The sequence below is a fragment of the Lysinibacillus sp. FSL W7-1291 genome (genome assembly GCF_038593415.1).
Taxonomy (GTDB): domain Bacteria; phylum Bacillota; class Bacilli; order Bacillales_A; family Planococcaceae; genus Lysinibacillus; species Lysinibacillus fusiformis_D.
Map to the genome: position 1 here is coordinate 173,014 of NZ_CP151994.1, position 115,343 is coordinate 288,356.

Consider the following 115,343-nt stretch of genomic DNA (forward strand, 5'->3'; position numbering starts at 1 on the left):
GTAATTTAGTTATTTCACCAGGCAGTTTAAGTCCAAATTTTACAGATAGTATATTGGATTATCAGATCAACGTGGCTCATAATGTTGAAAATATTGGTATAATGCCGACAACTGCAAATAGTAGCGCAACTCTTACAGTAAATGGTTCCGCCATTGCAAGTGGGCTATTGAACACAATACCTCTAAATGTAGGCAGTAACACAATTACCATTGTTGTGACTGCTGAAAACGGAGTAGCAACCAAAACATATACCCTTACGGTGATAAGAGCATTACCTACTCTCGAACAAGTAGACAATGTTGCTTTAAGCCCTAGTGGTATTGCAACATGGACAGATTTAACAGGCGAATCTTGCTATGCTGTGCAGCTCTTAAAAGATGGCTCTCCGATTGGTAGTATCGTTGACATATCAGCAGATACAACAACGCATAATTTCTTACCAGCAATGCGTGCAGCTGGAGTGGGGACATATACAGTAACCGTAACTGCCAAGGGAGACGGGCTAGTATATTTAGATGGAGTTCCGTCAAGCCATTCCAATACACAAACGGTTATTAAGCTAGCAAGCATTACAAATGGCTTGAGCTGGGATGGAAATATTGCAAAATGGCAGACTATTCCTAATGCGTTGAGCTATGATGTGCTTCTGTATAAGGAAGGAACGGCAGTTGGAACAGCAGCGAATGTATTAGCTGGAAATATCAATGAAGGTGTTGATTTTACTACCGCGTTCCAAACAAATAGCATAGGAAGCTATACTTTTACTGTTCAGCCAAAAGGTGATGAATTACTAATTTTAGATGGGGATCAAGGGGTATCATCATCAGCAAAAATTATAACACCTTTAACTTATACGGTTTTATACAATGGTAATGGTAGTACGGGTGGAACTGCACCCCAAGATAATGCAACATATAGTCAAAATGACAATATTATTGTAGCTGCAAATGGTGGGTACCTCGTTAAAATAGGGCACTCTTTTATAGGCTGGAATACAAAGGCGGATGGGACAGGGACTTCTTATTTGCCGAATGAGACGTTTAAAATGGCTAAAGAGAATGTCACACTTTTTGCACAATGGACAATTAATCATTATACTGTGAGCTTTGATGTAGCGGGAGGAAGTGTCGTTTCAAATCAGGTGGTGGCACATAGAGGAAAAGCAAGTCAGCCGACGCAAGTGCCAACGAAAGCTGGCTATACATTTGGTGGCTGGTATACGAGTAGTGCCTACACAACACCATATACTTTTGATAATGTAATTACAGCGAACACAGTGATCTATGCTAAATGGATTAGTAATAATACAGGTGGTGGCAATACTGATCCATCACCAAATCTTGAGCCAGGTTCAGCAATACCTTCAACCAAAGTAGAGGAAATTGTAATAGATGTTGAGTCTGGTGATGGAAACCTAGTTTCTAAAACAACAATAAAACGAACAAAAAATGTAGACAACACTATGAAGGATGAAGTGACATTAACAGCAGAGAGCGCAACAGAGACGATTAAAAAATTAAAGGAACAAGGAAATGATACAGCAAGGGTCATCATTCCAGACCAGAAGGATCAAGTAAATCAAGTTCATGTTTCCATACCAAATAATGTAGTGACACTTCTAAAAACTGGTGCAGTTCATCTTGAAATTGTCACAGATAACGTTAGAATTGAAGTGCCTAAAACTTCATTGGAAATATTTAATGATGACCTCTATTTCCGACTTGTTCCTATAAAAGAGCTAGATAAACAACTAGAAATCAAAGAACGAGCCAAAAGGGAAATCGTTGTTCAGCAATTGGTCGAAAGTGCAGTTGTTGAGTTGCTTGGTCGCCCGATGACAATTGAAACAAATATGCAAAACCGTCTTGTTATTTTAACATTGCCGTTGCCTACAGATTTAACAGATGAACAACTAGCTCATTTGGCAATCTTTATCGAGCATAGTGATGGCTCAAAAGAGGTTGTACGTGGGAAGGTTGTAGAATATCAAAAAGGAATAGCAGGCTTACAGTTTGAGGTAAATAAGTTCTCTACTTTCTCTATTCTCTATGTACCAGAAAAGGAAGATGTAAAGGAACCAACTACTGACGCTGTTACACATACACCTTATATTCAAGGCTATCCGGATGGTACCTTCCGTCCGAATGCCCCTGTTACAAGAGCACAAATGGCAAGTATGTTTGCTCGTCAATTAACAGGTAATGCAATTCCCCAAGCGAGGGCGACATATACAGATACAATACAACATGATGCAAAAGATGCAATAGAATTTGCGAAGGATGCAGGTTTATTTAAAGGCATTACTGAGACAAACTTCCATCCAGACGGCTTTATTACACGAGCACAAATGGCGACAGTAGCAGTTCGGTGGATGGAAAGGCATTGCGCAGACAGTCCAAATGTAGAATTTTGTAAATCTACCTCACAAGGTATGATTTTCAAAGATGTGAGCGTCAATCATTGGGCTGTTAAAGCAATTAATGCTGTCAATGGATTGGGCATTATGAACGGTATGACGGTGGATATATTTAATCCAGATGGTTATTTATCACGTGCTGAAGCGGTCAAAGTATTAAATGACTTGTTTGAGCGTCAAGTAACAACAGAGCTTCAAACGCCAATATTTAAAGATGTTCTGAGTAATCATTGGGCATTTAATGAGATTCAAGAAGCGGCAAAAAAATGAATGAAAAACACGACGAGTTTATTCCAATCGTCGTGTTTTTTGACTTTATTCAAAAAGGAACTGATAACCAGATCCTCTCACAGTAACAATTTTTGCTCGATGACCCGAGGCGAACTCCAGCTTTTTTCGTAAATTACTAATATGCACTTTCAATGCCTGTGTTTGTCCAATACTTTCCTCAGCCCAAATCAGCTTGTACAATTCAGTTGGATGGAAAATTTGCGCGGGGCGTTGTGCTAGAAAAAATAAAATTTGAAATTCCTTTGTTGATAATGTTAATGCTATATCTTCAATATAGACTCTTCTTGAATGAACATGAAAGTGAAAATTATCGATGATGCTAATATCCTCATCTTTCCTATCTAGTAATTGTATTTGCTTCCTTCGTAAAGCGATTCTTTCAATGGTTTTCAGTAAACGCATTTTTTCAATCGGTTTTAAAATATAGTCTACTGCTTGAACTGCAAACGCCTCAATAGCATAATGCTCGTAGGCAGTTATAAAGATAATATCCATTGATTGCGCTAATTCTTCTACTTTACTGGCAACCTCAATGCCATTCATATCAGCCATTTCAATATCTAAAAAAAGAATATCTGGCTTCAACCTAGGAATATGGTCTATAGCCTCTAGAGGACTTGTAAACTTGCCAATAATCTCAACTGTCTCATTGTCCTTTAACATAGCCTCTAATAAGTGGATTGCTAAGATTTCATCGTCCACAATAATCGATTTTAACATTCTTTCATCTCTTTTCATCCGGGATTAGTGGGAAATTTATTTGTACAGTTGTTCCTTCATCGACAACACTATCGATACGGAAGGTGGCATTCTCATATTTTTTTATACGTTTGGCAATATTTCGAATCCCAACGCTCTGATGAACTGAAGGTTCTTCTGATAAAATTTTGTCTAACATTTCTTGTGTCATGCCAATACCATTATCTCTAATCTGGATATTTATCATTTGCTGTTCTTTTGCTATTTTCATTGTCACTCGACCATTGTTTCGTTTGTTTTTTAAACCGTGAAAAAGAGCATTTTCAACTAAAGGCTGTAGTAGTAGAGGAGGAATCAATATATTGAATGGTTCCTCCATCTGAATTTCCCAATCGAGCTGCTCTGGATATCTCATTCGATGAATATTGACATAGGCCTGTATAAGCTGGAGTTCCTGATCTAAGGCAATTAAGCTATTAGTATTTTCGAATGAGAAGCTGCTTCTTAAAAATGCTGCAAAATCGGTAATCATTGTCCGTGCTTTATCTAAATCTAAATAACTGAGCGATAAAATCGAATTTAACACATTGTAAATAAAGTGAGGTTTAATCTGTGCTTGTAAAAAAGCTGTCTCCATTTTAATAGCTGTTTCAGCAGATTCTTTTAACAAAATAAGATTTCGAACTCTTGTCTTTAGTTCAGCCGTATCTAGTGGTTTATGTAGAAAATCATTCGCTCCGGATTGGAAAGCAGCAATCAAATCCTCGGGACGAATGGCGGCTGTAAGCATTAGTATTGGTAGCTCCGCAGAAGAATAGCTTTTTCTAATTTGCTGGCAAACCTCATAGCCAGACAACTTAGGCATCATAATATCTAAAATTAATAAATCGATAGCTGGATGCAGTGTTAATTGTTCAAAGACTTGCTGGCTATCGTCTACAGCAATGATAGAGTAATTTTCCTTTTCTAGAATATCGATTAATACTTTTAGGTTAATATGGTCATCATCAGCAATTAGAATTTTTTTCCCTACTTTATTTCCCGCAAAATGAGGAAAGGTTACTGGAGAATATTCTTTAGTTAGTATAATTTTATTCCTATGTTCCTTGTCTTGCTGCTCTTTCTTTATTGCTTCAATAGGTAGCTTAACGTAGAAAGTTGTTCCTTGACCTACAACTGAATGAACAGTAATTTCTCCACCATGCAACTGCACAAGTTCTTTTGTCACATTTAGGCCTAGACCTGCACCTCTACTTGCATCCTCTAACTGCCGAAATGGTTCAAAGATTGACTCTAAATGTTCTGGCGCAATACCCCGCCCGGTGTCACTTACTTCAATAACAAGGAATCTATGTTCTTCGTAGCATGAAATTTCAACTTTTCCTTGCTTGGTGTATTTAACAGCATTTTCAATTAGATTATAAAGAATTTGACGTAGCCTATCTTCGTCAGCTAATAGAAACTTACCTCGTTCAATATAATTATAAATTTTTACGTCTTTATTGCCGATGTACGACAATATTTCAACGATGACATGGGTTACAGAATATAGATCAACATTAGTAAGACGTAGTTTTAGTTCACCTTCTTTTATCTTTGAAAAATCTAATATATCATTAACAAGATGTGATAACTTTTCTGTGATATTAAAGATGAGCGATATTTTTTCTTTTTGTTCCATCGTTAATGTGGTGCTTTCCTGAGGCTCTAGCATGGACTGAGAAATAGCAATTACACCATGTAAGGGCGTACGAAATTCATGAGAAGTTTTTGCGAGAAACTCATCTTTTAATTTATCTACTCGCATTAAAGCACTTGTTATTCGTCCTTTCTCTAAATAAGAGTCAGTAAAACGATGGGAAATATAAAGAGAAAGCATCGTTAAACAAATAAAAGGAAGTAAAGGTGGTAATGAATAGATTTCTAGATTAGTATTCAGATTTAAAGTAGCTACGACCATATAGATGAGAATAGCCATCGAACTAAGCGATAAATAAATAGCTCCTACTGATCGTTTAAAGATAGCAATGATTTGAATATAAAGGATATAAAAGATATTCATAAAAATATAAATAGAGTACACAAATTGTAAGTATGAGCTAATGGATATGGGGAGCATAACCGTAGCTAATAATAAAACGCCAATTATACAAAGTATTTTTACAATTTTTTCATAAGCAAATTGTTGAAGGGCATAGTAAAAATACAACAGCATGAAGATACCTGTACCGATACTCGAAATAATTTGAATTCTTATCAGGAACTCATAGGTAACAGGGAGTAACGACATTAAAATTTTTTCACCATGGGAGACGCTATATAAACCGACCATGAAACAAAATAAGGAAAAATAAAGCTGTTCGATATCGAGTCTCGCATAGAGATAAGAACCAGCAAAATAAATAAACATTGTAAAAAAAGCAGCAATCGTTATCAAATCGTAAAAAAGAGAGCTTTCTCTTAATTTTCCAATACTTTCTTGATCTCCAATGAAAATGGAACCAATAATTCCTCCACCTGATGCATAATCAAAATTAGCCACATGTATAAGCAGCTCTAACTCGTTTTTATTAGGTTGAAAGTAAGCAACATAGGGTACATTCTTTTGTACATATATTGACTCTTCAGCAGGTACACCGCTTTGTCCAATACGCTTTTCATCAATATAAATGGCATTGGACATACGAATATTCCCTGTTTTGATACCTAAAATATCATCGGGATTATTGATTAAAATTTTTAATCGATAAGTACCACTGCCGAAAGTGGTGAAATTTTCTTTATCGAGCGTATACTTTGACCATTGTGACGGGACTTCTACTAAATAGGAATGATGGTTATCGAAATCGGAATAATTCAACAATTTATCGGGGACGAAATCCCATTCTCCATCTAAACTTACTGTATTGTGGTGCAAATCGTATTGTTTTAGGTCTATTACGCCAGCAACAGCTTTAGGAGCGTCGGTTCTTTCATGTTTGAGTAACTGTGACGCCACACCAATAATCACTACACTAATAATGACCATAGAAATAAGTATTAGCTTTCTCATTATGGTTCTCTCAATCTTGTTATATTTAAAGGAAATAATATGTAATTATACCTACAGTATAGCATGTGAAAGTAAACTAAGAATAGTTAAAATGTGAGTGAATGCCTATTGTGACGAGTCCATTTTAGATGGATTTTGTGCATTTTATTTATTTATAGTGCATATGCTTACAATCACTCTGTTTTTTGCTTATAATAAGGAAGTCAGAGTTTTCTCTGAACAAAGTAGCCGCAAAGTGAGCGATTGCGATTGAAAAAATTATTATATAGTGTATGCTTTGTTGTGTTTATAGTCATTTTTTTGTACGTAAACAATCACTGGCTAGTCGTAAGTAAGCATGTGTTCGAATCAGAAAAAGTGCCTGCCAGCTTTGAAGGGCTACGCATTGTACAGGTATCGGATTTACATGATGCCCTCTTTGGTGACAATCAGCAAAGACTGATTGCAAAGGTTAAGGATACAAATCCTGACTATATCTTTATCACAGGTGATGTGATAGATAGCAATCGCTACGATTTAAAGCAAAGTCTACAGGCAGTAAAAGGACTAGTTGAAATAGCGGATGTTTATTATGTACTGGGCAACCATGAAGTAGCGACGAATAAGGTTGATGAAATTTATGAGGCGCTGTCATCGTTAGGGGTACATATACTGGCCAATGAATCGACCGTACTAGAGCGCGACGGGGAGCGCTTGGCGATTGTTGGAATTGAGGATCCGTTAATGGGTAGATCCACGGCAGACATGCTAGACATAGCAACAGCTTATTTACCAAACGATATGTTTAAGCTGTTACTGGCACATCGACCTGAGGTGTTTAATACGTATGTAAAGTATCACATGGATTTAGTATTTTCGGGACATGCGCATGGTGGGCAAGTTCGTATTCCTGGACTTGGTGGACTTGTTGCGCCAGGACAGGGGCTGTTTCCAAAATATACAGCTGGTGTCTACGAAGCAGGATCGACTGAAATGGTGGTTAGTCGTGGGCTAGGAAATAGCTCAGTACCATATCGCATTTTTAATCTTCCGGAAATTATTGTGATGGAATTAAAGAAAAAATAAGCACTGCGTTAAAGTTTACGCAGTGCTTTCAATTTGTTTACGTTCTGTACGTCTCACAAGATAGATACTAATTTCATACAAAATAATCATAGGTATTAATACGAGTAGCTGACTGATAAAATCGGGTGGCGTGATAACAGCAGAGCCTACGCCCATTGCGATATAAGACCAGCCTCGTATTTTTTTCATGGATTCAGCAGTTAGTACACCAATGGCTGATAAAAAGAGAGCAACAATGGGTAACTCGAATAATAAACCGAGCGGTACGGTGGTCATGATTAAAAAATGCAGATATTCACTAGCTGATACCATAACATCGAAATTGGTAGCTCCGAGACTTACTAAGAAGGTATAGCTAAGTGGATTGACAACAAAGTAGCCAAAAGCTATTCCTATTAAAAAAAGAACTAGCATAATCGGTGCATAGAGACCTAAAAATCGACTTTCCTCTTCCTTTAAGCCAGGCTTTACAAAGCTCCACAGAAAATGAACGAGAAAAGGCATTGCAAGACCAAATGCTAAAGTAGTAGAAATAGTCATATAAAATTTAACAACCTCAAGCGGCCCTAAAATAACGAGAGAATGACCTCGAGTTATGAATGGAAACCAAATATTTATAGTCGAAAAGACTACAATAAAAAATAAAATGAAAATTGTTAGCCCTTTTATAATTTGCTTACGCAACTCAGAAAGATGTTCCAATAATGAGGTAACAGGTATCAGAGGTTCATCTGCTACATGATCTTCTTCAATTGCTACTACAGGTATTTCAGCTAAAGCCTCCACGGGTGATGGAAGCTCAACTTGTGGTTTATCAAGGGGGCTTAAATATTTTCTTTTTCCGTCTTCATATGGATCCATAGGAACCCCTCCTACGAAGCATCAGATTTTTTTTCGACCTTTTTCTCGGAATCGTCCTCATCATCTATAAGCCCTTTAGTGGACTTTTTAAATTCTGCAAACGTTTTGCCAACTGCTCCGCCGATTTCTGGCAATTTCTTCGGACCAAATACAATTAATACAATGACCAAAATAATGATTAAGCCAGGTACTCCAATTGCTCCAAGACCTCCCATAAGCCTTGCCTCCTTTAAATTTAAGTTTTTTACACTAAAGAACCGCCTGATTGACTATATTTAATAACTCCCTCTGCACAGCGATAAGCAAGTGCTCCTAATGTACCTGTTGGATTGTAGCCGCTATTGTGTGCAAAATTGCCTGCACTTACCGCGAACAGATTATCAACATCCCAATGCTGTAGGTAATTATTCACGACACCTTGCTCTGGCGTTGAACTCATGACTGTCCCACCTGTGTTATGCGTTGTTTGGTAAGGTACGATATTGTAGTCGGTAATTTCAGCGTTAGGAACAATTGTTTTTGCACCCATCTCTTTCATAATGTCAGCTGCTCTTGCGGAAATATATTTATGAAGTGCACGATCCTGCTCAGTAAAATTGTACGTTAATTGTATTAATGGCAAGCCATAAGCATCTTTATAGGTAGGGTCCAGTGATAAATAGTTTTGCTTATGTGGCATAGATGCTCCTTGCGCACCAATACCGAATGAGCGTGTATAGTAATAAATAGACTGCTTTTTAAATTCAGGTCCCCAAGTAGGCGTATCTGGTGGTGTTGGATTGGAACCGATTGGTCGAGTACCTGTCTGTGTAAGAGCAATATTTCCTCCGTGAATAAAATCTAAATCACTATGGTCAAAATTATCCCCATTGAAGTCGTCTATACACATGCCTAATGAACCTGCGCCCATAAATGTATTGTATTGTTCATCGAAGAACCCCGCAGCACCGGGTAAGATTTGATAGCAATAGTTTCTGCCAAGTGTGCCTTTACCAGTAGTAGGATCATATCGTTCACCGATGTCTGAGACCATTAACAGCTTGGCATTATTAAAGACATAGCTAGTCAATACAACCGCATTAGCAGGCTGAATAAATTCTTCTCCCGACACAGTATCGATATATCTTACACCAGTAGCCTTATTGCCCTGCTTTAAAATTTCGACAACATTGGAATTGAAGCGTAAATCAAAGTTTCCTGTCTTTAAAGCGGTAGGGACGACTGTAATTTCTGCAGAAGATTTTGCGCCATATTCACAGCCAAACCGTTCACAGAAACCACAATATTGACAAGCATTGATCGTTTCACCATCAGGATTTTTATAAACCTCGGATACGTTGGCAGATGGCACCATATAGGGTGTTAGCTTTAAGCTTTGTGCCGCTTTTTCAAATTGCGTAAGCATAGGTGTTTTTTTCATAGGTGGTGTAGGATAGGGATTTGAACGCTTGCCGCTAAATGGATTTTTATCATCACCTGAAATACCTGCTGTTTTTTCAAATTTATCGAAATAGGGCTCCAGTTGATCGTATGTTAAACCCCAATCCTGTATTAGATAATCTGGTCCAAGCTTGTTTGGTCCATAACGTTTATCTGTTAATGTTTTTATTTGAAAATCATAGGGTAAAAATCGATAGGTCATACCATTCCAGTGCGTTCCTGATCCTCCAAGACCCTCTCCAAGTAGGAAGGAGCCAAGCTGTCGCATTGGCAATGCCTTCATATTGCGATCATTTCGAAAGCTTACCGTTTCTTTAGATAGATTTTGCATCAAATCATATCGAATGGCATAACGGTATTCATCGTGAACATTTAAATAATCTTCGGTACCGCGCTTTTGACCACGCTCTAAACCGACCACCTTTAAGCCGGCTTTTGCACATTCAGCAGCAACGATACCGCCTGTCCAACCTACGCCAACTGTTACAACGTCTACACTAGGTAATGTTTTAGCCATTTTCTAACCCCCCTTAATGATTGCCTAATGGATTAGGCTCAATTTTTTGGAATTTCGCATCTTCTATTTGTGTAATATAAGCCATTTGGTGGCCAGGGAAGCCTTTCATGCGCCAGCCATCCATATTACGATTTCCGCCATACATAGGGTCAGAATAGGCACCCTCTAATGTAGCCGCACGCAGCAGTGTAAAGAAGAATGCGGATGTCACCCCAACCATTTCTATGTCACCCTTTTGAAAGGCTGTTAAAATTTCATCCATCTGTTTACCTTCTAAATCATTAAAGCTCTTTTGATAACGCTTTTGAGCTTCGTCCTCTAATTTTTGAATGCCCTGCCTGAAAATTTCTGCTCGTGTTAAACGACTTTGATAGCCTTGTGTAGGGGCACCTACGTCAAATGGAGCTTGCATATATTCTTTAGAGTTACTCCCATAATTTCCTGCCAGTTGATGATCGATAAAATAGGGAACATCTAAGCCTATAGCGCCGGGCCCTAAATCATCTTCTGGGAAGATACGCTCTGTAGCCTTTGATAAGATACTAAAATCTTTTTCATTTCTAAAAAACATCTTAGCCTTAGGCGAACCAGTAGCCTCATTCGTTTCATGCCCATCATGCTCCAGAGTGGAAGTCCCTTTACCTTGGATGTTGTAGCCTACTAGCCCTCCTATTAATCCACCACCGACTAATGTACCAGCAGCAATACCTGTTGTTTTCAAAAAGTCTCGACGAGAAACATTGTTTTTGTCTGAACTCATAGAAATCCTCCCCTCAAAATGTTTTAAACCGATCCTATTGTTAATAATCAGCAAAAATTGTGAATTATAATCAATTTTTATTGGAAAATGTTTTAATTTCATCCAATGTAGCGAGTATTCTGTCTTTCTATAGCAAACTATATCTATGAATTAAAAAATTTGTAGAAAATTGTTAGCACTATATAGATAGTGAAAATGGTATTATTATACATTTATTAATCATATTGGAAAACTTTTGTTGACTTCTACTTTTTGTGACTTTACTCTGAAGTTATGCATAAATATTCGAATAATATAGCTAAAAACGGAAGAAGTGAGAAAAAGGGATATGTGGATAAAAGGTATTGGTGGTAAATTAATTATTGCAATTATTGCTCTTGTTTTTGTAACTTGCGGCACACTTGGACTATCTACTTGGATCAATAGTACGAATGCAATGAATGAGCAAGTGGAATCCAATTTAGTATCTAGAGCAGAGGATGTTTCACAATACATAGAAGAACACTTCCAACTAACACTGGTAGAGGTAGAAGCAATCGCAGAGCAAGAGGCAGTTCGTAGTATGGACTTTGAAAAACAAAAACAATATTTGTCAAAACGCCTTGCTAATAATAAGAACTACTTAGGTTTTGGCATTATAAAAGCTGATGGGGTAGCCCATTATCTAGATGATACAACTGCTGAATTAGGCGATCGTGATTATGTAAAAGAAGGTTTTACTGGCAAGTCTGTCATGTCTGAAATAACGATTAGCCGTGTAACCGGCGAGCCAGTTATTTTAATTGTTTCACCAATTACTACAGCTACAGGTGAAAAAGCACTATTATTGGCTCGTATTGATGGTTATTATTTATCTAATATTGTCGAGGACATTAAGGTTGGAGACAGTGGCTATGCATTTATGCTGGATGCTCAAGGAACGATTATTGGACATAATAATCATTCCTATGTGAAGGAGCAAAATAATCCAATCGAAGAAGCGGAAGAAACAGGTGTTATGACGGGCAGGGCATTAGCTGCAAAAGAAATGATTACCAATGAAAGTGGCTATTTTTCGTTCGAAACAGAGGATGCTGGTACGAACTTAATGGGCTACCATACCCTTGATAATGGTTGGAAAATGGGGGTTATTGCATTAGAAAATGAGATGTTCTCAGGACTTTCTAAGCTTAAGACGAACTTTATTGTCACGACCATCATTGTTTCGATACTAGGACTATTCATCTCATTTGCTATTTCACGTTCGGTCAGTAGACCACTTCGTCATGTGCTTCGTATTAGTGAAGGCTTATCAGAAGGTGACTTTACACAGGAGATCCCTGAGAAGTATTTAAAGCGTATTGATGAGATGGGGACAATGGCGCGTGCATTAGATCGCATGATTGATAATATGCGAGAAATGGTAGCGAAAGTGAGTCAGGAAGCAACTGCAGTGAATGAAGCCTCGTGTGATTTAATGGGAGATGTCACTGCTGTGACAAAGCATTCTAAGCAAATAGCTAGTGCAATCAGTGAAGTAGACAGGGGGGCACAGAGTCAAACCGTGATGGCAGAAGAAAGTGCCTCTGCAATGGAACAAATGGCTATGGGTATACAAAATGTTGCCGAAGTAGCCTCAGCTATTGCCTGCAATACAGATTTTATTTCCCAGAAAATTAGTGAGAGCAATGAAGCTGTCCAGCAATCTATGCGCCGTATGAATGAAATTCAGGAGGGGACAACAGCTGAGCTAACAATTATTCACAAGCTAGAAAGAGAGTCAGAGGAAATTAGTTTAATTTCTAAAATGATTACAGATATTTCTGATCAAACAAATTTATTAGCATTGAATGCCTCCATCGAAGCAGCTCGTGCAGGAGAGGCAGGTAAAGGATTTGCTGTTGTAGCGGATGAAGTTCGCAAGCTTTCGGAGCAGACAGCAGAGTCAGCTACCAAAATTAATGTATTAATTGAAAGCGTTCAATCCTACACATTAGAGGTAGTAAAGGCGGCAGAATCGGGCGAAGTTCATGTTGAACGCGGATTAGCTTCTATTGAGGCAGTTGGTGAACGTTTTGAGGAAATGGTTCGAGCGGTAGGTGAGATAGCAGGTCAAATTGAAGAAATGAACGCTTCAGCTGAACAAATGTCTGCAAATACAGAGGAAGTTTCAGCATCTATGGAAGAAATGGCAGCAACCGCACATGCAGCAAGTGATTATGTGCATGAGGTAACAGATGTAACAACAGAACAGTTGAATACAGTAGAAACGATGAACGGGCAAACTGAAAAACTATCAGAAATGGCGAAACGGTTATATGGAGCCATTCAAAAATTTAAGTATTAAAAAGGAGGAGCTGTCTCATAATGACGGCTCCTTTTTCATAGTAGAATTAAGCTTTTTCCATAGCTAGCAGTAGTTCTTCTTTGGAAATCATACAATCGCCACCGCCTTGGACCATTTGGTCACTTCCGCCGCCCTTACCATTAATAAGAGGTAATGCCTTCGCGGCAATATCTTTCATGCTTTTGGTAACATTTTTACCTTTTGCTGCAACAAATTGTAGTTTGCCTTCATTTTCAGAAACTAGTAAGGTCATAGCATCTGACTGGTCAGAGACAATCAGACGAGCGATTTTTTGTAGCTCCTGCATTGTTCGTTGATGAAAAGCAGCCGTTACTACACCTTCACTATTAGCCACCAGTGCCTTTGCTTCGTAAGTTAGTAACTCCTCTTTCGCAGTAGCAAGTGCTTTCTCCGTAGTTTTTTGGACAGATAGAACTTTTGTAAGTGCTGTAGCAGCCTCAATCTCTGGAACACTTAATTGTCGAGCAACATCTGCTAATACTTTTTTCCGCATGGCAAGCTCGGCTAAAACACGTTGTCCACAGACAAAAGAAACGCGCACATTGCCTTTCATTTTTTCAGTGCTTAGTATTTTAATAGCACTGACCTGCCCTGTGGATGTTGGATGAGTGCCACCACAGCCGTTATAATCAAAATCAGGGATAATGACTAGTCGAATGTCCCCCGTCACAGCAACTTCTTTCCGAAGATTATAGTTAACAAGCTCATTTTCTGTAATCCATGTTGTTTGAATTGGACGATTTTCTAAAATGATGTCATTGGCTCTTGCTTCCGCCGCTGCAAGCTGCTGTTCAGTCAGCGTATCTACAGCAATATCAATTGTGACCTGCTCACTACCTAGGTGAAAGCTTACAGTCTGTGCATTAAAAAGCTCTATAAATGCCGCTGTTAAAATATGCTGTCCAGCATGCTGCTGCATATGATCGAACCGTCTTGACCAATTGATTTTGCCACGTACTACACCGTCTAAAGTTGATGGATCTCCTTGAATATAGTGACGAATTTCATCATCCACTTTTTCAACATCTATGACATCTACATTATTCAAAGTGCCTGTATCGTGAGGCTGTCCGCCACCAGTTGGATAGAATGCGGTATTGGATAGGACAACATAATGACGACCAGCTTCATCCATTCCTTTGCTTACAAGAGTAGCATTAAACTCGTGCAACATAACGTCTTGATAATATAATAGCTCTTTCATGAAAAAGCCTCCTTTTTATGTAGGGATTCTTAATTCTAAAACAGTTCCATTTTATTCTGGCATAATTACTTACACGTGTATACGGCTTTTCTAGTTGACCCATGCTGAAATTGATTTAATATAAAAAGGAACAGTTAAAGAAAAAGGAGCTAGAACAATGGAAATTACACAATTCACAATGGAAGAAATTTTAGACCCTACAAATATTATTGAGGGTAAGCGCTATGAATTTATTTTGGATGTAGAAATTGATGAAGAGGACGAATTATATCACGAAGCTGGCATTGAAATTCGTGTCCTCATCGGTGAAAAGGGCGAATCGCCATTTATTTTAAATTACTTCATTCTAGAAAAGGCTGAAGGTGAATACTTAGATTTTGCTTTAGAGGATGATGAACTAGAGGAAATTCTGACATTCTGTAAAGAAGAAATTGCTAAATTATAATAAATGGGAGCAGGTAGAGCGTATATTCTTTACCTGTTTTTTATTTTGTTGTAGTAGCTGCCACAGGACATGATATCTTTAGATTAACTACTCCTCGTACGTATCAGCCATATTTGATTGAATTAAGGATTATGTAAGCTTACTGAAATAAATATGTTGTATTGGAGAACTAAACTTAGTTTTAGTGTTCATAAAAACGGGCATTTTAAAGAGAGAGGTGCTTATATGTCAACTTACACAGATTCCATTTTAATAGCGTTTTTTATAACGATTATTTTATCATTTGTACTTTTTATTCCATGGCTTATTTATACGTATCGTAAATATGGATATTTATCTATGTCCAAAACCATTATTATGTTCTCATTTATTTTTTATTTTTTATCCGCACTATGTTTAGTATTACTGCCATTTCCATCTACAAGAGATACATGCTCACTCCAATCCGCAGACACTGTTCATACTAATTTGCGACTTTTTCAATTTGTTGAGGATATTTTAAAGGACAGCGGGGTTGTAGTAACAAATCCCTCTACATGGCTTGCTATGACGAAACAGCAGGCATTTTTCCAAGCATTCTTTAATTTCTTGCTACTGATGCCGTTTGGCGTTTACTTGCGATATTTTCTTAAAGAAAGAAGGTACTGGAAACGTGCATTTTTAATTAGCTTTTTGCTAACATTGTTTTATGAGGTCACACAAAGAACAGGTATTTACGGCATCTTTAATTGTGCCTACCGCATCTTTGATGTGGATGATTTATTACTGAACAGTGTAGGCGCGTTACTAGGATTCTTTTTAGCACCAATCATATGGGCACTATTTCCTTCGCATGAAGAGGTTGAGGCAAAAGCTGCTGAAATGGAAAAAATGGATATTGTTAAGCCCATCTCTATTTTGCTGGCACTCGTCATTGATTTATGTATCGCACAAATGATATGGATTATGGTTGGCGGTCTGACAGGGTATAGTGGTACATTCGAGTTCTTGGTGAACATGGTCTTGTACATGATCCTCTTTGGCGTGATCCCAAGTATGATGAATGGCGCAACGCTAGGTATGAAGATTATGCGTTTTACAATGGTCAACAAGAATGGCAAAAGTATTGTAAAGCAATCGTGGCGTCGCTGTATTGCTATTGTCGCTACGGCTAGTCTATTCGAAGCCATTTCAACGTTTGGTAGTATTCAATTAAATATGGATTCATCATTTTATGTTCTGCAAATTGTCATTTCTCTACTAGCCACAACAGCAGGTTTTGCACTTACAATGATTATAGCCATCCATATAATACGTGTCATCGTAAGTGGAGGAAAAAGACGTTTGTATATCGATCAATATGCAGATTTAATGGCAACAAGGAAAAAATAAGGGGGCTTGTAGAATGAAATACGTCATCATTGGGGGAGATGCTGCAGGTATGTCTGCAGCAATGGAAATCTATCGTAATGTGCCAGGGGCAGAAATAACTACTTTAGAACGTGGTTTTATTTATTCATATGGGCAATGTGGATTGCCTTATGTTGTAGATGGACGTATTTCATCAACCAAACGTTTAATTGCACGAGATGTCGAGACTTTTAGAGATAAGTATGGCATTGATGCAAGAGTTGGCTATGAGGTAGAAAATGTAGATATAGAGAAGAAATTTATTACGGGGACACAGGCGAGTGGTGAAGCATTTGAGATTCCCTATGATAAGCTTCTTATTGCTACGGGAGCTAGTCCAGTAGTACCTGTGCAAGAGGGGATTGAATTAGAAGGTATCCACACGGTAAAAACGATTCCTCAGTTGGAGGATTTACTGGCTGATTTAACGCCAGATATTGAACAGGTAACCATCATAGGTGGTGGCTATATTGGATTAGAAATGGCTGAAACGCTACACGCCTGCGGGAAAAAAGTAAGGCTAGTTCAACGAGGAAGCCATGTAGCACGAATTTTAGATGAAGAGCTTGCCCAACATGTTCATGAGGAAGCAAAAAAGAACGATGTGGAACTCTTATTAAATACAAGTGTGGAAGCATTTGAAGGGAGTAAACGGGTCGAGCGTGTCGTCACAGATAACAGTATTTTAGAAACAGATTTAGTGATTGTCGCTTCAGGCATTCAACCAAATACGCAGTTTTTAAAGAATACTGGAATAGCACTTGCGAAAAATGGAGCAATTATTGTGAATCGCCATTTAGAGACTTCTATTGAAAATATTTATGCAGCAGGAGATTGTGCAACCCATTTTAATATTGTGAAGGAGCGTTTAGATTACGTACCTTTAGGAACGACTGCTAATAAGCAAGGTCGTTTAGCAGGCCTTAATATGTCAGGCAAGTTTGCGCCGTTTAGAGGAATCGTGGGAACTTCTATCTTAAAGTTTTTCAATTTAACCATTGCTACGACAGGCATCAATGAGCGTAAGGCGAAAGAGCTTGGCTTTGACTATGAGGCATTTAAACTATCTGCACGTCATATTGCTGGCTATTATCCAGGTGCACAACGTATGTATATTAAGGTGGTTGTTCGCAAGCGGGACCAGCTGCTATTAGGCGCACAAATCGTAGGTCCAGCAGGAGTTGATAAGCGTATCGATGTATTTGCTACGGCATTGTATAGTAAAATGACATTACCTGATTTACTAGATTTAGATTTAGCCTATGCACCACCGTTCAATGGTGTTTGGGACCCATTACAGCAGGTGGCACGAATGAATGGACGTTTATAATAGGAGGTAGAAAGATGAGCATTTATGATATTAACGTAACTTTAGAAGATGGTACTGTCTATAGCCTCGAACGTTATAAGGGAAAGCCTTTGCTAATTGTCAATACAGCCTCCAAATGTGGCTTTACACCGCAATTTGAAGAATTAGAAGGTCTTTATGAAAAATATCAGGAGGAAGGTCTTGTGGTACTTGGTTTCCCTTCAAATCAATTTAAACAAGAGCTAGCGACTGCTGAAGAAGCTGCATCACAGTGTCGTCTGACATATGGAGTGACTTTCCCGATGCATGAGATAGTTAAGGTAAATGGAAAAGAAGCACATCCTATTTTCGATTATCTAACTTCTCACTCCAAAGGATTTTTAGGCAGTAGCGTGAAGTGGAATTTTACAAAATTCCTTGTAAATCGCAATGGTGAGGTTGTAGGGCGCTACGCCTCAGCAGATAAGCCAAGTAGCTTTGAGGACGATATTCAAAAGGTTTTAGAACAATAGATTAAAATGGTTCATGCACAGTTATTTGTGTATGAATCTTTTTTTATGTCAATCAATTTTAAAAGTTGGGGAATACAAAAGGGAATGGCTTCGATAAAACGTATGAATTAATCGAAAACTAGCGATTGATTTAAGGTTGCTGTAAGCTTGCGACAAATTTGTTGTAAGTTTGAGGTCGTATACTAAAGTCAGAAAGAAGAGGTGAGCGTATATGACGCCATTATTAAAGGTACAAAACGTTGGAAAAACTTACGGCAAAGGCGCAAATACTTTTACAGCGCTATCGAATATAGCATTTGAAGTAGAAAAAGGAGAGTTTGTTGGTGTAATGGGTCCTTCTGGAGCCGGGAAATCTACCCTTTTAAATGTATTAGCAACGATTGATACGCCAACGACTGGTGAAATAATTATTGGGAATACTAATTTAGCACGTATGAAGGATGCCGAATTAGCGGATTTTCGTCGCGATAATTTAGGATTTATTTTTCAAGATTATAATTTACTCGATTCTTTGACAGTGCGAGAAAATATTGTTTTACCACTAGCTATTGCGAAGATGCCAACAAAGGCTATCAACGCAAGGGTTGAGCGGATTGCTGCATTATTTGGTATAAGTGACTTGCTTGATAAATATCCTTATCAAATTTCAGGAGGACAAAAGCAGCGTACTGCGTCGTCACGAGCATTAGTGACAGAGCCAAAGCTAATCTTTGCGGATGAGCCTACAGGTGCACTTGATTCAAAATCTGCAACAGATTTACTAGAAAGCTTAAGCGATCTAAACCAATCTCAAGCCGCAACGATTATGATGGTTACCCATGATGCTTTTGCAGCTAGCTTCTGCCAGCGGATACTATTTATTCAAGATGGACAGCTTTCTAAGGAAATTCAACGTGGGACTCTAACAAGGAAGCAATTTTTCCAAGAGATCTTGCAGGTGCTGTCTAGCATCGGGGGTGGAGTAAATGACGTTATTTAGTTTAGCGCGCAAAAATATTCAACGCAATTTGTCGAATTACTTTTTATATATTGCCTCGATGGTATTTAGTATCGTTATTTACTTTACATTTGTGACGCTCAAATATAATGATGATCTTTCGGCCTTAAAACAATCATCACAACAAATAAAGGGATTGATGAGTGCATCGTCAGTAGTGCTATTATTCTTTATTGTCATCTTTATGGCCTATTCCAATTCATTTTTTATGAAGAAGCGGAAAAAGGAAGTAGCCCTCTATTCATTGCTAGGTGTGCGTAAGCAAAAAATTGGCTTAATGCTCTTTTTTGAGAATTTAGTTATAGGACTTGTTTCTCTAATACTTGGTATCATTCTAGGGTTCTTTATGTCACAAGGGCTGTTAATGATCTTAGTACGCTTAATGGGCTATGAAGTGGTTGGTAGTCTGACATTTTCGATGGAGGCATTAATTAATACGACTGGCATATTTACACTACTGTTTTTATTCACATCATTGCAAGGCTATCGTGTTATTTATCAATTTAAGCTAATTGATTTATTTCACGCTGACAAACAGGGTGAGCAAATTCCACGTGCCTCTTTAGTAGCTGCTTTACTCGGTACTGCGCTAATTGCATTTGGATATTATACAGCTGCCTCTGATATGTTTACGAGTGAAATATGGAAATTCTTCACTATGTTAGGTACGCCATTAATGGTCATAGGTGTAACGATTGCAGGAACATATCTTTTATTCCATAGTGTGAGTGTTTTTGTGTTAACAGCATTAAAAAAAGCCACATCATGGTCATGGAAAGGCTTAAATTTAATCGGTGTTTCTCAGTTATTATATCGTATTCGAGCTAATGCTAAATCGCTGTCGATCATTGCAATTTTAAGTGCAACAACGATTACAGCAGGTGGCGGTGTCTTCGGCATGTATTACAATGCAGAAGCAAGTGTGCGTCAGATGCTGCCAAATACATTTATGTGGAAAGGCGAGACAGTAGAATTTTCTCAAGAAGATGTCTTATATAATGAAGCAGTGGCTGTGAAAAATTTACGTGTTGATAATGAATTCTCGTTTTTCGAATATACATTATTGAAGGAATCTGATTATAATCGTTTAGCGAAATTACAAGGTAAGGATGAAGAACTGCACATTGCAGATGGCTCTACAGTTTTACTTGATGCAGCCTATGATGAACGATTTTCACATGATTTTACGGGTGAGGACTTTAAGCTACAAAACGGAGATTCCTTCCATGTAGAGAAAATGTACAAGGAAAGCGTGCTAAACTTTATAGCAGCGGGAACAGTACTCGTTGTGAATGATCAGGAATTTGCGACTACAAATGCCGAAGAGCTCATCATGCAGGTTGTTGGATTGGACAATGATTTGAAACAACAGAACGTTTCACAAGATATTTATAAACAATTACCTACTGAACAACAAGAAACTTTCTCTAGTGTTCCACAAAGCTATGAGGATGGTTTAGCAACAGTTGGTGCACTATTGTTTGTGGGAAGCTTCTTAGGTCTCGTTTTCCTAGCGGCAACAGGCAGTATTATCTATTTCAAAATTTTAACGGAAGCTGAGGAAGATCAGGCGAAATACGCTATATTAAATAAAATTGGTGTGAATAGTAAGCAAATTTTAAAGACAGTTGCAGGACAGGTGGCTGTGATCTTTAGTGCTCCACTTATCGTCGGCATTGTGCATAGTGCTTTTGCGTTACTAGCATTTTCACAGCTATTTGGTATGAATATTACAAAGCCAGTTATGTTGTGGATTGTTGCATATTCAGCTATTTACTTTATTTATTATATCTTTACCGTGCGTTCGTTCTATAAAATAGTGAGACAGGGGAATTAAATATGAAAAAAGTATTTTTCGGAATAGGTGCATTGTTCATCTTATTCGTGGCAGGATTGGTTGTATTGATGACTGTAGACTTTAATCGGTTAAATAAAGACACATACTATGTCCATATTACAGCTGAGGGAGAAGTAGAGGAGTATAAGGTTGATAGCGGTGAAATCTTTAAAATGTACTGGTACGAGCTACCTGCTTACAATAAAAATGGCGAAGAAAAAACATTAAAGTTTTCAGCCCACAAAAATTTACGCCAGGATGCTTATTTAAAGCTTTACGTGAAAAAGGAAACGGAAGTCTCTTCATTTGATGAAGTAAAATTCCACGAGTTACCTGCAAAGGTGCAAGATCAAATGAAATAGCAAAAAGGTGATGTCAATAGCAGAAAAAGAATCTTTAGCAAGGTGAGAGGTTGATTTCCGTTCCGCCAGCGCCCTTTCCAGGGGGCGTCCGATGAGCCGCTTCACTCACTTACGCTCGTTCCAGGGTCTCATCTGTGACGCTAAATCCCCTAGGAGTGACGCTGGCTCCACTCCAATCAACCATTCTGCAAAGTGTCTTTACTTTTTTCATAGGAGTATAGCGATCAAATAGCCCATTATCTGTATTCTTAGAGGGGATAAGCTCTTATTTTCAATATGGAGAAGTGATGCGTGACAACACCTCTCCATAAAGAGAAGTGAACACCTTCACTTTATTTAAAAACCTTTGCTAAAAAGGTAACACTTTTGTGGATTAGAGTGGAGGGTTACTTGACTCCCGTGGGATAGCGAGACAGGCGAGCCTCTAAACGGAGCGGTAGCGGAGGAAGCGGCTCGGCGCTCGCCCACAGGAAAGCAAGTAGCCTGCAGCGGAAATCCATTTTCACCTTTCACAAAAATGCTATGGATAGTTTTGTTTTTCAACACTCTGAGGGGTGTCTCAAAAGTTATTTGAGACACCCCTTTTCTGCACGAAAGCGAAGTGTTACGAAGCGCCAGTGCCAAAAGTATGTTTGAAATTTATCGTTTTTCAAAGAATGCTGCTAGTTAAATTTTGGGTTTTCGTTTATTAGGTATTCCTTTTTAAATAAATGTTAACGCTTGTACCTTTCCCTTCTTCAGAGCTGATACTTACGGTTCCTCCATGGGCCTCGATAATATCTCTAGCAATAGCTGTACCTAAACCAGTGCCAGTTGTTTTTTCCGTATTTGTACCTCGGTAATAGCGTTCAAAAATATGTTCCAGATCCTCTGCTGCGATCCCTCTACCATTATCGGAAATCGTAATAGAATCTTCATCAACTGACACAAGTACGGAAACATCAGGAGCATTATGAAGGATGGCATTGTGTAAAAAGTTCATAATAGCTCTGCGCATAAAGTGCTCGTCAATTTGATGCAGACTGTCCTCGGTGGCTGTCTCAAACTCAAGATTAGCAAGCTCATATTGTGGTGTATTCAATGTATCGATTACAATTTCACGAATAAATGGCACCATATTCACTTTTTTTAATGTGAGAGGAAGCCGTTGATGTCTTAAACGCATTGTTAAATTTAAATCATCTAATAGATCTTGCATATGCAATGATTGTTTTTCTATAATTTTTGCGTACTCTGTTTGCTCACTAGGTGGCAATTTTTCATCATTCAATAGCTCTGCGTAGCCACGAATAGAGGCAAGTGGTGTTTTCATATCGTGTGAAACATTACTAATCCATTCCTCACGCATAACTTCTAGTCTCTTTCTCTCTTGTTCATGGGCAGCTAGTTCTAGTGATACTTCATTTAGATTTTCAAAAACAGGCTTGTAAACTCCTCCAGGCGCTTTGTCGGACGAATGTTTATGATCTTTTAAATGGTGAATTCGTTCAATCATCGCATAAAGAGGCTTCGTTAATGTGCGCCCAAAAAGCCAGCCTACCAATGTTGCTACTAACAAGTCCGCAATAACGATGAACAAGCCGAATTTCCCGATAAACTGTAAGATTGATGTGCCAGAAAAATGCATAACATATCTTGTAACACCACTACCTTGAATGCCAATTAAATAACTAAAATCATCCTTATTGCCAATATAAACCGTAGTATTAGAATCAAATTCTTTATATTTATATACCTGAATTAAGTCGATGGGTGTATAGTGCGAGAGTGCTTTTTCTGGTACAAAATGGGCGTCAATAACTTGACCATTTACATCAAGTAATTGAATCCAAGCATTTCGCAGATGCAAATGTTCAAGCCCATCTGCACTTATTGAGGGAACCCCATTTTTAATTTCGATATATTTTTGGAATTCGCGTACAAAGTTTTCTTCTTTAGTTGCAGAAGCACCATCAGAATCAGTAGCTAACCGATAAGTGAGCAGACCTACTAGAATGGCAGTATTGACAAAAATAACGATGATGACAATAGAAAGTACAGAAAGGAGGAAACGCGCTGTTAATCTCCACTTCATTCTTGTGCCTCTTTTGGTACGACGAATTTATAACCAAGTCCTTTAACAGTGGTGATATACAGAGGTTTTGAGGCATCCTGCTCGATTTTTTCACGCAAACGACGGATATGCACCATGACTGTATTATCTGAACCGAAAAAGTCCTCTCCCCAGACACGTTCGAACAGCGTTTCTTTACTTAAAATTCGATTAGGATTGTGCATAAAGCACGCCATTAAACCAATTTCCTTTGCCGTTAACTCCAATAAAACGCCATCTTTATGAACTTCAGTTTCATCGGTATTCAGCTGGAATGGTCCATGCTGTAGTGCTTTCTTGGTAAGGCTCGGAGCAGTATCTTGAGTTTGGTAGCCAGCTCTTCGTAATTGGGCCTTTACACGATAGGCAACCTCTTTAGGGCTAAAAGGCTTAGTAATGTAATCGTCTCCACCAATGGCTAGCCCTAAAATTTTATCAATTTCCTCGTTTTTAGCAGACATGAAAAGTACAGGCACATGTGAGACTTCACGGATACGTCTACATAAATCGTAGCCCTCACCATCTGGAAGCATGACATCTAGCAGTACAATATCTGGTTTTGTTAGTTGAAAGCTTGTCCAAGCATCATGAATGGAGCCAGCCGTATAAATTTGTTTGTAGCCCTCTTTTTGTAAGCTTACTTTTAACAGATTAGCTAAATCAGCCTCATCATCCACTACTAATATAGTTGGTTCTTGCACTTATTCACACGACCTTTCGATTTGGAAGAATCCTTTTCTGACAATCATTATAAATGAAATATACATGAAAGAGGAAATGAAGTATTGATTATATGAAAATTTGCATACAGTAGGGGAATGTGTTATGAAACTTTTACAGTTTCTAAAGCGTAAAAGGAGTATGACGATTTAGGAGGAATGACGGTGTTCAAAAAAATAGCAGCAGATGCACTTGGACTTTCAGATATTGGAGTAGTTGTGCCACAAGTGGATTATGATAAAACAGATGCAGATGATTTTATCTTACATGAAATTGACGAAAAAATATATTTTTTAATTAAAACGAAGGCAGATGAGTACTGCTTTACGAATCGTGCCATGATTCATGTAGATGGCGAGAGTGCCATGAGTAAAAAAAGATTATTGCGACGCTATGACTATTCTATGTATGCCATTACAGATGTTTTTCTAGAAACAGCAGGAACAATTGACCTTGATGTCGAAATTAAGTTTACAATTGGTAATTCTCCACTATCCATCGACATCCATAAACGCTTTATTGATGACATTAAAGACCTCTATAAAGCACTACATGCTATTAGCTATGAGCAAAAACACAATGCCTATAAGCTAGAGGTAGCAGAAAAAAGCTTAAACATTGCTTCTTCATCACTTGGACGGATGGGCAATGATAACATTTCCCCATCTACGTCATTCGAGGAAATCACACGCTTTGCGAGTACTTGGATGATCGATCATAAAGATAAGTACAAAAAAGAAGATTTCTCACATATTTTTGATTTATACATAAACAATTGATAAAAATAGCTCTCTGCAAATGTGGAGAGCGTTTTTAACATATAACACTTACATAAAAATTAGAACCAGGAGTGTGACGAAAAATGACAAACGAATTGCATGTGCTTGAAAAGGAAGGATTAGAAAATGATGACTTTATACAGCAACCGCAAGCCGCTGAGACATTGTTCGTAAATGAGTTCATTGATGGTATTTTAGATCCTTCACAGAAGATGTTAGGGCCCATTAAAGACGGTGGAACGATCATTGCCAATACAGCACCTGGATGCTGGGGACCAATGCTTACACCTACTATTCGTGGGGGACACGAAGTAACAAAGCCTGTTTTTGTAGAAGGCGCTGAGGTGGGTGACGCCATCGTCATAAAAATTAAATCTATTCAGGTCACATCTCTGGCAACCTCGTCAGGTTACGATGAGGCGATTATAGATCGATTCATTGGCGACCCGTTCGTTTCTGTCAAATGCCCAGGTTGTGGCAAGTTACATCCAAGCACAATTGTCAAAGGGATAGGTCCACAAGCGATTCGCTGTTCAACCTGTGATACAGAAACGGCACCATTTAAAATGATAAACGGCTATACAATGGCCCTTGATCAAAAAGGCCAAATAGGTGTCACTGTTGGAAGAGAGGGGGCTCGCCGTATCGCCCTTGATGCTAAAAATTACATGAGAACACCTGAAAATTCTTTACAAAATCCAGTTGTTGCATTAGCACCAAGCGACCTAGTAGGTATAATGGCGAGAATGCGACCTTTTTTAGGACAGCTTGGTACAACCCCTTCAAAAGCAATGCCGGATTCTCATAATGCTGGTGATTTTGGTTCGTTCTTAATTGGAGCACCGCATGAATATGCCTTTACACAAGATGAATTGGATTTACATCGTACCGATGGTCATATGGATATAAGTAGAGTACGCGAAGGGGCAACGATTATTTGTCCTGTAAAGGTTCCAGGTGGCGGTGTCTATATTGGGGATATGCATGCTATGCAGGGAGATGGGGAGGTTGCAGGGCATACAACAGATGTAGCTGGTATTGTACAGCTACAAGTTAGTGTCTTGAAAAAAGTAGCATTGGAAGGCCCAGTGTTATTACCAAACGAAGAAGATTTACCTTATACAGCAAAGCCCTTTACGAAGGAAGAAAAGCGCCGTGCACGAGAGCTAGCAGAGGAGTTCGGTGTGAAACAGGTAGAGGAAGCATTCCCTGTATCTATGATTGGTTCTGGAAAAACGCTAAATGAGGCTACGGATAATGCAGTCCAGAGAGCCGCAAAGTTATTTGAGATGAGCGAGCCAGAAGTATTAAATAGAGCGACGATAACAGGTTCCATTGAAATTGGACGTCATCCAGGAGTTGTCACAGCAACCTTCCAAGTACCTAAAACGATATTGAAAAAGGTACGAATTTATAAGACAGTGAAAAAGCAATATGATTAATAGGTGAATTCATTCTAAAGCAAACTGTTAAAGGTTTGCTTTTTTGTATGGGTTATGGGGTGGCAAAGTAAGAATTTGTCTGAAATATGAAGTTTAGATTGAATTCTAATGTTGTGTTGATATAATAGGTAAAGTTTAAAAATGATTAGCCTAACCGAATTTAAATAGAACGTAGCATAGAAAAGTTGGTGTCGAATGACAGAGTTTTTTGGTGTGGAAAATAAAATAGAGAAAAAGAATAGTATAAAACCTTTTATATTAAAAATGAGAGGAGGGGGACATGCCCCCTCTCGAACAAATTTTGCTGATGCCATCACGGGAGCAATAGGCGGCTTAATATGTATTTTTGTTTTGCTATGGCTAACAAATTTTACAGAGGCACCTTGGCTAATGGCTTCACTTGGTGGTAGCTGTGTACTTGTATTTGTCGTCTGGAATGCACCGTTATCTCAGCCTCGAAATATTATTGGCGGCCATTTCATTTCCGCCTTTATTGGTTTGGCTATGTATGCACTATTAGGCTCGAGTATGCTGTCTATTAGTTTAGGCGTAGGGCTAACAATATTTTTTATGGCCTTCCTGGGCATTATCCATCCGCCGGCAGGTGCCAATCCTATAATTATTATTTTAGGAGGCTATGGTTGGAGTTATTTAGTAACACCTGTGTTAATTGGAGCTGTCATTATTGTATTTTTCGGATTGTTGATAAATAATTTACGTGAAAAAAGAAAATATCCACTATTTTGGTGATGGAGATTTCCATCTATGAAGTGTATTCACTTGATAGGTGGTTCTTTTTTGTTTGAGAACATTTTAGCTAGGCATATCACTAATTTTTTAGCATATTTTACTTAAGATTTGTTATATTGAAGAAAGAGTGTTAAAAACATGTATTTGAATGATAGGGGAAGATCTTTGTTGGTCGAATTTGATGGGAGGCTCCAATTTTATGCTGTTGGACTGTGATGAGCAATTATTCATGGCTTATAAACAAAAAAGTGAAAAGGGTGCTGAAAATTTACTAGCAACATGGCTGGAGGCAGAGTCAAATCTGCAGGAAGATCCAAAAATACTTGGTACTTCGCTTTCATCAAAGCTATTTTTAGTAAATGAAGAAACGGCTAAGAATATTGCCTTTTCCACAGCTCGTAAATATTGGGGTCGTGTATCAACAGAAATGCAAATGTATTTTGACAAATATGGCTTAGATGCAAAATTTGTGAATGAACGGCTCAATGCTTTTTTTTATACACAAAAAGGAAAAGAAACTTTTTTTGAGCAACTCTTTGCGCAACACACAATAGACTTAGAACGACTAATTTGGCTAGTTTTTGGGAAACGAATGCAAATAGCAATGCCAGTTAATGAACTACAAACAATTATTTTATATAAATTTCAAGATGAATATTTAGTGCATATGATGTATAAAGAGCATGCATCTTTTTGGCATTGGCTTTTTACAAAAAAGGTTTATTCACTGCTTATCCACAGACCCTTAGAGCAATTCACATTTCTTTATGAAATAATGGGACATTTTGAGCAATCTATGAAAGAAAATTGTGAACATGTGGATAACTTTGTGAATAACTATAAAACGATACTGGATAAGTGTATAACTCATGTGGATAAGCACAATGCTAGCTGTTTGGCAAAAAAACAGTTACGTCTTTATCAAATTGTTGTACACTACCGATTGGCTGAGGGAGATAATAACTGTGTGAAGGCACTTATTACGTCCTTTGAGGCGGATTGGCGCTATTCAATGTATGCATTAACGGAGAAGGAAAAAGTGTTAATAGCCTATCTACTATTTCATATAGCACATCAGGAGAAGGATAATGAATTAGTTATTCAATATGGGGAATATTTATTAGAGGATGAGCGACTTAATAATTATGCAATCGAGATAATGCTTGAATATAAAGAGTTACTACCAAATCGTAAGCCGACTCCTCCTGCAATTATTAAAAACTATGAACTAAATTTTTTAGAGAATTTGTATGCTATATTGCTGGATCATTACGTAAGAATGGGACGTTATCAAGAGGGGTTAGTCCTTTTAAAAGAGCATGTACTAGCATCCAATAAAAAAATACATGCAGCATTAGTGGAGGGGAGTTGTAGCAATGAACAATTGATTGCAATTGAGGCATATGTTCAGCAGGATATTGCATTACACGTTAATAATTCATTACAGCATATTGGGTTATCTGTGGAAGAATGGCGTCAACATTATCGCCAATCAGAGGCTCCTTATTATTTTGTAGCTCAAAGTGCCTCTCTCCATCTATTAAATATTTTAAAGATTTTATTTGTAACAGAGCACTATGAGCTTTTTGAGAAATTAATGGAAATCTACAAAAAGTATTTATTGATTGACGATCATTTTGAAAAGCTACGAGTATTTATAAGTGCATATGTATAAAAGTAGGGCTGTCCAAAAAGTTGATCTTCGGCAACTTTCTGGTACAGCCCTGTTCCATATGCAAATAATGTTAGAATGAGTTTTAGAAGTTTTCTTTCTGTGCCTTCGCTGTCTCAAAAGAAGCTTTTATTTCACTTAAAAGATCACTATCTTTTAATAAGCGATAGCCAGCTGAAGCAAGTGCTTTTGCTCCTTTTATTAAAGCTGCATCACCTTCAGGGGATTTAGCAGCTTCTCTAAATTCATTTGTATGCCCAATTAGATCGTCTGGGCCAATTTTTATATATGGATGTGCTGTTGGAACCTCGTAGCTAATATTCCCAGCATCTGTTGAACCTTTGCCTTGTCCTCGAATTGTCCAAACCTTTTCTCCTAAAGCCTCTAACTCCTCTTGTAAAATATTATCTAGTACAGGATTTAGCACAAAATCCTTTACTTCATTTTGGAATCGTTCAATTTTTACCGTTGCCCCGGTTGCTAGTGCAGCACCTTCAGCAATTGCACGTACCTTTACTGATACCTCCTCTGTTTTTTTCCATGAATCCGCACGAATGAAGAATCTTGCTGCTGCATATTCAGGAATAATGTTTGGTGCATCCCCACCATGTGTAATAATTCCATGAATTCGAACATCTGTAGGAAGCTGCTGGCGTAGAGCATTAATCCCAACAAAAAGCTGGATCACTGCATCTAATGCATTAATTCCTTCCTCAGGAGCCCCTGATGCATGTGCGGCTTTCCCGTAAAAATGAAAATCAAGTGGATCAACGGCAAGTGTTTCGCTTGTTAGAGATGTTTTTCCTGCTGGATGAATCATTAAAGCGACATCTACTTCCTTTAAATAGCCATGTGCTACAAAGCTTCCCTTTGCACTGCCGTTTGGACCACCCTCTTCAGCAGGTGTTCCTAAGACGACGACACTTCCACCGGTTTCATCTAATGTTTTAGAAAGAGCAATTCCGGCTGCGACACTCGTTGTTCCGATAATATTATGACCACAGGCATGCCCTAAACCTGGAAGAGCGTCATATTCAGCAAGAAAGGCAATTGTTGAACCAGGTTTTCCACTGTCTTTCACTGCATAAAAGGAGGTTTCATGTCCAGCAACGGCTGTGTCTACTTTAAATCCTGCATTCTTCAAGATTTCTACATGCTTTTGACTTGCGAAAAACTCCTGATTCCCTATCTCTGGATTGGCATGGATTTCCTGGCTAGTTTCAATATACAATGCTTGATTTGTTTCAATGGATTCCTGGATTAGTTCAATTCCCGATAAAGTTTTGCTCATATTTATCTCCCCCTATAGTCCTTTGCTTTGTTTTATTAACTCATCTTTTGATAAATCAACAACAATAGATCCTCCATTTGTTTCTGCCTCGACTGCCTTCATTACGTCTTCCTCATGATACAGCTCGACAATTCTCTGATATGTTTTATTATCTTGATCATCTGCTCGTGCAGCAAAAATGTTCACATAAGGTAAGGCGTTTGGATCGTTGGCATCTTCAAGATAAATGGGGTCCTTTACGGGATCAAACCCAGCTTGTCCAGCAACTCCATTATTAATAACGGATGCAACTACATCTGGTAATACACGTGGTGTTTGTTGAGCTACAATCGGTAAAATGTCTAAATCTTTCGGGTTGTCGACGATTTTACTTGGGTCACCGAAGAGACCAAAATCATCTGCCAATTTAATTAAGCCAGCTGATTCTAATAATCTTAATGCACGAGCCTGGTTGGAAGGGTCATCAGGGATAGCAATTTTGTCACCTTTTTTAATTTCGTTAACATCCTTCACTTTCTCTGAATATATTCCCATTGGAGCAATAACAGTAGCACCAATTGGAACTAAATCGACATTATTTTCTTTAGTAAATTGTGTTAGAAACGCGATATGCTGAAAGGAATTAATATCAATTTCTTTATTTGCTAATGCCTGATTCGGCAATGTATAGTCAGAGAACTCAACAAGCTCAATTTCAATCCCTTCCTTTTTAGCTTTCTCTTTTAAAATCGGCCATACTTCACCATCTGTTCCAGTTACACCAATCTTTACCTTTTCTTCTTTTTTAGCATTATCTGTAGCTGAATCAGACCCACAGGCAGCCAATGCTAATACGGCTGTTAAAACTAATAAAATACTAAACCACTTTTTCATTATTAATCTCCTCTTTCGTTGTTTTATTCAAATGAAAAATGTCCTTCTTACCGTCGCATAATTTTTCTTGATAGCTTATTCCCAATCCACTGCGCAATTTGTACAAGAATAATAAGAATAATAACGGTCACAAGCATGACACTTCCATCAAAGCGTTGATAACCATATGTCATAGCAATATGACCTAAACCGCCTCCGCCAACTGTACCAGCCATTGCAGAGAAATCTATTAAACCGACTGTCACAAACGTTAAGCCTAAAATTAACGGTCCAAGTGCCTCTGGAATTAATACAGTAAAAATAATTTGTAGAGGACTTGCTCCCATTGCCTTTGCGGCTTCAATTACCCCAGGGTCAATGCTAACTAAGTTATTCTCTACTACTCTCGCAATACCAAATGATGAGGCAATCGTCATCGGAAAGATTGCTGCCCACGTACCAATCGTTGTTCCAACAACCATTCTTGTTAATGGGCTAATGGCCACTAGAAAAATAATAAATGGAACTGGGCGAATAATATTAATTAAAAAATTTAACAATTGAAACACGAATTTGTTCTCTAAAATATTTCCTTTTCGTGTCACATATAGTAGTAAACCTATTGTTATACCAAGAATAGAACCGAAGATAAGGGTTATAATAACCATTAAAATCGTTTCACCCGTAGATTCAAAAATACGGGGCCAAAAAGTCGTCCAATCAACCTTCATTGAATTTTACCTCCTCAACAGTTACAATGTCTTGTAATTCAGTAAGAACACTAGGTATTTTATCGCTATGTCCCTCAAATGAGACGAGCAAGTTCCCATAGAACTTCTCCTGAATTTCTCGGACAGAGCCATAGACGATATTAACGTCCACATCAAATTTTCTTGTTACGCGAGAAAGGATAGGATCGCTAGCAATATCACCTTTAAAAATAACACGGTATAAATTTTTGCCGCCTTTTTTTCTCCATTCCTCTAATAGAGATGCAGATGGTCGATCTTGCTGAACCGATTGAATAAACCGTTGAGTCGTTAAATGCTGTGGATTTGTAAAAATATCAAAAACTGAATTAGATTCAATTACTGCTCCATTTTCCATGACTGCTACTCTGTCACATATTTGTTGGATGACATTCATCTCATGTGTGATTAGCAAAATAGTGATTCCTAAATCCTTGTTTACTTTTTTGAGAAGGCGGAGAATTTCCCCAGTTGTATCTGGATCGAGCGCTGAGGTTGCTTCATCACAAATTAATATATCAGGGGAGGTAGCAAGCGCCCTCGCAATGCCAACCCGCTGTTTTTGGCCTCCAGATAATTGCTCAGGGTAATCGTTCGCTTTTTCTGTAAGACCAACAAAACTAAGAAGTTCTGCAACTCTTTCATTAATTTCTTTTTTAGGCACTCCCGCCAGCTTAAGTGGATAGGCTACATTTCCAGCTACCGTTCTTGAGGAGAATAAGTTGAAATTTTGAAAAATCATGCCGATTCTTCTTCTCAGCTTTCTTACCTCTTTTGGTGTGAGCGAATTAATATCAACACCTTGTACTTGAACAGTGCCATGGGTTGGACTTTCTAATAGATTCACAAGTCGCAATAATGTGCTCTTTCCTGCACCACTAAATCCAATAATTCCAAAAATCTCTCCCTGCTGAATTGAAAGAGATACATCTTTCACTGCATTCACTTCACGATCACCAAATTTAAAGGTTTTCGCTACATTCTGAAATTCAATCATTTACTTGCTCAACTCCCTATTTAAAAATAAAGAACAAAAAGGACCTTCCTTTTGTTCTTATCGATTAAGAAAAAAGGAAGGTCCCCACTATTGAAGAAACTACTTCCTTCTCATCTTTCAAATGTAAGTACATTTGCAGGAATTGGCACGGTATTATGTTAATAACCCGCTGCCGAGACTTCATTGGGCCTGTCCCTCAGTCTCTCTGGATAAGAAGAAATTATCGTATTTAATTGTCTGTTAAGATTTAAACAATACTATAATGCTTGATGAATTATATGTCAACATTTCTTTTAAAAAGTTTTATTAGAAAAATAAATCCATTTACTGTTATAACAGCAGGAGTACATTGGTAGCTGCGTTTTTTCTAGTGAAATAATTTATGCTTATGTTACTGAGGATGTCAATGAGCAGGCAGCCATAAAAAGGTTCAATTTGAAAATTGCCTACTTCCAAATTGAACCTTTCCGTTATTCTAAAACGCCCTTTTCTCGTAAACTAGCAATTTGTTCATCATTATAGCCAAGTGCAGTTAATACTTCTTCATTATGCTCTCCAAGCTTGGCACCGACATACTTGTACTCAGGCTCAGTGCCATCAAATTTAAAGGCAGAAGCAATTTGCTGTTGCATGGTGCCATCGCTTTTTGGAATATCGACGATCATGCCGCGAGCCTTCAACTGTGGATGCTCACATGCTTCTGGAAAAGTGAGTACAGGCTCTACACAACCTTCAAAATCCTCGTTAAATACCTCAAGCCATTCCTCATATGTCTTTGATAGAAAGGCATCATGAACAGCCTCTTTAAAGCGTATTTGCGTATAGTAAGAATCATTAAAGGTATTATCAATCAACTCAGGAATGTCGAGTGCTTCACAGAGCAGTTTACGAAATTGAGGTTCTAAGCTACCGACAGAGAAGAAGCGTCCATCTTTTGTTTTGTAAAAATCATAGTAACTGCCTCCGTTTAAAATTTCTTGCTCTGGCTGTGGTACACGACCACCCCCAATAAACGCAGCACCATACATAGCATTCAGCGAAAAGACAGCATCTGTCATACTAATATCTATGAATTGTCCTTCGCCTGTTTTTTCACGATGAAGGGCAGCAGCCAGTACCCCAATTGCGGCATGCATTGTCCCTCCAGCTATATCAGCTAGTTGAACTCCCATGGAGACAGGCTTTTTATCCTTATGGCGTGAATAATCGAGTAAGCCTGCTAAAGATAAATAGTTATTATCGTGTCCAGGTCGATTGCTATAAGGTCCAGTTTGTCCGTAACCAGTAATCGCACAATAGATAACCTTTGGATTTATTTCCTTTAGAGCTTCATAGCCAATGCCAAGGCGTTGCATGACACCAGGCCGAAAACCTTCGATAATAACGTCATACTCTTGCACCAGTGATTTTACAATGTCTATAGCCTCTGGTGATTTAAGATTTAATGTAATTGATTTTTTAGATCGATTTAAATGTTGATGAATGTAAGCCTCATGATCTTCATCATAGGGAGGCATAATTCGTGTTAAATCAACGCGCTTTGAAGATTCAACATGGATGACATCTGCTCCTAAATCAGCAAAAATCATTGTCGCCATTGGCCCTGGTAGTAATGCAGAAAAATCGAGAATTTTTAACCCTTGTAAAATGCCCAAATCTTCCAACCCCTTTTTGTGTAGGCTACACGACCATCCCATTGATGGAAGCGTAGCGCTTTTCTCATAATCCCCATTGTGTGAAAAGCGTAACGTTCGATTCTGTATTAATACAGTTTATTTTATTTTAAAGAGTATTATAACAGAATAGACCTTAACTTGCCTATGCTATTTTTCATTATAAAATAAACATTTCAACTTTCATATGTCAGAATAACAATAAAAGTAAAAAAATTTAGAATTTAGATTTTTTATCAAATTTCAGACAATAGTTGTCAGTTGTTAGAATATTTAATTTAAGAAAATAAATTGTAGAATTTTGTTTACTAGCTAGCTATATGATACGACCCTTTTTATTGATACAATCCTAGTGGTGTATTGGATTCTTCTTACGCAATTTGGAAATGATACTATTACCCCATTTATTAATAAAGTATCTCTCAAAAAATACATATAAAATTAACGTAAATAGGAGAGAAGAAATGAAATCACATCAATTAAAACTAAAGCATTTAATTATGGGAGTTGCGATGGCAGCATTCTTTTTCACGAGCCTTGGTAGTGTTTGGGGCGGATACAGAATGAATATTGACTCGATAAAGGAAAATACACTAGAAACGAATAGGGTTTATGCTCAAAAATTGGCATCTACTGCGGATTCTTATCTACATGAATCTTTCCAAATATTAGGTTATAGTGCAACTCAGATACAAGCAAAGATGGACGATGCGCAAGCATTGAATCAGGAAACAGAACGTTTGAGATTGCAAAATCAAATGTTTAATTCTGTAGTAATAACAAATGCAGAAGGATTGGTTTTATCCGTCTCTCCACCATCTATTGAAATAAAGGGAGAAATTTTAACATCAATCGGTGCTAAAGAGGCGTTATCCAAAAGGACACCACTTATCTCTAAACCATATGAGGCGATGACAGGACGTCTCATCATTTTTATTTCTCATCCTATTTTTTCCGACTCCAATGAGTATTTAGGAATGATAGCAGGGACTATTTATTTAAAGGAACCAAATGCCTTTAAAACTTTACTGGGAGAGCATTATAGTAAGGACGGCTCTTACGTATATGTAGTTGATTCAGATGGGCGTGTTATCTATCATCAAGACCCAAGTCGGATTAATGATGTGGTAACGAAAAATAAAGTCGTTCAATCGGTGATATCAGGAAAGAGTGGTGCTCAACTTGTTGAGAACACAGAAAGAGTGAAAATGCTTGCTGGCTATAGTACAGTCCCATCAACAGGATGGGGCGTTGTCGCCCAGAAACCTTTAGACGTAGCACTAGCCCCTTCCTTTGATCGTGTGCAGGAAGTCATTATTAAATCTGTACCCCTTATGATTCTATCTATTATCATTGTACTTTGGGCGGCAGCACGCATTGCCAACCCTTTGCAGCAACTAGCAAATTTAACGGAGGAAAGTTTAGATAAGAAAAATGTAGAAGGTTTAAAATCTGTAAGTGGATGGTACTTTGAAGCTTATTCTTTGAAGAATGCCTTGGTTCGGAGTTTATCATTTTTACATGGACAGGTCTCGTTTTTCAAGGATCAATCTACTGTTGATCCACTGACGGGAGTTACGAATCGACGTACAATGGATTCGATGCTTGCCGAATGGTTAACGAACAATGTACCACATGCAATTATTTTACTAGATTTAGATCACTTTAAAAGTGTGAACGACACATATGGTCATGCAGTAGGCGATAAAGTTTTGCAATTTTTAGCCAGTCATATGGAAGCTGTGGCTCGTGAAGGAGATGTATGCTGTCGATATGGTGGCGAGGAATTTGTCATACTGCTACCAAATACGGCAGCAGAAGAGGCAGCACAAGTGGCTGAACAACTACGAGAAATTTTGGCAACAACAGAAAGTCCATGTGGCAGACCCATAACATTATCTGCAGGAATAGCTGCCTATCCAGCAATGGCAGATTCAACAGAGGAACTAATTAAAGCAGCTGACGATGCACTATACCTTGCGAAACAAGAGGGACGCAATCAAGTAAAGGTTGCGGAAATATAAATGCAGTAAAAAATGAAACAAAGGGGCTTACAATTTTGAATTTCGGGGTAATTGATTAATGCAAACATCATTTGGGCAAGCTACTTGTAAGTCATCCGCCATATGACTTCCTAAACCATGTTCAAATGATATGTAACTCGGGTCACATCTCTTGATCGACTTGACAAGACGTAAGGTTATCCCCCTTTCCCTTATGACACCCCAAGGACGACTAGATGTATGCCTATATATCGTGAAAAGCCAAGCGAGCACCGATGCTCCTTGGCTTTTTTGTTGTGTGGATGAAGGGAATTTATTTTGTTATTAGTGAGGGTCAAACGTGGCCACAATGGTTTGAAGAGGAGAGAAGTGGTGATATCACATGGAAGAGCTCGTCAAAGTGTAGAGCCCGTTCTAAAAGTGGGAAAAGATGCTCATTAAGAAGGGCTATCATTCCAAAAGAAATAGAAAGGTGAGTCAAAATGGCGAATCACTCAGTTAGCAAACTGAAAAATTAATCACCATTTCAGAAATAGAAAGGTCATTTGATTAATCAAGAAATTTACCTGACTAATTTAGATTTATCTATGAAGGTTCGTTAGCTACGAGCCGATATAAAGAGTATGAGGAAATGATATTTGTACGTATCAAAATACATAAGCGAAAGGAAGAGTGGGATGGATAAATCTAAAATCCAAAAAGTAAATAAAGCCTTGATAGCAACAGTATTTGCTACAAGTGGGATTGCTGTTGTAGTACCTCCACCACAAAAAGCGGCAGCGGCTACTTCTCCCTTTACAGACATCGACCAATACTCAGTTCATTATAACGATATATTAAAATTATATTCTCAGGGTGTGATTAACGGGTTTGCCGATAAAACCTTCCGTCCGGATGTCAATGTAACACGTGGACAAGCAGCAAAAATGATTGCAACGGCATTAAAATTGGATACGAGAAATGTCCAAAATCCTTATTATAAGGATGTACCGAAGGGTAGCGAATTTTATAAATTTGTCGCAGCATTGCAAAACGCGGGCATTATGTCTGGGTATTCTAATGGCACATTTATGCCAAACGAAGTGATGACTCGTGGCGAATTAGCAAAAATATTAGTATTAGCATTCCATTTGGAGGTATCTCCTAGTTACAACAATATTTTTAAAGATGTAGATAGCCAATCAAGCAATGCTATCTATATTCAAACACTTATCGATTTAAATATTACTGAAGGCACAACACCTGTGACATTCTCTCCGTTTGATGCTGTAAATCGTGGACAGTTTGCTTCTTTTGTGGTTCGTTCACAAGAGAAAAAGAACAATGAAACATCTTTCAAAATTATAGATGTAGATGATGATGCCGTTTATATAAATGGTGAAGCCTATGCAGTTCCAGAAAGCCTTTCACATATTTTTAATGACGATAATGCACCTGTCTTAAAGGGTGCTTATATTGAGGGTGATCTTTCTGGTAAGAAGGTTCGATCCATCTCTAAACTAACATTAAATGCAAGCGGAACAAGCTCAAGATTCCTTGATTTTGATGGTGATTATGGTTCATTAGGTGCAACCATTGTAGTTAATGGCAACTATATTGAATTTTCGAATCTGAAGATGACAGGTACTATGTTCGTCAATGAAACAGTTCGACCACCATTGCATTTAGGTGCTACTAACAATCAACCATTATCCATTGGGCGTGTGGCGAGCAATAATATTTCTTTTATCAACTGGTCGAATCCAGATAATACTAAAGGCGATGGTCCATCTAATAACAATTCAACAAACGATCTTCAAAATTGGACGAACCAAAATCCTGATAAAGATAAGCCATTTGTCAACTGGTCAAAAGAAAAACAAGAAATGAAAAATGTTGAAAAGCATCTTGAATTTTATAACAGCACTGTTTCGAGACTAGTAGTATCACAAACAGGGACAAAAATCGAATCCAATATGAAACTACCACGTGTAGACATCATCGGAAGTGTTCGCGAATTTGAAATTCAAGGCTATATTGGAACATTAAATCTGGATACCGAAACAAAGTTAACGATCTATGGAGATGGCAATATTGATTGGATAAACTACAACAGTTATACAGATTTAGAGCTGTATATAGATGGCCGTATCGGTACTCTATATGTTGATAATTCATACGGCAAGGTTGACATCGGGGACTATACGTATATCGACAAAGTCATTTTACCTAAAGATGAATCTCCAAATAATATCTTTGATGATTTCCTAGATGATAAAGACAATATCGGAAATATCACAGATCCAGATGGCAAACCAATCGATAAAGACGAAAACGAGAATCAGAATCCAGATGATAAAACAAAGCCTATTGTAAGTATTACAAATGTCAAAGTGCTCAATGGCAGTGAGATTCAAGCAGATTTCACATCTGATGAGGTAGGTACGTACTACTATATTGTGCGTGAAAAGGGAGCAGAGGCACCTAATAAACGTGAAATGGTAAACCATCTTTCAATTGAAAACGTTGCATACGGAAGTAGTGCGGCAATCAAAGGCACAAACTCAATAAAAGTTTCAAATCTAGGTGAGAAAAAAGAATATGTCATCTACATCATGGTTGTAGACGGCTCGAAAAATGCATCTGATATTGTCTCTCAAGCATTCCAAATGAAAGATGCAACTCCACCAGTAGTTAAATCTCTACAAGTTACGCCTTTACATGGAGGAACACGTGCTGAATTCAAGTTTGCAGCAAGTGAACCTGGAGATTATTACTATTATGTACGTAAGAAAACAACAGCAGCTGACCCGACGACGGCAGATATCGTCGCAAACCCAACAGGTAAAGGGAAAGCAAAAGCTGGAGAACTTGGAATAACAGGAATTTTAACAGAATTAGATGCTGAAACCGAATATCAACTTTATGTTGTCATGAAGGATGATTCAGGCAACTTCTCGGTAGATCCTATACCTAAAGAGGCGGTTAAAGAGTTTAAAACTGGTGAGCTTGATAATATCCCACCATATGTTGTAGGTGGACAACTTGTATTACTAGATGAGATTAAAAATGAATTTTATCTAACCGTGAGTGAGGATTTAGATCCTATTTCTGCTGAAAAAATAGAGAACTATGATCTTTCAGGTACAGGGATAGTCAATCAAGGTGCACAGCAACCGATACATCCTACAAAGGTTGTCTATAATAAAGCTCAGAAAAGATTAATTTTCACCATTCCATCACTAACAGGCTTTGTAAACGGGGATAATCTAGTTGTTACAATATCACCGAATGTTAAAGATTTGGCTGATATCGAATTTGAAAATATCAATAACATTCCAAATAATACTGTTCCGCGAAACACAGCCGAATACATTCATAACGATATTGAATTACCAGTCCTCACAATTATAGGAGAACCAGTAATTAATAATACAAAGGACCAAACACTTCTTGAGTTTAATGCTTCAAAAGCAGGAACGTATCATTATCTAATTATGGAGTCAGATATAACTCTTACACGTGATGACCGCTTACGTTTAATTGAAGCTGTCCAATTAAATGAAACAAAATTTAAGGTTGGAACAGAAGAAATCGATATTGTTGGGAGCGGAGGTAATAAACCTGCTCAACTAGGAAAACAAAAGGTAGTAATCCCATTACCAACAGCAAATTTAAATCCGTTTAAGAGCTACTCTATCTATATGGTATTGCGCGATCGTTCAGGAAATGTTTCAGATATTGAGACTAGACATGTAATCGATGACCAAACACCACCGAAAATTGAAAATACATCGATAAAGATAGCTCAAGGAGATAAGAATGCTACCTTCAAATTTATGTCAGATGAAGATGGTACGTATCACTATATTCTTAGAAAAGCTGGCGATGCAACAGTTCCAGTACCTTCAAGTGCTGAGGAGGTTATTGAAAGAGGAAGAGCTAGCAATATGCGAAAGGGTACTAATGAAATTAATTTTACCTCTTTAGAACCCCATCAAAATTATGAGCTTTATGTTGCGGTAAAAGATAGATATAAAAATGCAACAATGCTTCAAGTAGGTACTGAGTCAAAAGTATATACTTTTGATGAACAGCAAAATAAAACAATTACTTTGACACCAGGCGAAACTGACAAAGGTGTAATGGCATATAAATTCTTCTCAGATGGTACACCACCAAAGGTAGAGGATCCGATCGTTAAACAGCTTGATGGAAAAACATTAGAAGTGACTTTTTCTGAGGCTATTGAATTAAAAGACTCAGATTTCCAATTAGTGAATCCTGAAACAGGCACTGCAATTACTCCTACTTATGCTTCATGGAAGTGGCAGGATAAGGTAGATGAAATTGATGAATGGAAGCCACGTAAAATGATACTAACATTTGCAAATGAAGTTACACAAAGCTTTGATATGACAATCAATGCTACCGCGAAGGATAAAGGCGGATGGGCATTCAGTAAATTAAAAGCAGAATACAAATATCCAACAAAAGTGAATACAATTACTTCAGCAACGTTAGTACCTGATATACAGTACCCAGGTGACTTAAATATTTCTAAGCAGGTTCGAGTTATTGCTAACTTAGATGCAGATATAACATGGAATCAGCATTACTATTATGCAGTTCTTTCAAAAAACCAGGGTGACTTAACAATAGCTAATATTAAAGATATTATCGAAAGAGCTGATAGCAGTAATTACACAGACATTCCTGGCGGAGGAATAATATCTTATGGTAAGGGACAAATAACAAAACCTTCAGATGCAAGTTCTGAAAAAACATTTACGGCTATTCAAACAAGCACTGATCCAAATTCTACAAACATATTCCAAAAGGATCAAAAAATATATTTATTTACGAAGGATAAATACGGAAATATAGTTTATGCGAAGGAATCTACATCTCCAACAGCTCCAAACTATGTCTTAATCCAACCTAGAACTCAATAGAATATAAGAACACTAGCTATCAATTCTAATAGCTAGTGTTTTTTATTTACTTAAACACGTTATTTTAAAAGTGGATGATAATCAATATCATTTATAATACATAGTGAAGGAGGGTGAAAGTCGACATGAATATAGAAGAACATCTACTACTCTGGAATTACGCTTCTATCAAGGTATTAGACGTTCGTCATAGAGTAATGAGGATAGGGGATACATTACAGCCTTATAAATTGCCAACAAGTGTACTTATAGTAATCACGCGTGGAACAGCGCAAGTGCATTTGGATCAAACTAATTATCACGTGATTCAGTTTCAAATGATACATAGCGGTAAAGGGGCAGCTTTAGAAATTAATCAAATAACTAATGAACTAGAGTGCTACCTTATTTTTTATAAAGGTTCTGTTCCTTATCCTGTTGGTCAAAGGATTCTTCAGCTGTTTGAGAAAAGAAATGCATTTCAAATCCAGTTTAGCTTGGTACCGAAATATCCGGTAACTATTTATGAAAAAGTGCAGCTTATGTACGAAAGCTGGCAACAATCACGGTGGCTGGAACGTTTGCAAGTTAAAACATTATTCTATCAAATTATATTAAGTATATATCAAGAGTTATGTAGCCAAGAGAGCTATGTAAAAGAAACAGATTTAGTAAGTCAAATAAAGAGGTATGTGGATGAGCATTATGCAGATTCGATAAAGCTAGAGTCTCTTGCAGAGCATTTAAATTACAGTGTATCACATATATCGGCAGTATTTAAAAGAGAGACCAACTATAGCTTTATCGAATATGTCATGCATACAAGAATGAAAAAGGCTGTAGCTCTATTAAAATCAACAAACGTGTCTTTAAAGGATATTGCGACAAGTGTTGGCTATACAGATGTTCATTATTTTAATCGTATTTTTAAAAGACATCTAGGAATATCACCAGGGAAATATAGAAAACGAGTAATGGAACAAGGCATACTAGAAGATACTCCACAAATCATCATGGAATCCTCTATTGAAGGGGAAATGTTTCAACGATATATTGTTAATGATAATCATTATCAATATAAAAAAGGAGAAAATATTCCAATGTCTCAGAAACATAAAACAAACTTTGCAGCGATAGTATTGCTTTGTCTAACACTACTATTGGGTGCTTGTTCGAATGGCACAAACCCACAGTCCAAGACACAAGGACAGACTACCGAAGTAACACAAGCAACCATCGTTTATAAGGCGGCGAATAGAGAAGTGGAGATTCCCAAAAATCCGAAACGTATTGTAGTTGTAGCAGACAGTTATGCGGGTTATTTATTGGCATTGGGCATTAAACCTATTGGTATGTCTGATTTTGCGTTAAGTAATCCTTATTTTGAAGGTAAAATAGATGGCATTGAAAGTATTGGTGACAACAAATCGATTGAAAAAATCTTGGAATTGAAACCAGATTTAATTATTGCTTTTGATGGCATGGAAGGCTTTGAAAACTTTGAAAAGATTGCGCCAACTGTTGGCATTAAGTATGGCGCCATGAGTTACCGTGAACAATTAGTAGAGTTTGGTAAGATGCTTAATAGAGAAAAAGAAGCCGCTCAATGGATAAATAATTGGGATGAAAAAATTGCCGACAACAAGTCAACTATCCAAGAGGTTGTTGGAGATCAGACCGTTTCTCTAATGGGTGGTACTGACAAAGAGGTTTACATATATGGTGATCATTATTCTAGAGGTGGAGAAATTATTTATGGGGAGTTCCAGCTAAATGCGCCAGCCTTGGTTCAAAAAGAAGCACTTGAGTCGAAAGAATGGGGAGTTGCATTTTCCATTGAACGTTTGCTGGATTATGCAGGAGATTTTATTTTTGTAGAAGATACAGCACTTGCATTTCTAAAGGAAAGTATTTTATGGAATGAGCTACCTGCGGTGAAAAATAACAAGGTCACTATATTAGATAGTGATGCTTCCTACTTTAATGATCCCGTTTCATTAGAGAAGCAGCTTGATATTGTAGTAGAAGCCTTTAACAAAATGGATAAAAATAAATAACATGAATATTTTCGGAAGCCAAACTACCATCAATGTAGTTTGGCTTTCATTTGAGAATCATTTTCAATTATAATGATAGTAGTAAAAAAGATAGGTAGGAGGAATTATGTGCATTATGAATGTTGATGACCATATATACCTGTGGGATCATGCTGCTATCAAAGTGCTAGATGTTCGGCATCAGATTATGAGGATGGGAGAAACATTACAGTCTTATAAAATGCCAGCTAATGGCTTTATTTTTGTTTCTCGAGGAAGGGCGCAAGTTCAGCTCAATCAAATCGAGTATATTATTCAGCAGTTTCAAGTCATACATGGTAGCAAAGGGACTATTTTAGATATTTTTCTAACGGAGGATGAGTTGGCGTATTATTTGATTTTTTATAAAGCGACCATGCCTAATCCTATGCGCCCGGAAGTATTACGCCTAATGGATAAAAGTAATCCATTTCAACTGCAATATAGCTATATACCCAGTTACCCGATTGCTATTTTTCACAAAGTTAAATTGATGGAGCAGGAGTGGAGGAAGTCTGGTGGAATAGATCGCTTTCATGTGAAATCATTATTCTATCAATTTGTTCATAATCTGCTACAGCAACTACATAGCCAAGGTATAGATATGATGAAGCCCGACCTTGTAGGACAGGTAATGAAATATTTACAAGAGCATTATGCACAGGCTTTGACACTAGAATCTATTGCAGCCAATTTGAATTATAGCGTTCCTTATTTAGCGTCCATTTTTAAAAAGAAAACGGGTTATAGTGTAATTGACTATTTGATTCAGATTCGCCTTGATATAGCGGCAAATTTATTAGTAGAAACGGATGCCACATTGAAGGAAATTGCCGAAAATGTGGGCTATAAGGACCCTTATTATTTGAGCCGTCTTTTTAAAAAGCATAGGGGTGTTACGCCATTACGCTTTAGAAAACAAGAAAGAAAAAATGCTATACATCGTCCTCAAAATAGCATTGAATCGTCCATTGTTTGGAGACCAATATGGCGATATATTGATAGTGATAATCATTATCAATATAAGCGAGAGGAAGTTATACATATGCATAGAGGTTCAAGAGCTTCATTCACAGCAATGGCACTACTTTGTATTACGTTACTATTATCAGCATGTACGGGAGGTACTGTTAATCTAAACAATGAAACTACTGGACAAAATCAGACTGTAGTAGAAAGTCAGTCAGCTAGCTCTTCTGAGACAAGGGTTTACAAAGACCTTCAAGGGACAGAAGTAGACATTCCTACAAATCCAGAACGAATTGTCCTTCAGGGTAATGCAATTGGTGATTTAATAGCATTAGGTATAGAGCCTGTTGGGGTAGATCGTCGTTTCATCGAGAGCGGTGTTTTAGAAGATAACGGGAAAATTAGTTCAACAGATATAGGCTTTCCAACAAATTTAGAGAAGGTACTGACGTTAAAGCCCGATTTGATTATGCTGTCATATATTATGGATAATGAGGTCGAAGAAGCTTCTAAAATTGCACCAACCGTTGTTTTCGATGGTATGCAGCCATTAAAGGATCGATTCCCAGTCGTTGCTGATATTGTTGGTAAAAAGGAAGAGGGAGAGCAGCTACTGAGGAAATATAATGAAGATGCCGATGCAATGTGGGAACAGCTTCGCGCAGATGGTAAGGTGACTGAAGGAGAAACGGCTGTCGTATTCCAATTTTTTTGGAATAAAAAAATGTTCGTGATGAAAACAGGCGGAGTAGCAGGCTTGCTGTATCAAGACAAAGGATATACTATGGACGAAAAGGTACAGGCATTACAGCCAAATAGTGGGCCATATATTGAAATTACTAAAGAAACACTGCATGAGACACTTGTGGGTGATCAATTATTTGTATTAATTTCTGGAGATAAAGAGGCACAAAAGGCATTTGATGAATTAACACAAGAGCCATTGTGGAACTCCTTACCTGCCGTGAAGAACAATAAAGTTCACTTTATTGAGGATAAATGGAATTATGATGATATGACAACAAGTAACATGCTGTTAGAGGAATTTCCAAATATACTGAAAAAATAAGTAAACTAGAAAGGCTCGGGGAAATTCTTAGCCTTTTTTGTGTTTGCTAAATAAAGGCAGACGTTATCAAATCATCATCCAGCAGGGGCAATAGATAGTAAAGAGGACTATCAAAACTGTTAGAGAAATAGCTGGCTTTTCTAAAGAATTAAATACGATAAACTATGAAAGTCAAGCAATTATAGTTATCTATATTTGCTTGACTTGTTGTTGAAAAAAGGTAATGTCAACGGCATAATAAGCAATTTGGTAAGGCGAGGGGTTGATTTCCGTTCCGCCAGCGTCCTTTCCAGGGGGCGTCCGATGAGCCGCTTCACTCACTGCGTTCGCTACAGGGTCTCCTCTGTGACGCTAAATCCCCTAGGAGTGACGCTGGCTCCACTCCAATCAACCATTCTGCAAAAGTGTCTTTTCCTGAACAAAATAGCTATTAAAAGTGATGTGTGACAACACCCCTCCATAAAAGAGTAATGAATACCTTCCCTTTTTTGCTAAAAAGTGAACATTTTTATTTTATGGATTGGAGTGGAAGGCTACTTGACTCCCGTGGGATAGCGAGACAGGCGAGCCCCTGCACGGAGCGGTAGCGGAGGAAGCGGCTCGGCGCTCGCCCACAGGAAAGCAAGTAGCCTGCAACGGAAATCCTTTTTCACCTTTCAGATAAATTCTATGGATGGTTTTGTTTTTCAACACTAAGTCAAGCAATTATAGTTATCTATATTTGCTTGACTTTTAATGATAACTATTATCAATTATAATGACTCTATAATGATTGTTTCAATTATATTAAGGTGGATGCAAAATGTATAGATTAATGGACACAGCAATAATTGAATGGAAAGAAAAGGTTAATACATATTCACTTCATACAAAATTTCCAACCTTATTAGCTTGCGATGTTGCTACCAAAATTTCCTTAGATGGAAAATGGTTATGTTTAGATAAAAATGAAATGATATATCTTAGTGCGGGGAAAATAGCAAAGTTAGAAAAAGCAAATCACCAAGTTGTTCATTTATACATTGTATCTTTTCAAATGTACAGTCTTACTGAAGAAAATGCTGATTTATTGCTTTATCGTGTCGATCATAAACAATTGCCTGCCCATGGCTCAATTGCTAGTGTAGAAACATTATCGTATCGTGCTGTTACTCTTCTTCAAGAACTTGTAGGTGAGTTAGACTTAGGTGAACAGCATTTTCATAGTAGACAAAATTTTTTGTTGGAGGAAATATTACATTTATTTATCCAAGCTTTAAAGCCGTATAAAGAGAAAGTAGATTTGATTATGCGAGAAGCTCTAGCATATATCAATCGCCATTATGATCAAAATCTAAATCGATCACAATTAGCAGAGCTTATGGGTTTTAATCCAAGTTATTTTTCAAGATTGTTTCAACAACAAATAGGGCGTAGTTTCTCGAACCATTTGATGAGAGTGAGAATAGACAAAGCCAAAATGTATCTTCTTTCAACGGATGCCACATTGAACGAGATTGCGAGAAAAGTTGGCTATACAGATGGACTCTATTTAAGCCGAAAGTTTAAACAAATTGTTGGTGTATCGCCAAGTGAGTATCGGTATAGACCAAAGCCGAGACGTATTGTAGCATTCCAATATAGTGGTGATTTACTTGCTTTAGGCATACAGCCAATTGCTGCTCCTTTTACACCATGGGAAGTATCACCGCTTATACATCGTGAGCTTAGTGGTACGATTGATCTGGAGCAAGATAGAACTCATCAACTGGAGAAAATGGACATCGACCTAATCATTGTGCCTGAATATTTATATTATTGTCCAGGCAAGTTAGAAAAATTGGAGCAACTTGCACCCATTTTGGTTTTGCCATGGAATCAATTAGATCGACTTGAAGAAGTTAAGCTTATAGGGAAAATTCTTGGATGTGAGGCAGAGGCAACGATGTGGGTTGAGCATTATCAATCCATTACACATACAGCAGCTGCTAAGCTCGAATTCATTATACAACCTCACGAAACAGTAGGTTTATATGAGGTATGGGAGGATCATACAATATGTATTTGGAATACCACTGCAAGAGCTACCTATAATTTATATAATGGCTTAAAGTTAACTCCTCCTCCACGTATTCAGCAAGAGGTGCTCGAAGTAAATAGTCATCTTTTTATAGAGGAAAATATATTATCTAACTACGCTGCTAACCACATGTTTGTTGTCCTCACAGAAGATTATTATCAAGATTTTCCAAATAAGTTATTAAAGCATAAAGCTTGGAAGCAGCTATTAGAAGATCCAACAAGGAACATTTATCCGATTAAGCTGAATGATTTTTGGTGCAATGATGGATTAACGCTAGAAAAACAACTTAGTATTATGCTAGAAAAGCTATATAATCATTAATAATGAAGCCAATGTCACTTTTGTCCATATGCAAGTTCTCACATTTTGAAATAGACGATTGAAGAAGAGACCATTACGATAAGGATATTGATTGAGAAAGATTATCATTATCGATAGGAGTGGAAAAAATGGTCAAGGCTAGGCAAAGAATTTGGATAGGGTTAATGATGCTACTGTTGATTTTAATTGTTTTAGGTGGCTGTAGCAAAGCGACAGAAAGCCCTCAGTCAGAGTCAAAAAGTAATTCAGAAACAGATACAAAAATTATTAAAACAGTTGATGGTAATGTTGAAATACCTGCCAATCCTCAACGAATCGTTACGCAAGGGTATTTAGCAAATTTTTTAGTTTTTGATGTTAAACCAGTCGGTGCACCATATTGGGAAATGGAAAGCCCTTATACTATGGAATTAAGTGAAGGGATCACAGATATTGGTCAAATTGATGGAGGCTCGGTTGAAAAAATTTTATCACTTAAACCAGATTTAATAGTCACGGTTGGAGGAGATGAAAAATTAAATGAGCAATTCCGTAAGATTGCCCCAACATTGGTCATCCCTTATGGTACATATCATGAAGTTCATGACGAAATGAGAGCTTTTGGGGAGATTTTAGGAAAAGAGAAGGAAGCCGAAGAATGGCTAAAAGAATTTGATAAAAAAGTAGCGAAGGCAAAGGACTCTATTAAAGGGTTAATTAGAGAAGGAACGACTTTTTCTCTTATGGGTCCGTTTGGAAAGGATTTTTATGTCTATGGTGATGGTGTAAATCGTGGTGGACAAGCAATTTATCAGCAGCTAGGTTTAACACCACCAAAATTAGTACGCAAGGATTTAATTGAGCCAAAAATTAATGCACTGAGTATTTCACAGGAAAAGATTGCAGATTATGCAGGTGACTATATCTTTTTAGACATTTCAGGAGAAGCGGAATTTGATGAGAATGACCCTGTATGGTCAACGATTGATGCAGTTAAAAATAATAAAGTATTCTACTTAAATCCCGAACGTTTCTGGCCATATGATCCAATTGCAGTGGAATCACAGGTTGAAGAAATTGCTAAAATGTTAAAGAACCATTTAGAGCAAGAGAAGTAAATGCTACAAAAAAGCCCAAGTGGATAAATTACCACTTGGGTCTTCTACTAGGAATCCAAAAAACGGGGAAGACGACTAAGCATACAAGGGAGGACGCTCACATGGTCCTCCTCATCAAATTTCACATAATCAGTAAGAATGTTTTTGTCGCTTAAACGCTTCATTTGTTCAGCTGCTTGATCAGCTCCTTCAAGCATATCTGGCAGCTCGTTAGCGCCGATTGTAAGTAAGAGATTAATAGTATGCTGACTGTTCCAAGTTTCAGCAAATTTGTCTATTTCTTTTAGTACGGCATTGTTAGCCCACCAAACAGAGGGGCTTCCGACTACTACATGACTAAATAAATTTGGTCTCGCACATAGAGCATACAGTGTGAAAAGACCGCCTAATGAATGACCAACAACCGCTTGTTTCTTCTTATTGACTGGCCACTCCTTTGCGATAGCAGGCATTAGCTCATGCTCAATAAAGTCTAGGAATTCATTGGCTTTGCCATTAGGAGGCCAAGGCGATCCATCTGGACGTGGTGGTAGCTGAGCTTCACTAACAGGTAGTGTAAAATCATTGCAACGTCGTTCCATATCAAAGGGTTCCTTTGAGGGATAGCCAATCCCAATAACAAGAATTGGCTCATAGCCTTTTGGTTTACGTGTTTGTAATTTTACTGCCTCAGCGAGCGTTGGAAAAAGAGCGTCCCCATCTAAGGCATATATAACAGTATAGCCATCTGCTGGTGGTGCTTCTGTTGGGGCAGCAATTAAAATTCGATAGTCAAGCTGTTGACGAGATGTCATGGCAACTTCAAAGTAGTTATCTGATGTATAAGGTTTCTTTGTCATTGTTGTCATGGCGCTAAAAACTCCAATACATCCTCTATCACTTTTCCTTGTGCATGAATACCACCATTTAGCCAATAATCCTCGGATGTTTCAAATACTTGATTATGTTTGAAGGCAGCTGTACTTTGCCAAATTTTACTGTCCTTCAACTCATTTATAAATTCATCTCCAAGATTGCCATCATTGATTAGGAAAATATAATCGGCATCAAGTTCAGGTAGAATTTCTAATGATACTTCAAAGGCACCATTTTTCACGTAGCTGCTTTGTTCAAATCCTAATTCATGTGTTAAGACATACCCACTGAAATACTCATCAGTCATGAAAAACATTCCTTTTGCATTAAAGCGAATTAACGCAACCTTTTTACCTTCTGTGATGGAGGCTAGCTTTGTTTTTGCTGCATCCACCTTTTCTTGATAGCCTTGTAAAGCTTGCTCAGCCTTGTCTGGTTCATCAAGTAATTGCCCTAAAATTTTAATAGAGCCTTCTAAATCGCTTGCAGCATTATTAAATACATAGGTTGGAGCAATTTTGGCATATTTTTCGTATGTGCCATTTTCCACATAAAATGAATTGTGCAAAATAATTAAATCTGGTTTATTAGCCATAATTGATTCGGCTGAAGGGGGACCACTTGCAAAGCTAATTTCAGGTACGCCTTGTAGCTGATCTTGTAAATAGAGCTGTGGTTTAACACCATTCGACCATTGCATAATAGGCTTGATGCCAAAAGCTAATAACGAATCCTCCATAACAGGTGCAAATATTTTTGTAGGCTTAGCAGGTAGTGTCACATCATTGCCAACCTCATCTTTTATTGTTAATGGATAAACACTTTGCTCCTTCGTATTTTCTGAGTCAGCCTGTTCTTCTTTATTACTTGATTGGTCATTGCATGCCGAAAGTATGCCAATAGCAAGCAATAACATCGCTAATATATAGGCAGATTTTAAAATCGTTTGACAGTGATTACGACAATTTTGTTTCATTGTTCATCAAAGTCTCCTTCCATTGATAATCATTCTCAAATGGAATTATAAATCACTGTCTGATAGGATACCATGGACGGAAACAGGAAAAGGGTTTGGATTTTTTCCGGTTAACATCAGCAACATTTCATCTAGCATTCGGTTTATAGCAATAGCAGAGTATTCGAACCAAGGATTTGATGGCAAAACATATACATGTCCATTTTTTACGGCTTGGAGCTCTTTCCAATGATCGAGGTATTGTAAAGTGAGCCAATAATTCCGAGTGGGCGAATCTGGGCAAATGATAAATAGTAGACGGTCTGGATCTATATCTACTAGCTGTTCAAGTGTAATAGGTTCGTTACATGTTTGTTGTTGCGCATCAACAAGACGAAGCTGCAAATCCGTAAAGAGCACATCCTGAATGCCTTTATTACAATATAAAAATAATTGGTCGCCACATAAACGGAGAACAGCAAAAGTATCCTCCCCAGTCACTCCTTTGATATCTTGTTTAGCCTGTAATACCTTTTGTTCATATGTTTGAATGAAATGCTCACCCACGCTTTGTTTTTTGACAGCAACAGCTATCTCTCTTAACTGTGTTCGCCAGTCCTTAGCTTGTATATAGACATTTTTAATACCCATTGTTTGAAGCCAATCAAGCATGGAGAGGGAGGGCTCCTCTTGGAAAATGTGAATGTCTGGCTTAGCAGAGGCTAATTTTCTAAAGTTGTCTTCGGACTCTGCATCAAAAATATTGACATGCACTTGAATTTTGTCTTGGTAATGGTTGTAATAATAAGGACTCCATTTAGCATTCAATGGAGCTGCAACAGGTATGATGCCAAGTGCTAATAAATTCCCGGTAGCTGAAACAGAAAAAGTAGAGATTCGCTGACGAGCTATTTTATTAAAAGCAGAAGGTGAAACCCCCACTTCCTTTTTAAACTTCCGACTAAAATAAAATTCATCACTGTATCCAACTTTTCTAGCGATTTCACGAAGCAATAGATCTGTATCACGCAATAGCTGCTTAGCATGTCCAATACGCAGCTCCGTTAAATAATCAGTGGCACTTTGACCGAATGCCTTTTTAAATGCCTCACCAAAGTAGCTAGAACTTAGACCAGAAATGAGTGCCAGATGCTCCATCGTGAGTGGTTGATGATGGTTTTTAGCAATATAATCTCGAATATCCTTTAATGAAATTTGAGTTGTCATTCTATCTGTTATGCTTTCCGTTTTCATGTAACATGTCACCCCTTGTATATAATTATGGGAATTACTTTGCAGTAACCAATAACTTTGGTAATGCACCGAGTAACTTCTCCCTTGTAAAGGCATCACTATAATTCCACTTTGTTGCATCCACTAAATAAACGTGGTTATTTTGTACGGCAGTGAGGCTTTTCCAAATATCACTTTGCATCAATTCCATCGTTGCCTTTTGCGATTCTGGTTTATCAGATAAAAGCATAAAAATTCGATCACCAGCGTATTGAGGCAAGTGGTCTATCGGTATTTCCTTATACCCCATGCTTGCTTGAAGTAATTTTTTTACTTGCGGGTGAGGCTGAAATCCATCTGGATGAAAAAGGGCAGGGGATAGACCTGTACAGCCCATGACATAAAGGCGTTTACCATGATCAAAGGTCAAAACTGATGCCGTTTCACCAGGCTCTACAACGGTTTGTAGCTGCTGCCACATAGTTTGTTCTTGGATTTTAAAACGTGTTAGCCAATTTTCTGCACATTGTTGTTGGCTTAGCCATTGTCCTAATAGACGGATGCGTTCTTCTAATGAATCCCAAGAATTTAGGGTAATAGTTGGAGCAATTGACGATAATGCCTGATATTGCCGTTCATCGTTATTTGTAAAAATGATTAAATCTGGATTAAGCTTTGAAGATTTTTCTAGATTGATTGGAAATGCTACATCTTGAATGTACGGAACATGGTTTTTATAAAAAGATTTACTAATAGAGTTTTTGTCACCACCTATTGGCTGTACATCAAAAATCAACATATCGCCAAATGTCTCTCCATGATAAATAATACGATGAGGAGAGGAAGGGATGACTACCTCATGTCCAGTCCAATCTTTTACAATTGTTCTTTGCTTATACTGCCGTGCAAACTGCTTTGGGGGAATCCCAATCACTTGTCGGAAGCGGCGATTAAAATAATATTCATCATCAAATCCAACTTGCTGTGCAATATCCTTTAATGGCTCATTTGTTTGTAGCAATAATTCCTTTGCATTGGTAAGACGTAAATCTGTAATATAATCTAACGGTTTTTTCCCTGTTAAAGTTTGAAAGATTGCGCTATATTGCCATTGAGCGATATGAGCTAGCTCTGACAGCTTTTTCACGGTTAAAGGCTGTTGATAGTAGCTATGTATATAGTTAATTGTTTCTTCAACCGACTTTGTCATTGTTAATTGGTAATTCACATGAAGCTGATGTTCAAATAATAAATTTAATAGTTCATACAAGATTCCGTGTTGTTTAAGATAATCTGATTTAGGCTTTAAATGATATAGATCTTCGGTAAGACGAATAAAGCGCGTATTTGGGTAAACGGTATACTCCACTTCATCAGAAAAAAGGGCTCCTAAATATGGAGAAGGGTACTCATGTTTTAGCTGAAAAGCTGTAAAAGTTATTTTATAGAAATGGAATTGCTTCGTTAGATCCGATAAATCTATCATAGAATGAGGTTGTATAAGAAAAATCTTCCCTTTCGTCACCAAATAGGGAATATCATCAATCGTTAATGTGCCACAGCCATCCATAAAAAGTATCATCGTATGGTGAGAAGTTGAGATAAATGGATAGCTCTGTGAAATATAGTCGATATCTTCTAAATGAAATAGTAAATTATTGTTAAAAGAAGATGAAATATTGTCTTCCATCTGTTCACTTCCTTGCTAAATGAAAATGATTATCAATTAACTATATTGTATAAAAAGTAAAGAGACATTTCAACAAAGATGAAATGTCTCTTGCTATTTATTTTTTTAGCATAGTAGGTATTTGTGTTAACAGCCATTCTCTAGTTGAGGCATCGCTATCACTTTTTTGAATATCAATTGTGTAAACATGTCCATTTTTCACAGCAGGTAGGTTCTTCCAGATCGGGCTTTCCATCATTTCTTTTGTCGATTGTTTCGCCTCATCATCTACTGGTGTTAGGATGAAAATTCGATCACCAGCATATTCAGGGAGAAGTTCTGTGGAGATTTCAGCAAAGCCTGTTCCATCATCAAGTATTTTTTGTATTTTGTCACCAGGCTTAAGAACGTTTGAATCGTATAAAACTTGAGAAAGTCCAGCACGTGCCATTACAAATAATCGGTCTCCTGGATAATAGGTTAAAACCGATGCCGTTTCATCTGGTTTAACGCTACCATCAGCTACAAGTGAGTTCCACATTTTATCTGCTTTTTCTGTATAGTCATCTATCCATTGTGCTGCTTCATCTTTTTTATTAAGTATATCGCCTAGCTCTGTCAAACGTTGGTCCAAAGGCGCGAAAGTATCAAGCACTATGGTTGGAGCGATTTTAGAAAGCTGTGAATATGTCTTATCATCAGAAGTACCAATAATGATAAGGTCTGGTTTTAATGACAATGTTTTCTCAACATTTATAGGAAAACCAACGTCCTCTACATCTTTTACACGATCTTCCCAAGCATAATTTGTAATCCAGGAGAAGCCTGCACCAACTGTGTTGATATTCAATGCAAGCAAATCACCGTATCCTTCTCCATGATAAACCACTCTCTGTGGATTTACTGGAATTTCAACCTCATGATCTAGATAATCCTTATACAAACGAGTTGTTGCTTCAGTTGCTGTTGTCCCCTTTTTATTTGTTTCTTCATTGCTTGAACCACAAGCAGCCATAAATATCCCCATCAGTAGTAATAGGCTACAAATGAGCATATGTCGATTTAATTTTTTCATGTCTATTCCTCCATAAATGATAATCATTATCGATATAGATTAGCATAATTTAGTCATTGTCCAAGGACAATGGACAAACAAAAGATGGGTCATTGAGGTTTATCCAAAAAGCGAATGTCTTCTCTTTTAAATGGCAGAAAATAAAATCCGTTTAACCGTATAAGCATCCTTCCATAGGTGGAAAATGGGCCTTTCATTGAACTAAGATGCATGTAATGAAAGGAGTATACAAATGAAAAAATTTTGGGTGTTTGTCTTAACAGGTATGCTATTAATTGTTACAACGACAGGATTTGCACGTATGGCCTATGGCATTATTTTACCGTTTATGCAGGAGGGGTTAAGCCTTACGACCTCTCAGTCTGGTTACTTAGGTACAATGCTGTTTTTAGGCTATTTACTAACTGTTGGACTTTCAGGAGTACTCACAATACGCATTGGTGCAAAAAATGTTCTGTTAGTTGGAGGAGTCTGTGTTGTTTTAGGATTGATGGGTCTAGTTTTCGTCACTAGCTTCTGGGAGGCTGCTATCACACTGTTTTTTGCAGGCGCTGGTAGTGCACTTGTGTATACACCACTACTATCTATAGCCATTAGCCTATACCCTAAGAAACGAGGGACTGTCATGGGACTGTTAATGAGTGGAGCTGGAATTGGGATGCTTTTATCAGGCTTACTCGTCCCTTTTATGCTGCAACAATTTCCTACGTTAGGATGGCGAGGGGCGTGGTTAGTATTTGCGATTTTGACACTGATCGTCATGTTGTTAGCGTTCTGGACGATAAAGCAACCAAATCCTGTTAAGAAGGATACAATACAGGAAAAAACAACAGCATGGCGCAATAAGCAGCTATATATCATTGCAGGTATTTATTTTGCTGTTGGTCTAGTCTATCTTATTCCTAATCTATACCAAACAAGCTATATGAAAAGCCTTGGGCTATCCAATGGACTAGCAGGTTCCATTTATGCCATTGCGGGAATCGTGTCGATTGGAGGCGCTCCATTCTGGGGAATGTTAGCAGATAAAATGGGTATTAAAAAGGCATTAACAGCGGCTTTACTACTATCGGTTGTCGGCGATTTACTACCAATAATGTTTGAAAATATTGGAGGGTTTATATTATCCTCTATTATTTGGGGTTCATCACTCGGTGGTGTTCTTGTCTTGATTCAGATGAAGGCAAGCCAGCAAGTGCCACCTCCATATATTGCATCTGCCATCGGATTTATTTCCATTTTTTATGCAGTTGGTCAAATGATGGGGCCTGGTTTAGCAGGTTGGTTAATTGAGCATGTTGGAGGATTTCCAGTTGCTTATGGCTTTGGAGCGATAGTTTTCTTTATATGTATCCTGCTAGCATTTACAATGACTACTGCAACAACAGAAGAATTCTAAATTTCATAGCGGAAAAGATGTACCTTTGCTATACTTTGGTTAATTATTGATAATCATTCTCAATAAAATACTGAGGGATGGTGAACGCTATGAATATCGACTTTCATCAAAATTTTACTCAATTTTTTCATGCATTAGAGATACTAAAACCACAGGAAAATGCAACACAATATATGACATTCCAATCATCGATAAAGGAAGGGGCAATACATCGTTTTATGCCTCGTGCAGATTTAGAGGTGGTTGTATCGGATTATTCATTTCATCAAGAACATCGAATGTATATCTCTACAGCGAAGCCAATGGTGGAAGTTAGCTACTGCTTGCAAGGGACACGTGGCGTTCATATTTCTAATTGTGAATATGAAGTAACGCCAGGAACATGTACTTTGCAATTAATGGAGCAAGTAGAGGCAAATTTTTTATTTAATAAAGATGAGTCTTATCAGATGGTTGGCATCGGTATTCCCGTAACAACTTTTAATCATTACATGGAAAAAATCAATGGCAATGGCGGTGCTACCAAGTTTTCTAAGGTTCTTCAAGGATATCCCTATCGTTTGTTTCAAGAGAAGATAGATTCGCTTGATTTGTTTATGGTAAAACAGCTGCTAGAAGGGATAGCAGCTAATCGGATGACTAATTTGGAGTTAGAAAGCATGGCTTTACAGCTTTTAACGAGAACATTTCAAACCTTTTTCTCTCATCCTACTAATTCAATGGAATTTTCACAGGACGATAGAGCTAAACTATCTCAAGCAAAAGCCATCATGGCAGGAAATATAGTGAATCCTCCTTCACTCATGGAGCTGTCTCGTTTAATTGGCTTAAATGATTATAAGTTGAAAAAAGGATTTAAAGAAATGTATGGCACAACAGTATTTGGCTACTTACGTGAGCAAAGATTAGAAAAGGCTTGTTATTTACTACAAAATGGAGCAATGAATGTAATGGAAGTGGCAAATGCTGTCGGGTATTCGAATCCAAGTCATTTTGCTGAGGTTTTTAAGGAGAGGTATGGGCTGAGTCCTCGAGAATTTGTAAAATATAGTTCACACTAAAACCCCTCCAGCGTTATGTTGACGCTGGAGGGGTTTTCTTACTTAGCAATGCTATCTACGACATTTTGAATGATTTGCCGATTAGCAATAGCCCCTGAATATAACCAACTTGAATTTTGGTCAAATTCATAAACATGGCCATTTTTAATAGCAGGTATATTTGCTAAGAGTGGATCACTTAATAATTCAGTGCTGCCTGTATGATCACTGTTAATAACAAAAAGATAGTCAGCATCTATTTGTATAAATTTTTCTAAAGAAACCTGTGACCAATCACCAGCAGCAGAGGCTGATACCTCTTTTACTAAGGTTGGTGTTTGTAGTCCGAGATCCTCATAAAGAACAACACCGCTAGAAGCTGTGTCACTTACCATATAAATTGTATTTTTAATATTCCAGATGACAGTGGCAGAAGGGCTTCCAACTTTGTTGTGAATATCTTCTTTAGCTTCTTTAGCAAATTGATCATAATCTGCAAGGACTTTTTTTGCTGTATCTGTTTGACCAAAAATTTCGCCCATTGTTAAGAGCTTATTGCGCCAATTATTATCCTCTGCTCCCATGACATAAGTAGGCGCAATTTTGCTATATTGCTCGTATTTTTCACCTTCAGCAATTTCAGGTGAACCAATTACAATTAAATCCGGATTAAAGCTTGTAACAGCTTCGTAAGGAAGATCAAATTCAATTGTTGGGATGTCTTTTAATGAATCTTGAAGATAGCCTTGGATAGAGGTACCTCCTTTGACTGACCATTGTGCAACTGGCTTTATGCCCAATGCTACAAGGTGATCTTCTAAATAGGGTGCAATGACATGCTGAGGATTTTTGGGAATGGTCACTGCATGACCGATGGCATCTGTTAAAACCCGATTAGTGCTCTTTTCATTGGTTGTATCGGATGAGGAAGATGGTTGATTTCCACATGCAGCTAATAGGATGGAAATAATAAAAATGCCTATTAACAAGACATTTTGTTTTATATATTTTGTCAAAACGATAAGCCTCCTAATTCAATTGATTTCTATCATGCTATTTCATTATAATGAAAATGATAATCAATATCAATTTGATGTTTAGGAGATAAAACGAAATGAACAAAGATCGTCAGTTACTGTCCCATATTTTTTATCAACCTATTCAAATAGTGACATTACAAGAAATGTTAAATGACAAAGCAGCACATTTCACACATCCTATTATTGTCATCATTTATGAGGGACAAGTAGAGTGCACCCACCAAGGTAAGAAGATTCAGCTTAGTTCAAATTCTGTTATGCTGTTGAACGATACTGACGATTTTCATCTACTTGAAACAGGTGAAAGTAGCGGAATCGTCATTCAATACTGTGCATATGGCTCTAAAACGGATCATTTATTACAAGATGCTATTTTAATTGAACATGGCTCCTATCGGCTCATGAATCTAGCTAAAGAAATAGAAAAGGAAGCGGACGCCCAAGGTAACAATCCGTTTCACTTACAAAAATTATTTGGTGAAATGCTTGAAGTGTTATACAACCATTTACGTGATAATACACAACAACAACTATGGATTGATAAGGTACTTCATTATATCAACCTACATTTTCGTGAAGAATTAACAAGGGAGCAGCTGGCTGAAAATGCACAAGTAAGTCCTGAGCATTTTTCACGTACCTTCCACAAGCATACTGGTCATACATATAGTGAATATTTAACGTTGCTAAGAATACGAGAATCCCAGAAAAAGCTGTTGTTAGCGATGCCGAAATTAGATGATCTTGCCCAGGAGGTTGGCTACCGTGAGGGTACTTATTTAAGTCGGAAATTTAAAGAATTAGTGGGTATGTCACCGACAGTTTATTATCAAAAATCGAAGCGTGTCATTGCGCTTAATACCAATCATACAGCCTGCTTACTTGCTCTGGGCATTACGCCAGTGTTGGGGGTGTATTCTCCATTTCTGGAGGGCATCGAGCCAGTACCCTCTTTGCAGAGGCTTAAAGGCTATGAGTATGCTATTACGTCAAATTATCAGGAGATAACCGCAGCATGTCCAGATGTCATTGTTAACTACAGTGGTGGCAAGGAGAAACAAGCATTACTGTCAGTAGCCCCTGTATTCGAGCTACCATGTAGACAATTGAGTTGGCGAGAGCAATTTGGGCTGATTGCCGATATTGTTGATAGGCGAGAAGTGTGTAAGAGCTGGCTTCAGCAATATGATGAACAAATAGCGCATTGTAACTATATTCTTGATCAACAAATTGGGTCAAGAAGGGGTACCGCTATTGTTTGGGAAATAGGTAGTCATCAAGCATATTGTTTAAATAGTAGTCATGGGAGAGGAAGTCATATATTATATGAGGATTTAGGCTTTAGTCGACCAGATGCGATAGTCACGAAAAACATTGAACAAACAGGCTACTTAACAGTAGATATTGAAGATATTGTATACTTTCCAGCTGATTATATATTCGTTACGGCTCTTCCTACAACAGATTTTGGAAAGGAGTGTCTCTTAACAGTATTGCAGTCAGAAAAATGGCGGTCACTTACGGCAGTGCAAAAGAAGCAGATGTACTTTATGAATCAATATGAATTATTTTATGGCTATGACCCATTATCTACAGTGGCTCAATTACAAAAATTAATGGAAGTACTAACATCATAAAAGTACAAGGGAACAAATCACTTCCATGCATAGACAGTTATTTTACTTTCTTCTACAATTATTGAGAATGATTATCAACTAATGTGTATGGAGGAAAAAAATGCTTAGACAAAATAGAAAATTCATAGCACCACTGTTTCTTCTATTACTTCTTTTGTTAACGGCTTGTGGGGAAAATGAAAAAAACACTAGTTCAACTACAGAACAAGATACAAAAGAAGCAGAGACAAAAACGGTCCAGACGACAAATGGCGAAATTGTTATTCCGACTAATCCACAGCGTATCGTAGCAGAGGAATATATTGCTAGTTTGCTTGTATTGGACGTGAAGCCAGTGGGAGCTCCTGGGTTGGCTCTTGAAAACTATTATTTAAAGGATGGATTAAAGGATGTAGAAGAAATCGGTGATTATGGAAAACCATCGATTGAAAAAGTTATATCACTCAAACCAGATTTAATTATTACGGGCAATGGGGAAAATTACGATGCTTTAAGTAAAATTGCACCGACAGTTGTCATCCCTTATGGTGAATTAAAGAATGCACATGAAGAGCTTACATATTTTGGTGAATTGCTTGACAAAGAGCAGGAAGCGAAGGATTGGCTCGCACAATACGATCAAAAGATTGCCGATGCAAAAGCACTGGTAGATGCGATTATTCCAGAGGATGCAAGCTTTTCTATTATTGAAGATGCAGGCAAATCTTATTATGCTTATGGCGATAACTTTGGACGTGGTGGACAGCCAGTTTATCAGTCGCTTGGTCGTAAGCCACCCGCTAAAGTAGCAGACGAAATTATGGAAAAGCAGTGGGTTGAAATTTCAAAAGAGGTGCTAGCAGATTATACAGGAGACTACATCATTTTAACTGCAGATGGTCGCACAGTTGAAGATTTTAAAAATGATCCAATATGGGGTAGCCTACCAGCTGTAAAAAACGATCATCTTTATGTTTGGCCTGAGGAACGTTCGTGGTACTATGACCCTACAGCAGTGTTGGCTCAGGTTGAGGAATTAACCAAATGGCTAACGACTAAAAAATAACAGGGTGAGTTGTGCAGATAATTTATTAGTACGATGGTTTATAGCAAGTAAAAAAAGGAAGCAACTTTAGCAATAAAGGTGCTTCTTTTTTGTTGTTTCATTTTAATATATTATTGAGAATGTTTATCATTTATAATATTCACATGAGGTACCATTCTATGCTTTGACTAGAAAGGTGTGAAAACAAACAGTGAACATAGATGATCATATCCTTTTGTGGAAAGCGGCTTCCATTCAATTGTTTGATATTCGTTATACAAGGATGCAAAGTGATGAACAGCTTAGCTCCTATCGTGTACCAGCTAGCGGTTTTTTGTACGCAATAAAGGGAAAGGCTAAAGTATTATTAGACAGTAAAGCCTATAAGATAGAAAATTTTTATATAGTGCATGTTGGTAAAGGGAGTTGCCTGCATATTAGTGCTGTAGAAGATAGTTTGGAGTACTATTTAATTCTCTACAAAGCGACGTTACCTCCTCCCCATAGAAAAAATTTGCTAGCGTTGTGGGAACGTGAAAAACCTTTTCAGCTTCAATATGTTTTTCAAATTTCTAATGCGCTCACATTACAGGAAAAAATCGAAACTATGCACCGAGAGTGGCTCAAACAGGGCAATCTAGCCCATTTTCATGTCAAAGTCCTTTTTTATCAATTCATTTATGAACTTTTGCAGCAATTACATCAACAGCAGGTCATTGTTCAACAGCCGGACCTTGTGGAGCAAATTCAAAATTATATAGAAGAATATTACAATCAACCGATTACACGAGAATCGCTTGCTCAAATGTTGAATTATAGTGTGCCCTATATAGCTAAGCAATTTAAGCAGAAGACGGGTAGAAGTATTATTGATTATCTTATCCAGATAAGAATACAAAAAGCACAGCAGTTATTATTACATACCACTTCGAGCTTGCAGGAGATTGCGTCGAGTGTTGGCTATGAAGATGTCTCTTATTTTATCCGTATCTTTAAAAAGTACAGTGGGCAAACCCCAATGCAATTTAAACAACAGCCAGATAAGCATAAATCGTATCGTCCTATGTATCGGCTTTCTTTGTCTAATGATAAAAAGTGGATACGACATTATATTGATAATGATAATTATTATCAATATAAAGCAAAAGGAGATTTATCGATGAATAAAAAAGCAAAGTCCTCTATGATGGCGACTCTATTGCTATGCTTCACTTTATTGCTTAGTGCATGCTCTGGTACTGCTATCACAGCTTCTAATAATGGAGAAACAAAAGCACCAGCTAATGAGTCAACGGAAGTACAGTCGACAACCAAAATTGTATCCACTGTGAAGGGGGATGTCGAGATTCCTGTTGACCCAGAACGTATCGTAACCGATTATTACCCAGGTTTTTTATTAACTATGGGCATTAAACCAGTTGGAACACAGGAGCTTTATATGAAAAGCCCTTACCTGAAGGAGCATAATGAAGGAATTACTTATTTTGAAGAATCCCTTGAAGCAGTAGTTGATTTGAAGCCCGACCTTATCATTACTGGGGATGATAAGAAATACGAAGCATATGCTAAAATAGCGCCTACAGTTTTAATACCCTTTAATTTAGAAATGGATGCAACATTGGAGGAGTTTAGTAAAATTTTAGATAAAGAAGAAGAAGTGAAGGCTTGGTTAGATGACTATAGTCAAAGGGTAGCAAAAGCGAGACAAACGGTTCAAGATATCATTGGTAAGGATCAAACCGTGACGATTTTTGCTGGTGGAGCAAAAAATAACATAACATTATATGGTAATGGTTATACAGGGCGATCATTTTATGATGGGCTTGGGCTAACTCCACCCGCAAAAGTAGTAGAGGAAATTGATCCTGAAAAGCCGTGGCTGGAATTATCACCTGAATTACTTCCAGATTATGCGGGTGATTATATTTTTGTGGCTGTTGATAAAGCGACAGAAACATATGATTATAAAAACGAACCAGTTTGGAAAACGCTAGATGCTGTGCAAGATGATCAAATTTTTGAAATTGATGGCTGGAGTTTCTGGTTTTCAGATCCTATTTCAATCCTAGGACAAATTGAAGAAGTGACAGAAATGCTAGTACAGCATGCAAAAGCAAAATAAATGGGATTCCATAAAATCACTCAAGCATTGGATGTTTGAGTGATTTTTCTATGTTTCATGCATGATTGTAGAAAAATGTATTGAGAACGATTATCAATTATAATAAACTGGGAGATAGTGATAATTGGAAGGAATGATGTAGGATGCTGCCAAAAGAGGAGTTTTTTTTTCTTTGGAATCATGCAACGATTAAAGTACTCGATATACGATATGAACTATTTAAACCTGAAGAGATTGGGAAATTATATAAATTGCCTGCTAATATGTTTCTTTTTGCCACAGGTGGAGGTGCAGAAATCCAGATCGATTTAACAAACTATACACTAGAGGGCTTTCATCTTATTCACGGTGGAAAAGGCTCCACTTTGCAAATCGTGGCAACAGACAAAGGGTTTGAATACTACATGGTATTTTATCGAGCTTCCATTCCTTTAACCCTTAATAAAATGATAGCAAGAGCCATGCAAAGCAATAATCCTTTCAACTATCAATACAGTCTTATACCTAACTCACCTATTACTATGTTTAAAAAAATACATTATATGTATATAGAATGGGGAAATGCTAATAATCTCAGCAAATTTACCATTAAATCGCTATTCTATCAATTATTAAATGAGATTTTCAAGCAGTTAGAACAAGACAGTATCGACATTCAAAAGCTGAATGTCTCTAGTCAAATTAAAGCCTATCTAGAAGAAAATTATGCACAGCCATTGACTTTAGAATCAATTGCGAAGGCATTACGCTATAGTCCATCCCATTTATCCATTCAATTCAAGCAACAAATAGGTTGTAGTCCGATTGAGTATTTAATTCAGCTCCGTATTGAAAAAGCTTCTATTTTGCTTGAGCAGACAAATGCTAGCTTGCGCGATATCGCAATGGGTGTCGGCTATAACGATGTTTATTATTTTAGTAGACTATTCAAAAAGAGAGTAGGCGTTTCCCCCATAAAATTTCGTCAAAGGGAACAGTTGAATCGTCTAGTAAAAGATAGTCCTTCAATGTCTGAAAGATACTCCATTGTCGATTGGAGCTTCCAAGATTATATTGAGAATGGTTATCAATATAATGAAAGGAAGTATGAACCAATGAATAAAAGAGGATTATCAGCTATTGCAACACTCTTTCTATGTCTGACACTTTTATTAAGTGCTTGCAGTAGTGGAGCAACAACAAATACTGGAAGCGGGGAAAAACAGGTCTCTACGGCACAAGCAGTCAGCGAATCACAAACAAAAATTGTATCCACTATGAAAGGAGATGTAGAAATACCTGTAAATCCTGAGCGAGTAGTGGTGATGTATTATACAGGTGATGTACTAGCTTTTGATGTGACACCAGTGGGCTCCTCTAAAATACAAGAGGGAGCAGCATTTGAGGAAGAATTAAAAACAGTTGAAAGTTTAGGTGAGTGGTTCGAACCAAATGTGGAGGCAGTAATCCAATTAAAACCTGACGTCATCATTATCCCAAGTAAGGATGAGCTGTATGAGCAAATGCAAAAAATTGCACCTACTGTCATGATCGATTTCTCTACATCACTGGATGACCGTTTAACGAAGATTGGTGAAGTATTAGGGAAAGAGAAAGAAGCAAAAGAGCTTTTAGCTAATTTCTATACAAAAGTAGAGAACAGTCAAGAGAAGCTGAAAGAGGCAGGTATTTTAGATAAAACAGTTAGTATTATGGAAGGCGGCAAAGGACAAATGTCCGTAGTGACAAGCTATACCTATGGACGTGGTTCCCAAGCTATTTATGAGTATTTAGGTTTGAAAGCACCTGATATTATTCAAAAGAAAATTGATGACAAAAACAACACGGATGAGGCAATCAATGTTTCTTTAGAAGTACTAACAGATTATGCAGGTGATTTTGTGTTCCGTTCATCCTACGAAGGAATGGTGGATTTAACAGATCACCCAGTTTGGTCTAATATCCCAGCCGTTAAAGAAGGAAGGCTGATTGAAATGGATTTTGGTTTTTGTTACTATAACGACATTTATTCATTAACAAAGCAGCTAGATTTCATCGTGGACAACCTAGTAGCTACGACAAAATAGTATAAACATTAGAGAGTGCCCCATAAATATCATTTATGGGGCTTTTGTCTACAGTCTGGAACAACTAACTTGAATTTAGTTGTTTCTTCTTTCAGAAGCGTCATGCTTATTTTCTTATAATTTGGAATGTGCCAGACGTAGTTGCTTGAACAATATGGCGATTTCCATCAACATAGAAGTTAGTATGCAACTTCTCACCTAAATCGTTCCTTTGAATAATGGAAGCATTTTTAGGCAAATTGTTAATAATTAATTCGATGTTTTCCTCGAATTCTATAGGTTTATTATTGAGTGTCATCTTGAATGTAATGTTATTTAATTTTCTTTTAAGCTGAATTTCTATGACACCAGTAGTATCCTTATCCACTAAAGTTGAGAGAGAAGGAATAATTAATGTCATATTGGATTTGGTAGTTAAGATAAATCTTTCTGTGTGAACTCCTGGGTCAGTGACATTTATTTTTGCACTATAATCATTTCTATTTCTAGACATAGCCGTTGTTTTACCAGGCAATGCGGCGATATTGGAAAAATTAGGCTTTGTATTTTCAACTGATTGTGTTGGAAGTTTATATTTACCATTCACAAAATCAATTAAAATAGACACATTTGGAACTATTTGTTGCTGCACGGGTGTTAGCGCCTCAAACGCAGTTTTAACCTTTTGTACATCCTTAATTGTAGATGTTTTAGGTGATAGAGCAGCAATGGCATTTTCTACATCTTTGGCAGCAGCTTTATCCTTTACGACAAGTCGTTCAGCCTCCAATAATAGTTGCTCTGTACCATACGGTAAATAAGCATTTGTAAATTTTCGTAATGCATTATATTCAGCACGTGCTGCCTCAACTTCTTGATGGAAGCTTAAGCGTGAAGAATTTAATAATTGTATTTTCGTTACTACTTTGTCAATTGTCGTATTTGGACTTATATATGATGATAGTATTCTCTGTGTTTCAGCATTAACAAATGTTTTCTGTGCAGCGTTTAAAGAATTGAACCACTCCCTTGTAGCCAAAACATTTTCATAATAATTAACTGCGGTAGGTTCAACAGAAGCTAGTTTTTCTTCAATTTGTGAAGCGAGTTTACGATATAAAATTCTAGTATGTTGATGATTGGAAAGTACGTCATAATTAGTAACATACTGTTTTTCTGTTTCAGTCAAGTTGTTATAAGCTTTGAGAGCCGATTCCAATCTTGTTTGGAATGAGGAATATCGATCATCAATGATTGATATGAGCTGAATAACATTCCAGACATTAGAATTGTAGTAGTAGTTATTATTGTATGTGTAGGCTATTTTTGATGGCTCTGTAACTTCAGCTGCTGATGCTGGTGCACTGTAAAGAAGTGAAGGGATAGCAACTAAAGACAGCAAAGCCAATCTTTTTTTGTTTTTCATACTAAGAGAAGCCTCCTATTTTATTTTTCATGGTAGATGCAGTGGGAATCTATCCAAGATTTGGTGTTAAATCAATTTTATCATAGCCTAGGATCTTTTTATGCATTTTTTAGATGATTAGGTAGATTGGTTATAAAATTTATGTGAGCATCATATAACTTCAGTACCTATAGAGGAAGTTATATTTGTAAAGATAATAGAAATTTAATGGGAAAAACAGGAGATGTTGAGTAGAGAGCATGGTGAGTCAATTGGTTACAATTGATCCCGAAGGTTAAAAATGCATCACTAGGTACTGTTCAAAAGAAGAAAATGAACAATTCATCAAAGTATTATGTTGTAACAGGTACATAAGAAAATCGACAAATCGCTGAAAATATTCATGATGTGATGAAGTATTAATTTGGGTGGTATGTAGACATTGAACAGATTAACAGTAGATAGAGAGCCAAGAAGGGAACGGTTACAAGCAAACTAAGCAGAAAAGAAAATTAAGCAGCTGAACAGTCAAAAGTTACGAATGTGATACATGAAAAATACAAGGATGTTCAGGATTTGTTCAGTACCATGTAGTAAGCTATTTTATGTAATCTTGTCAATGTCTTAAACTGTAAGCAAACCAAGAAAGACTAGGCTTCTTTTGTAAGCCTAGTCTTTTTTGTTCGTGCAATGGATAGGATTTCTGGAAGAGATGAATAGAGCTCATAAAGTGACGGATTCAGCTTCCAAACTGGCGGTTAGAACGACATCATTCGCCTTTAAGTTTTTGGAATGGAGAAGGAGATGGTTGTGCCTTGATCAATGACACTGTTTATCGTTAATTCCACGCCAAATAATTGCTTTAGACGTTGTTCCGTATTGACAAGACCTACGCTTGTTTTCTTTTCAGGTATCCTATGTTCAAAGCCAACACCGTTATCAGAAATGGCTATTGTAAAAAGCTTCTCCATCTCTTTGATGCAGATGGTCACAGTACCACCCTCTCGACGAGGTAAAATACCATGCTGGATAGCATTTTCGACCAAAGTTTGTAACGACAGTGGAGGAACAAACAGACTCATCTGATTAGGAATATTCCACACAACTCGTATCCTGTCACCAAAGCGAATTTGTTCAATTGCAATATAGGCGCGTACAAGCTTTAATTCATAGTCGATAGGCACGACTAAATCGACATTTTGGAAATCGAAACTCATTTGTAGGTAATCACTAAAGGCCAGTAGTAATTCCTCCATTTTTTCATCATCTACTCCATTTAAAGAAATAATAGAATTCAGTGTATTGAAGAAAAAGTGAGGTTGAATTTGTGCTTGGAGCCATGCAGCTTCAATGCGAAGACGTTCCTCACTAGATTGCTTCATCTGAATGAGTGCTTGAACACGTGATTTAAGCTCCATGTATTCCATTGGTTTCCTAATGTAGTCATTTGCTCCACTTAAAAAGGCGAGTCGAATATCTTCACTTTGCTGTCGAGCTGTTAAAAATAATATGGGCAGCTCTGAAATTGAGAATTTTTCACGAATGTACTTTGCCAATTCATAGCCAGACATATGCGGCATCATAATGTCGGAAATAACTAAATCAAAGCTACTCTCTTGTAGTTTTCTAAGAGCTTCGGTCCCACTTAAAGCTGTTTCAATTTCAAAGGGTTCAGTCGAAAATGCATTCACGAGAACTTGTAAGTTTACAGCATCATCATCCACGACAAGAATTCTTGCCTGACTGGTCACCAAAGTAGTTTCTTCAGTGGAAGCGGCAAAGCTTTCTTTCATTTGCGATAAATCATTTAACAATGACGTAAATTTTAATAATGTTGTATCCATTTCAGTAGTGGAGTCACTGTATTCCACTGTTTGTGTCTTTGCTATGGGTAAGGAGAACGTAAAGGATGAGCCTTCCCCAAGAGTGGAAGTCAACGATATTGTCCCACCGTGCAAAGATATAAGCTCTTGGCAAATACTTAAGCCTAATCCGAGGCCCCCACTTACCGACGTCATTGTTGAATCAACTTGCTCATAAGGGTCGAATATTCTTTCTTGCATATCCTTTTCAATGCCAATTCCTGTATCTGTAACGGAAATATATAATTTTTTACCAACCACTTCGGCATCAATCGTAATGGAGCCCTGCTCTGTAAATTTAATGGCATTATGAATTAGGTTGGAAAAAATTTGAATTAATCGTGTCTCATCTGCTAACACAAAAGGTGAATTAGTAGGTATCCGTATGATAAGCTCAATTGGTTTTCCTTTCAGCATAAAACGAAACATATTGCTAACCCCACTTGCGAGATTATAAGCATTCAAAGGTTTGGGCTGCAGTCGAAGCGTTTTTTCTTTTAGCTTTACTAGATCTAATAAATCATCTAGCATATGGGTCATGTGATTGCCGATTCTTACCAATAGTTTTAAATCACTTTGATCTTCTTTAGTTTCCTGTTTTGCTAACAAAGTTTGGGCGATGCTCATCATGCCGTGCAAAGGGTTTCGCAGCTCATGAGAGGTATTTGCTAGAAAATCATCCTTTGTACTTATTTCTTTTTGTAATTTCACAGAAAGCTTTTCAGTTTGTAAGGTTGATTGAAAATAGCGTGTAAACCAAAATGCGGATAATGCCGTTATACCAATTAATAAATCAAAAGGATAATGACTATAAGGTAGTGTAGCATTTTGTCTTATAGAGAAAAATAATGAATTAGTGACTACTGCTGTCCCTGTTAATAATAAAAATATTACGCCTTTTTGACCTTTTATCACGATAGACAATGTGAAAATCGTTATAATAATAGGCGAGACGATGAAAAGTATTATGAATATCATTTTTGTTTTAAAAATGTATTCTATCGGGGTTACTACAATAAATAATAAATAGGTAGCACACAGCAAAGGAACAATCGTTAATATTTTAGGCTTAGCGTATTCCTTCATCAATTCACGTAGGAACAAAACGAAAAACATCATATTGTTAATATAAGAAAAATAAAATAATTTGTTTGCCCAAATCCAATTGATAGGTATGTAGCTAAATAAAATTTTATTGCTAGAAACGAGTACGGTTACACAGGTTGAAACAATAATCAAGGCAAAATAAAGAAGAGATTTATCCCGAATACCGATAATCCAAAGTAGAATCGTAAATAATAGATAAAAAATAAAGACTAAGCAAACCGCCATTTGAGTTGTAATGGAAAAGGTTTTTGATTGTTCCATAGAGTGCAAATCGCCAAAAATAATTTCTTTTTGAAACCCGCCTTGTACATATGGGTTTGTTTGAACACCTTGGATAATAATTTCGCTTTCATTAGTATTAAGCGTAAAATAATGGGTTACAGGTCTGCCAATAGGAGCCGTTTGAGTATAATCCGCTGTAAGATTCCCTAGTCCACCAATGAATTGACCATCTATGTAAAGCTCATAGGGAGCTAAACCTTCAGGAATCGTAATGCCATACATCTGAGGTGCAGTGTGTTCTTTGAGAATTTTTAAACGATAAGAACCATAATGAACCTCATCATTATGTTGAAAATACTGATCCCAAGATTCTGGTTGATTTGTATAAACTTTATGTTGTTCCACTGATTGGGTATTTTCTGAAGCGAGAAGGATATTAGGGTAGAATTCCCATTCCTTTTGTAGCTTAATTATAAAATTATGGCTTGTATCAATATTTCTTAAATTAACAGTCCCTTGGATAGCATCGATCCCTGTTGAAATATTTGTGAAATTCATCCAAGTGAAGCGTATCAAAGTTAGAAAACAAAAGAATAACCCGGCAATTAGAAAAATAGTAAAATTTTTGGAAAGTATTTTCTTTTTCATCATAAATAATAGATTTCAACAAATAGAGTTATTTCTCCTTCAAAAGTAATGGTTGTTCTATCAATTCTTTTAATAATTATACGATAATAAGTAAAGGAATAGTTTTTTAGGAGGGGTCAATGTGAGAATCGTGCTAGTAGATGATGAAATTTTACCATTAACGAGACTGAAAACCTTACTTGAAAAAAGTAATGTCCCGGAAATTGAAATAGTAGGAGAATACACCGATTCTCTAAAAGCAATTGAAGAGATCCAAACGCTACAGCCAAATGCTGTATTTTTAGATATCGTGATGCCTGATTTGGATGGTTTAGCATTAGGGGAAAAAATTCAAGAGTTATTGCCCGATGTAGAAATCGTTTTTACAACAGGGTTTGATCAATACGCAATAGATGCATTTAATCTACATGCTATTGATTACTTATTAAAGCCTGTACAAAATGTTCGTTTAGAAAAGACCTTAGAACGTCTAGAACACATAAATAATAAACATAAAAAAGTTCCGCCTAAACATACAATTATTAAGCTTTTTGGCGGTCTTAATGTTGTTACACCAGATGGTCATACACAGCTCATGAAATGGCGTACATCTAAAGCCAAAGAGCTATTTGCCTTCATGCTAAATCACCGTGATGAAATGATTTATCGTGATACGATTTTAGAATTATTTTGGCCGGAGTCTGATATCGATAAAGCATCTAAACAGCTTTATACAGCTATCTATACAATCCGTCAAACATTAAAAAATTATGGAATGGATGGTGTGCAAATTTCAAGCCCTTTGCTGAATTCTGGCTATAAGCTCTTAGTTGAAAATGTTGTAGTGGATGTAGAACAGTGGCTGTCCTGTTTAAAATCATTACCCCCATTACAAGAGACATCAGTTGATGAACATGAAAAAGTATTCCAAATGTATACAGGTGATTATTTAGGAGATTGCGATTATCTATGGGCGGAAAGTGAGCGAGAGCGCTTAAGGAGATTGTGGTTACACCATGCTCATCAGCTAAGCGAGTTTTACATAAAAAATGAGAACTACATGGCTGCAGTAAAGGTACAGGAAAAAGTCCAGGCACTTTTTTCTGATGCAGAGGAAAACTACTTCACTTTAATGAAGCTATACGATCTTCTAAATAATACAGCTGCTGTTGAGGAGCAATACTGGTTATTAAAAAAAATGCTTCAGGAGCATTTGGCAGTGGAACCAAGCGAGGAAATTGAGAGTTGGTATGAAAGCTGGAAACAAGCAAATGCTATGCCTCATGCTCAAACCTTTAGTTAAACTACATGATTTTGTTATGAAAGGCTCTGTCATAGACAGAGCTTTTTGTTTTTAATAGTTCATAAGACCCTTATTAAAAAATGTATATTGGTTGTAGATTTGTCCATATTTCTCTCTATAACTCTGTAAAATTCTACTTTATTCGCTAAATATTTTATTGTGATACAACCTTTCATCCTTTATCATTATTATAAAAGTGGGGTGTTAGTTATGAAAAAATCTAAAGGTATTGCATTAAAACTATCTTCCCTAATTATAGGATTATTTCTAGTTTTATTTTTATCCTATACAGTGACAACGGGAATTATTATAAAAAATCAAAGTGTGGAAGACTCAGAATATGCAACTGTGCAGGCTGCTGAATCTTCGGCTGCTATTATGAGTGAGCGTTTCAAGAAAGCAAATACGGCATTGCAAACAACAAAGCAAATCATTGAAAGCATGCAGAAGAATAATGCTTTATCTTCCAAGGGTGTCTTAGACATTATGGAAAATAATCTAGCTAACAATGATGATTTACTTGGTGTTGGAGCAATCTTTGAGCAGGGTTCTATTATGTTAGATGCAAATGCAGAGGCTACTTTAGTCGATTCCAAAAAACGTTTTGGACCATACCTAAGCAAAGATGATAATAAGATCAGCACCACTTTAATTGAAGGGGTCGATGATAAAAGTGTTTCTGAATGGTACTGGGTGCCAAAAGAAGACGGACGCGCAGTTTTAACGGAGCCGTATGATTACAATGTAAATGGAAAGAACGTATTAATGACAACCATTTCAGTGCCGTTAGTCAATGCTTCTGGATCGTTTTTTGGTGTATTGACGGCGGATGTATCGATAGATTTTTTAAATGGATTAACAGAATCTGTTGCACCAGAGGGTGGTTATGCGGGCATTATTACGAATAAGGGTGTACTGACAGCCAACAGTTTTGGTGAAGAGCTAGATGGGCGCAATATGCAAGAGGACCCAGCTTGGACAAGTATTAGTAAGACCATGGAAAATGATGAGCTTACAAGTATGTACGTTGATTCTAACCAGTTTAAGGAAAAGGCATTTAATGTATTTGCCCCAATGATTTTAGAGGATATTGACGAGACGTGGACTGTTCAAATTGTATTGCCTGAATCAAAAATTCTAGAGACATACAACCACGTCTTTGTATTTACAATTATTTCTTCTATTATTATGGTTGTTTTGATGACAGTTGCAAGTGTGCTATTCATTTACAAACAGTTAAAGCCACTCCAATTTTTGCGTGCATCCATTGAAACAGCTGCAGAAGGGGATTTAACACAAAGAGTAGAGGAGAAATATATTAAGTCTGATGAGATTGGTGCAGTTGCACTGGCTTATAATAATATGCTGGATAAAACCAATAGTGCAATACAAACAGTGCTAAATTCTACGACATTATTGAACCAATCTTCTAATCAAGTGCATGAGGTCTTTAATGAAATAGTAGCTTCAAGTCAAGAGGTTTCAGTAGCAATCAATGAAATTGCACAAGGTGCATCGAAGCAATCAGAGGATACTGAAGAAACCAATTATCGAATGATGGATCTATCTGATCAGATTGATGCCATTACGTCACTATCCAATGAGATGGATGAGCTATCTCATAAAACAAGTGCAACGACAGAAAAGGGATTGCATGAGGTTAATAGTTTACGTGAACATAATATAGAAACAAATGAGATGAATGGGCGTATTCAACAGCAAATGGAATCATTAGCTTCTAACATTGCCAATATTAATCAAATCATCGCTTCTATTCAAAGCATTACAGAGCAAACGAATCTGTTAGCTTTAAATGCAAGTATTGAGGCAGCTCGTGCTGGCGAACATGGAAAAGGGTTTGCGGTAGTAGCAGAGGAAGTAAGAAAGCTAGCAGAGCAATCTAAAAATGAAACAGAAATTATTAAGAGTACGGTAGAAAGTATTCTCGAAAATTCCCAACAGACAGTAGCTGTTATTGCTTCGAATGCAGATTTAATGCATTCTCAAAATGAGTCCGTACAAAGCACACAAATGGCCTTTAAAGATAGCAGTGACTTGTCACGTTCAATTGCAGCTTCCATTAGTGAACTAATGAGTAAGTTATCTAGTATGTTAGAGCATAAAAATCAAGCAATTATGGCTATTCAAAGTATATCTGCTATTTCAGAGGAAACAGCTGCCTCTGCTGAACAAGTAAGTGCTTCTGCAATGGATCAACAAGGAGAGTTACTAAAAGTAGCAGAGTCTATTCAAAATATGAATGATATATCAAATGAACTGCAAGAAGTCGTAAATCGATTTAAGCTAGCGTAAAGAAAAAGGCTGCCTAAAATATATAGGCAGTCTTTCTTAATGGTGAAGGGAAGAGACATTGACCTGTTAGCCATTCAGCACTACTATAATGAAGGGAAGGGGGTCATCAATATGATGTATCTCGGAATGATTTTCTTTCAAATTGTTGCACCTATTTTAGTGTTGCTTGTACTTGGCGCTATACTACAAAAGAAATTTCGTTTTAACTTAAAAGCATTGTCTCAGCTTATTACATATTGCTTTATGCCAGCCGCTGTTTTTGTGAATTTATATGAAACACGTGTAGAGCTGTCTGTTCTGGGAGAAGTCGGGTTATTTATTGTGCTTTTTATTGGGAGTCAAATGATACTCAGTCATTTTTTAGCGAAAGGGCTTGGTTTGGCCAAAACGGAGGCAGCCGTCTTTAAAAATAGTGTTGTGCTCATTAACTCTGGAAATTATGGTATTCCAGTGGCCCAAATGATTTTTGTAACACAACCTATTGGTGTAGCCATTCAGGTCATGCTCGTTATATTTCAAAATATGACAACTTATACATATGGTTTGTACAATTTAATTTCCTCTACGAAATCGGGTATGACAATCATCAAAGATTTCTTTAAAATGCCCATTATTCATGCGCTAATTATTGGTGTCGCTATGAACTATTTTAATATTGGTATACCGCAGTTTATCAAAATACCTGTAGAGCATGTCGCAGATGGATTTATTGCTGTAGCCTTAATTACATTAGGCGCACAATTATCACAGCTTGAAATCAAATCTATGTTTAATAAAACTGTTTTTGTTAGCTGTTTTACAAGATTAGTTATCGGACCAGCTGTAGCATTGGTCATTATTTATGTATTGGGGTTAGATGGAGTTGTCGCACAATCTCTGTTTATAGCCAGTGCCTTCCCAACATCTCGCAATAGCTCTAGTCTAGCATTAGAATACGATGTGGAATCAGCTACAGCTGCGCAAACTGTTTTATTTTCAACCATTGTGAGCTGTCTAACAGTAACGATCGTGATTTATCTTGCGGAAGTATTATTTACTTAGTTGGATGAAAATTTTAAAATATTGAATGGAAAACTTCCATCTCTTAGAAATATCTGCTACACTAGCATCAAACTAAATAGTATTAACTAGGGGAGTCTGATGAGTCAGGCTGAGAGGGAAACGCTTAGAAGTTTCTTGACCCTTTGGACCTGATCTGGCTCATACCAGCGTGGGAAAGTTAAGAAGCTATTGCATCGTATGTCGTGTGCAATTACTAGACCTTTACATTCATGGCCGGATCCAAAAAAATATTTTGGATTCGGCCTTTCTTTATTTGTTGGAGTGAGCTAGATTTTCGGTCCTTGTATCAAATTACATTTAAGGGAGAGAAGTAGCTCATGTCAGTAGTTAGTGAAAAGAACATTACGATTATGTCTAGCTTTGAAGGAAGCAAAAAAGTGTATGTGGAAGGATCACGTCCAGATATTTTAGTACCTATGCGTGAAATCGCATTAAGCCCAACGACTGGTAGCTTTGGGGATGAAAAAAATGCCCCTATTCGAGTATATGATACGAGTGGTCCATACACAGATCCGAATTATCACATTGATATTACAAAGGGTCTGCCTACTTTGCGACGTGCATGGATAGAAGAAAGAGGAGATGTTGAGGAATATGAGGGGCGTACGATTAAACCTGAGGATAACGGTTTTCGTCGTGTTGATGATCCGCGCATTAAAGAAAATGTTTTCCCTGAATTGGAGCGGAAGCCTTTACGTGCAAAAAGGGGTAAAAATGTAACACAGCTTCACTATGCACGAAATGGAATGATAACGCCGGAAATGGAGTTTGTGGCGATACGTGAAAACATGGATCCTGAATTTGTTCGTTCAGAAATTGCAGCAGGTCGGGCTATTATGCCTTCTAATATTAATCACCCTGAGGCAGAGCCGATGATTATTGGTCGTAACTTCCATGTGAAAATCAATGCAAACATTGGAAATTCCGCGGTGTCGTCGTCAATAGCAGAAGAAGTTGAGAAAATGACATGGGCTACACGCTGGGGTGCCGATAATATTATGGATCTCTCGACTGGTAAACATATTCATACAACGAGAGAATGGATTATTCGAAATGCTGCAGTGCCAGTGGGAACGGTGCCCATTTATCAGGCTTTAGAAAAAGTAAATGGCATAGCCGAGGATTTAACGTGGGAAGTTTATCGTGATACGCTCATTGAGCAAGCAGAGCAGGGGGTTGATTATTTCACGATACATGCGGGTGTTCTTTTACGCTATGTACCTCTTACAGCAAATCGTGTAACAGGCATTGTGTCACGTGGTGGTTCAATTATGGCACAGTGGTGTTTATTTCATCATCAAGAGAATTTCCTTTATACACATTTTGAGGAAATCTGTGAAATTATGAAGACATATGATGTTGCTTTTTCTTTAGGAGATGGCTTACGCCCAGGTTCCATTGCAGATGCCAATGATGAGGCCCAATTTGCAGAGCTTGAAACGCTGGGTGAATTAACACAAATCGCTTGGAAGCATGATGTTCAGGTGATGGTAGAGGGGCCAGGTCATGTACCGATGCATTTGATAAAGGAGAATATGGACAAGCAATTAGAAGTTTGTAAGGAAGCGCCTTTCTATACATTGGGCCCATTAACAACAGATATTGCGCCAGGATATGACCATATTACCTCAGCTATTGGTGCAGCGATGATTGGCTGGTTTGGTACAGCGATGCTCTGCTATGTGACACCGAAGGAGCATCTTGGCTTACCTAATCGTGAGGATGTTCGAGTAGGAGTTATTACTTATAAGATTGCTGCCCATGCAGCTGATTTAGCGAAAGGACACCCAGGTGCACAACAACGGGATGATGCATTGTCAAAAGCACGCTTTGAATTCCGCTGGCGTGATCAATTCAATCTATCATTAGATCCAGAACGTGCGGTTGAATATCATGACGAAACGCTTCCAGCAGAGGGGGCGAAAACAGCGCACTTTTGCTCAATGTGTGGCCCTAAATTCTGTAGTATGAGAATCTCACAGGATATTCGTAATTATGCTAAAGAAAAAGATTTAAATACGACTGAAGCTATTCATCAAGGTATGCAGGAAAAGGCAGAGGAGTTTAAAAAAGCGGGGAGTCAGATTTATCAATAATGAAGGAAGGCTTATATCAAAGTATAGACATAAGCCTTTCATGTTGTTGAAAAAAGATGATGTCAACGGCAGAAAAAGCAAATTTGCAAGGTGAGAGGTTGATTTCCGTTCCGCCAGCGCCCTTTCCAGGGGGCGTCCGATGAGCCACTTCACTCACTTACGCTCGCTCCACTCCAATCAACCATTCTGCAAAGTGTCTTTACTTTTTTTCATAGTAGTATAGCGATCAAATAGCCCATTATCTGTATTCTTAGAGGGGATAGGCTCTTATTTTCAATATGGAGAAGTGATGAATGACAATCATCCTCCATAAAATAAGTAGCAAAAACCTTCACTTTATTTGAAAACCTTTGCTAAAAAGGTACCATTTTTGTGGGTTGGAGTGGAAGACTACTTGACTCCTGTGGGATAGCGAGACAGGCGAGCCCCTGCACGGAGCGGTAGCGGAGGAAGCGGCTCGGCGCTCGCCCACAGGAAAGCAAGTAGCCTGCAACGGAAATCCATTTCTCCCTTTCAATTGACTGTTTTGTTTTTCAACACTAAGGAAGGCTTATGTCAAAGTATAGACATAAGCCTTTTCTAATCATAAAAAAGCTCCATGTGAATGACAGATTCACATGGAGTAAAAGTTGAATTTGGATATCAATAATAAGTGGACTATTAAACGTTAGTTGGTTGTTTTACATATGGGTTTGTAAGGTCCATACCTTCTAACGAAAGACCCATCGCTTTTGCGACACCCTCACCATATGCTGGGTCAGCTAAATAGCAGTGAAGGATGTGACGGCGTTTGATGAATTCTTCAACAGAAGCCATATCATTCGCTGTATTTTCAAATAGACGTTGTTGCTCTTCTGTAGTCATTAAACGGAACAGTTTACCTGGTTGCTCAAAGTAATTGTTATCATCTTCACGGAAGTCGTGAATACCTGCATGACCATCAATGCGTAATTCAGGCTCTTTATGGTCTAGATTATGCTCCCATTCACCATAGCTATTTGGTTCATAGCCTAATGTAGAACCGAGGTTGCCGTCAAAGCGCATTGCACCATCACGATGGAAAGTACGGAATGGACATTTCGGTGCGTTAACTGGCAGCATATAGTGGTTTACACCTAGGCGATAGCGTTGTGCATCTGCGTATGCAAAGATACGACCTTGTAACATTTTATCTGGTGAGAAGCTAATACCAGGAATAATGTTAGATGGTGCGAATGCAGCTTGTTCAACTTCTGCAAAGTAGTTGTCCGGATTTTTATTTAACTCGAACTCACCGACAGGAATTAATGGGAAGTCTTTTTTATACCATACTTTTGTTAAGTCAAATGGGTTGTATGGAAGCTCACGAGCTTGCTCCTCTGTCATAACCTGAATATACATTTTCCATTTAGGGAAATCGCCTTTTTCAATAGCTTCATATAGATCACGTTGTGAAGATTCACGATCTTGACCGATAACTTCAGTAGCTTCAGCACCTGTTAAGTTTTTAATACCTTGCTCTGTACGGAAATGGAATTTAACCCATACACGCTCATTTTCAGCATTGATAAAGCTATACGTATGAGAACCAAATCCATGCATATTGCGGTAACCAGCTGGAATACCACGGTCAGACATTACAATTGTCACTTGGTGAAGTGCTTCAGGTAATAGAGTCCAGAAATCCCAGTTGGAGTTAGCGTTTTTCATATTTGTACGTGGATCACGTTTAACGACATGGTTTAAATCTGTAAAGTGTAATGGGTCGCGGAAGAAGAATACAGGTGTATTGTTCCCTACTAGATCCCAGTTTCCTTCTTCTGTATAGAATTTAAGGGCAAAGCCACGAATATCGCGCTCAGCATCTGCAGCACCACGCTCACCAGCAACTGTTGAGAAACGTGCGAACATTTCTGTTTTCTTGCCAATCTCTGAGAAAATTTTCGCTTTTGTATATTGAGTAATATCATGCGTTACAGTAAAAGTACCAAATGCACCTGAGCCTTTAGCGTGCATACGACGTTCAGGAATTACTTCACGGTTAAAATTTGCTAATTTTTCAACTAACCATACATCTTGAAGTAAAAGAGGACCACGTGGACCTGCTGACATAGAGTCATGGTTACTTACTACTGGAGCGCCACCTGCTGTTGTAAAACGACGGCTACGATCATTTGCGTTTGTCATATTAGTTTACCTCCTGAAAAAAATATAAGTCAAACTCTTCATCTATAACTATAACAAATATAAAATAGAATTGCTAGTACATTATAATTATTATCGTTAAAGAATTTTTATATTTAAAGATAAACTATAAATATATGCGAAGGAAAGGCGTTTTATACATAGTTTTCACCAGAAATTTCACTTTTCTAATCTCCTTTTAAAAAATATTAGGTATGAAAATGACATGAATTTTAAGATAATGACTACATTGTAAAAACCTTTATTGAAAATAAAATGGACTAATTGAAAATTATTTCAATCAATTATCTTTTAGTTTTTTCGATATCGATTAGGCGTTATGCCGATTTGTTGTTTAAATATTTTAATGAAATAATTAGGATCATCAAAACCGTTTAAATGGGCAATTTCACTAATGGAAAAATCCGTTTCTAGCAGCATGTTAGTAGCATGATGAATTCTTATTTGCTGTAAATAGCGTTTAAATGGTAAGCCTTGCTTCTTTGAGAAAATGGTACTTAAATAATTTGGGCTGATTCCGAGCTTATGGGCGACGAAGGGCAGGGACAAGGAGCTATCATTAAATTGTTGATCAATTATTTCTAAAGCTAGTTCAACATAATCGGCTCGTTTCTCCATTCGAGCTTCCCGCGCTAATTCAATTAATGTTTGTGTGAAAGAAATAATGCCATTGAGAATTGTATAAAATATAGGATGTTCAATGATTAAGTGAAATAGCTGACGATAGCTTTGCTCGATAACTGCTTTTTCGTGTAATTTATATTTCAACATAAAGCGTCGAATTTGTGCTAGAACACTTGTTAAATGAATACGTAGATCATCTTGCTCATAATATATTCCCTCATTAGATAGCTGGTATAAAAATGTTTTAACGGCTTCAAGGTTTCCGTCTTCCAAACTACTGATTAACAATTGCTGCTCTTCTGGTGTTAATAAGGGATCAAAGGGCTGTGTTTCAATTTGTTTGCTTGCATAAAAAATATGACCAAAGCCTTCGTAAAAGCTTTGATGTAGTGCGCGCTTTGTTAATGTATACATGTTTTTGATGGTTGTCGGTGGCCCATCATAAATGCCAATATTTAAAGAACTATTACTAATTAACCGCCATTCCATCATAAGTGCACGGACATCCTTTTCTACCATCTTTATGTCACTTGTTTGAAAAAGGCATACAATTGTATTGGACAGAGGGTAGGTTTTCATATGGAAGTGGATAGGTGTTTGTTGTAGCCAATTGTAAAGCTTATTAAAAGTTTCGATATGTTCTGGCTCCATCATTGTGAAATGTATGGTCGTCTCAATTGAACTAGATTTGTTATCTAAAAATAATTGATCATAAAAGGAATCATTTGTAGTCTCCTGTGCATATTCCGTGACCTGTGGTGTGCGAAGAGAAATGGTTGTGAGCTTTTGTTTTAATAATTCTAAATCAATGGGTTTTACAAAGAGATGGGCCACTTGTAAATCTATTGCCTTCAATGCATTTTTAAATAAAGGTTCTGTCGTCATTGCAAGAATGGCACCAGATAGCTTTTGTAAATCCCGATAAAGAGCCGTTAAGCGATTATTAGGAAATAGATCGATATTTAACAGAATGGCGTCCGGTTCAAATAATCGAATTCTTTGGGGCACCTCTGAAATACTTGTGCACATTTCAATGAAGACGTCTCCAGGGAAATAGGTATGTAAAAACCACTTTATGCCTGCCAAGTCGGTAGGATCACGATCAATTAATAATAGCTTCATTACATCAACTCCTATAAAATATTCCAGTTTCATATAAAAATACGATTATATTATTAAAAATAACATAGGAATCTGAAAAAAATCTTCTTTTCTCTTTTAAAATTCTCTATATTCTGAAAAAAGTAGTGAGTACAATGTAAATAGAGTAATAAATCATCAGCAGAAACCACTTGTACAATGAAAACGCTTAAATGGAATTTAATGCTGAAGTTTTTAATATTACGACCAATAAATGAGGAGTTTTTATTTACATAATTAGATAGGGAATAGGAGGATGTCATGTGAAATCGATCATCGAGCTTGATGGCAATACATTAACAAGACAACAAATTGAGGAAATCGTTAAGGGGCAAGCAACAGTTGCACTTTCTGTTAATAGTTTACAACGTATTCGTTTAAGTAGAGAGCGTATCGAGAAACGCTTAGCTGAAGGACAAACGATTTATGGAGTGAATACAGGCTTTGGGCAACTCAGCAATATAAAAATTGAGCAAGAGGATATTGAGCTATTGCAGCTGAATTTATTACGATCTGATGCAACGGGTGTTGGTGAACCGTTCCCTACTGATGTTGTACGTGCAATGATGGTGTTACGTGCCAATGCTTTAGCTAGAGGATTTTCTGGCATTCGTGAGGAAACCGTACAGCTGTTATTGGAGTTTATTAATAAAGGAGTGCATCCGATTGTTCCGTCACAAGGTTCGGTGGGAGCAAGCGGCGATTTGGCGCCATTATCGCATTTGGCATTAGTGCTAGTGGGAGAAGGTAAGGCGGAGTTTAACGGAGAAGTTATGAGTGGAAGCGAGGCGCTACAACGAGCGGAGTTAACACCAGTTCGACTTCAAGCTAAAGAGGGGCTGGCACTTGTTAATGGTACGCAAGCTATGACAGGAATTGGTGTATTAACAGTCAATGAAGCTGAACGAATTGGACTTGCGGCGGATATGGCGGCAAGCTTGACGCTAGAAGCTTTAAAGGGCATTACGTCAGCATTTGATCCAGCGCTATTAGCAGTAAGGCCACATCCAGAATTAGAACTGGTGGGGGGACGTATTCGTAAGTGGCTTGATGGTAGTAAACGTGTCACAAAGCAAGGCGAAATTCGCATGCAGGATGCTTACTCGCTACGCTGTATTCCGCAAGTACACGGTGCTTCTTGGCAGTCCTTTTTCTACGCGGAGAATCGTGTTCAAACTGAAATGAACGCGACTACAGATAATCCGATTGTTTTAGAAAGTGGTGAGGTACTATCGGGTGGTCATTTCCATGGTCAGCCAATTGCCTTGGCAATGGACTTTTTGAAGATTGGTGTAAGTGAATGGGCTAATATTTCAGAACGTCGTACAGAACGTATGGTAAATCCACATCTTAACGAAGGATTACCGCCGTTCTTGGCAACAAACCCTGGGATTGAATGTGGACTAATGATTGCACAATATACAGCAGCTTCTATTGTCTCAGAAAATAAAGTATTAGCTCATCCTTCTAGTGTGGATTCTATTCCTACATCAGGTAACCAAGAGGACCATGTAAGTATGGGAACAACATCGGCCCGTCAAGTACGTCAGATTGTTCACAATGCGGCTCGCGTTATCGCAATAGAATTAATTTGTGCTTCTCAGGCAATCCATTTAGATAAGGCGGAAGAGCAATTATCTCCAACAACACGTAAATTCTTAGAGAAAGTGCGTGAATTCTGTCCACCTTTATTAGCGGATCAACCAATTGGTGACGAAATTGAAGCATTGGCGAAATACTTACTAGCAAGTAATGATCTAGTAAATGAGTATGTGTAAATAGGGTTGAATGAAATAGCAAAGGCTGAGGCAAGACTCGTTAATCCGAGTCACCTCTGCTTTGGATATAATTATATGCTTTTAAGTCTGAATATTCAGTCTTTATTTTAGTATCTACACTTTCAAACTAATAGTATTTTTATGAAAAGGAGCGTGTTTTTATGGTATTCAAAACAGATATTCGTGCACCACGTGGAAGTGAACTAACATGTAAGGGATGGACACAGGAAGCGGCAATGCGTATGTTAATGAACAATCTAGACCCAGAGGTGGCTGAGAACCCAGATGAGCTGATTGTGTACGGTGGTATTGGAAAGGCTGCTCGTAACTGGGAAAGCTATGAACAAATTATTGCTTCTTTAAAAGAATTAGAGAATGATGAAACACTGCTGATTCAATCAGGGAAGCCAGTAGCTGTATTCCGTACGCATGAGCATTCTCCCCGTGTATTAATTGCCAATTCAAACCTAGTACCTGCATGGGCAAATTGGGATCATTTCTATGAATTAGAGGACAGAGATTTAATGATGTATGGGCAAATGACTGCGGGTAGCTGGATTTATATTGGTGCTCAGGGCATTTTACAGGGAACTTATTTATCATTCGTAGAAGCAGGGAAGAAGGTATTTGGCACTGCGGATTTACGTGGTAAATTCATCCTAACAGGTGGTATGGGCGGTATGAGTGGTGCACAGCCGTTAGCTGGGAAAATGGCAGGCGCTGTAATCTTAGTCGTTGAAGTGGATCGTGCCCGCATTGAACGTAAAATAAAAGAAGGATACTGTGATTACATCGTGGAGACTGTGGATGAAGCCATTGCATTAGTCGATAAATTACGTAATCAGAAAGAGCCAGCTTCTATTGGTCTTGTAGGGAATTGTGCAGATGTCAATCGTGAGCTGTTAAATCGAGGGATTATTCCGGATTTTGTGACGGATCAAACATCTGCACATGACCCGATTAATGGCTATGTACCAAATGGCATGACATTTGAAGAAGCATTAGCACTTCGGAAATCGGACGTTAAAACGTATGAGCACAAAGCGAAAGAAACAATGGCAGAGCATGTTCGTACAATGCTAGCGTTTCAAGATGCAGGTGCAGAAGTATTTGATTATGGAAATAATATTCGTGCCTATGCCAAAGAGATGGGTGTAACGAATGCCTTCGATTTCCCGGGCTTTGTACCAGCCTATATTCGTCCACTATTCTGTGAAGGAAAGGGACCATTCCGTTGGGCGGCTCTTTCAGGAAACCCTGAGGATATTTATAAAACAGATGCACTTGCGAAAGAGATGTTCGCTGAAGACGAAGGTCTAGTCAATTGGATTGATATGGCGCAAAAAATGGTTAAATGGCAGGGGTTACCAGCTCGTATTTGCTGGTTAGGCTATGGTGATCGTCATCGCTTTGCATTAAAGGTAAACGAAATGGTTGCGAATGGTGAATTGTCAGCACCGATTGTCTTTGGGCGTGATCATTTAGATTCAGGTTCAGTCGCATCACCAAATCGTGAAACAGAAGGGATGATGGATGGTTCGGATGCAGTATCGGATTGGCCAATTTTAAATGCGCTTGTAAATACTGCTAGTGGTGCGAGCTGGGTGAGTGTGCATCATGGCGGTGGTGTAGGAATGGGATATTCACAGCATGCAGGTCAAGTACTAGTTGCGGATGGATCGGCGCTTGCTGCTGAAAAAATCGCACGAGTATTGATTTCGGACCCTGGCATGGGTGTTGCCCGTCATGCTGATGCAGGCTATGAGATTGCGATTAATACGGCAAAAAACAAAGGTGTCCATATACCAATGTTAAAGGGTGATGTGAAGTGACCATTCTAATTAGAAATGCCAATGAAGTAATTACTTTGAGAAGTAATGCACAAGGACCGCGTACGAAAGAACAAATGCAGGAAATTGCGGTAGTAGAAAATGGCTGTGTACTAATTGAAGAAGATCGTATTGTAGCTGTTGGAGCTTTTGAACAACTGGAAGTAGATTTCCCTGATTTAGTAAGGAAAGCAGACATTATTGATGCTACTGGTAAGATTGTGATGCCAGGTTTAGTGGATTGTCATACCCATTTAGTGCATGGTGGAACACGTGAACAAGAATTTAATATGAGACTTAATGGTTCTACCTATATGGAAATTATGAACGCAGGTGGCGGTATTCATGCTACAACAAAGCGTACACGAGAAACCAGCTTTGAAGAATTATATGAAAAGACGATGCAGCATTTAGATGTATTTTTAAAGCATGGTGTGACAACTGTTGAAGCAAAATCAGGTTATGGATTGGATTGGGATACGGAAAAGAAGCAGCTAGAGGTAGCGAAACAATTACAAGCTACACATGACGTTGATATTGTTAGTACGTTTATGGGTGCGCATGCAGTACCACGCGACTATAAGGAACGTGAGGATGAATTTGTTGATGTTGTAATCCATGACATGTTGCCCAAGGTGGCAGAGCTAAAACTGGCAGAATTTAATGATGTATTTTGTGAAAAGGGTGTCTTTACACCAGAGCAATCTCAGCGCATTTTAGAGGCTGGCAAAGCTCTTGGCTTAACACCGAAAATACATGCTGATGAAATCGAGCCTTATCAAGGAGCGGAGCTTGCTGCCGAGGTGGGAGCTATTTCGGCAGAGCATTTGCTGGTTGCTTCTGATAAAGGAATTCTAAAAATGGCTGAAGCGGGCACAATTGCTGTATTACTGCCAGGAACTGCATTCTTTTTACGTGCACCATATGCAAGAGGACGTCTAATGATTGATGAAGGGGTGCCTGTAGCAATATCAACAGATTTTAACCCGGGATCATCACCGACAATGAGTTTACCATTTATTATGAATTTAGCCTGTATGCATATGGGAATGACATTGGAGGAAGTGTTAACTGCGACAACGATTAATGCAGCTTATGCATTAAATCGAGGCAAACAAATAGGTTCCTTGGAAGCGAATAAAAAAGCGGATGTACTTATTTTAGATGTTGCCAACTATAAGCAGTTACAATATTTCTATGGTATGAACCATACACATACAGTTATCAAAAATGGGCAAGTTGTTGTACAAAACGGCATTCTGTTGAATAATCGATAAAAAATGGGCATAAATAAGGCTGAGGAAGCTTTATTTATGCTTTTTTAAAATTGAGTTGCAATTACCTTGAAGGAAGATTATAATACAATTAAATAGTAATTATTGAATTACAAATTACTTAACCTTGTAATCAATTAAAGGGGTTATACAATGACAAAATTCCGTACTGAGGAAGAAGTGCTTGAGCATTATGATTCTTCAAAATATCAAACACCTGATGGATATACCGCAGATATTGCCATTTTTACAATTACGTCAGAGAAAACAGAAGAAAAGGCGCCGCCCAACATGACGCTTAAGATTATGCTAATTAAGCGTGCGGCTAAGGATGCTGATGGAAATCCGAATATTGAAGGAGGGAAATGGGCACTCCCAGGAGGATTTGTAGATGCCGATCAAAAAGAAACAGCCTATATCGCAGCTAAACGAGAATTAAAAGAAGAAACCAATGTTGAAGGTTTGCATGTTCAACACTTTGGTGTTTATGATCAAATCGATCGAGATCCTCGTGGTTGGATGATCTCAAATGCATTTTACGCAATTGTTCCTGAGACATATATTGAACAACGTCAAGCAAATGATGATGCGGCTGAGGTAGAACTGTTTGATATAGAAAGTGTATTTACACTTCAACTAGCCTTCGATCATAGAAAAATTATTACAGATGCGTTGAATTTTATTAAAAGAGATATGATTCAAACAACCGTTGCTAAAAATTTTTTACCACAAGCATTCACTTTGTCAGAATTACAGCGAGTACTTTTAACAGTTGGGGAAGATCCTCGAATTTCTAATGATTCGGTGTTCTTTACAAAAGCACCCAAATTACCTTTTATCGAAAAAATATTAGATGAGGAAGGCAAACCGAAGAAAACCAAACGAAATTCATTCAGACCTTCGCAACTATATAGATTTAATAATTTTGAAATGGTGGAGTCCATTTATCATTAGGAAAGATCCGTCTTTCCTGATTGTTTTAAATGTAGTAATTTGTAATTTAGCTATTACTAATTAAAAACGGAGTGATGAGATGATGAAAAAGCGAGCATTAATTAATATTGATTATACAGTTGATTTTGTTGCATCTGATGGAGCCTTAACTTGTGGAGAGCCTGGCCAGCTGCTTGAGCAAGCAAATGTAGGCTTAACGAAGGAATTTATATTGAATGGTGAGTTTACGGTGTTTGCCATCGATGTTCATGAACGAGGAGATGTTTATCATCCAGAAACAAAGCTATTTCCACCACATAATATTCGAAATACAAAAGGCAGAGATTTATTTGGCGCTTTAAAACCGTTGTACGAAGCACATAAAGAGCAGGATCATGTCTATTACATTGATAAAACGCGCTACTCAGCTTTTGCAGGGACAGATTTAGAGCTGAAACTACGTGAAAGAGGCATTACTGAGCTTCACTTAATCGGCGTTTGTACAGATATCTGTGTTCTTCATACAGCAGTCGATGCTTATAATAAAGGGTTCGAAGTCGTCGTTCATAAGAATGCTGTCGCCTCCTTTAATCAAACAGGCCATGAGTGGGCGTTAGGACATTTCGAGCATACACTTGGCGCCACTGTGATTTGACATGAATGGAGGGAAAAACATGAAATATGCTGACGATAGTTTTATGTTACACACAGATCTATATCAAATTAATATGGTTCAAACTTACTGGCAAGATGGGGCTCATCAACGCAAAGCTGTTTTTGAGCTATATTTTAGAAACCTTCCATTTGGCAATGGGTATGCGGTATTTGCAGGCTTAAAAAAAGCTATCGAGTTTATTAATAACTTCGGTTTCTCTCAAAGTGATATTCAATATTTACGAGAAGAAGGAAAATATCCAGAGGAATTTCTTCAATATTTACAGGAGCTTAAGTTTACTGGATCGATTAAGGCGATGAGGGAAGGAGAACTAGTCTTTGCGAATGAGCCTATCCTACGAATTGAAGCCCCATTGGCAGAAGCCCAATTAATTGAAACCCCTTTGTTAAATATTGTGAACTATCAAACGTTGATTGCGACAAAGGCTTCACGCATTAAACAAGTGACAGGTGAGGATGTCGTGATGGAGTTTGGTACTCGACGTGCACATGAATTTGATGCAGCTATTTGGGGAACTCGTGCTGCCTATATAGGTGGATTCTCTTCAACAAGTAATGTAAGAGCAGGAAAATTATTCGGTATCCCCGTGTCAGGAACGCATGCCCATGCAATGATTCAAACCTATCGGGATGAGTACACTGCATTTAAAAAATATGCAGCGGCACATAAAGATTGTGTATTTTTAGTAGATACCTATGATACGTTACGTTCGGGCGTTCCTAATGCGATTCGTGTAGCAAAGGAGCTAGGAGATCACATTAATTTTATTGGTATTCGTTTAGACAGTGGTGATCTAGCATATCTTTCAAAACAGGCAAGAAAAATGCTAGATGCTGCAGGATTTACAGAAGCAAAAATTATGGCTTCGAATGATTTGGACGAATATACAATTATGCATTTAAAGTCGCAAGGTGCACAAATTGACGCTTGGGGAATCGGAACGAAGCTTATTACAGCCTATGATCAGGCAGCTCTTGGCGGGGTATATAAATTAGTTTCAATTGAAAACGAAAGTGGAGATATGGTAGATACCATTAAAATTTCAGCAAATCCTGAAAAAGTGACTACACCAGGGCGTAAACGTGTTTACCGTATTATTAATATGGATAATGGTCATGCTGAAGGAGACTATATTGCATTAGAGGGAGAAAACATAGAGCAAGAAGAAAGATTGAAAATGTTCCACCCTGTTCATACGTATATTAGTAAATTTGTAACGAATTTTTTTGCAAAAGATTTACATGAAAGCATCGTAGAAAACGGAAAAGTAGTTTATGAGGAACCTACAATTCAAGAAACACAAGCATATGTGAAAGAAAATTTACATTTACTGTGGTGTGAATATAAACGAACAATGAATCCCGAAGAGTATCCTGTCGATTTAAGTCAAGCATGTTGGGACAATAAAATGGCAAGCATACAGGACATAAAAGAAAAAATTTCACAAGATAGGAGGTAGTTACAATGGCGAGAATAGGTATTTATGGTTCATCCTTTGATCCTATTACCAATGTTCATCTTTGGACAGCAAGCACAGTCGCACACCGCTGTAAATTAGATAGAGTCATTTTTTTACCTTGTTCAAACAAACGTAAAGATAAAACGATAAAAACAGCAGATACTCATCGTTGGAATATGCTACAGCTGGCCATTGCTAAGGATGATCGTTTTATTGCAGATTCCTATGAGATGGACCAAGAAGGCTGGAACATCTATACTTATGACACGATGAAATACTTTAGAGAAAAACATCCAGAGGATGAATTGCATTTTATCATGGGCGCTGATTTATTAGTGGATATCGGCGCGGGATTGTGGAAAAAAGGTGACGCATTAGTTGCGGAGAATAAATTTATTGTAATGGCTAGACATGGCATCGATATGCTATCAACGATTAGTCGTTCTCCCATTTTAAGAAATAATGATGATGGTAGATTCCATCTGATAGATAAAGGGCTAGCGATGGAAATTAGCTCTACTTATATTCGTGAGGAATTTGCGATGGGGGGAGAGCCGAGATACCTCTTGCCTACTGCTTGTTACGACTATATTAAAGAGCATCATCTTTATCAAAAATAGTGGAATTATTTTTTTAAGTGTGGTTGGATGCCGCACTTTTTTTAATTTTGAAAAGATGGTGAATTTCATCATATGTAGCTCTAGGTAAGCTATAATAAAAATAGCAATGGAATACACCCTTTTTGCTGACGATAATTACAATGATTAATGTTAGAAAGGAATTCATGGATGTGCAGCTTACATTAACATTTCTTATTTTAGGAGCAACAATTTTTGCATTTGTGACCAATAAAATACGAGCAGATCTTGTAGCGATTGTGTCACTTCTAGCATTTGTCATTGCGGATATTCTAACGCCAACGGAGGCATTAGCTGGTTTTTCAAACTCTGTCGTTTTAATGATTGCAGGGCTATTTGTCGTGGGCGCTGGAATATTACGCACAGGTCTAGCAGGAATGGCAGGGCAACTCTTACTTAAATGGTCGGGCAATAGTGAGCTGAAATTATTTGTGCTACTGCTTATTATTGTAGGATCTGTTGGTGCCTTTATGAGCAATACTGGTACCGTAGCATTAATGATGCCAATCGTTGTAAGTATAGCGATTAGTATGAAAGTTAGTCCGTCTAAGTTTCTACTCCCACTCTCATATGTAGCAAGTCTTTCTGGTCTGATGACACTGATTGCGTCACCAACCAATTTAATTGTCAGTCAGTTATTGGTTGATCGAGGCTATAATAAACTGGGCTTTTTTGAAGTGACCCCTATTGGTATTGTTGGGATGATTGCTGGAATTACTTATTTAGTGCTTGTACGTAATATTCTATTACCAAAGGATCAAAACCGTACACAAACAAATGAAGGCTATAAACTTTCACCAAAAAAAATTATTAAGCAATATGATTTAAATAATCGTCTATTTAAAATCGCTGTTCCTGAAGACTCACCAATTATTGAGACATCTTTAGCAGAGCTAAAACTGCCAGCTAAGTACACGCTCTGTATGATGAAAATTCATCGTAAATCACAGGAGGGTATCAATTTACTGCCGATGACATATCAGGAAATGGCAGGTCCAACTAGTGTCATTCATGCCAAGGACGAGCTGTATGTTCAAGGAGAAGTAGAGGATATTCGTCGTTTTGTTGAGGATTATCATCTTGAGATGCAAGGGTTAGTGGAAGGAGAAGCTGATGAATTGGTATCGAAACATCTCGGTATTGCAGAGGTGTTGCTGACACCTAATTCGAGCTTTATTAATGAAACCGTTAGCTCTCTTGGATTCAGGGAAAAATATAATTTAAATATCATTGGCATTAATCGCAGAGGTGGTTATAAGCTTCAGGATATGGTTTCTCATAAATTGAAATTTGGAGATGCCATATTAGTACAGGGAGCATGGGATGAAATTCTCTTGTTAGCAAGAGAGACCCAGGATGTCGTGGTTGTCGGTCAGCCTAAAGAACACGCGAGTGTGGCAGCCGCTACAGGTAAAGCTGGTATTGCCGGTTTAATTATGCTGTTGATGATTATTTTAATGGCATTCGAAGTTTTCCCAGCTGTAATCTCAGTAATGATTGGTGCTGTGTTGATGATTTTAACAGGCTGTTTACGAAACATGGAAGATGCCTATAGCAATATGAATTTTGAAAGTATTGTGCTAGTGGCTGCAATGTTGCCAATGGCAACGGCGTTAGAAAAAACTGGAGGCATGACCATTTTATCGGATGGTATTATTAATGCCTTGGGTGATTTTGGACCATATGGCGTGCTCATTGGTGTTTATATTTTAACAGCTATATTTGGTCAATTTATAAGTAATACGGCAACTGCTGTATTGTTCGCGCCCATTGCAATGAGTGCAGCCATTGCTATGGAAGTTAGTCCTACAACATTTATGATTGCAGTAGCAGTTGCGGCAAGTATGGCATTTGCTACGCCGATTGCTTCCCCTACGAATGCGCTAGTAATGACGGCGGGGGGCTATAAATTTATGGATTTTGTAAGAATAGGGGTACCATTACAAATTGTTATGTTTATCGTTATGATGATTGCCATCCCATTCTTTTTCCCGTTTTAAAAACTCGGTTTCTATACCGAGTTTTTTATTTTATATAAAGATCTATTATTTTTTATCGAAAAGTATGATAAAATTCTTTTTTAGATAGCGGTATAACATGGCACTCACTTGTGAAAATTGAATTTTAGGTTGTCATTATTTTTACGAGTATATATAGGAAGTTTTTCATTACCAAGAAAAAAGTTAAATTTTTTTCATGAAAAGTGTTGACCTTTTAAAAATAAGAGTGTAGTATTATACAAGTCGCCACGGTGACACGCTAAAACAAAGCAAAACATGAACCTTGAAAACTGAACAAGCAAAACGTAATCAATAAAGTTTTCAGTAACTAACTTCGGTTAGTGAACGAAACAAAATTTTGGACATCAAAATGATGCCAGCAAAACAATTTGAGCTATTCAAATTTCTTTTATGGAGAGTTTGATCCTGGCTCAGGACGAACGCTGGCGGCGTGCCTAATACATGCAAGTCGAGCGAACAGAGAAGGAGCTTGCTCCTTCGACGTTAGCGGCGGACGGGTGAGTAACACGTGGGCAACCTACCTTATAGTTTGGGATAACTCCGGAAAGGGCTAATACCGAATAATCTGTTTCACCTCATGGTGAAACACTAAAAGACGGTTTCGGCTGTCGCTATAGGATGGGCCCGCGGCGCATTAGCTAGTTGGTGAGGTAACGGCTCACCAAGGCGACGATGCGTAGCCGACCTGAGAGGGTGATCGGCCACACTGGGACTGAGACACGGCCCAGACTCCTACGGGAGGCAGCAGTAGGGAATCTTCCACAATGGGCGAAAGCCTGATGGAGCAACGCCGCGTGAGTGAAGAAGGATTTCGGTTCGTAAAACTCTGTTGTAAGGGAAGAACAAGTACAGTAGTAACTGGCTGTACCTTGACGGTACCTTATTAGAAAGCCACGGCTAACTACGTGCCAGCAGCCGCGGTAATACGTAGGTGGCAAGCGTTGTCCGTAATTATTGGGCGTAAAGCGCGCGCAGGTGGTTTCTTAAGTCTGATGTGAAAGCCCACGGCTCAACCGTGGAGGGTCATTGGAAACTGGGAGACTTGAGTGCAGAAGAGGATAGTGGAATTCCAAGTGTAGCGGTGAAATGCGTAGAGATTTGGAGGAACACCAGTGGCGAAGGCGACTATCTGGTCTGTAACTGACACTGAGGCGCGAAAGCGTGGGGAGCAAACAGGATTAGATACCCTGGTAGTCCACGCCGTAAACGATGAGTGCTAAGTGTTAGGGGGTTTCCGCCCCTTAGTGCTGCAGCTAACGCATTAAGCACTCCGCCTGGGGAGTACGGTCGCAAGACTGAAACTCAAAGGAATTGACGGGGGCCCGCACAAGCGGTGGAGCATGTGGTTTAATTCGAAGCAACGCGAAGAACCTTACCAGGTCTTGACATCCCGTTGACCACTGTAGAGATATAGTTTCCCCTTCGGGGGCAACGGTGACAGGTGGTGCATGGTTGTCGTCAGCTCGTGTCGTGAGATGTTGGGTTAAGTCCCGCAACGAGCGCAACCCTTGATCTTAGTTGCCATCATTTAGTTGGGCACTCTAAGGTGACTGCCGGTGACAAACGGAGGAAGGTGGGGATGACGTCAAATCATCATGCCCCTTATGACCTGGGCTACACACGTGCTACAATGGACGATACAAACGGTTGCCAACTCGCGAGAGGGAGCTAATCCGATAAAGTCGTTCTCAGTTCGGATTGTAGGCTGCAACTCGCCTACATGAAGCCAATCGCTAGTAATCGCGGATCAGCATGCCGCGGTGAATACGTTCGGGCCTTGTACACACCGCCCGTCACACCACGAGAGTTTGTAACACCCGAAGTCGGTGAGGTAACCTTTTGGAGCCAGCCGCCGAAGGTGGGATAGATGATTGGGGTGAAGTCGTAACAAGGTAGCCGTATCGGAAGGTGCGGCTGGATCACCTCCTTTCTAAGGATTATTTCGGAATACAAACCTAGGGTTTGTAAGATTACGTTTTGCGTTCAGTTTTGAAGGTTCATTCTTCTTGAATGAAAAGCTTCAAAACTTGTTCTTTGAAAACTGGATAAAACGACATTGAAATTGTAACAAACACATTTATTTTTTAAGTTTTTTTATAGGCTTAATAACTTGGTTAAGTTATTAAGGGCGCACGGCGAAATGCCTTGGCACTAGGAGCCGAAGAAGGACGGCACTAACACCGATATGCTTCGGGGAGCTGTAAGTGAGCTTTGATCCGGAGATTTCCGAATGGGGGAACCCACTACGTTTAATGGCGTAGTATCTTGACGTGAATACATAGCGTCTTGAAGGCAGACCCAGGGAACTGAAACATCTAAGTACCTGGAGGAAGAGAAAGAAAAATCGATTCCCTGAGTAGCGGCGAGCGAAACGGGAAGAGCCCAAACCAAGAGGCTTGCCTCTTGGGGTTGTAGGACACTCAATACGGAGTTACAAAAGAGCGAGTTAGATGAAGCGACTTGGAAAGGTCCGCCAGAGCAGGTAAAAGCCCTGTAGTCGAAAGTTCGTTCTCTCCTGAGTGGATCCTGAGTACGGCGGAACACGTGAAATTCCGTCGGAATCTGGGAGGACCATCTCCCAAGGCTAAATACTACCTAGTGACCGATAGTGAACCAGTACCGTGAGGGAAAGGTGAAAAGCACCCCAAGGGGAGTGAAAGAGATCCTGAAACCGTGTGCCTACAAGTAGTTAGAGCCCGTTAATGGGTGATAGCGTGCCTTTTGTAGAATGAACCTACGAGTTACGATTACGTGCGAGGTTAAGCTTTAGAAGGCGGAGCCGCAGCGAAAGCGAGTCTGAATAGGGCGAAATAGTACGTGGTCGTAGACCCGAAACCAGGTGATCTACCCATGTCCAGGGTGAAGGTAAGGTAACACTTACTGGAGGCCCGAACCCACGCACGTTGAAAAGTGCGGGGATGAGGTGTGGGTAGCGGAGAAATTCCAATCGAACTTGGAGATAGCTGGTTCTCTCCGAAATAGCTTTAGGGCTAGCCTCGTGATGAGAATACTGGAGGTAGAGCACTGTTTGGACTAGGGGGCCATCCGGTTTACCGAATTCAGACAAACTCCGAATGCCAGATATTTATACACGGGAGTCAGACTGCGAGTGATAAGATCCGTAGTCAAAAGGGAAACAGCCCAGACCACCAGCTAAGGTCCCAAAGTAATCGTTAAGTGGAAAAGGATGTGGCGTTGCACAGACAACCAGGATGTTGGCTTAGAAGCAGCCATCATTTAAAGAGTGCGTAATAGCTCACTGGTCGAGTGACGCTGCGCCGAAAATGTATCGGGGCTAAACGATTCACCGAAGCTGTGGATTGACATCTACGATGTCAGTGGTAGGAGAGCGTTCTAAGTGCGTTGAAGTCAGGCCGGAAGGACTGGTGGAGCGCTTAGAAGTGAGAATGCGGTATGAGTAGCGAAAGACGGGTGAGAATCCCGTCCACCGTATGACTAAGGTTTCCTGAGGAAGGCTCGTCCGCTCAGGGTTAGTCGGGACCTAAGCCGAGGCCGATAGGCGTAGGCGATGGACAACAGGTTGATATTCCTGTACCACCTCCTCACCGTTTGAGAAATGGGGGGACGCAGTAGGATAGGGTAAGCGCGCTGTTGGTTATGCGCGTCCAAGCAGTAAGGCGTGTGTGTAGGCAAATCCGCACACTGTAACGTTGAGCTGTGATGGCGAGTCCGTATGGACGAAGTTCCTGATTTCACACTGCCAAGAAAAGCCTCTATCGAGGTGAGAGGTGCCCGTACCGCAAACCGACACAGGTAGTCGAGGAGAGAATCCTAAGGTGTGCGAGAGAACTCTCGTTAAGGAACTCGGCAAAATGACCCCGTAACTTCGGGAGAAGGGGTGCTCTTGAGCGTGCAAGCGCATGAGAGCCGCAGTGAATAGGCCCAGGCGACTGTTTAGCAAAAACACAGGTCTCTGCAAAACCGTAAGGTGACGTATAGGGGCTGACGCCTGCCGGTGCTGGAAGGTTAAGAGGAGTGGTTAGCGCAAGCGAAGCTGCGAATTGAAGCCCCAGTAAACGGCGGCCGTAACTATAACGGTCCTAAGGTAGCGAAATTCCTTGTCGGGTAAGTTCCGACCCGCACGAAAGGCGTAACGATCTGGGCACTGTCTCAACGAGAGACTCGGTGAAATTATAGTACCTGTGAAGATGCAGGTTACCCGCGACAGGACGGAAAGACCCCGTGGAGCTTTACTGTAGCCTGATATTGAATTTTGGTACAACTTGTACAGGATAGGTAGGAGCCAGAGATCTCGGAGCGCCAGCTTCGAAGGAGGCGTCGGTGGGATACTACCCTGGTTGTATTGAAATTCTAACCCATGCCCCTTAGCGGGGCAGGAGACAGTGTCAGGCGGACAGTTTGACTGGGGCGGTCGCCTCCTAAAAGGTAACGGAGGCGCCCAAAGGTTCCCTCAGAATGGTTGGAAATCATTCGTAGAGTGTAAAGGCACAAGGGAGCTTGACTGCGAGACCTACAAGTCGAGCAGGGTCGAAAGACGGGCTTAGTGATCCGGTGGTTCCGCATGGAAGGGCCATCGCTCAACGGATAAAAGCTACCCAGGGATAACAGGCTTATCTCCCCCAAGAGTCCACATCGACGGGGAGGTTTGGCACCTCGATGTCGGCTCATCGCATCCTGGGGCTGTAGTCGGTCCCAAGGGTTGGGCTGTTCGCCCATTAAAGCGGTACGCGAGCTGGGTTCAGAACGTCGTGAGACAGTTCGGTCCCTATCCGTCGTGGGCGTAGGAAATTTGAGAGGAGCTGTCCTTAGTACGAGAGGAATGGGATGGACACACCGCTGGTGTACCAGTTGTCTTGCCAAAGGCATCGCTGGGTAGCTATGTGTGGACGGGATAAGTGCTGAAAGCATCTAAGCATGAAGCCCCCCTCAAGATGAGATTTCCCATTACGCAAGTAAGTAAGATCCCTCAAAGACGATGAGGTAGATAGGTTCGAGGTGGAAGTGTGGTGACATATGGAGCTGACGAATACTAATCGATCGAGGACTTAACCAAAACGTTTGAAACATTCAATGAACCGTTTATCCAGTTTTGAAAGAACAACTCTTTCAACTGAATAAGTGAAGTGATGATGGCAAAGAGGCCACACCCGTTCCCATACCGAACACGGAAGTTAAGCTCTTTAGCGCCGATGGTAGTTGGGGGCTTCCCCCTGTGAGAGTAGGACATCGCTTCGCTTATTTTTCGTGGAGGATTAGCTCAGCTGGGAGAGCATCTGCCTTACAAGCAGAGGGTCGGCGGTTCGAGCCCGTCATCCTCCACCATTATTTTTAAAACAGTATAGTATTATCGCGGGGTGGAGCAGTGGTAGCTCGTCGGGCTCATAACCCGAAGGTCGTTGGTTCAAATCCAGCCCCCGCAACCAAATGGTCCCGTGGTGTAGCGGTTAACATGCCTGCCTGTCACGCAGGAGATCGCCGGTTCGATCGGTCGGGACCGCCATTTTTTTTTGGTGTAGCTCAGTTGGTAGAGCAACTGACTTGTAATCAGTAGGTCGTGGGTTCGACTCCTATCGTAAGCACCATTCCCTTGGAGGGGTAGCGAAGTGGCTAAACGCGGCGGACTGTAAATCCGCTCCTTAGGGTTCGGCGGTTCGAATCCGTCCCCCTCCACCATTTTAGGGGCATAGTTCAACGGTAGAATAGAGGTCTCCAAAACCTTTGGTGTGGGTTCGATTCCTACTGCCCCTGCCAGGTATTGAGGTACTCGTTCATATACAGCTGTTATAATTTATATAGTGGCGATTGTGGCGAAGTGGTTAACGCATCGGATTGTGGTTCCGACATTCGTGGGTTCGATTCCCATCAGTCGCCCCATTTTCAAATTGGGGTATAGCCAAGCGGTAAGGCAACGGATTTTGATTCCGTCATGCCTAGGTTCGAATCCTAGTACCCCAGCCATTTTTCTTTTTTACGAGCCATTAGCTCAGTTGGTAGAGCATCTGACTTTTAATCAGAGGGTCGAAGGTTCGAGTCCTTCATGGCTCATCGTTTTTTAATGAATATTGCGCCCGTAGCTCAATTGGATAGAGCGTCTGACTACGGATCAGAAGGTTATGGGTTCGACTCCTGTCGGGCGCGCCAATAAATTTATGTTTTCGGAATGTAGCTCAGCTTGGTAGAGCACTTGGTTTGGGACCAAGGGGTCGTAGGTTCGAATCCTGTCATTCCGACCATTTTTTATGATAAATGGGGCCTTAGCTCAGCTGGGAGAGCGCCTGCCTTGCACGCAGGAGGTCAGCGGTTCGATCCCGCTAGGCTCCACCAGTTCAATATTTTTGGAGGTATACCCAAGTCTGGCTGAAGGGATCGGTCTTGAAAACCGACAGGCGGGTAACACCGCGCGGGGGTTCGAATCCCTCTACCTCCTCCATTTTGGGTCAGTAGCTCAGTTGGTAGAGCATTAGATTGAAGCTCTAAGTGTCGGCGGTTCGATTCCGTCCTGACCCACCATTATTTGCGGGTGTAGTTTAATGGTAAAACCTCAGCCTTCCAAGCTGATGTCGTGAGTTCGATTCTCATCACCCGCTCCAAAATGGGCCTATAGCTCAGCTGGTTAGAGCGCACGCCTGATAAGCGTGAGGTCGATGGTTCGAGTCCATTTAGGCCCATCATTATTCCGAAGTAGCTCAGTTGGTAGTAGCACCTGACTGTTAATCAGGTTGTCGCAGGTTCGAGTCCTGCCTTCGGAGCCACGGCCCGTTGGTCAAGTGGTTAAGACACCGCCCTTTCACGGCGGTAACACGGGTTCGAATCCCGTACGGGTCATCAAGCATGTAGCACAAATATTGTGTTACATGCTTTTTCTTTTATCAATAAATGATACATTAGTAAAGAGTGAAAGCTACGAATCCGCTATCAATGGTTCAGTAGCTTTTTTACATGACTAATATTTTGTTTCTCCTTTCTATAAGATGTCGCCCACCTCTTTTCCTTCTTCATTCACAATATCTTCTAATCATGATTCGATTCATTATAAATTTGAACAAACTATTTCATATATGCAATATGTATGTTTTTTTATAGCTATTTTCGTGGTGCTTGTCGTTTTGTTCCTCTAATATGAGGATAAGTGGAGGAATCGAAATGAATATACAGGAGATCCAGCAATTTTTAAGTTTATATCAGACAGAACAAGATGAATCAGAGCGTTGGTTAGCGAATAGATTACAACAGATTAAGAATGCAGGTGAGTACGACCCAACAACAGAGGAGCTAGCTTTTGGTGCACGGGTGGCGTGGCGTAATAGTAACAAATGTATTGGTCGTCTGTTTTGGCAATCATTGCATGTAGTAGATGCACGTGCCGTTTTAGATGAACAGGATATTTTTCAAAAACTACTGGAGCATATCGATTATGCAACAAATAGTGGAAAAATCCGTCCAACAATAACAGTATTTGCTTCGAACAGAGTGCGTATATGGAATCATCAGCTAATTCGTTATGCAGGCTATGAAACGGAAGCTGGCGTTATTGGTGATGCACATTCTATTGTTTTTACTAAAGTATGTGAATCGTTAGGTTGGAAAAGTGAGAGGACACCATTCGATGTGTTACCTCTTGTTATACAAGTAGATGAGCGAGCTCCGCAGCTGTTTACAATTCCTGTAGAATATATTTTAGAGGTGCCAATTCGTCATCCAGAGTCAGTGGATGTAGAGAAATTAGGAATGAAATGGTATGCTGTACCCATTATTTCAAGTATGCGTTTTCAAATGGCAGGCATTGATTTTCAAGCCGCACCCTTTAATGGCTGGTATATGGGGACAGAAATCGGTGCACGTAATTTAGCAGATCATGACCGTTATAATATGCTACCAGCTATTGCGGGGGTTTTTAATCTTGATACAACCAAGCAAGCTTCACTTTGGCGTGATCGTGCATTAGTGGAGCTTAATATTGCTGTCCTTCATTCTTTCAAAGAACAAGGCGTGAGCATTGTCGATCATCATACAGCTGCTCAGCAGTTTAAATTGTTTGAAGAAGCAGAGGAATCAGCAGGACGAGACGTTACAGGCAACTGGACATGGCTAATCCCACCACTTTCGCCCGCAACGACTCATATTTTCCATAAGCCGTATGTCAATATTTATCATACACCCAATTATTTTTATCAAAAACCATGCTATTAACTGATTGTGGAGAGGACGAAACGCTATGTTGAATGAGCAAATTCCGAGTATCCCGTGGTTACAATTGACGACACCTTATGGAAGAGGAACGGCTATCCCTCAGCTGATTGAACAGGAGCAATATATAGAGCTAGCTGAGTTAGTGGAGCATCAAGGTACACTATGGCAGGTCACACCATGGGCTTTGCTTGTCCTTCTAAAAAAGCTTGCTAGCAAAAATACGGGGGATGTCTCTGTACAAGAAGTAGAGCTTTATTTAGCTGTGGCACATGCAATTTCTGAAGATTATCTAGACCCATCCTATTCAGTTCAAACTATGCAGGAGCTGTTAGATGTCAAATATTTATGGATGGATCACGAAGAGAATGATGAGCTGGAATGGGAGGAGGAAACGCCAAAGGGTTATGAGCAGAAAGCTTTTGTAAGCTATTATTATTTTAGTTATATACTCTTACAAGAGGCTGTTCCTATTTTTGCAGCAGTTATAGCTCACAACAAAGAAACAGCGGACCGTCTTACTGAACTGCTAACCTTACTACAGCAATTGGACAAATAAAACGTCTATACCTATATAGAAGTAAAGCAGATGGGAAATATGAGCAGTTATCCCATCTGCTTTATTTTAATGGACATATTCGTCTTTAGAAGCTCTCATTGAGCAAAAGAAAAGAATGGTCGCCACAGCTACAAAGAGCCAACCAGCAATATTCCAGCCACCAAATAAATCATGTAAGTAGCCAAAAAGAATAGGGCCAATGGCGGCAAATAAATAACCTAATGATTGTGCAAAGCCTGATAAATCTGCTGCTTCAAATGCCGTGCGTGTACGAAGTGTAAAGAACATCATCGCTAAGGCAAATGAAGAACCTCCTGCTAAACCTAAAAGAATCATCCACAGTACCCCAAGACTTGTCCACTCCATGACAACTCCAGTAAAGCCTATTAAATAGAAGAATGTAAACATCACTACAAGAGGTCTTTGAGAAGCCATTTTACTTGCAATGATAGGCACAGCCAATGCCATTGGTACTTGTGAAAATTGCATGATAGAAAACATCCAACCAGCTTTGTCAGGAGCCAATCCCTGGGCGATGTAGATTTCGGGAATCCAAGCAGCAGTCGTATAAAATAATAAAGACTGTAATCCCATTGCACCTGTGACAGCCCAAGTAACAGGTGACTTCCATAAGGGTGTACTCGTCATTTTAGAGGTAGTGGCTGGCTCAGGTTTATTTGATTTCAATTGAGGTATCCAAATTAAAATCGTTACGACCACTAGTACAAGTGCAATGGACAGCGCTCCTTGCCAGCCAAATGATGAATTGGCTATAGGATAGCTAATACCTGCGCCAAGCCCAGCCGTTAAGTTCATCGACATAGTGAAAAATGCCATTAATAAACCAACATGGTATGGAAATTTTAATTTTAATAATCCTGGAATCAGCACATTTCCAAATGATATGGCTATGCCGATGAGTACAGTACCAAATACAAGTAACCCCGTTGTACCAAGGGAACGTAGAACAATCCCCAAGGCTAATAAAATAGTGGATAAAAATAGTGTTAGCTCAAGCCCTAGTTTGCGTGCTACAACGGGCGCAAATGGTGAGATGGTAGCAAAAGCGAGCAATGGAATCGTTGTTAGAAAGCCTGCAAGTACATTAGAAATACCAAGATCGTCACGGATAAATGATATAATAGGGCCAACAACAGTTAGTGGCATTCTTAATGTAGAGGCTATAAAGATAACTCCGAAGACTAAAAGTAAGGTTGTTCCCCTCCAGCTAATTTTTTTACTCGGAAAACTAGCGGAATGATCATTTGTAGTCAAAATAAATCCCCCTGTTCGTAACCGTTCTAATTGAACTACTATAACACTTTAACAAACTAATAAAAATAGTAGAAGATTCACAAAATACAGAACATTTATTGTTATATTGAAATGTCAAAGGTCTTATGCTAATATAATAAGCATCATAAATTTAATAATTATATGCCTCATGTTTGTATTGAGGTAGAGGTCGCGATATTTATAAGTATGCTAATGGAAATGACAAGCATTGATGAGATTAGCTGAAAGGGAATATTGCCGAAGTGTGAGGGGACTTGAAAACCTCATGCTGGGGCTGTCTCCGAAAGGAACAGAACTGTCACGTTTGCACAACGTGTTGAGCTATCATTTAGGAAAAACTGAGGATTAACTTAGCCATCACAGTGTATATGTGATGGCATTTTTTTGCCTCGTAAATAGGAAGGAAGCTATATCGTGAGTGAAATAAAAGTAAATCAGCTCGGACATAAAGCGCCAAAGCTGAAAAAAGAATTGAAAAGCCGTCATATCACAATGATTTCTTTAGGCGGTACAATTGGTACGGGACTATTTTTAGCCAGTGGTGGTGCCATTGCACAAGCTGGACCTGGTGGTGCATTGCTTGCCTACGCCCTAATCGGTATTATGGTGTACTTTTTAATGACAAGCTTAGGGGAAATGGCTGCCTATATGCCATCATCCGGTTCATTTAGTACGTATGCAACAAAATTTGTAGATCCAGCACTAGGCTTTGCATTAGGCTGGAACTATTGGTATAACTGGGCAATCACTATTGCAGCAGAAATTGCGGCAGTATCCTTAATTATGAAATATTGGTTCCCTGATAGTTCATCAGCCCTTTGGACAGTATTATTTATTGCTGTTGTACTGTCATTTAATTTACTTTCTGTAAAGAGCTATGGAGAAAGTGAATATTGGTTTGCGATGATTAAAGTAGTGACAGTCATTGTTTTTATTATTATCAGTTTATTAATGATTTTTGGTATTTTAGGTGGACAGGCACCTGTAGGCTTTACTAATTTCTTTATTAGTGATGGACCATTTCACGGTGGCTTCCTAGCTACATTTGGAATTTTCCTAGCAGCCGGATTTTCATTCCAAGGAACAGAGTTACTTGGGATTACAGCAGGTGAAACAGACGATCCAGGAAAAAATATTCCAAAGGCTGTTAAATCCGTATTCTGGCGTATTCTTTTGTTTTATATTTTAGCAATTGGTGCAATCGGAATGTTGATTCCATTTACAGATGAACGCTTATTATCAGAAGATATCGCAGTATCACCGTTTACATTAGTGTTTGACCGCTTAGGTATTGCCTTTGCAGCTTCGTTAATGAATGCCATTATTTTAACGGCTATGCTGTCAGCTGGAAATTCAGGGCTTTATGCATCATCACGTATGCTATGGCAATTAGCAGTGGATGGACATGCGCCTAAGTTCTTCACAAAGCTAAGTCGTCGAGGAATACCAATTTATGCGTTGATGGCAACATTAGCTGTAGGTTGCTTAGCTTTTTTAGCGTCTTTCTTTGGTGATGGCGTTGTTTATATTTGGCTGTTAAACGCCTCTGGTATGTCTGGTTTTATTGCATGGCTCGGCATTGCCTTTAGTCATTATCGCTTCCGTCGTGCATTTGAGGCACAGGGCCTAGATCCAAAGCTATTACCTTATAGAGCAAAATTGTACCCGTTTGGACCACTATTTGCCTTTACTGTTTGTATGATTGTGGTCATTGGGCAAAATTACACGGCCTTTACGGGAGACCAAATTGATTGGTATGGGATATTAGTTTCTTATGTTGGAATCCCACTATTTTTACTGTTATGGTTTGGCTACAAAATCAAGCACAAAACAAAAATGCTTTCACTTCAAGAATGTGATTTAAAAGTGGAAGATTAAATAGTAGGGCTGTTCTGTAAACTAATGAATGATTGGTTTATGGGACAGCTTTTTATGTCTTAATCGTCGTTAAAAATATCAAAAATAATATCATATATAGAGTAATATTAGTATTTACTAACTAGCCATTCGAAAGTCGATGTCTAATCAAATAAAAAACAGGTACCCATTCTTGAACTGCCCCGTAATAGTTAGAAATCAAACTTTTACGGGGCAGTTCATCTCGAGTACCTGATTTTTATTATCCAAATATTGTTTCCCACAGTAAGTAAATATTCAATGTCACAACGATAACAACAACAAACCAACCTAAAAACGTTGTAATACGGTGATTGACTAAACTGCCCATGATGTTTCGTTTGCTTGTAAACATCACAAGAGGGACAAGAGCAAATGCAAATACCGAAAGATAAAACGACCTGACTTAGAACGAGCGCATAGGTTGCATTCACGCCTGATGCAATAATGACTAGAGGCGGCACCATAGTAATCGCTCTACGTAAATAAAGTGGTATTTTTCTTTGAATGAATCCTTGCATGACTACATCACCTGCTAACGTCCCGACAGAGGAGCTAGCTAGCCCGGCAATAAGTAAACCAAGACCAAATGAAATAGCAGCCATGGGGCCGAGCGCATCTTTTAAGCCATTGTAGGCAACATCTAAATCTTCTACAACCACGCCTTGTGTGTGGAAGACTGCTGCAGCAATGATCAGCATGCTCATATTAATCGCTCCGGCAATAATCATAGCGATGATAATATCGATAAATTCAAAACGGAAAATACGTTTTTTTTCATTTTCATTCCGACCAACAATACGATTTTGCGTTAACGATGAATGTAAGTAAATAGCATGAGGCATGACAGTTGCTCCTAAAATACCTGTTGCTAATAATAGTGAATCTACACCTTCAAACTGTGGCGTGAACATGCCAATCGCTACATCGCCCCATTCTGGCTGTGCTAAAAATGTTTGGAAGGCAAATGCTAAGACAACAATTAACACCATGCCCGAAATACCGGCTTCAAAGGCTCTAAATCCTCTTCTTTGAAGTTCTAAAATAGCAAATGAACCAACTGCCGTAATTAATGCTGCGGGCAGCATAGGGATATTGAAGAGCAAGTAAAGCCCTAATGCTGCACCAATAAATTCAGCGAGATCTGTAGCAATGATGACCAATTCAGCCTGTATCCATAAAAAGATGGATGTTTTTTTAGAAAAATGCTCGCGTGCTACTTCAGGCAAGTTTTTACCTGTCGCAATTCCAAGCTTGGCAGATAAGGATTGAATTAACACGGCCATTAAATTAGAAAAGGCTATAACCCAAAGTAGCAGGTAGCCATATTGAGAGCCTGCTGTAATATTTGTAGCAAAATTACCAGGATCGATATAGGCGACGGCTGCAATAAATGCAGGTCCTAAAAATGGTAAAAAGCGTCGCCAACCTTTTATATCTCCATCTAAAACCGCCTCGGCAGACGATTTTGTGACTCGTTTGTAAACCATATTGTTCCCTCGTTTCAAAAAGTATCATTAACGAAATAAAGTTTCCTATAGGAAAATAAGATATTAGTATTCTAACGCTAGGAATCAAAAAAGTGAAGTGGTTTGCTTTAAGTTTCTATAAGTATGTGCCATTCTCATCATTTTCTAATTAGACTTTCACCACCAGCATCGTTTACGATGAAAAGAAAAGATGAAGGACGGATTCGACATGACCAATCGAATTTTAATTATAGAAGATGAAGAAAATATTGCGAGAGTGCTACAGCTTGAGCTTCAATTTGAAGGCTTTGAGGCGGAAATGGCTCATACAGGGACAGATGGTTTGCTTCGTTACCGTGAACAGCCATGGGATTTGATCCTACTTGATGTCATGCTGCCTGAGATGAGTGGCATTGATGTGCTAAAGCGGATTCGTGCAACGGAATCCCAGACACCTGTTATTATGCTTACTGCCAAAAGTGAGGTGGAGGATAAAGTAAAAGGATTGGATTTAGGAGCCAATGATTATGTGACAAAGCCGTTTGAAATTGAAGAATTGCTGGCGCGTATTCGCAATGCTTTACGATTTTCACAAAAGGCTAGTCCAAAACAAGTTGCCCTTGCATTTGGACACTTATCGATAAACGAGCAAACAAGAGAGGTCGTATATTTTAATAAAGATATTCAACTGACACCTCGTGAATATGATTTATTGTTCTATTTACTAAAGCATCCTAAACAAGTACTGACTAGGGAACAGCTACTAGAGGCTGTATGGGGCTATGACTATTATGGGGATACAAATGTTGTGGATGTCTATATTCGCTATGTACGACAAAAGCTTGAAGCTGCTAATGCAACGCCTATTATCCAAACAGTTCGTGGAGTTGGCTATGTGTTGAAGGAACATCGTGATGAGACTTAAAACAAAAATTCATCTACTTACAACATTGCTGATGCTAGTAATATTAGTGGCCACAAACAGTGGAATTTATTTATTGTATGAGAAATCTGCCTATGATACGGAATATCATCAGCTTCAAACACGTGCCAATGATTTAAGCTCCACATTCAGTCAGTTAAATGCTCAAACTAACCTACAGCAAGTATTAAGAGCCTATATGCCGACAGATGGTGCCGTCTACATTTATGATGGAGAGCGTTTAAAAACAAAGGTTCAGGCTACCCTTGACATGCCAGAAGGCCCTTCCATTACCTATACAATGCCTGCTATTTGGATAGACGGAACGGTTGTGGATATCACATTACAGCAATCCATGGAAGAAGTAGAACGGACATTAAGTTTGCTAAAGGTTATATTGATTATTGTATCTGTTATTGCAACGATTCCTATTTTCTTAGCAAGCCTAGTACTTGGGCGACTTATTTTATTACCGCTAGAACGTTTAAATGAGACTATGCGAAAAAGTGCATCGACAGGAAAATATGAAAAAATGGATATACCAGTAAAAGGTGGGGATGAGTTAACAAACATTAACCGTACTTTTAATATGATGATGGAAAAGCTTGAACAGCATTATCGAAAGCAAGAAGAATTTGTATCGAATGCTTCCCATGAATTGAAGACACCCATTACGGTTATTGAAAGCTATGCAAAATTACTGCTCAGAAGAGGTTTTGACAATCGGGAAGTTGCACAGGAATCATTACTAGCTATTGCCAATGAATCATCACGCATGCATGAAATGGTGCTGCAATTGCTAGAACTAGCTAAAAATAATGAGCATCTGGACATTCATTTTGAACAGCTAGAGCTCGCGCCGTTCTTGAATAAAGTGGCTTCCCAAATGCAGCATGCGTATCATCGAGCATTTATAGTTGATGTGAAGAAGCCAAGTTTTGTTTATAGTGATGAAAAAATATTAAAGCAACTACTCTTTATTTTGCTGGATAACGCTAGGAAATATAGTGAGGAGGAAGTGCATATTCTCGCAACAGAAACAGCTAATCATGTATGCATTACCATCCAAGATTTTGGTATTGGTATTCCAGCGGAGCATATTCCACATTTGTTTGAGCGATTTTATCGTGTAACAGGAGATCGTAACCGTAAGACAGGTGGTTCTGGGCTAGGACTTGCCATAGCGCATGGGCTTGCAGAACAATTGGGGATAATGATGGATGTAAAAAGTACAATTGGAGAAGGGTCAAGCTTTACCTTATGTATACCAAAGGAGGGACAACAATGAGAAAGTGGCTGTTGATAATTGTTGTGATTGTCCTTCTCGGTAGCGGAACGTTTTGGTTTATTCAAACGCGTTATTTTCAAGTCGAGCCTCTTAGCGAAGCGGAGGCCATTCGCCATGTTGAAACAATCTATAAAGGTCATGTTACTCAGGTGAAGAAACAAGGAAAAACCTATGAAATGCTCTTTACGCGAGATCATATCAAGTATGGAGCTGTGCTCGATGCTACGACACAACAGGTGACTGATTTAAAAATAAAAGAAGGACAAAGTAAATTACTGTTAACAGAAAAGCAAATCAGGCAGATGGTTAAACAGGAATATGGAGATGTAGAAAGTGTTATGTTAACAGATTCCATTTATACAGTGCGAGTTGAAAAAGATAGCAAGCAAAAAGATATCACACTTGATGGCTATTCCGGTGAAGTATTATCGGAGAAAATGGTGGAGCCACAAGAACAATCTGTAGAAGGGCCTATTATTACTGAGCAGCAAGCCGTTCAAATAGCACTGGAGCAATTGAAGGGAGAGGTGGATTCAGTCGATTTTGAAGAAACCTCAGAGGGTGGTTACTATTTAGTTGAAATTGAAACACAGGATGACGAAGCCACTTTTCAAATTCATGCCGTTTCAGGAAAGGTTCTGTCTGTTACATGGGATGACGAACAATAAATCACTTCTCATGAAATTCTAATGTTCCTCTTATAGTTCTATCATCTTCGCTTGCTAAGCTAAGAATAGATAAAACAAAGGAGAGATGAATATGAAAAAAATAATTATGATTCCAGCATTGGTAGTTACTCTTGGGGTTGGAGCAGCAATTGGCTCGACAACTTTATTATCAGGAAATGCGCAAGAAAATAAGGTATTAACAATACAGCAGATTGAGAAGAAAGCATTAGCAATAGTTGATGGGACTGTTGCGGATATCGAATTTGATCAAAATCAATTCCGCTCTATTTACGAAGTAGAGGTGCATACCGAGACAGCGGAATATGATTTAAAATTTGATGCTTATACGGGAAAATTACTGAAGCAGAAAAAAGAGCGTCGAGATGACGATGATTGGGATAATTACATTTCTGTTAGCACGCCAACAGCGAAAATTATTACAAAAGAACAGGCTATCGAAACAGCCTTAACGAAAGCAAATGGTACCGTGACAAAAATTAAGCTGGATGATGGCTTATATGAAATAGAATTGAAAGATGGTCAGTATGAATATGAAGTAGATGTGGATGCAATGACAGGGAACATTGTTGATTTTGAACAAGATATGGAAGACTAAAAGAGCGAGCTGTCTTAAAAGTAGAGCATACTTTTAAGACAGTTTTTTGTTGTAGCGAGAGTATTGGCAGCAATGACGAGTATTAACATATGCTCGAAAAAAGTCTATGTTTTTCACTCGTGAAAATGAAAAATTTTCTTCTTTACTTTTTCAATCAGCAGGCGTAATATGACATCATTATAAAAGTTTCAAATTTCTAAATCGCTGAAGCAACTAAACGCGGGGGAACCAATTTTGATGTATGGCATAAGCCATTCTTGGGGTGAATCTCTTCCATTTGGAGGGGTAGGGCTACTCAGGCCCGAATCCGACAGCTAACCTCGTAAGCGTTAAGAGCAGAAAAGTGGAGCTTGGCAGACGGATGAACGTCTACAAGTCTTATTTAGTGATGACTTGTAGACGTTTTTTGATGTTATTTAGAGAGGCGAAACACATTCTATGAAACTAGAAGGTGTTTATCAATGAAATCCTCATTCAAACGTTATGTAATCGGCAAACCATTAAGATCCGATGAGTTAGGGGAACAAAAGCTTAGTAAAGCAAAGGCATTGGCAATCTTATCGTCCGATGCTTTGTCTTCAGTAGCCTATGGACCAGAACAAATTTTAATTGTTCTTATGACAGTGGGCACACTTGCCCTTTGGTATTCTTTACCGATTGCCGTTGGAGTGGTCGTTCTGCTTGTGGCACTGATTTTATCTTATCGTCAGGTTATTTTTGCTTATCCACATGGTGGTGGCGCTTATGTAGTATCGCGAGAAAATTTAGGAGTGAATGCAGGTCTTGTAGCTGGAGGCTCTTTGCTTGTTGATTATATTTTAACAGTAGCAGTTAGTGTTTCAGCAGGTACAGATGCTATTACATCGGCATTTCCAAGCCTTCATCCATACAATGTACCCATTGCTATCGTTTTTGTGATTTTCTTAACAATTTTAAACCTACGAGGTGTAACAGAGTCAGCCTCTATCTTGGCATACCCAGTCTATCTATTTGTAGGCGTTATGCTCTTGTTAATTGGGATTGGGCTCTATCAGGTTACAACTGGTCAGGTGCCAGCAGAGCTGCATCCAAAGGTTGGTACACCAGTGGCAGGGATTAGCTTATTTATTTTATTAAAGGCATTTGCCTCAGGTAGCTCAGCGTTAACCGGGGTAGAAGCTATTTCTAATGCTATTCCTAATTTTAGAAATCCTGCTCCTAATAATGCAGCAAAAACACTTTTAGCGATGGGCGCCATTTTAGCTGTTTTATTTATTGGTATTGTAAGTTTAGCTTATTTTTATGGGATTGCCCCAACGGCAGAGGCAACAGTAGTTTCCCAACTGGCAGAAGCTAGTGTTGGTCGGAATTTCCTTTATTATATTGTACAGGGGACTACGGCAATGATTTTAGTACTTGCCGCAAACACAGGGTATTCAGCCTTTCCATTGCTTGCTGTGAATTTATCGAAGGATGGTTTTATCCCAAGAATATTCCAAATTCGTGGAGATCGTCTTGGTTATTCAAATGGCATCATGATGCTAGGTGTTGCGGCCATTGTCTTAATTATTCTTTTTGATGGAGCCACAGAGCATTTAATTCCGCTATATGCTGTTGGGGTATTTATTCCGTTTACATTAGCGCAAACGGGAATGATGCGAAAATGGTGGCGCGAAAAACCTAAAGGTTGGGTAGCAAAATTTTCTATCAATACAATTGGAGCAGCGATCTCTTTCATTGTAGCTATGATGTTCTTTGTGACAAAAATGCCCCAAGTATGGCCAGTGTTCGTCTTTTTACCAATCATTATTTTTGTATTTCATCGGATTAAGCACCATTATCAAGCCGTTGGAGAACAATTGAGATTGAATCAGGAGGAGCTGACTACTATTGAGGGAAATGTGTTCATTGTGCCAGTCGCTGGTATAACAAAGGTAGTTGAAAACTCTCTTCATTATGCTAAATCACTTAAGGTGGATAAAGTGATCGCCTTTTATGTAGCTTTCGATCAAGCAGAAGCAAAAGCTTTTGAAGAGAAGTGGAACGCATGGCAACCTGATGTACGGTTAGTGACTTACTATTCACCATATCGTAGCATTACACAGCCATTGATGAAATTTATTGATAAAGTAGAGCACCATTGTACTAAAACAAATCATAAAGTGACGGTTGTGATTCCTCAATTTCTACCGAAAAAAGGGTGGCATCATATGCTACACAACCAATCGAGTCTACTCATTCGTACGACACTGTTATTTCACAGAAATGTCGTCATTATGACAGTCCCTTTTCATTTATCAAAATAATGCTAGCAAGCTAGAAAATAGTCTGTTATAATCAGTACGTTGATTGAAAACACGAACGTTTGCAATTGAAAAGTTGCGAAATACCATTAAATTCCGAAAAATCAAACTTTATTTCGTAAAAGTTATAGGTTCTTGCCGAATAAAGTGATAAATTGGATATTCTGATAGTTTCATACAAATCCACTCATATAATAGCGAGAATAGGGCTCGCAAGTTTCTACCGATTTACCGTAAATAAATCGACTATGGGTAGCAATGCTTTTAGAGAACTTCAATTATAATGATGTTTTCTATTCGTTTCGACGTTTTTACGCTGAATGCTTTGCTCCACTCGTAGCTGAATGGAAACAAGGTATTTAGCGTTTTTTATTACTCTGAAAGAAAGAAGGATATAAAAGAAATGAAGTTATTACAAGACAAAATTATGCAAGAGGGTAAAGTATTATCTTCATCCGTATTAAAAGTTGATTCATTTTTAAACCATCAAATTGATCCAATATTAATGAAGGAAATTGGGCATGAATTCGCAAACCGTTTCTCTGATCAAGTGATTACAAAGATTTTAACAATAGAATCTTCAGGTATTGCACCATCTGTTATGTTAGGGTTAGAAATTGGCGCGCCTGTCGTGTTTGCTCGTAAACGCAAATCGTTAACACTTTCAGATAACCTTTATTCATCAAAGGTACATTCGTTTACAAAAAATGAAACAAATGAGATCTCTGTATCACGTAATTTCTTAAATGAGGACGATAATATTTTAATTGTTGATGATTTCTTAGCAAATGGTGAAGCTGTCAAAGGCTTACTAGATATTGCTGCACAAGCTGGTGCGCATGTTGTGGGTGTGGGCATCGTTATTGAAAAGGGCTTCCAAGATGGTGGAAAATTATTGCGTGAGCAGGGAGTTCGCGTTGAGTCATTAGCGATTGTAGACTCTCTTGAAGATGGCAATGTAACATTTGCTACGGAGGCTCGCTCGTAATGAATACCTTTAAATCAACTGCGCTAGCGATTCAACATTTACTTGCGATGTATGCTGGAGCCATTTTAGTGCCACTGATTATTGGTGGAGCAATTGGCTTTGATTCAACACAAATGACGTATTTAGTAGCAATTGATATTATGATGTGCGGGATTGCAACACTTTTACAGGTATATTCAGGTAAATTCATCGGGATTGGCTTACCTGTAGTACTTGGCTGTACATTCACAGCAGTAAGTCCAATTATTGCGATCGGCACCAATCCAGAGCAAGGTATTACAGATATTTATGGTTCTATTATTGCCTCTGGTGTAATTGTAATGATTATTGCGGGCTTCTTCGGCAAGCTTGTGAAATTCTTCCCTCCAGTAGTAACTGGATCCGTTGTTTCGATTATCGGTATTTCCTTATTACCAGTAGCTTTAAACAATATGGCAGGTGGACAAGGTGCTGAGGATTTTGCTTCTGCTTCTAATGTGGCATTAGCGTTTATTACATTAATCATTATTTTAATCGTGTATCGTTTTTCTACAGGTTTTGTTCGTGCGATTTCTATTCTGATTGGATTAGTAGTAGGTACCGTTTTAGGTGCATTCATGGACAAAGTGGATTTCACGCCAGTAGCGGATGCTAATGTATTTCACATGGTACAACCTTTCTACTTTGGCATGCCAACATTTGATGTAACGGCAATTATCACCATGACACTTGTAGCAATGGTATCTTTAGTAGAGTCATCTGGTGTCTATTTTGCACTAAGTGATATTTGTAATAAAAAATTAGATTCAAAGGATTTAGCTCGCGGCTATCGTTCAGAAGGTCTAGCTTCAGTAATCGGTGGTATTTTCAATGCCTTTCCTTACACAACATTCTCACAAAACGTGGGACTTACGCGTATGTCAGGCGTTAAGGACCGTAAAGTCATTTACATCACTGGTGGATTATTAGTAGCACTTGGCTTCCTACCGAAAATCGCAGCGTTAACAACGATTATTCCAACATCCGTACTAGGTGCAGCGATGCTTGCGATGTTCGGAATGGTGATTACACAAGGTATGGGGATGCTTGTACCAGTTATGAATGAGTCAGCTGAGAATGCGATGATTGCTGCGATTGCAGTAAGCTTAGGGGTCGGTGTATCAGTCGTTCCTGGCATTTTTGATGCACTACCAGAAAAAGTGTCTATTTTAACATCCAACGGTATCGTCTGTGGTTCTGTCACAGCGATTATCCTTAATATTTTATTCAATATGATTGGGCCTAAGCATAAGCAAGACCCGATGCATGGTGAAGTATAAAGGGAAAATTAAATAACTTTCATCTAAATACCCCACATGTTTTGATGAAAAGAACGTTGTAAAGTCGCCTATCTTTTGGCTATTAATTTAGTTGAAAGTAGGTGGCTTTTTTGTATGCGTAAAAGATTATTCTTTAGAAGAACAAGCTAAATTGAAATTCAGGTTATTAAGTTTTTTCTTATTTTTATTCTGCCAAAAAGGAGAAAGAAGTTAGAAAAGTATACTTCATAACTTATGATGAGCACTATATATTTTTTGTTCAATGGTTAGAGCTCTTGAATATAAAATAACTAAAGAAATGAAATAGTAGTCGCAAAATTGACATCAGACGTATTCGGAAGAAATTTAACTTTTTGTAATTGGATTAATTTGATATATGAATTAATTGTGAAAATTGGGAAAAAAGTAATATTTACCATTTATGTAAAATTGATTATAATAATATTTGTGATACATATTATGAAAATGGAGGTATTAATTTACATGTTAAAAAAACTTATATTAGGTGCAACAACAGTAGGATTGTCTTTAGGGATTGCTGCCAATGCAAATGCAGAAGAACCTATTGAAACTAATTTACCACATCAAGGGAATACAGTGATTAGCATAGATCTTCCTATTACTACTTTTAGTAATCAAATATATGAAAGAGTTTTTGAGCTGTATCCTAAAAGCCAGTATCAGATGGCAGCAGATACTCCTAAAACAAAATTTGTGTATAAACAACTAAATAATGGAAATAAATACGGAGGAACACTAAGCAAAGAAACCACAACCATTGAACACGGTGGCGTAAATGGTGACTATTGGAAAGTCTGGTATTCTGGTATGCTATCAAGATATCTTGATTAGTTTTTAGTAAGAGGCTGGGACAAAACTAGCTGATATTCAAGATAAAAGGGAAATCGATGTTGTTCGATTTCCCTTTTTACTTATTTGACTAAGTTTTTTGATTTTCTTTACCTCATTTCTTGATTAATGGCAATATATTTCCGAACTGCCATTAATGCTAAACGTATTTCGTTTTCAACCTTCGATTTTCCTCGTATTAAAAACCGAATGGAACTCAAATTAGCCTTTAAGAATCCAAAAACTGGGTCCGCATCGACTTTGCGTTTTCGATAGATGGCACTCGTTTTCTCTTCCGAAAGCTTGACTCTAACATATTCTTTTTGCTGTTTCCATTTTTCATTCACCATGATTTTCTAATTGGTGCCTTCCTTTGCTTTTGTACAAGATGAACGGAATGAACATCCTAAACAGTCTTCTCATGAACGTACGTTGAAAGCATGTACAATATTCCGTACAGATGGATATTCCAATTCTAGACGTTTCTGATGTTGGGTTATGTCCCAGTCTCTTTTTGATCGTATTCATAATATTGTGAGTGACCTGAAGTAATAACATCCTATTTTCGAAAATTAAGCTATAAAAATGTGACATTTCATGCTAATGGATTATGGAGCTGGCGAGAGTCGAGATTTTCACCCTCCATTTCCTATCATTTCTGAACATTGTTTTTTACAATTAAATAAAAAATCCTTTTAGCAGTCTAGTACTTACTTCAAGATAATATGGAAATACGCTAAATTTATTTTTATTGATACTTGTATCAATAGCACTACTTTCCCTTGTTTACATATAATCATCATTATTAATTATTTTACTCACTTTAAAATGATTTTTTCTTTCGAATCTGTTTCATACCATTGGTCAAACAAGAACCACTTTCCAAAAATATATAAATTTGTGTCTAAGTGCGATTAACATATCTCATAAGCAATACTTAGGTAGTATTATATCGCGCAATTAGTTTAGAAGAGCACTTTTAAAGCAATGCCATCTGCAATGTTTAAAATTAGGTTATAAGGGGAATTTAAAAATGAGGATGGTTTTTAATAGAATGTAATTCTCTCTTTCAACATACACTTATATATAACTACTCTGAGAAAGGTCTAGTACAAATGCAAAGTATCGTTTTAATATTAATTCTTCAATTAGTTTATGTACCTTTTTTAACATTGCGAACAATATTTTTGGTAAAGAATATCACGTTCCTTGCTGCGATATTTGGTATGCTGGAGATGTTAGTGTATGTATTTGGCCTTTCACTCGTTTTTAGTGGGAAGCAAAGCATGTTATCTATGGTTGTCTATGCAGTTGGATTTGGATTAGGTATATTTTTAGGAGCAAAAATAGAACGTAAGCTAGCGAT

The 115,343-nt window shown here is 38.4% G+C and carries 77 protein-coding genes, 18 tRNA genes, 3 rRNA genes and 5 riboswitches (2 of these 103 only partly in view); of the genes, 71 read left to right on the top strand and 27 right to left on the bottom strand.

Going from position 1 to position 115,343, the window contains the following annotated elements:
• Nucleotides 1-2,687, top strand: partial view of a cadherin domain-containing protein gene (locus NST76_RS00890; protein ID WP_342544503.1) — the 3' portion only. 1,900 nt of this gene lie to the left of the window's left edge; 2,687 of the gene's 4,587 nt are visible here — the last part of the coding sequence; the start codon falls outside the window, past its left edge; the stop codon is at nt 2,685-2,687.
• 45 nt (nt 2,688-2,732) lie between these two features.
• Here NST76_RS00890 and NST76_RS00895 read toward each other — a convergent pair whose 3' ends face one another.
• The gene (locus NST76_RS00895) at nt 2,733-3,428 is read right to left on the bottom strand and encodes a response regulator transcription factor (RefSeq protein ID WP_058843758.1); all 696 of its coding nucleotides are present in this window, start codon (nt 3,426-3,428) and stop codon (nt 2,733-2,735) included.
• A gap of 4 nt (nt 3,429-3,432) precedes the next feature.
• Nucleotides 3,433-6,459 (bottom strand): ATP-binding protein, encoded by a 3,027-nt coding sequence (locus NST76_RS00900; RefSeq protein WP_342544504.1) that lies wholly within the window; start codon nt 6,457-6,459, stop codon nt 3,433-3,435.
• 249 nt (nt 6,460-6,708) lie between these two features.
• On the opposite strand from NST76_RS00900, the gene NST76_RS00905 reads away from it, so the two are divergent.
• On the top strand, nt 6,709-7,524 hold the full coding sequence (locus NST76_RS00905; protein WP_058843756.1) for a metallophosphoesterase: 816 nt from the start codon (nt 6,709-6,711) through the stop codon (nt 7,522-7,524).
• Nucleotides 7,525-7,539: 15 nt separating this feature from the next.
• Here the strand turns inward: NST76_RS00905 and tatC are convergent, their stop codons facing one another.
• Genes tatC through NST76_RS00925 form a run of 4 tightly spaced genes read right to left on the bottom strand, consistent with a single transcriptional unit; the run spans nt 7,540 to nt 11,102 of the window.
• Nucleotides 7,540-8,385: a twin-arginine translocase subunit TatC gene (gene tatC, locus NST76_RS00910; RefSeq protein ID WP_058843755.1), complete on the bottom strand. Its 846-nt coding sequence runs from the start codon at nt 8,383-8,385 to the stop codon at nt 7,540-7,542.
• A gap of 11 nt (nt 8,386-8,396) precedes the next feature.
• The gene (gene tatA, locus NST76_RS00915) at nt 8,397-8,600 is read right to left on the bottom strand and encodes a twin-arginine translocase TatA/TatE family subunit (RefSeq protein ID WP_058843754.1); all 204 of its coding nucleotides are present in this window, start codon (nt 8,598-8,600) and stop codon (nt 8,397-8,399) included.
• A 29-nt stretch (nt 8,601-8,629) separates the two neighbouring features.
• Entirely contained in the window at nt 8,630-10,342 is a 1,713-nt protein-coding gene (locus NST76_RS00920) for a GMC family oxidoreductase (RefSeq protein WP_036125775.1), read from the bottom strand.
• Nucleotides 10,343-10,355: 13 nt separating this feature from the next.
• Complete coding sequence (locus tag NST76_RS00925) at nt 10,356-11,102, bottom strand: gluconate 2-dehydrogenase subunit 3 family protein (RefSeq protein WP_036125777.1); 747 nt, start codon at nt 11,100-11,102, stop codon at nt 10,356-10,358.
• Between the two features lie 328 nt (nt 11,103-11,430).
• Between NST76_RS00925 and NST76_RS00930 the strand changes: the two genes are divergently transcribed.
• Nucleotides 11,431-13,428 carry a methyl-accepting chemotaxis protein gene (locus NST76_RS00930; protein ID WP_342544506.1) on the top strand — a complete coding sequence of 666 codons (1,998 nt, stop codon included), beginning with the start codon at nt 11,431-11,433 and terminating at the stop codon, nt 13,426-13,428.
• A gap of 46 nt (nt 13,429-13,474) precedes the next feature.
• Here the strand turns inward: NST76_RS00930 and NST76_RS00935 are convergent, their stop codons facing one another.
• Complete coding sequence (locus NST76_RS00935) at nt 13,475-14,653, bottom strand: DHHA1 domain-containing protein (RefSeq protein WP_342544507.1); 1,179 nt, start codon at nt 14,651-14,653, stop codon at nt 13,475-13,477.
• Between the two features lie 157 nt (nt 14,654-14,810).
• Here NST76_RS00935 and NST76_RS00940 point away from each other — a divergent pair, with 157 nt between their 5' ends.
• The 7 genes from NST76_RS00940 to NST76_RS00970 all read left to right on the top strand — a co-directional run bounded on the left by NST76_RS00940 (nt 14,811) and on the right by NST76_RS00970 (nt 21,504).
• Complete coding sequence (locus NST76_RS00940; RefSeq protein WP_058843749.1) at nt 14,811-15,098, top strand: DUF6509 family protein; 288 nt, start codon at nt 14,811-14,813, stop codon at nt 15,096-15,098.
• Nucleotides 15,099-15,323: 225 nt separating this feature from the next.
• Nucleotides 15,324-16,469 (top strand): VanZ family protein, encoded by a 1,146-nt coding sequence (locus tag NST76_RS00945; protein ID WP_342544508.1) that lies wholly within the window; start codon nt 15,324-15,326, stop codon nt 16,467-16,469.
• A 13-nt stretch (nt 16,470-16,482) separates the two neighbouring features.
• A complete protein-coding gene (locus NST76_RS00950; RefSeq protein ID WP_058843747.1) occupies nt 16,483-17,817 on the top strand; it encodes an FAD-dependent oxidoreductase in 1,335 nt (444 codons plus the stop codon).
• 14 nt (nt 17,818-17,831) lie between these two features.
• Nucleotides 17,832-18,308, top strand: coding sequence for a glutathione peroxidase (locus NST76_RS00955; RefSeq protein ID WP_101966946.1), 477 nt, complete (start codon nt 17,832-17,834; stop codon nt 18,306-18,308).
• A 211-nt stretch (nt 18,309-18,519) separates the two neighbouring features.
• Nucleotides 18,520-19,287: an ABC transporter ATP-binding protein gene (locus tag NST76_RS00960; protein WP_342544509.1), complete on the top strand. Its 768-nt coding sequence runs from the start codon at nt 18,520-18,522 to the stop codon at nt 19,285-19,287.
• Nucleotides 19,274-21,142, top strand: a complete 1,869-nt coding sequence (locus tag NST76_RS00965) for an ABC transporter permease (protein WP_101966945.1) — start codon at nt 19,274-19,276, stop codon at nt 21,140-21,142. Before NST76_RS00960 ends, NST76_RS00965 begins: the two co-directional genes overlap by 14 nt.
• Nucleotides 21,143-21,144: 2 nt before the next feature.
• On the top strand, nt 21,145-21,504 hold the full coding sequence (locus NST76_RS00970; protein WP_036125796.1) for a YxeA family protein: 360 nt from the start codon (nt 21,145-21,147) through the stop codon (nt 21,502-21,504).
• Nucleotides 21,505-22,192: 688 nt separating this feature from the next.
• On the opposite strand, the gene NST76_RS00975 is transcribed toward NST76_RS00970, so the two are convergent.
• Nucleotides 22,193-23,578 carry a HAMP domain-containing sensor histidine kinase gene (locus NST76_RS00975; RefSeq protein WP_058845255.1) on the bottom strand — a complete coding sequence of 462 codons (1,386 nt, stop codon included), beginning with the start codon at nt 23,576-23,578 and terminating at the stop codon, nt 22,193-22,195.
• On the bottom strand, nt 23,575-24,297 hold the full coding sequence (locus NST76_RS00980) for a response regulator transcription factor (RefSeq protein WP_058845256.1): 723 nt from the start codon (nt 24,295-24,297) through the stop codon (nt 23,575-23,577). The genes NST76_RS00975 and NST76_RS00980 overlap by 4 nt, the downstream gene beginning before the upstream one ends.
• A gap of 183 nt (nt 24,298-24,480) precedes the next feature.
• On the opposite strand from NST76_RS00980, the gene NST76_RS00985 reads away from it, so the two are divergent.
• The 4 genes from NST76_RS00985 to NST76_RS01000 all read left to right on the top strand — a co-directional run bounded on the left by NST76_RS00985 (nt 24,481) and on the right by NST76_RS01000 (nt 28,962).
• Nucleotides 24,481-25,095 (top strand): PH domain-containing protein, encoded by a 615-nt coding sequence (locus NST76_RS00985; protein ID WP_342535273.1) that lies wholly within the window; start codon nt 24,481-24,483, stop codon nt 25,093-25,095.
• A gap of 83 nt (nt 25,096-25,178) precedes the next feature.
• Nucleotides 25,179-26,537, top strand: a complete 1,359-nt coding sequence (locus tag NST76_RS00990) for an acetamidase/formamidase family protein (RefSeq protein WP_342544510.1) — start codon at nt 25,179-25,181, stop codon at nt 26,535-26,537.
• A gap of 195 nt (nt 26,538-26,732) precedes the next feature.
• Nucleotides 26,733-27,287, top strand: a complete 555-nt coding sequence (locus NST76_RS00995; RefSeq protein ID WP_036124979.1) for an HPP family protein — start codon at nt 26,733-26,735, stop codon at nt 27,285-27,287.
• 229 nt (nt 27,288-27,516) lie between these two features.
• Nucleotides 27,517-28,962, top strand: coding sequence for a hypothetical protein (locus NST76_RS01000; protein ID WP_342535275.1), 1,446 nt, complete (start codon nt 27,517-27,519; stop codon nt 28,960-28,962).
• 82 nt (nt 28,963-29,044) lie between these two features.
• On the opposite strand, the gene NST76_RS01005 is transcribed toward NST76_RS01000, so the two are convergent.
• The 5 genes from NST76_RS01005 to NST76_RS01025 form a co-directional block, all read right to left on the bottom strand.
• Nucleotides 29,045-30,250: a M20 family metallopeptidase gene (locus tag NST76_RS01005; RefSeq protein WP_342544511.1), complete on the bottom strand. Its 1,206-nt coding sequence runs from the start codon at nt 30,248-30,250 to the stop codon at nt 29,045-29,047.
• Nucleotides 30,251-30,262: 12 nt separating this feature from the next.
• Nucleotides 30,263-31,123, bottom strand: coding sequence for a MetQ/NlpA family ABC transporter substrate-binding protein (locus NST76_RS01010; protein WP_058845259.1), 861 nt, complete (start codon nt 31,121-31,123; stop codon nt 30,263-30,265).
• 47 nt (nt 31,124-31,170) lie between these two features.
• Nucleotides 31,171-31,833: a methionine ABC transporter permease gene (locus tag NST76_RS01015; protein ID WP_036124987.1), complete on the bottom strand. Its 663-nt coding sequence runs from the start codon at nt 31,831-31,833 to the stop codon at nt 31,171-31,173.
• A complete protein-coding gene (locus tag NST76_RS01020) occupies nt 31,823-32,848 on the bottom strand; it encodes a methionine ABC transporter ATP-binding protein (RefSeq protein ID WP_058845260.1) in 1,026 nt (341 codons plus the stop codon). Before NST76_RS01020 ends, NST76_RS01015 begins: the two co-directional genes overlap by 11 nt.
• A 107-nt stretch (nt 32,849-32,955) precedes the next feature.
• A riboswitch (SAM riboswitch) is annotated at nt 32,956-33,064 on the bottom strand.
• A gap of 254 nt (nt 33,065-33,318) precedes the next feature.
• A complete protein-coding gene (locus NST76_RS01025; protein WP_101966944.1) occupies nt 33,319-34,503 on the bottom strand; it encodes a CaiB/BaiF CoA-transferase family protein in 1,185 nt (394 codons plus the stop codon).
• A gap of 482 nt (nt 34,504-34,985) precedes the next feature.
• On the opposite strand from NST76_RS01025, the gene NST76_RS01030 reads away from it, so the two are divergent.
• The 6 genes from NST76_RS01030 to NST76_RS01055 all read left to right on the top strand — a co-directional run bounded on the left by NST76_RS01030 (nt 34,986) and on the right by NST76_RS01055 (nt 49,030).
• On the top strand, nt 34,986-36,545 hold the full coding sequence (locus NST76_RS01030) for a sensor domain-containing diguanylate cyclase (RefSeq protein ID WP_036128290.1): 1,560 nt from the start codon (nt 34,986-34,988) through the stop codon (nt 36,543-36,545).
• Nucleotides 36,546-37,201: 656 nt separating this feature from the next.
• Nucleotides 37,202-41,458 carry an S-layer homology domain-containing protein gene (locus tag NST76_RS01035; RefSeq protein ID WP_058845263.1) on the top strand — a complete coding sequence of 1,419 codons (4,257 nt, stop codon included), beginning with the start codon at nt 37,202-37,204 and terminating at the stop codon, nt 41,456-41,458.
• 125 nt (nt 41,459-41,583) lie between these two features.
• Nucleotides 41,584-43,494, top strand: coding sequence for an AraC family transcriptional regulator (locus tag NST76_RS01040; RefSeq protein ID WP_101966942.1), 1,911 nt, complete (start codon nt 41,584-41,586; stop codon nt 43,492-43,494).
• Nucleotides 43,495-43,609: 115 nt separating this feature from the next.
• The gene (locus NST76_RS01045; RefSeq protein WP_342535278.1) at nt 43,610-45,550 is read left to right on the top strand and encodes an AraC family transcriptional regulator; all 1,941 of its coding nucleotides are present in this window, start codon (nt 43,610-43,612) and stop codon (nt 45,548-45,550) included.
• Between the two features lie 802 nt (nt 45,551-46,352).
• On the top strand, nt 46,353-47,933 hold the full coding sequence (locus tag NST76_RS01050; RefSeq protein WP_058844796.1) for a helix-turn-helix domain-containing protein: 1,581 nt from the start codon (nt 46,353-46,355) through the stop codon (nt 47,931-47,933).
• A 128-nt stretch (nt 47,934-48,061) separates the two neighbouring features.
• The gene (locus tag NST76_RS01055) at nt 48,062-49,030 is read left to right on the top strand and encodes an ABC transporter substrate-binding protein (protein ID WP_058844797.1); all 969 of its coding nucleotides are present in this window, start codon (nt 48,062-48,064) and stop codon (nt 49,028-49,030) included.
• 47 nt (nt 49,031-49,077) lie between these two features.
• On the opposite strand, the gene NST76_RS01060 is transcribed toward NST76_RS01055, so the two are convergent.
• From NST76_RS01060 to NST76_RS01080, 5 genes are all read right to left on the bottom strand, one after another.
• Nucleotides 49,078-49,878 (bottom strand): alpha/beta hydrolase-fold protein, encoded by an 801-nt coding sequence (locus NST76_RS01060; protein ID WP_036125805.1) that lies wholly within the window; start codon nt 49,876-49,878, stop codon nt 49,078-49,080.
• Nucleotides 49,875-50,861 carry an ABC transporter substrate-binding protein gene (locus NST76_RS01065; RefSeq protein ID WP_036125808.1) on the bottom strand — a complete coding sequence of 329 codons (987 nt, stop codon included), beginning with the start codon at nt 50,859-50,861 and terminating at the stop codon, nt 49,875-49,877. The genes NST76_RS01060 and NST76_RS01065 overlap by 4 nt, the downstream gene beginning before the upstream one ends.
• Before the next feature lie 45 nt (nt 50,862-50,906).
• Nucleotides 50,907-52,094 (bottom strand): helix-turn-helix domain-containing protein, encoded by a 1,188-nt coding sequence (locus NST76_RS01070; RefSeq protein WP_058845286.1) that lies wholly within the window; start codon nt 52,092-52,094, stop codon nt 50,907-50,909.
• Between the two features lie 34 nt (nt 52,095-52,128).
• Nucleotides 52,129-53,763 carry an AraC family transcriptional regulator gene (locus tag NST76_RS01075; protein ID WP_342535281.1) on the bottom strand — a complete coding sequence of 545 codons (1,635 nt, stop codon included), beginning with the start codon at nt 53,761-53,763 and terminating at the stop codon, nt 52,129-52,131.
• A 97-nt stretch (nt 53,764-53,860) separates the two neighbouring features.
• The gene (locus NST76_RS01080; RefSeq protein ID WP_342535282.1) at nt 53,861-54,817 is read right to left on the bottom strand and encodes an ABC transporter substrate-binding protein; all 957 of its coding nucleotides are present in this window, start codon (nt 54,815-54,817) and stop codon (nt 53,861-53,863) included.
• A gap of 232 nt (nt 54,818-55,049) precedes the next feature.
• On the opposite strand from NST76_RS01080, the gene NST76_RS01085 reads away from it, so the two are divergent.
• Nucleotides 55,050-56,216 carry an MFS transporter gene (locus NST76_RS01085; protein ID WP_342544512.1) on the top strand — a complete coding sequence of 389 codons (1,167 nt, stop codon included), beginning with the start codon at nt 55,050-55,052 and terminating at the stop codon, nt 56,214-56,216.
• 89 nt (nt 56,217-56,305) lie between these two features.
• A complete protein-coding gene (locus NST76_RS01090) occupies nt 56,306-57,277 on the top strand; it encodes an AraC family transcriptional regulator (RefSeq protein WP_342544513.1) in 972 nt (323 codons plus the stop codon).
• Between the two features lie 38 nt (nt 57,278-57,315).
• Here the strand turns inward: NST76_RS01090 and NST76_RS01095 are convergent, their stop codons facing one another.
• Nucleotides 57,316-58,272, bottom strand: a complete 957-nt coding sequence (locus tag NST76_RS01095) for an ABC transporter substrate-binding protein (protein WP_058845289.1) — start codon at nt 58,270-58,272, stop codon at nt 57,316-57,318.
• Nucleotides 58,273-58,370: 98 nt separating this feature from the next.
• On the opposite strand from NST76_RS01095, the gene NST76_RS01100 reads away from it, so the two are divergent.
• The 4 genes from NST76_RS01100 to NST76_RS01115 all read left to right on the top strand — a co-directional run bounded on the left by NST76_RS01100 (nt 58,371) and on the right by NST76_RS01115 (nt 65,145).
• Nucleotides 58,371-59,933, top strand: a complete 1,563-nt coding sequence (locus NST76_RS01100) for an AraC family transcriptional regulator (RefSeq protein WP_342544515.1) — start codon at nt 58,371-58,373, stop codon at nt 59,931-59,933.
• Nucleotides 59,934-60,033: 100 nt separating this feature from the next.
• Nucleotides 60,034-60,978, top strand: a complete 945-nt coding sequence (locus NST76_RS01105) for an ABC transporter substrate-binding protein (RefSeq protein ID WP_036125827.1) — start codon at nt 60,034-60,036, stop codon at nt 60,976-60,978.
• A 190-nt stretch (nt 60,979-61,168) separates the two neighbouring features.
• Complete coding sequence (locus NST76_RS01110; protein ID WP_340812418.1) at nt 61,169-63,079, top strand: AraC family transcriptional regulator; 1,911 nt, start codon at nt 61,169-61,171, stop codon at nt 63,077-63,079.
• Between the two features lie 143 nt (nt 63,080-63,222).
• Nucleotides 63,223-65,145, top strand: coding sequence for an AraC family transcriptional regulator (locus NST76_RS01115; RefSeq protein WP_342544516.1), 1,923 nt, complete (start codon nt 63,223-63,225; stop codon nt 65,143-65,145).
• Nucleotides 65,146-65,251: 106 nt separating this feature from the next.
• On the opposite strand, the gene NST76_RS01120 is transcribed toward NST76_RS01115, so the two are convergent.
• Together NST76_RS01120 and NST76_RS01125 are read right to left on the bottom strand one after the other, a co-directional pair.
• Nucleotides 65,252-66,550, bottom strand: coding sequence for a hypothetical protein (locus NST76_RS01120; protein ID WP_089934009.1), 1,299 nt, complete (start codon nt 66,548-66,550; stop codon nt 65,252-65,254).
• A gap of 758 nt (nt 66,551-67,308) precedes the next feature.
• Nucleotides 67,309-70,278, bottom strand: a complete 2,970-nt coding sequence (locus NST76_RS01125) for an ATP-binding protein (RefSeq protein ID WP_342544518.1) — start codon at nt 70,276-70,278, stop codon at nt 67,309-67,311.
• A gap of 211 nt (nt 70,279-70,489) precedes the next feature.
• On the opposite strand from NST76_RS01125, the gene NST76_RS01130 reads away from it, so the two are divergent.
• From NST76_RS01130 to thiC, 4 genes are all read left to right on the top strand, one after another.
• Nucleotides 70,490-71,650 carry a response regulator gene (locus NST76_RS01130; protein WP_036125634.1) on the top strand — a complete coding sequence of 387 codons (1,161 nt, stop codon included), beginning with the start codon at nt 70,490-70,492 and terminating at the stop codon, nt 71,648-71,650.
• A 210-nt stretch (nt 71,651-71,860) separates the two neighbouring features.
• Complete coding sequence (locus NST76_RS01135) at nt 71,861-73,963, top strand: methyl-accepting chemotaxis protein (protein ID WP_342544519.1); 2,103 nt, start codon at nt 71,861-71,863, stop codon at nt 73,961-73,963.
• A 111-nt stretch (nt 73,964-74,074) separates the two neighbouring features.
• Nucleotides 74,075-75,004 carry an AEC family transporter gene (locus NST76_RS01140; protein ID WP_036125640.1) on the top strand — a complete coding sequence of 310 codons (930 nt, stop codon included), beginning with the start codon at nt 74,075-74,077 and terminating at the stop codon, nt 75,002-75,004.
• A 78-nt stretch (nt 75,005-75,082) separates the two neighbouring features.
• A riboswitch (TPP riboswitch) is annotated at nt 75,083-75,197 on the top strand.
• A 145-nt stretch (nt 75,198-75,342) separates the two neighbouring features.
• Nucleotides 75,343-77,121, top strand: a complete 1,779-nt coding sequence (thiC, locus tag NST76_RS01145; protein WP_342544520.1) for a phosphomethylpyrimidine synthase ThiC — start codon at nt 75,343-75,345, stop codon at nt 77,119-77,121.
• 660 nt (nt 77,122-77,781) lie between these two features.
• Here thiC and NST76_RS01150 read toward each other — a convergent pair.
• Both NST76_RS01150 and NST76_RS01155 read right to left on the bottom strand, forming a co-directional pair.
• On the bottom strand, nt 77,782-79,287 hold the full coding sequence (locus NST76_RS01150; RefSeq protein ID WP_036125644.1) for a catalase: 1,506 nt from the start codon (nt 79,285-79,287) through the stop codon (nt 77,782-77,784).
• Between the two features lie 309 nt (nt 79,288-79,596).
• Entirely contained in the window at nt 79,597-81,051 is a 1,455-nt protein-coding gene (locus NST76_RS01155) for a helix-turn-helix domain-containing protein (protein ID WP_058844645.1), read from the bottom strand.
• 281 nt (nt 81,052-81,332) lie between these two features.
• On the opposite strand from NST76_RS01155, the gene hutH reads away from it, so the two are divergent.
• The 31 genes from hutH to NST76_RS01310 all read left to right on the top strand — a co-directional run bounded on the left by hutH (nt 81,333) and on the right by NST76_RS01310 (nt 100,405).
• A complete protein-coding gene (hutH, locus tag NST76_RS01160; protein ID WP_058844644.1) occupies nt 81,333-82,847 on the top strand; it encodes a histidine ammonia-lyase in 1,515 nt (504 codons plus the stop codon).
• A 161-nt stretch (nt 82,848-83,008) separates the two neighbouring features.
• A complete protein-coding gene (gene hutU / locus NST76_RS01165; RefSeq protein ID WP_058844643.1) occupies nt 83,009-84,679 on the top strand; it encodes a urocanate hydratase in 1,671 nt (556 codons plus the stop codon).
• Nucleotides 84,676-85,953, top strand: a complete 1,278-nt coding sequence (gene hutI / locus NST76_RS01170) for an imidazolonepropionase (protein WP_058844642.1) — start codon at nt 84,676-84,678, stop codon at nt 85,951-85,953. The genes hutU and hutI overlap by 4 nt, the downstream gene beginning before the upstream one ends.
• A gap of 150 nt (nt 85,954-86,103) precedes the next feature.
• Nucleotides 86,104-86,904 carry an NUDIX domain-containing protein gene (locus tag NST76_RS01175; RefSeq protein WP_058844641.1) on the top strand — a complete coding sequence of 267 codons (801 nt, stop codon included), beginning with the start codon at nt 86,104-86,106 and terminating at the stop codon, nt 86,902-86,904.
• Between the two features lie 79 nt (nt 86,905-86,983).
• Nucleotides 86,984-87,538 (top strand): isochorismatase family cysteine hydrolase, encoded by a 555-nt coding sequence (locus NST76_RS01180; protein WP_036125125.1) that lies wholly within the window; start codon nt 86,984-86,986, stop codon nt 87,536-87,538.
• 19 nt (nt 87,539-87,557) lie between these two features.
• On the top strand, nt 87,558-89,018 hold the full coding sequence (locus NST76_RS01185; RefSeq protein ID WP_036125128.1) for a nicotinate phosphoribosyltransferase: 1,461 nt from the start codon (nt 87,558-87,560) through the stop codon (nt 89,016-89,018).
• Nucleotides 89,019-89,023: 5 nt separating this feature from the next.
• On the top strand, nt 89,024-89,638 hold the full coding sequence (gene nadD / locus NST76_RS01190) for a nicotinate-nucleotide adenylyltransferase (protein WP_101967047.1): 615 nt from the start codon (nt 89,024-89,026) through the stop codon (nt 89,636-89,638).
• A gap of 164 nt (nt 89,639-89,802) precedes the next feature.
• Nucleotides 89,803-91,656 carry an SLC13 family permease gene (locus NST76_RS01195; protein WP_058844639.1) on the top strand — a complete coding sequence of 618 codons (1,854 nt, stop codon included), beginning with the start codon at nt 89,803-89,805 and terminating at the stop codon, nt 91,654-91,656.
• A gap of 408 nt (nt 91,657-92,064) precedes the next feature.
• Nucleotides 92,065-93,607 (top strand): 16S ribosomal RNA (locus NST76_RS01200).
• 182 nt (nt 93,608-93,789) lie between these two features.
• Nucleotides 93,790-96,712 (top strand): 23S ribosomal RNA (locus NST76_RS01205).
• 66 nt (nt 96,713-96,778) lie between these two features.
• Nucleotides 96,779-96,894, top strand: a 5S ribosomal RNA gene (rrf, locus tag NST76_RS01210).
• Together the 16S, 23S and 5S rRNA genes with 18 tRNA genes alongside form the textbook arrangement of a ribosomal RNA operon.
• Before the next feature lie 11 nt (nt 96,895-96,905).
• Nucleotides 96,906-96,981, top strand: a tRNA-Val gene (locus NST76_RS01215).
• A 26-nt stretch (nt 96,982-97,007) separates the two neighbouring features.
• Nucleotides 97,008-97,082, top strand: a tRNA-Met gene (locus NST76_RS01220).
• Between the two features lie 3 nt (nt 97,083-97,085).
• Nucleotides 97,086-97,159: transfer RNA gene (locus NST76_RS01225), tRNA-Asp, on the top strand.
• 12 nt (nt 97,160-97,171) lie between these two features.
• Nucleotides 97,172-97,241, top strand: a tRNA-Thr gene (locus NST76_RS01230).
• Nucleotides 97,242-97,248: 7 nt separating this feature from the next.
• Nucleotides 97,249-97,332 (top strand) — tRNA-Tyr (locus NST76_RS01235).
• A 4-nt stretch (nt 97,333-97,336) separates the two neighbouring features.
• Nucleotides 97,337-97,410: transfer RNA gene (locus NST76_RS01240), tRNA-Trp, on the top strand.
• 47 nt (nt 97,411-97,457) lie between these two features.
• Nucleotides 97,458-97,533 (top strand) — tRNA-His (locus NST76_RS01245).
• Nucleotides 97,534-97,542: 9 nt separating this feature from the next.
• Nucleotides 97,543-97,617 (top strand) — tRNA-Gln (locus NST76_RS01250).
• Nucleotides 97,618-97,631: 14 nt separating this feature from the next.
• Nucleotides 97,632-97,704 (top strand) — tRNA-Lys (locus NST76_RS01255).
• 19 nt (nt 97,705-97,723) lie between these two features.
• Nucleotides 97,724-97,800: transfer RNA gene (locus NST76_RS01260), tRNA-Arg, on the top strand.
• A 15-nt stretch (nt 97,801-97,815) separates the two neighbouring features.
• Nucleotides 97,816-97,892, top strand: a tRNA-Pro gene (locus NST76_RS01265).
• A gap of 15 nt (nt 97,893-97,907) precedes the next feature.
• Nucleotides 97,908-97,983, top strand: a tRNA-Ala gene (locus NST76_RS01270).
• A gap of 13 nt (nt 97,984-97,996) precedes the next feature.
• Nucleotides 97,997-98,089: transfer RNA gene (locus NST76_RS01275), tRNA-Ser, on the top strand.
• Between the two features lie 4 nt (nt 98,090-98,093).
• Nucleotides 98,094-98,169: transfer RNA gene (locus NST76_RS01280), tRNA-Phe, on the top strand.
• 6 nt (nt 98,170-98,175) lie between these two features.
• Nucleotides 98,176-98,249 (top strand) — tRNA-Gly (locus NST76_RS01285).
• Nucleotides 98,250-98,253: 4 nt separating this feature from the next.
• Nucleotides 98,254-98,327, top strand: a tRNA-Ile gene (locus NST76_RS01290).
• 7 nt (nt 98,328-98,334) lie between these two features.
• Nucleotides 98,335-98,411, top strand: a tRNA-Asn gene (locus NST76_RS01295).
• 1 nt (nt 98,412) lies between these two features.
• A tRNA-Glu gene (locus NST76_RS01300) sits at nt 98,413-98,484 on the top strand.
• 318 nt (nt 98,485-98,802) lie between these two features.
• On the top strand, nt 98,803-99,849 hold the full coding sequence (locus NST76_RS01305; protein WP_058845204.1) for a nitric oxide synthase oxygenase: 1,047 nt from the start codon (nt 98,803-98,805) through the stop codon (nt 99,847-99,849).
• 25 nt (nt 99,850-99,874) lie between these two features.
• Nucleotides 99,875-100,405, top strand: coding sequence for a hypothetical protein (locus NST76_RS01310; protein ID WP_058845205.1), 531 nt, complete (start codon nt 99,875-99,877; stop codon nt 100,403-100,405).
• A 66-nt stretch (nt 100,406-100,471) separates the two neighbouring features.
• Here the strand turns inward: NST76_RS01310 and NST76_RS01315 are convergent, their stop codons facing one another.
• Nucleotides 100,472-101,680, bottom strand: coding sequence for an MFS transporter (locus NST76_RS01315; RefSeq protein ID WP_058845206.1), 1,209 nt, complete (start codon nt 101,678-101,680; stop codon nt 100,472-100,474).
• Between the two features lie 176 nt (nt 101,681-101,856).
• A riboswitch (Lysine riboswitch) is annotated at nt 101,857-102,033 on the top strand.
• Nucleotides 102,034-102,115: 82 nt separating this feature from the next.
• Here NST76_RS01315 and NST76_RS01320 point away from each other — a divergent pair.
• Nucleotides 102,116-103,579, top strand: coding sequence for an amino acid permease (locus NST76_RS01320; protein ID WP_036122023.1), 1,464 nt, complete (start codon nt 102,116-102,118; stop codon nt 103,577-103,579).
• Nucleotides 103,580-103,797: 218 nt separating this feature from the next.
• Here the strand turns inward: NST76_RS01320 and NST76_RS01325 are convergent, their stop codons facing one another.
• The gene (locus tag NST76_RS01325; protein WP_342544525.1) at nt 103,798-105,087 is read right to left on the bottom strand and encodes an Nramp family divalent metal transporter; all 1,290 of its coding nucleotides are present in this window, start codon (nt 105,085-105,087) and stop codon (nt 103,798-103,800) included.
• Nucleotides 105,088-105,295: 208 nt separating this feature from the next.
• Between NST76_RS01325 and NST76_RS01330 the strand changes: the two genes are divergently transcribed.
• From NST76_RS01330 to NST76_RS01365, 8 genes are all read left to right on the top strand, one after another.
• On the top strand, nt 105,296-105,991 hold the full coding sequence (locus tag NST76_RS01330) for a response regulator transcription factor (protein ID WP_271912110.1): 696 nt from the start codon (nt 105,296-105,298) through the stop codon (nt 105,989-105,991).
• Nucleotides 105,981-107,276 carry a HAMP domain-containing sensor histidine kinase gene (locus NST76_RS01335; RefSeq protein WP_058845208.1) on the top strand — a complete coding sequence of 432 codons (1,296 nt, stop codon included), beginning with the start codon at nt 105,981-105,983 and terminating at the stop codon, nt 107,274-107,276. The genes NST76_RS01330 and NST76_RS01335 overlap by 11 nt, the downstream gene beginning before the upstream one ends.
• Complete coding sequence (locus NST76_RS01340; protein ID WP_058845209.1) at nt 107,273-107,944, top strand: PepSY domain-containing protein; 672 nt, start codon at nt 107,273-107,275, stop codon at nt 107,942-107,944. Before NST76_RS01335 ends, NST76_RS01340 begins: the two co-directional genes overlap by 4 nt.
• A 91-nt stretch (nt 107,945-108,035) precedes the next feature.
• Nucleotides 108,036-108,560, top strand: a complete 525-nt coding sequence (locus NST76_RS01345) for a PepSY domain-containing protein (protein WP_058845210.1) — start codon at nt 108,036-108,038, stop codon at nt 108,558-108,560.
• 192 nt (nt 108,561-108,752) lie between these two features.
• A riboswitch (cyclic di-AMP (ydaO/yuaA leader) is annotated at nt 108,753-108,903 on the top strand.
• A gap of 118 nt (nt 108,904-109,021) precedes the next feature.
• Entirely contained in the window at nt 109,022-110,845 is a 1,824-nt protein-coding gene (locus NST76_RS01350; RefSeq protein WP_058845211.1) for an APC family permease, read from the top strand.
• A 164-nt stretch (nt 110,846-111,009) separates the two neighbouring features.
• Nucleotides 111,010-111,111: riboswitch (purine riboswitch) on the top strand.
• A gap of 134 nt (nt 111,112-111,245) precedes the next feature.
• A complete protein-coding gene (locus NST76_RS01355; protein WP_058845212.1) occupies nt 111,246-111,830 on the top strand; it encodes a xanthine phosphoribosyltransferase in 585 nt (194 codons plus the stop codon).
• Nucleotides 111,830-113,128 carry a nucleobase:cation symporter-2 family protein gene (locus NST76_RS01360; RefSeq protein ID WP_036121997.1) on the top strand — a complete coding sequence of 433 codons (1,299 nt, stop codon included), beginning with the start codon at nt 111,830-111,832 and terminating at the stop codon, nt 113,126-113,128. The genes NST76_RS01355 and NST76_RS01360 overlap by 1 nt, the downstream gene beginning before the upstream one ends.
• A 483-nt stretch (nt 113,129-113,611) precedes the next feature.
• Nucleotides 113,612-113,980, top strand: coding sequence for a hypothetical protein (locus NST76_RS01365; RefSeq protein WP_058845213.1), 369 nt, complete (start codon nt 113,612-113,614; stop codon nt 113,978-113,980).
• Between the two features lie 107 nt (nt 113,981-114,087).
• Here the strand turns inward: NST76_RS01365 and NST76_RS01370 are convergent, their stop codons facing one another.
• Nucleotides 114,088-114,327 carry a transposase gene (locus NST76_RS01370; RefSeq protein WP_058845214.1) on the bottom strand — a complete coding sequence of 80 codons (240 nt, stop codon included), beginning with the start codon at nt 114,325-114,327 and terminating at the stop codon, nt 114,088-114,090.
• Between the two features lie 765 nt (nt 114,328-115,092).
• Between NST76_RS01370 and NST76_RS01375 the strand changes: the two genes are divergently transcribed.
• On the top strand, nt 115,093-115,343 hold the 5' end (the start) of the coding sequence (locus NST76_RS01375; RefSeq protein WP_004227692.1) for a DUF2179 domain-containing protein. Its footprint extends 271 nt past the window's final position; the window shows 251 of its 522 coding nt (coding positions 1-251); the start codon lies at nt 115,093-115,095; its stop codon lies beyond the right edge, outside the window.

Excerpts from the sequence above, each read along its gene's own strand:
- NST76_RS01075 (WP_342535281.1), bottom strand. The coding sequence starts at position 53,763 with ATGGAAGACAATATTTCATCTTCTTTTAACAATAATTTACTATTTCAT.
- NST76_RS01090 (WP_342544513.1), top strand. The coding sequence starts at position 56,306 with ATGAATATCGACTTTCATCAAAATTTTACTCAATTTTTTCATGCATTA.
- NST76_RS01015 (WP_036124987.1), bottom strand. The coding sequence starts at position 31,833 with ATGAAGGTTGATTGGACGACTTTTTGGCCCCGTATTTTTGAATCTACG.
- NST76_RS01355 (WP_058845212.1), top strand. The coding sequence starts at position 111,246 with ATGAAGTTATTACAAGACAAAATTATGCAAGAGGGTAAAGTATTATCT.
- NST76_RS01180 (WP_036125125.1), top strand. The coding sequence starts at position 86,984 with ATGATGAAAAAGCGAGCATTAATTAATATTGATTATACAGTTGATTTT.
- NST76_RS01125 (WP_342544518.1), bottom strand. The coding sequence starts at position 70,278 with ATGAATTTCACAAATATTTCAACAGGGATCGATGCTATCCAAGGGACT.
- NST76_RS01150 (WP_036125644.1), bottom strand. The coding sequence starts at position 79,287 with ATGACAAACGCAAATGATCGTAGCCGTCGTTTTACAACAGCAGGTGGC.
- tatC (WP_058843755.1), bottom strand. The coding sequence starts at position 8,385 with ATGGATCCATATGAAGACGGAAAAAGAAAATATTTAAGCCCCCTTGAT.
- NST76_RS01345 (WP_058845210.1), top strand. The coding sequence starts at position 108,036 with ATGAAAAAAATAATTATGATTCCAGCATTGGTAGTTACTCTTGGGGTT.
- NST76_RS00995 (WP_036124979.1), top strand. The coding sequence starts at position 26,733 with ATGACAGAGTTTTTTGGTGTGGAAAATAAAATAGAGAAAAAGAATAGT.
- NST76_RS01310 (WP_058845205.1), top strand. The coding sequence starts at position 99,875 with ATGTTGAATGAGCAAATTCCGAGTATCCCGTGGTTACAATTGACGACA.
- NST76_RS01175 (WP_058844641.1), top strand. The coding sequence starts at position 86,104 with ATGACAAAATTCCGTACTGAGGAAGAAGTGCTTGAGCATTATGATTCT.
- NST76_RS00945 (WP_342544508.1), top strand. The coding sequence starts at position 15,324 with ATGTCAACTTACACAGATTCCATTTTAATAGCGTTTTTTATAACGATT.
- NST76_RS00895 (WP_058843758.1), bottom strand. The coding sequence starts at position 3,428 with ATGTTAAAATCGATTATTGTGGACGATGAAATCTTAGCAATCCACTTA.
- NST76_RS01365 (WP_058845213.1), top strand. The coding sequence starts at position 113,612 with ATGTTAAAAAAACTTATATTAGGTGCAACAACAGTAGGATTGTCTTTA.
- NST76_RS01070 (WP_058845286.1), bottom strand. The coding sequence starts at position 52,094 with ATGAAAACGGAAAGCATAACAGATAGAATGACAACTCAAATTTCATTA.
- NST76_RS01155 (WP_058844645.1), bottom strand. The coding sequence starts at position 81,051 with ATGAAGCTATTATTAATTGATCGTGATCCTACCGACTTGGCAGGCATA.
- NST76_RS01360 (WP_036121997.1), top strand. The coding sequence starts at position 111,830 with ATGAATACCTTTAAATCAACTGCGCTAGCGATTCAACATTTACTTGCG.
- NST76_RS00970 (WP_036125796.1), top strand. The coding sequence starts at position 21,145 with ATGAAAAAAGTATTTTTCGGAATAGGTGCATTGTTCATCTTATTCGTG.
- NST76_RS01040 (WP_101966942.1), top strand. The coding sequence starts at position 41,584 with ATGAATATAGAAGAACATCTACTACTCTGGAATTACGCTTCTATCAAG.
- NST76_RS00920 (WP_036125775.1), bottom strand. The coding sequence starts at position 10,342 with ATGGCTAAAACATTACCTAGTGTAGACGTTGTAACAGTTGGCGTAGGT.
- NST76_RS00930 (WP_342544506.1), top strand. The coding sequence starts at position 11,431 with ATGTGGATAAAAGGTATTGGTGGTAAATTAATTATTGCAATTATTGCT.
- NST76_RS01030 (WP_036128290.1), top strand. The coding sequence starts at position 34,986 with ATGAAATCACATCAATTAAAACTAAAGCATTTAATTATGGGAGTTGCG.
- NST76_RS01135 (WP_342544519.1), top strand. The coding sequence starts at position 71,861 with ATGAAAAAATCTAAAGGTATTGCATTAAAACTATCTTCCCTAATTATA.
- nadD (WP_101967047.1), top strand. The coding sequence starts at position 89,024 with ATGGCGAGAATAGGTATTTATGGTTCATCCTTTGATCCTATTACCAAT.
- NST76_RS01065 (WP_036125808.1), bottom strand. The coding sequence starts at position 50,861 with ATGAAACAAAATTGTCGTAATCACTGTCAAACGATTTTAAAATCTGCC.
- NST76_RS01010 (WP_058845259.1), bottom strand. The coding sequence starts at position 31,123 with ATGAAAAAGTGGTTTAGTATTTTATTAGTTTTAACAGCCGTATTAGCA.
- NST76_RS01305 (WP_058845204.1), top strand. The coding sequence starts at position 98,803 with ATGAATATACAGGAGATCCAGCAATTTTTAAGTTTATATCAGACAGAA.
- NST76_RS01005 (WP_342544511.1), bottom strand. The coding sequence starts at position 30,250 with ATGAGCAAAACTTTATCGGGAATTGAACTAATCCAGGAATCCATTGAA.
- NST76_RS01035 (WP_058845263.1), top strand. The coding sequence starts at position 37,202 with ATGGATAAATCTAAAATCCAAAAAGTAAATAAAGCCTTGATAGCAACA.
- NST76_RS01050 (WP_058844796.1), top strand. The coding sequence starts at position 46,353 with ATGTATAGATTAATGGACACAGCAATAATTGAATGGAAAGAAAAGGTT.
- NST76_RS01335 (WP_058845208.1), top strand. The coding sequence starts at position 105,981 with ATGAGACTTAAAACAAAAATTCATCTACTTACAACATTGCTGATGCTA.
- tatA (WP_058843754.1), bottom strand. The coding sequence starts at position 8,600 with ATGGGAGGTCTTGGAGCAATTGGAGTACCTGGCTTAATCATTATTTTG.
- NST76_RS01045 (WP_342535278.1), top strand. The coding sequence starts at position 43,610 with ATGAATGTTGATGACCATATATACCTGTGGGATCATGCTGCTATCAAA.
- NST76_RS01140 (WP_036125640.1), top strand. The coding sequence starts at position 74,075 with ATGATGTATCTCGGAATGATTTTCTTTCAAATTGTTGCACCTATTTTA.
- NST76_RS00935 (WP_342544507.1), bottom strand. The coding sequence starts at position 14,653 with ATGAAAGAGCTATTATATTATCAAGACGTTATGTTGCACGAGTTTAAT.
- NST76_RS01055 (WP_058844797.1), top strand. The coding sequence starts at position 48,062 with ATGGTCAAGGCTAGGCAAAGAATTTGGATAGGGTTAATGATGCTACTG.
- NST76_RS01185 (WP_036125128.1), top strand. The coding sequence starts at position 87,558 with ATGAAATATGCTGACGATAGTTTTATGTTACACACAGATCTATATCAA.
- NST76_RS00965 (WP_101966945.1), top strand. The coding sequence starts at position 19,274 with ATGACGTTATTTAGTTTAGCGCGCAAAAATATTCAACGCAATTTGTCG.
- hutU (WP_058844643.1), top strand. The coding sequence starts at position 83,009 with ATGGTATTCAAAACAGATATTCGTGCACCACGTGGAAGTGAACTAACA.
- NST76_RS00960 (WP_342544509.1), top strand. The coding sequence starts at position 18,520 with ATGACGCCATTATTAAAGGTACAAAACGTTGGAAAAACTTACGGCAAA.
- NST76_RS01350 (WP_058845211.1), top strand. The coding sequence starts at position 109,022 with ATGAAATCCTCATTCAAACGTTATGTAATCGGCAAACCATTAAGATCC.
- NST76_RS00925 (WP_036125777.1), bottom strand. The coding sequence starts at position 11,102 with ATGAGTTCAGACAAAAACAATGTTTCTCGTCGAGACTTTTTGAAAACA.
- NST76_RS01080 (WP_342535282.1), bottom strand. The coding sequence starts at position 54,817 with ATGAAAAAATTAAATCGACATATGCTCATTTGTAGCCTATTACTACTG.
- NST76_RS01000 (WP_342535275.1), top strand. The coding sequence starts at position 27,517 with ATGGCTTATAAACAAAAAAGTGAAAAGGGTGCTGAAAATTTACTAGCA.
- NST76_RS01115 (WP_342544516.1), top strand. The coding sequence starts at position 63,223 with ATGCTGCCAAAAGAGGAGTTTTTTTTTCTTTGGAATCATGCAACGATT.
- NST76_RS00900 (WP_342544504.1), bottom strand. The coding sequence starts at position 6,459 with ATGAGAAAGCTAATACTTATTTCTATGGTCATTATTAGTGTAGTGATT.
- NST76_RS01195 (WP_058844639.1), top strand. The coding sequence starts at position 89,803 with ATGGATGTGCAGCTTACATTAACATTTCTTATTTTAGGAGCAACAATT.
- NST76_RS01100 (WP_342544515.1), top strand. The coding sequence starts at position 58,371 with ATGAACAAAGATCGTCAGTTACTGTCCCATATTTTTTATCAACCTATT.
- NST76_RS00955 (WP_101966946.1), top strand. The coding sequence starts at position 17,832 with ATGAGCATTTATGATATTAACGTAACTTTAGAAGATGGTACTGTCTAT.
- NST76_RS01020 (WP_058845260.1), bottom strand. The coding sequence starts at position 32,848 with ATGATTGAATTTCAGAATGTAGCGAAAACCTTTAAATTTGGTGATCGT.
- thiC (WP_342544520.1), top strand. The coding sequence starts at position 75,343 with ATGTCAGTAGTTAGTGAAAAGAACATTACGATTATGTCTAGCTTTGAA.
- NST76_RS01105 (WP_036125827.1), top strand. The coding sequence starts at position 60,034 with ATGCTTAGACAAAATAGAAAATTCATAGCACCACTGTTTCTTCTATTA.
- NST76_RS01370 (WP_058845214.1), bottom strand. The coding sequence starts at position 114,327 with ATGGTGAATGAAAAATGGAAACAGCAAAAAGAATATGTTAGAGTCAAG.
- NST76_RS00975 (WP_058845255.1), bottom strand. The coding sequence starts at position 23,578 with ATGAAGTGGAGATTAACAGCGCGTTTCCTCCTTTCTGTACTTTCTATT.
- NST76_RS01330 (WP_271912110.1), top strand. The coding sequence starts at position 105,296 with ATGACCAATCGAATTTTAATTATAGAAGATGAAGAAAATATTGCGAGA.
- NST76_RS01085 (WP_342544512.1), top strand. The coding sequence starts at position 55,050 with ATGAAAAAATTTTGGGTGTTTGTCTTAACAGGTATGCTATTAATTGTT.
- NST76_RS01325 (WP_342544525.1), bottom strand. The coding sequence starts at position 105,087 with ATGGTTTACAAACGAGTCACAAAATCGTCTGCCGAGGCGGTTTTAGAT.
- NST76_RS01060 (WP_036125805.1), bottom strand. The coding sequence starts at position 49,878 with ATGACAACAATGACAAAGAAACCTTATACATCAGATAACTACTTTGAA.
- NST76_RS01120 (WP_089934009.1), bottom strand. The coding sequence starts at position 66,550 with ATGAAAAACAAAAAAAGATTGGCTTTGCTGTCTTTAGTTGCTATCCCT.
- NST76_RS00940 (WP_058843749.1), top strand. The coding sequence starts at position 14,811 with ATGGAAATTACACAATTCACAATGGAAGAAATTTTAGACCCTACAAAT.
- NST76_RS01340 (WP_058845209.1), top strand. The coding sequence starts at position 107,273 with ATGAGAAAGTGGCTGTTGATAATTGTTGTGATTGTCCTTCTCGGTAGC.
- NST76_RS00990 (WP_342544510.1), top strand. The coding sequence starts at position 25,179 with ATGACAAACGAATTGCATGTGCTTGAAAAGGAAGGATTAGAAAATGAT.
- NST76_RS00950 (WP_058843747.1), top strand. The coding sequence starts at position 16,483 with ATGAAATACGTCATCATTGGGGGAGATGCTGCAGGTATGTCTGCAGCA.